Consider the following 115,343-nt stretch of genomic DNA (forward strand, 5'->3'; position numbering starts at 1 on the left):
CCGGTGCGCCAGGCAGTGGGCGACGACTCGTTCCAGCACGGATTCCGCGTTGTCGAGGGCGGCGGACACGTGGAGCTTCCAGCCCTGCGGCGGCAGCCGCAGCCCGTCGGGGCTGTAGGAGAGCCAGTCACCGCGCCGGGAGCGGGTCCACCCCCGGGGGGCGGAGCCGCGGACGGCGGCGTAGAACGTGTGGTCCTCGTCGGCGCCGGCCGGCTGAAGGGCGCGGTGGGGTGCGTCGTAGAAGCGGCGGTCCGCCTGGCAGTACGCGGCGTACTCCGGATTCACGCACGTTCCCCTCGCTCGGTTCGGTCGCGGCGAGAGAGAAATTGTCACAACGATGAGTGCTGCCCATAGTCACGGTTGTCACGAGTCGCACATGCACGCCAACCGTCACCGCCCATGCGAAGTGCACTGTGGGCCGGTGCGTTTTCCTTCCCGCCCAGGTACGGGCCGGTGCGGACCGGGGGCGCGCGGGGGCGCGCATCAGGCGCTTTCGGCTCCGTTCAGTCTGCGCCGCGCACCAGGACGTCGCCCGTCTCGGTACGGAAATAGAGCACGGAGCGCCCCGCGCGGCGCCGGCGGACCAGTCCGGCGTCCCGCAGGATCCGCAGATGGCGGCCGACCGACCCCAGCCCCTGGCCGGTCAGCGCGACGAGTTGCGTCGTACTGAGCGGAGAGGCGAGCAGCACCAGGACGGCCGCCCGCGCCGGGCCGAGCAGCGCGCCCAGCGCTGTCGGCACGGGGCCGCGCCCGGCCTCGGCGAGCGCACCGGAGCACGGGTACACCAGCGCGTACCGGCGCGGAACGTCCCATCCGACCCAGCACCGGTGCGGGGTGACGGGGACGAACAGCAGCTGGGCGCTGCCCAGTTCGCGGGGCGGGTTGTCGTAGGCGTTGATCTGGAGGCGGCTCCCGCCGAGCCAGCGGATACCGGGGCGCATGCCGTTCAGCGCCTCGGCCCAGCCGCCCCGCCCCAGTTGGGCCGTACGCGCGAGCACGTCGGCCTCCAGCACCCGCCGCCGCCTCGGCCAGTCGGGGAGCACGGTGCGCGTCCAGACCCACTCCACGGCGTCGGCGGCGCGTTCGGCCAGGTCGTCCCGGTCGAGAGCGGCGGGCAGCGGTCCGCCCAGCGTCACCGCCAGGTCGGCGCGGGCCTGTTCGGGCGGGGTGGCCCGCATCCGCGCCAGCTCCTCGGCGAAGGGGGGCGGAGCCTGGCCGGGCGGGGCGGGGACCGGTGCGAAAGCGAGGAAGTCGGCGGTCCAGCGGGGCGCGAGGGCGGAGCGGATGACCAGCGCGGAGACCGGATCCTCGGCCGCCCGCCGCCGGTAGGCGGGCAGATGGGCCTCCAGCCAGGCGCGCTCCCCCGGATGCGCGGCGGCGGCCCGCTCCAGGAGCATCAGGCTCGCGACGGCCTCCGCGAGCGGCGAGATGACGAAGCGGCTGCCCGCGAGCGTGTCGGCGCCGACCTGCCACCAGCCCATCCCCGCCCACCGCCCCGTTCCCGCTCTGCCGGCCGGGTCCGCCCGGCCGCCCCGCTCTCGACGGCCCGGCGAGAACCCCGGCCCGGGTTCCACGGGACCTCCGCCCCCGGCCGCCCCCGGACTTTCGCGTCCGCGCGAAACTGTAACGGCTCCGGCGGCGGCGTCCGGAGACTCCGCCCATGCGCACCTACCGCGAACTGTTCCGGACCCCGGAGTTCACCCCCTTCTTCGCGGCCGTCTCGGTCCAGACGGCCGCCCAGACCGCGACCGGCCTGGCGCTGGCCACCCTCGTGTACACGCGTACGGGCTCGCCCCTGCTGTCGGCGCTGGCGATGTTCGGCCCGTCGCTGGCCCAGGTGGCCGGGGCGCTCACGCTGCTCTCGGCGGCGGACCGGCTGCCGCCGAGAGCCACGCTGACCGCGCTCGCCCTGCTGTCGGCGGCGGCCGCCTGCGTGCAGGCCGTGCCGGGGCTGCCGCTGTGGGGGGCGTTCGCCGTGCTGCTGGTGGTCGGGGCGGCCGGGTCGCCGGGCGGAGGGGTGCGGTACGGGCTGCTCAACGAGATCGTGCCGCGCGAGGGGTTCCTGATCGGCCGGTCGGTGCTCAACATGACGGGCGGCGCGATGCAGATCTGCGGGTTCGCGGTGGGCGGGGCGCTGGTGGCGGTGTTCTCGCCGCGCGGCACGCTGCTGGTGGGGGCGGCCCTGTACGTCGTCGCGGCGGCCGTGACCCGGTTCGGCCTGTCGGCCCGGGCGCCCCGGGCCGCCGGCCGGCCCTCCGTCCGCGAGACCCGGCGGACGAACGCGCTGCTCTGGTCGTCCGTACCGCGCCGGTACGTGTTCCTGGCGCTGTGGGTGCCCAACGGGCTCGTCGTCGGCTGCGAGTCCCTGTACGTGGCGTACGCGCCCGCGCACGCCGGGCTCCTCTTCGCCGGCGGGGCCCTGGGGATGCTGGCCGGGGACACGCTGGTCGGGCGGTTCGTCACGGCCCGGTGGCGCGCCCGGCTCGGCGCCCCGCTGCGGCTGCTGCTGGCCGCCCCGTACCTGCTCTTCGCGCTGCGGCCGGGGCTGCCGCTCGCCCTGGCGGCGGTGGTCCTGGCCAGTGTGGGCTTCGCCGCGAGCCTGCTGCTCCAGGAACGGCTGCTGGCGCTCACCCCGCCCGAGCTGAGCGGCCAGGCGCTCGGGCTCGGCTCCTCGGGCACGTTGGCGATGCAGGGGGCGGGGGCGGCCGTGGCGGGCGGCATCGCCCAGCTGACCTCGCCCGCGACGGGCATGGCGGTGGTCGCGGGGCTCTCGGCGGCGGTGACACTGGCGCTGGCCCCGGGGCTGGGCGATCGTTACCGGGACGGAAGGGGCGGGCCGCCCGGAGCGGGCGGCACGCCTCCGGGCCGCGGGGCCCCCGGCGCCCGCGCGCCCGAAGCACCCCGCACGCCCCCCGCCACCCCTACGCCCCCGACACAGGAGACGAGTTGAGCGACGAGACCGGGCCCGGCCAGGACGGAAGCGGACCCAGCCAGAAGGAGGCCATGCTCTCCGGCGAGCTGTACCTCGCGGACGATCCCGAGCTGGCGGCGGAGGCCCTGCACGCGGCCGTGCTGAGCGAGCGCTACAACGCCACGTCCGCCACCGACCCCGAGGCCCGGCGCGCGGTCCTGGCCGAACTCCTCGGCGCCGTGGGCGAGGGCGTGGAGGTACGGCCTCCCCTGCGGGTCGACTACGGCTACCGGACCACCATCGGCCCCCGGACGTTCGTCAACTTCGGCGCGGTCTTCCTGGACGTCGCCCGCATCACCGTCGGCGCGGACGTCCAGATGGGCCCGAACGTGCAGCTGCTCACCCCGACCCACCCGATCGACCCCGGGCCGCGCCGCGCCAAGTGGGAGGCCGCGCGGCCGATCACCATCGGGGACAACGTGTGGCTGGGCGGCGGGGTGATCGTCTGCCCCGGAGTGACCATCGGCGAGAACACGGTGGTCGGGGCGGGCTCGGTGGTCACGAGGGACCTGCCGGCCGACGTGGTGGCGGTCGGCAACCCGGCCCGGGTGGTCCGCACGATCGGCGGGGAGGGGGCCGGGGCGTGACGCCCCGGCCCCCGCGCCGCCGCCCCCGGCCGGGGGCTTCCCGGGCGGGGGCGGAGGCGTGGGGCGGCGGCGGGTGCGCGTGCCGGGGTCAGCCCTCGCCGGTCAGGTCGATGGTGACGGTGCGCTCGGCTTCCGTCCTGCCGGTCAGGGCCGTCTTCATCGCCTGCGCCACGTCGTCCGGGCCGACCTGGTGCTTCTTGCCGTCGGCCTTGACCGCCATGATGCCGTCGAAGACGCCGTCCAGAAGCTCGTCGATCGCCTTCTTGTCGTAGACGTCGACCAGTCGGCCGTCGACGGGCTTCATGGAGAGGATCTGCGGCAGCGACCGGGCCGGGCCGAACTGGATCTGCTTGGGACCGGCCTTGATGGTGATCAGGCCGGACATCGCGGGCTCGGCGAACTCCTTCATCGCCCGGTCCAGTTCGGCCTTGGTGATGGTGGGTTCGCTGGTGGTGACGGGGAGTTCGACCAGTCGGGCCTTCCCCGTCTGCACCTGGGCGCGGTAGGCGTCCCGTACGGAGACGAGGGACTGCGCGGCGTCCAGCCGCTTGCCCGGCTTGCCCGGCACCGCCACGGCCTTGTTCGGCTCGAAGCGGATGGTGCCGTCGTCGGCCGAACCGGACGTGCCCGCGAGGTCGTTCAGGGCCACGCCGAGCTTCTCCTCGTCGACCGGGATCACCGGGTCGGCGGGGCGCTCCCCGCCGAACAGCGAACCGATCACCGAGACGGGGTTGTAGTCGCTGCCCGCCGCGCCGCGCACGGTCTCCTGGCTGTCCAGGGTGAGGCCGGCCTTCTCCGGGTCGAGCTTCTCCTCCTTGCCGTCCACCGACAGCCGCAGGGGCGTCTTGGCCCGCTCGCCGAGGGCGGCGTCGAGCTTGGCGACCGCCTCCTCCTTCGTGGAGCCGCCGATGTCGACGCCGAGCACCGTGGTGCCCTTGGGGACGTCGGCGTGGTTCAGCAGGAGGCCCGCCCCGTACGCGATGCCGAGCAGCACGACCGCGACCACGCCGAGGAGGACCAGCTTGGAGCGGCCCTTCTTGGCGGGGGCGGACGCCGGTGCGGGCTCGGGGGCCTGCGGGGCCCGGCGCGGGGCGACCGGTCCGGGAGCGGGCACGCCGGGGCCGCCCGCCCGCGGGCCGCCGGGGCTTCGCGGGGCGTCCGGGAACGGGGAGCGGGGTTCGCCCGACACCACCGGGATGCCGCTCGTCAGCGTGTCGCCCGAGACGTGGCCGCCGGGGCCGGGCTCGGGGGCCGGGGCCTGCGGCGTGAGGATGGCGGTGTCGTCGGACATCCGGGGCGGGGTCGCGCCGGGGCCGCCCGGCACGACCGGGCCGGGACCGGGGCCGGCGAGGCCCGGGACGTCGTCGAGGTTCGGGGTCAGCGAGGACGTGCCGGTGACCGGCCCGGTGGTGGGGCCGGACGGTCCGGGCCTGCGCGCCCCGGGCCCGGGGGCGGAACCCGGGCCGCCGGGGTGGCCGGCGCCGTAGCCGTCGAGCGCGCTGCGGCCGGAGCCGGGCGCGCCCGGGCCGCCGCCGGGCTGCGGGGCGTCCGAGAAGTACGGCAGATCGGGGCGCGCCCGGCCGGGGCCGTCGTCGGACGGGCCGCCGGGGCCCCCCGTACCTCCGGAGCCGGCAGGGCCGCCCGGGACGCCTGGGCCGTTCGGGGCGCCGGAAGGCGCGCCCGGGCCGACGGACGCCTGGGCCGCCGCTCCGGGCGCCGGGGCCTTGCGCGGGGCGAACCAGTCGCTGCCGCCCTTGTCGCGGGCCTGCTTCTCCGCGGGCGCCGGCTCGGCGGCGGCCGGGCCGCCGTCCCGGGACCGGTCCGCGGGCGCGCCGCCGTCCGGACCCGCCGAACGGTCGGCGATCCCCGGCGGCGGCGCGGCCGGCGGGGTGCCGGGCCGCGGCGTCGCCGCGGTGCGCTCCGGGTCGGGGCGGCCCGAGACGTCGCTCTCCGCCATCGGCGTACGCATCACGACGGGCGGGATGGGACGCGACCCGGGGATGTTGATCCGGATGCGGGTCGTCAGCGTCGTCTCGGTCTTCGGCTCCTCGGGCCGGGGCGGATCCACGGATTCCGGGTTCATGTCAGAGCCGTCCTGCGACGGGTGCGGCGACGGATACTGGCCGGATCCGTACGGCGGCGTACCCGAGGGGTACGCGGCTCCGCCGCGGCCCTGGGGCCCGGAGGACGAACTGTCAGTTTCACGACTCAAAGCAGGTTCTCCCGATTGGCTCCGCCGCCCGTACTTCCCCCATGCCGCAGGCCAGGGGACGGCTCGGCGCGCGCACCACCATACTGGCCGCCGCCGTCGGACACTCCGCGAGCGGGGGAAACCTCCACCCGCGCATCACACCTGTGGGGGCCTCGCCCGGCCCGGACGTGGCACCTCACGTGCCGGACCGGACGTCGCGCATGGCTGATTGCGGCACTTTGGAGGTGGTGGCGCAGATCACAGCGACGACCGTCCCGCCGAGCATGAAGAGCACCAGGCCGAGTTCCTCGCCGAAGACGTAGTCGCCTTCCGGCCGGCCGCTCAGCAGCAGGAAGACCGTGATGAACCAGCCGGCCGCCGGAGCCAGCGCGCCGACCTGGGTGCGGGTCAGGACACGGCCGCCCCAGAAGAGGCCCGCCGCGCCCGCCAGGGCGACGATCAACCCGCCGGGGAACCAGGCCGCTTGGACGAGGGCGCCGGCGAGCCCGACGAGCGCGCCGAGTACGGCGAGACCCGCGTAGGCCGCGATCCGGGCCGGGTTCGGGCGGGCGGCGAAGCCGACGGGCTCGGGCTCCCTGGGCGGGGCGTTCCGTCGCGGCGCGTGCGAGGCCGGGGACGATCCCGCGCGGACGCGGCCCTTTCCGGGGCCCGTCCCGCCCTTGCCCGCCCCGCCCTTGCCCGACACGCGGCCCTTCCCGCCGCCCGTCCCGGTCCCGTCGCCCTCTCCCGCCTTCCCGCTCATGCCGCGCCCCCTTCGACGCCCGGGACGCCCGCGAACAGGTCGCTCTCGCGCTCCGGCGCGGCCACCCCGCGTTCGCCGCGCACCAGTTGGTAGCACTCGGTGGTCAGCAGCGGCTGGCCGAGATCGTTGGAGAGGGCGAAGAAGGGCCCGTCGACCACGATCTGGGTGGCGTGGGCGCGCATCGCCGCCGCCTTCGCCCCGGCGTACGCCGATCCGTCGATCTCCGCGGTGATGTGCTCCCCGTCCGTCACGCCCGGCACGTCGTCCACGGCGGCGATGCCCGGGAAGGCGCCCGGCGCGGTCGTGCGCAGCCGGTCGAAGGCGGCCTCCACCACCTCGCGCTCCACCCGGTTCCAGTAGATCTTCGCGACGGTGTGCGGTGCGCCGGCGCCGTGCGCCGGGTCGGCGGCCAGGTCGGCGGCGCGCATCGCGACCCGGTGGGCCTGGATGTGGTCGGGGTGGCCGTAGCCGCCGTCCGGGTCGTAGGCGACCAGGACCTGGGGGCGGACCTCGCGGATCACCTCGACGAGGTGGGCCGCCGCCTCGTCCACCGGGGCGGACCAGAAGGAGCCGGGGCGGTCGTTCTGTTCGGCGCCCATCATGCCGGAGTCCCGGTAGCGGCCCGCGCCGCCGAGGAACCGGTGGTCGGCGACGCCGAGCTCCCGCATCGCCGCGGCCAGTTCGCCGACGCGGTGCGGGCCGAGGGCGTCGTCCCGGTCGGCGGCGAGGTGGGCGAGCGCGGGCGGGATGACCTCGCCCTCCTCGCCGAGCGTGCACGTCACCAGGGTGACGTGGACGCCCTCGGCCGCGTACCTGGCCATCGTGGCGCCGTTGTTGATCGACTCGTCGTCGGGGTGCGCGTGCACCAGCAGCAGACGGCGGGCGGGGAGGTCCTTCATGGGGACCACCCTACGAGCCCCGGAGGGCCGCCGGTGACCTCCGCCCCCGGCCGGCGCCCCGCCCCCGCGACCGCCGGTCAGAACTTGATGCTGCTGATCATCCCCGCCACGTTGCTCGTCAGATCGGAGATGGTGGGCGCGACGGACGAGCTCGCGATGTAGAACCCGAGCAGCATGCAGACCACCGCGTGACCTCCCTTCAGTCCGGATTTCCGGATCAGCAGGAAGACGATGATCGCCAGCAGCACTACCGCCGAAATCGAGAGCGCCACGGCGGTTCACCTCCATCGGTACGTTCGGACGGTCGGAACGGGGGTACACGCTCGGCTGGTACCTACCCACCGAGCGCTACGGATCATAACTATCCGTGCCAACGCATTGGTCGGGGCACAGCAGCACGAGGGGCGCACGAGCCGGTCCGCGCGGCTAGGTTCGGTGCCATGACCTCGCAGAAGCTGTCCTTTCCCCGCCAACAGGCACGCACCCAGCGCTTCACTCTCGGCGCACCCCGCGCCTTCACCGTCTCACCGGATGAGACGCGGGTGATCTTCCTGCGGTCCGCCTCCGGGACGGACCGGACCAACCGGCTCTGGGTGCTCGACCCGGAGACCGGCGAGGAGCGGATCGCCGCCGATCCCGAAGCCCTGCTGGGCGGTTCGGCCGAGAGGCTGTCGGCGCAGGAGCGGGCCCGGCGGGAGCGGACCCGCGAGGGTTCGTCGGGCATCGTCTCCTACGCGGTGGACGCGGCGGCGGAGTTGGCCGCCTTCGCCCTGTCCGGAAAGGTGTACGTGGCCGAGCTGCGGGCCGGGACCGCGCGGGCGCTGCCGGTGCCGGGCCCGGCGATCGACCCCCGCCCGTCCCCCGACGGGCGGCACGTCGCGTACGCGGCCAAGGGCGCGTTGCGGGTCGTCGGCGCGGACGGCGGGGGCGACCGGGCGCTGGCCGAACCGGAGGGCCCCGGGGTCGCCTACGGCCTGGCCGAGTTCATCGCGGCCGAGGAGATGCACCGGTACCGGGGGTTCTGGTGGTCGCCGGAGTCGGACCGGCTGCTGGTGGCGCGGGCCGACGACAGCCCCGTACAGCGCTGGTACATCGCCGATCCGGCCCACCCCGAGCGCAAGCCTGCCGAGGTCGCCTACCCGGCGGCGGGAACGCCCAACGCCGAGGTGCGGCTCTTCGTCGTGGACCTGGAGGGTTCCCGTACCGAAGTGGACTGGGACCGGGCGGCGTTCCCGTACCTGGCGCAGGTCCACTGGTCGGCCGCGGGCGCTCCGCTGCTGCTGGTGCAGGCCCGGGACCAGCGCAGCCAGCGGTACCTGGCGGTGGATCCGGAGACCGGTGCGACCCGGACCGTCCATGTCGACGAGGACCCGGTGTGGCTGGATCTTTTCCCCGGAGTGCCCGCGTGGGCGCCGGACGGGCGGCTCGTGCGGATCGTCGACGAGGGCGGCGCGCGGGCGCTGGCGGTCGGGGACCGGCTGCTCACCGGCTCGCAGCTGCACGTCCAGTCGGTGCTGGACATCGGGGAGTCGGACATCCTCGTCTCGGCGGTGGCCGGTGAGGACGCGGTCGAACCGGAGATCGGGCAGATCCATGTGTACCGGGTGAACGAGCTGGGAATCGAGCGGATTTCCGAAGGGGTGGGTGTGCACTCCGCGGTCCGCTCGGGCGCTCTGTCGGTCGTGGTCTCGGCCGTCCCAGAGGAGCCCGCGGCCGCCGCGTGGGTGGTGCGCGACGGCAGGCGGCTGACGCGGATCGCGAGCCACGCGCAGGAGCCGGTGGTCTCGGCCCGGGTGACCCTCACCGAGGGGGGCGCACGGCGAATTCCGTGCGCCGTGCTGCTTCCGTCGGACTACCGGGAGGAGGACGGTCCCCTTCCGGTCCTGATGGACCCGTACGGCGGTCCGCACGGCCGCCGGGTGGTCGCCGCCCACAACGCGCACCTGACGTCGCAGTGGTTCGCGGACCAGGGCTTCGCGGTGGTCGTGGCGGACGGGCGGGGGGCGCCGGGCCGTTCGCCCGCCTGGGAGAAGGCCGTACGGGACAACCTCGTGCTCACCATGGAGGACCAGGTCGAGGCGTTGCACGGGCTGGCGGACCGCTTCCCGCTCGACCTGTCCCGGGTGGCGATCCGGGGCTGGTCCTTCGGCGGATACCTGGCCGGGCTCGCGGTGCTGCGGCGGCCCGACGTCTTCCACGCGGCGGTCGTGGGCGCTCCGGTGACGGACCAGCGGCTGTACGACACCCACTACACCGAGCGCTATCTCGGGGATCCGGCGGAGCAGCCGGAGGTGTACGCGTACAACTCGCTGCTCACCGACGACGGGCTCTCCGAACCGGCCGCCGAGGTCCGGCCGATGATGATCGTGCACGGCCTGGCCGACGACAACGTGGTGGTCGCCCACGCCCTGCGGCTCTCCTCGGCGCTGCTGGCGGCCGGGCGTCCGCACGAGGTGCTGCCGCTGAGCGGGGTGACGCACATGACGCCGCAGGAGCAGGTCGCGGAGAACCTGCTCCTGCTCCAGGTGGACTTCCTCAAGCGGTCGCTGGGGATGACGGGGGCCTGAGCGGCGCCCTCCCCGTCACCGGCTCACCAGCGGGGCGGCGGGGAGGAGGGCGGCGGCGGCCCGAAGCCGCCGCCCTGCGCGGGGCCGAAGCCGGGCGCCGGGGCGGGCGGCTGCCAGGGGGCCTGCTGTCCCGGCACGCCCGGGGGCTGGGCGCCCCAGGGACCTGGCCCGCCCCACGGGCCCGGGAGGCCGCCGGAGGACCGGTCGGCGCCCGCGCGGGCGAGCAGGGCGATCACGACGGGCCCGACCAGGAGCGAGCTGACGAAGCTCAGGAGGTTCAGCTGGTGCTCGACGGCGAGGTCGAAGAACCGCTCGTGCATATCGAAGTGGATCATGCGCGTCACGCCCAGCACGCCGGAGCAGAACACGAACCCGCCCGCGAACAGGCCGAGCGGACGCGCGTGGACCGCCCCGGCGACCGCGCTCACGGCCGCCGCCAGGAAGACCAGGACGGTGGCGGCGGTGACCCAGCCGGGCGGCCCCTCGGTCAGGGGGAGGGCCAGGGACTTGCCGCCGATGAACCAGGCGGGGTACAGCCCGGACGGGAAGACGAACGGCTGCCGGATCTCCCAGGCCGTGAACAGCGCCGCCTGGAAGCCGAGCAGCAGGAAGACGGCGACCCCGGCGCCGCGCCCCGGTCCTGTGGGCCGGGGCACGCCCTCGGGCACCGGGCGGCGGCCCACCGTTCCCACGACGACCAGGGCGAGCCCGGCCGCCAGGACGGCGTACGTGCTCATCAGCGCCCGGTCGCGCAGCTCCTCGGGGGCCGGGGCGTCGGCGATGAGCCAGACGCCGGGCAGCCGCAGGACGAAGGTGAGGACGCCCGTGACGACCAGGACCGACGCGGCGGCGGAACGCAGGACCGCCACCCCGGCCACCGCGTAGGCGACCAGCAGGACGAAGCTGGTCGCCGAGGTCGTGGGCCGCATCGCGTCCCGGAGGTTTCCGGTGCCCGTCCAGTACTCCCAGACCGGCTCCGGGCTCCCGGCCGCCCGGAGGTCCCGGACGATCCAGGCGATGATGACGAGTGCCGGCAGCGCGCACAGGACGGCGCCGGTGATTCTTGCTCCCCGTGTAAGTGTCACCCGGCGATACTCCACGGTGCCGGCCCAGTGGACAAGGGCGTTCGGGGAGCGGGGCGGGGAGCGTGCGGCCGGGGCGGTGCGCGTCGGTCCGGCCGAGGGCGGCGCGGCGGGAGCGGGCGACCGGCCGGAGCGACAGGACGGCGCTCCGGCCGGACCACGGCACCCGCACGGCCGCACGCCGTCCAGCATGGGGCATTGGTATGTCGGTGCGGTGTCGGCCGGGTTTCCCGCCTGTCAACGCTCCTGACGCCGCCTCACGGAGCCCCCTCCTCCCCGGCCCCGGGCTTCTCCCACCCCTCCGGCCCCGGGGCCCCCTCCCCCGGCCGCTCGCCCGTCGCCGGCCCCGGGTCCTCCCGCTCGCCCTCCGGCGGCACCACCCGCTTCTCCTCCGCGAAGTGGCACGCGGAGTCGTGGCGGGCGGGGGTGTCGGACAGCCGGAACTCCGCGGGCACCGCCAGCAGCGGCACCTCCAGCTCGCACCGCTCCCGCGCCTTCCAGCACCGGGTGCGGAACCGGCAGCCCGAGGGGATGTTGGCGGGCGAGGGCACGTCGCCGTGCAGGATGATCCGTTCCCGGTGCTCCCGGGCGCTCGGGTCCGGTACGGGGACGGCGGACAGCAGCGCCTGGGTGTACGGGTGGGTGGGGTGGTCGTAGATCTCCGCGTCGGTGCCGATCTCCACGATCCGGCCGAGGTACATCACGCCGACCCGGTCGGAGATGTGGCGGACGATCGAGAGGTCGTGCGCGATGAAGACGAAGCTGAGGTTGAACTCGGCCTGGAGCCGGTCCAGCAGGTTGACCACCTGGGCCTGTACGGAGACGTCGAGCGCGGAGACCGGTTCGTCGGCGACGATGATCTCCGGGTTGAGCGCGAGGCCGCGGGCGATGCCGATGCGCTGGCGCTGGCCGCCGGAGAACTGGTGCGGATAGCGGTTGATGTACTCCGGGTTGAGCCCGACGACGTCCAGCAGGTCCTGCACCTTCTGCCGCCGGCTGCCCTTGGGGGCGACCTCGGGGTGGATCTCGTACGGTTCCCCGATGATGTCGCCGACCGTCATCCGCGGGTTCAGCGACGTGTACGGGTCCTGGAACACCATCTGGATGTTGCGGCGCACGGCCTTCAGCGCACGGCCGGAGAGCCGGGAGATGTCCTCCCCCTTGTAGCGGATCGCCCCGGCGGTGGGGTGCTCCAGGTGGACGAGCATCCTGGCGACGGTCGACTTGCCGCAGCCGGACTCCCCCACGATGCCGAGCGTCTCGCCCGCGTGCAGGTCGAAGTCGACGCCGTCGACGGCCTTGACCGCGCCGATCTGCCGTTTGACGAGGATGCCCTGGGTGAGCGGGTAGTGCTTGGCGAGGCCGCGCACCTGGAGGATCGGGTCGCCCTCGGCGTACGGGGAGGCGGCGTCCTCCCGGGCCTCGGACAGCAGGGTCGAGCCGCCGCGCCCGCCGGCCGCCCCGCGTCCGCCGCCCGCCTTGGCGCTCCCGTCGCGGTCAGCGTGCATCGAGCGTCTCCTTCCAGAAGTGGCAGGCGCTGCGGCGCCGCTCGTCGACCTCGTAGAGCGGCGGCACGTCCGTCCGGCACACGTCCCGGGCGATGGGGCAGCGCGGGTTGAAGGCGCAGCCCGGCGGGATGCGGGTGAGGTTGGGCGGCAGGCCCTTGATCGCGTACAGCTCCCGGCCCTTCTGGTCCAGGCGCGGGATCGATTTCAGGAGGCCCTTGGTGTACGGGTGGGCGGGGGCCCGGTAGATCTCGTGCACGGGGGCCGTCTCGACGATGCGGCCCGCGTACATCACGGCGATCTTGTCGGCCACGTCGGCGACGACGCCGAGGTCGTGGGTGATCAGGATCAGGCCCATGTTGTACTCGCGCTGGAGTTCGGCGAGGAGGTCCATGACCTGGGCCTGGACCGTCACGTCGAGCGCGGTGGTCGGCTCGTCCGCGATGATCAGGGACGGTTCCAGGGCCATCGCCATGGCGATCATGATGCGCTGGCGCATGCCGCCGGAGAACTGGTGCGGGTACTGGCCGACCCGCTCCTTGGCGGCGGGGATGCGCACCCGGTCCATCAGCTCGATGGACTTGGCCCTGGCGTCCTTGCGGGACATCCCCCGGTGCACGACGAACATCTCGCCGAGCTGCTGGCCCACGGTGAGGACCGGGTTCAGCGAGGAGAGGGCGTCCTGGAAGATCATGGCCATCTCCTGGCCCCGGATCTTCCGGCGCTCCTCCGGCTTGAGCTTCAGCAGGTCCTGGCCCTTGAAGAGGATCTCCCCGCCGGCGATCCTCCCCGGCGGCATGTCGAGGATGCCCATGATCGCCTGTGCGGTGACGGACTTGCCGGAGCCGGACTCCCCGAGGACGGCCAGGGTCTCGCCCTCGGCGACCGCGTAGTCGACGCCGTTGACGGCCTTGGCGACGCCTTCGCGGGTGTGGAACTCCACGTGCAGATCGCGCACTTCGAGCAACATGGCAACCGGCTCCTCAGCGCAGCTTGGGGTCGAGGGCGTCGCGCACCGCGTCGCCGAGCATGATGAACGCGAGCACGGTGATCGCCAGCGCTCCGGCGGGCCAGAGCAGCATGTGCGGGGCGTTGCGGATGTAGTTGGCGGCGGCGGAGATGTCGATGCCCCAGGAGACGGCCGGGTCCTTCAGTCCGACGCCGAGGAAGGAGAGGGTCGCCTCCAGGGAGATGTACGTGCCGAGCGCGATGGTCGCCACGACGATGACGGGCGCGATGGCGTTCGGGGTGATGTGGCGCAGCATCATCCGGGAGTTGGAGGCGCCGAGGGCGCGGGCCGCCTGGACGTAGTCGTTCTGTTTGGCGGTGATGACCGAGCCGCGGGCGATGCGGGCGATCTGGGGCCAGCCGAGCAGGACGATGAAGCCGATGACGGGCCAGACGGTGGAGCTGGTGACGACGGAGAGGAAGACCAGGCCGCCGAGGACGACGGGGATGCCGAAGAAGACGTCGGTGAGGCGGGAGAGGATCGAGTCCCACCAGCCGCCGAAGAAGCCCGCGAGGCCGCCGAGCACACTGCCGAAGAGGGCGACGCCGAGGGTGGCGCAGACGCCCACGGTCACCGAGGTGCGGGTGCCGTACACGACCCGGGTGTAGACGTCGCGGCCCTGCGGGTCGAAGCCGAAGGGGTGGCCGGGCTCGGAGCCCTTCTGGGCGTCGTCCAGGTCGGCCTGGAGGGGGTCGCCGCTCGCGATGAGCGAGGGCCAGATGGAGATGATCACCAGGAAGAGGATGACCAGGGCGGAGATGATGAAGACCGGGTTGCGCCGCAGGTCGCGCCAGGCGTCCGACCAGAGGCTGCGGGGCTTTCCGGTGGGCCCGGAGCCGTCGGGGCCGCCGGGGTTCTTCTCCAGGCTGGCGCCCTCCTCCAGGGCGAGGTCCATCGGGCCACCGGTGCCCGCCGGGGAGATCGCTCCGTCCGATGACTGGGGCTCAGGCATAGCGGATCCTCGGGTCGAGTACGGCGTACAGGAGGTCGACGATCAGGTTGGCGGCCAGGAAGACCAGGACGAGGATCGTGACGAACCCGACGACGGTCTGGGAGTTCTGGCGCAGGATGCCCTGGTAGAGCTGGTAGCCGACGCCGTGGATGTTGAAGATCCGCTCGGTGACGATGGCCCCGCCCATGAGGGCCCCCACGTCGGTGCCGATGAAGGTGATGACGGGGATCAGCGAGTTGCGCAGCAGGTGCCGTACGACGACCCGGCGGCGGGGCAGCCCCTTGGCGACGGCGGTGCGGACGTAGTCGGCGCGGGCGTTCTCGGCGATCGAGGTGCGGGTGAGCCGGGTGACGTAGGCGAGCGAGACCGAGGCGAGGACCAGTCCGGGGACGAGCAGTTCGTCGAAGGCGGGGTCGGCGGAGACCGAGGGCTTGATGATGCCCCACTTGACGCCCAGGAGGAGCTGGAGCAGCAGGCCGGTGACGAAGGTCGGGACGGCGATGACGACCAGCGTGAGGATGAGGACGGTGGTGTCGACGGGGCGTCCGCGCCGCAGGCCGGTGACGACGCCGAGGCTGATGCCGATGACGACCTCGAAGACGATCGCGACGATGGTGAGCCGGATCGTGATGGGGAAGGCCGTGGCCATCAGCTCGGTGACCTTCTGCCCGTTGAACGCGGTGCCGAAGTCGCCGGTGAACACGTTGCCCATGTAGGTGAGGTATTGCTGCCACACCGGCTTGTCGAGGCCGAACTCGGAGCGCAGTCGGGCGGCGGTGGCCGGATCGCACTGGCGGTCGCCGCAGAGGCCGGCGATGGGGTCGCCCATCACGTTCACCATGAGGAAGATCAACAGCGTGGTGCCGAAGAAGACGGGGATCATCTGCAGCAGCCGCCGGATCACATAACGTCCCATGAGGGGCTCCGGGGGTCGGGGGGCGTCCTGTCGGCCTGGCCGGCCGGGCGCCCCCTGGGGACGAGCGGTACCGGGCAGGGGGTGCGGGGGCGCGGACGGCCGGGCGTCCCGGCCGTCCGCGTCGCTCAGCGCGTCACTTGACGGTGATCTCTTCGTAGACCGGGACGCTGAACGGGTTCAGCGCGACGTTGTCCACCCGCTCCGAGTAGCCGGCGCTGCCGTTCTGGTACCAGAGCGGGATGACCGGCATCTGCTCGACGAGGACCTTCTCCGCCTCCTGGAAGATGGTGACGGCCTTCGCCTTGTCGCTCTCGGCGTTCGCCTTGTCGATCAGGTCGTCGAACTTCTTGTCGCTCCACTTCCCGTCGTTGGACGGGGCGTTGGTGTAGTAGAGCGGCTGGAGGAAGTTCTGGATGAGCGGGTAGTCCATCTGCCAGCCCGCGCGCCAGGCGCTGGAGAGCTTCTGGGTGGAGACCTGGGCGCGGAAGTCGGCGAAGGTGCCGACCGGGCCGCCGACGCACGCCTTGTTGTTGCCCATCACGTTGTTGATGCTGTTGCAGACGGCGTCGACCCACTCCTTGTGGGAGCCGGTGTCCGCGTTGTACGAGATCTTCAGCTGGCCGCCGGGGATGCCGCCGCCCTCCTCGATCAGCTTCTTGGCCGCCGCCTTGTCGTACGTGCACTCCTTGCCGCACAGCCCCTTCTTGAAGCCGCCGTCCTTACCGAGGACCGGGGAGGTCCAGTCGGAGGCGGGGGTGCGGGTCTTCTGGAAGATCTGGTCGGTGATCTGCGCCCGGTTGATCGCCATCGACAGGCCCTGGCGGACCTTGCGCGCGTCGTCGGTGTCCCATTCCTTGTCGTAGAAGGGGAAGGCCAGGGTCTGGATGATGCCGGCGGGGGTGTTGATGTACCGGTCGCCGAGGTCGGCCTCGACGTTGCGGAGCTGGGAGGCGGGCACGTCGTCGACGAGGTCGAGGTTGCCGGAGGTCAGGTCGGTGTAGGCGGTGTTGTTGTCGGTGAAGACCTTGAGGTCGACGCCGCCGTTCTTCGCCTTGTCGTCGCCCGGGTAGCCGTCCCACTTGCGGAGCTTCATCGAGGAGCCCTTGGCGTACGAGTCGATGGTGTACGGGCCGTTCCCGACGGGCTTGGAGAGCCAGGCGTCGTGGTCGTCGTAGAACGCCTTGGGCAGCGGGACGAAGGCGGTGTAGCCGAGGGTGTCGGGCCACAGGGAGAACTTCTGGGTGAGCTTGGCGGTGAAGGTCAGGTCGTCGACGACCTTCAGCCCGGACAGGGTCTCGGCGGAGGCGGAGCCGGACTCCGGGTGGACCTTGTCGTAGCCCTCGATGTACTGGAAGAAGTAGGCGTTCTTCTGGTTGTTCTTCAGCGCCGCGCCGTAGTTCCAGGCGTCCACGAAGGACTTGGCGGTGACCTTCTCCCCGTTGGAGAACGTCCAGCCGTCCTTGAGCTTGATCGTGAAGTTCTGGGAGTCCTTCGTGTCGATGGACTCGGCGACCATGTTCTTGGCCTCGCCGGTCTTCGGGTCGTAGCGGATCAGGCCGCGGAAGACCATGTCGAGGACCTTGCCGCCCTGGACCTCGTTGGTGTTGGCCGGCTCCAGCGGGTTCTGCGGGTCACCCCAGGAGGAGCTGACGATGCCGTCGGCGCCACCGCCGCCGCCCCCGCCCCCGTCACCCCCGCCGCCGCAGGCCGTCGCCGCCAGGGCGACGCCCACCGCACATGCGGCCCACCTGACCTGTGTGGCTCCGCGCATGAAGTGCCTCCTAGAGTCATCGAGTAGCTCAATGCCTCATATCACCCCATAACCCTATGTACCGCATGCGGGCTTACCCCGGACGGGCGGCGGGGAGGGGTGGCACGACGAGGCCCGGCCCCCTGCGGCAGGGGGCCGGGCCTCGTCGTCGGGAAGGAGCGGCGGCTACGCCGCGTTCACGACGTCCTTCTCCTCGGCGAAGTGGCACGCCGACTCGTGCGCCGCCGGGGTCTTGCCCGCGACGAAGCGCTCGGGGACCGCCAGCAGGGGCTCCTCCGTCGCGCAGCGCTCCTCCGCCTTCCAGCACCGGGTGCGGAAGCGGCAGCCCGAGGGCGGGTTCGCCGGCGACGGGACGTCACCGGTCAGGATGATCCGCTCGCGTCCCTCGCGGGCCGTCGGGTCGGGGACCGGGACCGCCGACAGCAGCGCCTGGGTGTAGGGGTGCGTCGGGTGGTCGTAGATCTGGGTGTCCGTGCCGATCTCGGCCATCTTGCCGAGGTACATCACGCCGACCCGGTCGGAGATGTGCCGCACGATGGAGAGGTCGTGCGCGATGAAGACGTAGGACAGGTTGAACTCGTCCTGGAGCTTCTCCATCAGGTTGATGACCTGCGCCTGCACCGACACGTCGAGCGCGGAGACCGGCTCGTCGCAGATGATGATCTCCGGGTTGAGCGCGAGGCCGCGGGCGATGCCGATGCGCTGGCGCTGACCGCCGGAGAACTGGTGCGGGTACCGGTTGATGTACTCCGGGTTCAGGCCCACGACGTCCAGGAGCTCCTGGACGCGGCGGCGCCGGTCGCCCTTCGGGGCCACCTCGGGGTGGATCTCGAAGGTCTCCCCGATGATGTCGCCGACCGTCATGCGCGGGTTCAGCGAGGTGTACGGGTCCTGGAACACCATCTGGATGTTGCGGCGCACGGCCTTCAGCGCGCGGCCGGACAGCTTGGTGATGTCCTGGCCCTTGTAGAAGACCTCGCCGGCGGTGGCCCGCTCCAGCGTCATCAGGAGCTTGGCGACCGTGGACTTGCCGCAGCCGGACTCGCCCACGATGCCGAGGGTCTCGCCGGCGTACAGGTCGAAGGAGATCCCGTCGACGGCCTTGACCGCGCCGATCTGCTTCTTGAAGAGGATGCCCTGGGTCAGCGGGAAGTGCTTGACCAGGTTGCGCACCTGGAGGATCGGCTCGCCCTGACCGACGGGCGCGTCGATGGCGGCCACGGCCTCCGCCTCGGTCGCGGCGTCCACGGTCTCCACGGCGGAGACGTTGGGGGTGGCGTCCAGGGGCTCCTTCTCGAGCTCAGCCATGGATCGTCTCCTTCCAGAAGTGGCACGCGCTGCCGCGGCCGACCAGCTCGAGGCCGTCCTGCTCGGTCACCGGGACGAGCGGCGGAACCTCGGTACGGCAGATGTCCTGTGCCTTGGGGCAGCGCGGGCTGAAGGCACAGCCCGCGGGGATGCGCGTGAGGTTGGGCGGCAACCCCTTGATCGCGTACAGCTCCTGGCCCTTCTGGTCCAGGCGCGGGATGGAGTCCAGCAGGCCCTTGGTGTACGGGTGGGCCGGGCGGCTGTACAGCTCGCCGACCGGCGCCGTCTCCACGATCCGCCCCGCGTACATCACGGCGATCTTGTCCGCGACGTCGGCGACGACGCCGAGGTCGTGGGTGATCAGGATCAGGCCCATGTTGTACTCGCGCTGCAGCTCGGCCAGCAGGTCCATGACCTGGGCCTGGACCGTCACGTCGAGCGCGGTGGTCGGCTCGTCCGCGATGATCAGGTCCGGCTCCAGGGCCAGCGCCATGGCGATCATGATGCGCTGGCGCATACCGCCGGAGAACTGGTGCGGGTAGTCCGAGACACGGGCCGCGGCGGCCGGGATCTTGACCTGGTCCATCAGCTCGATGGACTTGGCCTTGGCCTCCTTCTTGGACAGGCCCTGGTGGACCCGGAACATCTCGCCGAGCTGGTAGCCGACGGTGAGGACCGGGTTCAGCGAGGACAGCGCGTCCTGGAAGATCATCGCGATCTTGCGGCCGCGGATCTTCCGGCGCTCCTCGTGGGACATCTTCAGCATGTCCTGGCCGCGGAAGAGGATCTCGCCCTGCGTGATCTTCCCGGGCGGCATGTCGAGGATGCCCATGATGGTCTGCGCGGTCACGGACTTGCCGGAGCCGGACTCGCCGAGCACCGCGAGCGTCTCGCCGGCGCTGACGGTGTAGTTCACACCGTTGACCGCCTTGGCGACGCCGTCGCGGGTGTGGAACTCCACGTGCAGGTCGCGGACGTCGAGCAGTGGACCGTCGCCACTCACGGACTCCCGCGGTGCGGGGACGTGAGCCGTCTTGTCGATGGTGGTCACGAACGCCTCCCTCAGCGCATCTTGGGGTCGAGGGCGTTGCGGACCGCATCGCCGAACATCAGGAAGGACAGCACCGTGATCGAGACCATCACCGAGGGGATGACCAGGACGAACGGCGCGTTGCGGAGCTGGTCCTTCGCAGCGGACACGTCGATGCCCCACGAGACCGTCGGCTCGGCCAGGCCGATGCCGAGGAAGGACAGGGTGGCCTCGGCGGCGATGTAACCGCCGAGCGCGATGGTGGCGACCACGATCACCGGAGCGATGGCGTTCGGCAGGATGTGCCGCGTCAGGATCCGGGTGGTGGAGGCGCCGAGCGCCTTAGCGGCGACCACGTAGTCGGCCTGCTTGATCGTGATGACCGAGCCGCGGGCGACACGGGCGATCTGCGTCCAGCCGAGGAAGGCCATCGACAGGATGACGACCCAGACGGAGCGCTCCTCGAAGCTGGTCAGGATGACCATGGCGCCGACGATGAAGGGGACGCCGAAGAAGACGTCGGTGATCCGGGACAGGATCGTGTCGATCCAGCCGCCGAAGTAGCCCGCGATCATGCCGATCACCAGTCCGGTGACGGTGACCGCGATGGTGACGATCACGCCGACCATGATCGAGGCGCGGGCGCCGTAGATCAGACGCGCGTAGATCGAGCGGCCCTGGACGTCGTACCCGAGCCAGTCGGGGGCGAAGAAGTGTCCCCAGTTCGGGTGCTGGAGGTAGTGCTCGGCAAGGTTGGCGTCCCGCGGCGAGGCACTGGTGAACAGGCTCGGGAAGATCGCCATGACGGCGAGCAGCAGGATCAGCACCATCGAGATGAGGAAGAGCGGGTTGCGGCGCAGGTCGTGCCAGGCGTCCGACCAGAGGCTGCGCGGCTTGCCGGGCGCGGGGCCCGTGTCCGTGGCGGGCGCCGCGTCGACGGCCGTGGCCGGGGCGTCGGTGCTCTTGAGTGCGGTGGTGTCAGGCATACCGGATCCTCGGGTCCAGGACCGCGTAGAGCAGGTCGACGAGCAGGCTGCAGACGAGGTAGACGATGACGAGCAGCGTCACGACGCCGACGACGGTGGCGCCTTCGCGCTTGGCGAGCGCCTCGAAGACGAGCTGTCCGACGCCCTTGATGTTGAAGATGCCCTCGGTCACGATCGCGCCGCCCATGAGGGCGCCGATGTCGGTGCCGAGGAAGGTGACGACCGGGATGAGCGAGTTGCGCATCAGGTGCACGCCGATGACGCGCCGGCGCGGCAGGCCCTTGGCGACGGCCGTGCGCATGTAGTCGGCGCGCAGGTTCTCGGCGACCGAGGTACGGGTGAGGCGGGCGACGTAGGCGAGCGACAGCGACGCCAGCACGATGGCCGGCATGATCAACTCGCTGTTGGTCGGGTCGAGGCTCACGTTCGGCTTGGCGATGCCGAGCTGGAACGCGAAGAAGTACTGAACGAGGAAGCCCAGCACGAAGGACGGCATGGAGATCAGCACCAGCGTCAGGCCGAGCAGACCGCGGTCCCGGATGGAGTCGGCCTTGAGGCCGGCGACGATGCCGAGCGAGATACCGGCGACGACCGTGAAGACGAAGGCGAAGATCGCCAGTCTGATGGTGATCGGGTAGGCGTCGGCGATGACTTCGGCGACCGGACGCTGCGTTCCGATCTGGGTGCCGAAGTCGCCCTGGAACAGGTTGCCGAGGTAGTTCAGGTACTGCTGCCAGATCGGCTGGTCCAGTCCGAGACTCGCCTTGATCTGCGCGATCTGCGTCGCGTCTACGTGCTGTTCACCGGCAAGTGCTCTGACGGGGTCGCCGGGCAGTGCGTACATCATCAGGAAGACCAGCAGGGTCGACCCGATGAAGACCGGGATCATCTGGAGCAGTCGTCGTGCGACATAGCGCCCCATGGGTGCCTCCGTGTGGGGATAACTGCGGCGCGGGGGCCGCCTCTTCGCAGAGGCGACCCCCGCGCCTCCGGCCGTGCTGAGGGGCAGCACGGGCGGATGACGGCCAGTTGGGGAATGACCCGCAGGCGTTACTTGGTGGTGACGCCGGTCAGTTCGAGGTCACCGTGGAAGTCGACCTTGACGTTGTCGACGTTCTTTCCGTGGCCGCCGTTGATGGCGTAGTACCAGAGCGGGATGGCCGGCATCTTGTCGACCAGCTTCTTCTCGACCTCCTGGTAGGCGGCGACGGACTCCTCCAGGGAGTCGGCCTTGTCGCCCTTCGCCATCAGGTCGTCGATCTCCTTGTCGTTGAAGCGACCGTTGTTCGACTCCGCCTTGGAGTGGTAGAGCTCCTTGAGGAAGTTCACGTTGACGGGGTAGTCGGCCACCCAGCCACCGCGGTAGAAGCCCTTGACCTCGTCGTTGTCACGCGCTTCGAGGTCGGTCGGGAAGTCCGGCTTGGCGTCGCCCACGCAGTCGACCCCGGTGGCGTTGCGGATGGACTCGCAGACAGCGGTCACCCACTCCTTGTGCCCACCGTCGGCGTTGTACTGGATGGTGAACTTGTTCTCCGGGACGCCGCCGCCGGCCTTGATGAGCTCCTTGGCCTTGGCGGGGTTGAACTTCAGGACGTCCGAGTCGAGCGTCTGGTTGCCCTTGACCTGCGGGGGCGTGAAGCTCGTCGCCGGGATGCGGGTGCCGTTCAGGACGGTCTTCGTGATGGTCTCACGGTCGATCGCCATGGACAGGCCCTGGAGGACCTTGGGGTCGATGTCCTTGAACGTCTTCGAGTAGAACGCCGGGGTCAGCGTCTGGATCGCGGCGTACGGCTGGTCGATCGCGCCGTCACCGAGGTCCGTCTTGTACTTCGGGAGGTCACGCGGGCCGACCTGGCGGATCATGTCCAGGTTGCCGGAGATGACGTCGGAGTACGCGGCCTCGACGGTCGAGTAGTTCTTGAACTGGATGCCCTTGTTGGCAGCCTTGTTCGGACCCTGGTACTCGGGCCAGGCCTTGACCTGGATGAGCTTCTTGTGGGTCCACTTCTCGAACGTGTACGGGCCGTTGCCGATCGGCTTCTGGCCGAACGCCTTCGGGTCGTCGTAGAAGACCTTGGGCAGCGGCGCGAAGGTCGCGTAGCCGAGCTTGTAGTTGAAGTACGGGACCTTGTCGGTCAGCTCGATCGTGAACGTGGTGTCGTCCACGGCCTTCAGGCCGGACATCTTGTCGCTCTTCGGGTCACCCTTCTCCGGGTGGACGTCCGCGTAGCCCTTGATGTCGGAGAACCAGAACGCGTTCTGCTGGGCGTTCTTCACGTTGGCGTACCAGTTCCACGCGTCGATGTACGACTGCGCGGTCACGGCCTCGCCGTTGTGGAACTTCCAGCCGGCCTTGAGCTTGACCGTCCAGGTCTTGGAGTCCTCGGTCTCGACGGACTCGGCGTTCGTGAGAACGATCTCGCCCTTGTCGTCGAAGTCCAGCAGCTGCGTGAACAGCGACTGGATGACGTAGGAGCCGTTGCTCTCGTTCGTGTCGGCCGGCATCAGAGGCTTCTGGGGCTCACCGACGTCGATCGAGACGTACCCGGCGGGCTGGCCCGACGTGTTCTTCTTGTCGCTACCACTGTCGCCGCCGCCACAGGCAGTCGCGGCCAGGGCGATGACGGCCGCTCCCGCGACCCACTTGGCGCTCTTGGCACCGCGCATGGGTTTCCTCCTCATGAGTCCACTTTTGACTACAAGAAGGGCACTGGAGAGATTCACCGACACCCCTGACGGTGATCGTTCAGTGCCCCGAGTGTGCTCGTGAGTCGGCACTCCCCACAGTGCGTGACCCATTGACCCGAGCTCAATGGAGCCAACTATTGAGTACGACCGGGCTGTAAACCACACTTAAAGGGTCTCGGTTTGACAACATCAGACCCGCCCGTGTGCCCGAAATCCGGACAAAGTGATCCCAGACAGACACGCCCGAAACGGACTGTTAACACATGTTCCGGAGAGCGACCCCCGATATCCGGACACCACGGTCAGGAAAAGCGATTGACGAAGGCCCGGCCCACCACAGTGTCCGTGGCGGGCCGGGCCTTCTGTCAATGCCCGGGCTGACGCGGCGTCCGCCGGGACGCCGGGGCGCGCGGGGGGCCTTCGCATACGGAGCGTACGGCTCCGAGACCGGGAAGCCGCCCGCAGGACCTCCCCGGGGCCCTGCCAGAACCGCCCGGACGCCCTCAGGGGCGTCCGGGCGGTTCTCGACTGTGGGCGGGGCCGTACATCGGCGTCTCAGCTCGTACGGCACCCCCGGCTCCCCCGCGGCGCGGCAAACCGGGCCGCGGGGCCCTGGGGAGGGTGTCAGCCGTTCTTGGCGCGGGAAGCGGCGCGGCTGCGCTCGCGCTGGTCCAGGACGACCTTGCGGATGCGCACGGTCTCCGGGGTCACCTCGATGCACTCGTCCTCGCGGCAGAACTCCAGGGACTGCTCCAGCGACAGCTTGCGGGCCGGGACCACGTTCTCGGTGGTGTCCGCGGAGGCCGCACGCATGTTGGTGAGCTTCTTCTCCTTGGTGATGTTGACGTCCATGTCGTCGGCGCGGGAGTTCTCGCCGATGATCATGCCCTCGTACACCTCGGTGCCGGCCTCGGTGAAGATGACACCGCGCTCCTGGAGGTTGACCATCGCGAACGGCGTGACCGAGCCCGCGCGGTCCGCGACCAGCGAACCGTTGTGACGGGTGCGCAGCTCGCCGAACCACGGCTCGTGGCCCTCGAAGATCGAGTGCGCGATGCCGGTGCCGCGGGTCTGGGTCAGGAACTCCGTACGGAAGCCGATGAGGCCGCGGGACGGGACGATCCACTCCATGCGGACCCAGCCGGAGCCGTGGTTCGTCATGGTCTCCATGCGGCCCTTGCGGGTCGCCATGAGCTGGGTGATGGCGCCCAGGTGCTCCTCGGGCGAGTCGATCGTCATGCGCTCGATCGGCTCGTACGTCTTGCCGTCGATCTGCTTGGTGACGACCTCGGGCTTGCCGACGGTCAGCTCGAAGCCCTCGCGGCGCATCTGCTCCACCAGGATGGCGAGCGCCAGCTCGCCGCGGCCCTGGACCTCCCAGGCGTCGGGGCGCTCGGTGTCCAGGACGCGGAGCGAGACGTTGCCGATCAGCTCGCGGTCGAGGCGGTCCTTCACCTGGCGGGCGGTGACCTTGTGGCCCTTGCCCCCCTTGCCGACGAGCGGCGAGGTGTTGGTGCCGATGGTCATGGAGATGGCCGGCTCGTCGACCGTGATCAGCGGCAGCGCGATCGGGTTCTCCGGGTCGGCCAGGGTCTCGCCGATCATGATGTCCGGGATACCGGCGATGGCGCAGATGTCGCCGGGGCCCGCCACCTCGGCCGGCTTGCGGGTGAGCGCCTCGGTCATCAGCAGCTCGGTGATGCGGACGTTGGACATGGTGCCGTCGCGCTTGATCCAGGTGACGGTCTGGCCCTTGCGCAGCTCGCCCTGCTCGACGCGGCAGAGCGCGATGCGGCCGAGGAAGTTGTCGGCGTCCAGGTTGGTGACGTGAGCCTGGAGCGGCGCTTCCGCGTCGAACTCGGGGGCCGGGACGTGCGCCAGGATCGTGTTGAAGAACGGCTCCAGGCTGTCGCTGTCCTGCGGGACGGTGCCGTCCTCGGGCTTGGTCAGCGAGGCCACGCCGTCACGGGCGCAGGCGTAGACGATCGGGAACTCGATCTGGTCCTCGTCCGCGTCCAGGTCCAGGAAGAGGTCGTACGTCTCGTCGACGACCTCGGCGATCCGGGAGTCGGGGCGGTCCGTCTTGTTGATGCAGAGGATGACCGGCATCCGCGCGGACAGCGCCTTGCGCAGGACGAAGCGGGTCTGGGGCAGCGGGCCCTCGGAGGCGTCGACGAGCAGCACGACGGCGTCCACCATCGACAGACCACGCTCGACCTCGCCACCGAAGTCGGCGTGGCCGGGGGTGTCGATGATGTTGATCGTGATCGGATCCCCGCCGTCCTTGGGGTGATACTTCACCGCCGTGTTCTTGGCGAGGATCGTGATGCCCTTCTCACGCTCCAGGTCGTTCGAGTCCATCATGCGGTCGTCGAGCGACTCGGCAGCGTGTGCGGCGAAGGAGCCGGCCTGCTTGAGCATGGCGTCGACCAGCGTGGTCTTGCCGTGGTCGACGTGGGCGACGATGGCTACGTTACGGATGTCGTGGCGCGTGGGCATGGGTGGCTTGCGCTTCTCTCGGATCGTGGGATCAGGCGTCTCAGTCGGTCTTCGAGTCCTCGTACGCCCGCCGGGCGGCACGCCACGGCTCGTACCATCGTACGGGCCCCGGGGCCACTGGGCTTCCCGAGCCGATCCGCGAAGGCGGTCTTCCCGTGTGATTCAGGCGATATTCAGCCGGTGTCAAGGAACTGCCGGGCCGACGAGGCGGCCGGAACGCGGGCGGAGCTGTGGGGGGTGAGGTGCGGTGAAGCGACGAACGGCCCGGGTCAGGGCAGACACCACCCTGCCCGCCGGCGGAACCGGCGGGCAAGAGTTTTGAGGTGCATCTGAGCTTCGCGGCGTGCGGGTGTGGTATTTGACCGCTACTTCTTGCGGTCTGCGGAGGAACCTGCGGCTTGCCGGTTCTTGAACCCGATGTCCTGGTACCGGGGGGCCGCGAACCCGAACGCCCCGACGTTCGCGAGCTTCTTGTCGACGGCGACGAGCTGCGGGCGCTGGTAGAGCGGAATCGACCCGGCGGCGGCCCAGATCCGGGCGTCGGCCTGCTTCATCAGCTCCCGCGCGGCGTTCTCGTCCAGCTCGGCGGCGGCCCGGTCGAAGAGCTGGTCGATGTGGTCGGTGCCGACCCGGGTGTAGTTCTGCTCCACCAGGAGCGACCCGTCGGTGGCGGGCTCCGGCTTGGCGTAGATGGGGCGTCCGTCCGTGGCCGGGTAGGCGGTGGCGGGCCACGAGTAGAGCGCCAGGTCGTACACGCCGGAGGCGATGTGGTCCTTGAAGTAGCTCTCGTCGGGAACCTTGGTGATCTCGGTGCCGATGCCGATCTTCTCCAGCATGGCCGCGATCTTGTCACCGACGCTGCGCAGCGTCTGGGAACCGGGACCGGAGGGGAGCACGAAGCGCAGGGTCAGCGCCTTGCCGTCCTTGCCGAGCCGCCCCTTGGCCGCGGCGGGCGCGGGGGCGGCGGTGCCGACGGGGGCGTACGCTCCGGCGGCTCCTCCGGGCTGCTTGTCCCGGGCGGCGACGGAACCGTCCTCGCCGAGCGCCACGGCGGCCTGGCGGCGCAGCGCGGCGCTCTGGACGGCGGCGTGCCGGGCGGGGGCGAGGACGTGGACGGCGGACGTGCCGCTCGTGGCGGCGGGGGCGTGCGCCGGGGCGTGCGCGCCGGGCTTGCCGTCCTCGCCGACGATGTAGAGGCCCTCGTCGCGGGAGGCCGCGGTGTCCTCCTCGCCCCGGTCGGCGGCCTGGTCGGCCTGGTCGGCCTGGTCTGCTTTCTCGGTGTCCCGCCCGCCCTTCTCCGCCTCCCTGTCGCCCTTCTCGCCCTTCTCGGCTTCCTCCTCCTTCCCCTTGTCCTTGTCGGCCGTGGCGTCCTCCTCCCGGCCGGCGTCCTTCTCCGCGTCGGCCTCGGCGTCGCCCTTCTTCTTCTCCGCCTCGCTGCCGGCCTTGGTGTCCTTGGGCGGCTGGACCGCGCCGCCCCGGGTCCAGCCCGCGTCCGCCAGCAGGGCCTGGGCCTCCTCGGTGTTCTGCTCGCCGAGCGCCCCGCTGCCGTCCTTGTACCCGGGCTGGCCCGCGAGGGCGAGATGACTGCCGAGCGGCTTCGCCGGCAGTCCCAGCGGCCCCAGCACCGTCCGCGCCAGCTCCTGGCGGTCCAGGGCACGGGCCACCGCGCGCCGGACCCGGTCGTCGGCGAGCGGTCCGGACTCGCCGTTCAGCGCGAGCTGGGTGTAGGCGGGCTCCAGGGACTTGCGTACGGCGTAGGCGCGCAGGGCCTTCTGCTCGGCGGCGTACGCGAGGGCGGCCTTGCGGTTCTTCGCCCGCGCGGCCTGCTCGATCTCGGCGGCCTTCTCGTCGCTGCCGTGCGCCACGGCATAGGAGCGCAGGGCGGCGGCGGGCGAGATCCCGGCGCCCGGACCGTGGGCGGACGGCGGCCCGTCGCCGCCCCGGTCGCGGCGGGCGAGCGTGATGCGCTGGGCGGTGGACGGGTCGATGTCGGCGACGTCCACCGTGCCGTCCGCGAGGGCCTTCGTACGGTCCTCGGGGGCGACCGCCCGGAAGACGAGGGTGTCGAGCTTGGCCTTGTCGCCCCACCAGCGCGGGTTGCGGGCGAGGGTGACGGTGCCCTCGGCCTTGCTGACGCCGCGCAGGAGGAAGGGCCCGGCGGTGTTCTTGAGGGTGGTGCGCGCGCCGTCGTTGAAGGTCTCCGGCGAGCCGGTGATCTCCTTCGGGTACAACGGCGAGAACAGCGAGCGCCAGTCGGCGTACGGCTTGGAGAAGGTGACCCGCACCTGGAGGTCGTCCGCGCCGCGCTCGATCTTCTCGATCCGCTCGTAGCCGGAGTTGCGGGCGGTCCAGAACGCGGAGTCCTTGCCCCTCAGGGCCCGCCACTGGGCGACGAAGTCGGGGGCGCCGATCTCGCGGCCGTCGCTCCACACCGCCTGCTGGTTGAGCTTGTAGAGCACGACCTGCTTCGGCTCGCGCTCGATGATCTTCGCGGATTCCAGGTAGTCCGGGTTGAGCTTCGGCCGCCCGTTCCCGTCCATGGGGAAGAGGGTCGGCAGCAGGGCTTCGGTGACCCGGGCGGTGGCGCTGTCCGCGTCCGCCTGGAACGCGTTGAAGGTGGCGGGCAGCGCGTCGATCGCCCAGTTCACGGTGGAACCGTCGGCGACCGCCGGGCGGGCGGCGGCCCCGATGTCCTGGGGCACGCCCCGGGGCGCCTCCTCGTCGCCGGAACCGCAGCCCGCCAGCACCGGGATCGTGAGCACCCCCGCCGTGAGGAGCGCGAGCGTGCGGCGCTTGCGAACCGTCCCGCGCGGGACGCCGACGTGGGACATGGCTGATACCTCCGGGGCCGGCCCGGACCACCCCGTACCGGAATGGACCGGATGATATGTAACTGGTGGCATTTGCAGTTGATCACACTGGTTCCTTCCGCCCACTGAAAGCGCCCCCTCGCGCGAGGGGGCTCCGACACGGCGGGCGGGGGCCGCAACCTCACCCGGCCGGGGGAACGTTCCGCCCCGGCCCGGTGGGGTCGCGACCCCCGCCCCGTACAGAACCGCCGGTCGGCGGTCAGAGGGGGACGGTGGCGGCGGGCGGGCGCCAGCGGTGGAGGCGGGGGGAGGCGGAGGGCACGTCGTACTCCTTTTTGAGCTGTTCGGGGATGGCGTAGTGCATGACGCGTCCCCGGGTGAGCGAGGACAGTTCGAGCAGGGTGGTGAGGTGACCGAGCCGGTCCAGCGCTCGGGCGCCCAGGGGGGAGCGGTCCTCGATCGTCTCCAGGACGCCGAGGAGATGGGGCACGGCCTTGACGACGGTGTCCCAGGAGGTGCGGGGCACCCGCAGCCAGTCGGCACAGGTGTCGCCGGTGAGGTGGCGGATGAGCGCGGAGACGATCGGGTCGAAGAAGGTCCCGGGCACGACCTCCTCGTAGAGGTCGATGAGCTGCCGGGTGAGCGACGCGCCCTCCTCGGAGGGCCCCATGTGCCGGATCATGTACAGGTCGAGGAAGGCGCGGGCGTCCTCCAGGGACCGGGGCGCGGCTTCCTGGCTGACGCCCAGCATCGCGCCGACCACGCGCCAGGCGTAGTAGTAGGACTCCGCGCCCTCCTGGGACATGTGGATGCCGAGCCGGTGCAGGCTGTCGAGGACGAGGAGCGAGAAGAACATCTGCCCGCCGATCATGTCCTCCTGGCAGATCGGCGTCCCCAGCGCGCCGGTGTCCCAGCGGTTCTCGCGCTGGAGGTGGTGGCGGATGGAGGCGTGCAGGAGCCGGACCTTCTGGGCGGCGGGGAGGAAGCGGCCACCGGCCTCGAAGGCGTCGGGCCGCATCAGGTAGACGGTGAACTGGCCGGTCTCCGCCATGCGTTTGGAGGGGTAATCCAGTCCGTGGGTGGCCGAGAGCAGCTTCGCCACGTGCGGGACCACGTAGCAGGCCGGCATGGAGGCGAACGAGAGGGCTGTGGAGATGTGGACGTTGTTGTCGATGAAGAACAGCCGGGCCTTCTCCATCACCTCCCAGTCGACCCAGTCCGGCGGTGCGCTCGTCGCCCGCAGGTACTCCCGGGCGACGTCGGGCAGTCCGTCCGGGAGGGGGGCGCCCGCGGTGGAGACATAGCGCATCAGGGTGTTGAACTTGCCCACCTCCCCCCTCTCGAAGAGCGCCGCGACGGTCGCGTCGGCCAGTTCGTCGCCGCCCTCCCGCAGGGCGTCCATCGAAGCCTCGGTGTAGTTCATGGCGTGGTTCCTTGTCCTCGGGGTCCTCGGGGCGTGAGCGGCGGACGGGTCGGGGTCCTGGGGCGGGGAGCGGGCGGGGTCAGGACAGCCGGACGGCCGCCGAGTCGGCCAGCGCGCTCAGGGCGTCGGACGCGCCGGCCGGCACGTCCAGCTCGTGGAGGGCGCCGAGGGCCTCCTCGACCCGCGCCGTGATCATGTCTTCGACGAGAGCGGGGGTCTTGAGCCGCCACATCACCTCACGCACCGCACGCAGCCCGTCCTCGTCGAGACCGCGTCGGCCCAGGTGGTCCCGGAGCAGGCTCCGGTCGTCGTCACCGGCCAGGCGCCAGGTCTCCGCCAGCAGCGCCGTGGGCCGCTGGCCGCACACGTCGTCCGCGTTGGCCTTGCCGGTGCGCCCGGGGTCTCCGAACAGCCCGAGCAGATCGTCCCTGAGCTGGAACGCCTCGCCCAGGGGCAGGCCGAAGGCGGAGTAGCCCTCGCGCAGCCGCCTGCCGGCCCCGGCCAGCGCACCGCCGATCAACAGAGGTTGTTCCACGGTGTACTTGGCGGTCTTGTACCGGATCACCTGCAAGGATGCTTCGGTGTCCGGCTCGGCCCCGGTGCGCAGGATCTCCAGGCACTCGCCCGCGATCAGCTCCCGCCCCAGGACCGACCACAGGGGGCGGGCCCGGCCCAGGTAGGCGGCGGGCAGGCCGCTGGTGGCGAACAACTGCCCGGCCAGCCCCATCAGCAGGTCCCCGACCAGCATCGCCAACGACCTGGCGGCGGCAGCGGAACGGGGGCGCCGGCGCACGGCCCCGCGCAGAGCGATGTGCGCGGTGGGGCGGCCGTGCCGCAGAGCGCTGTCGTCGATGAGGTCGTCGTGCACGACCGCGGCGGCATGGACCAGCTCCAGGGAGGCGGCCGCCCGCAGCAGCGCGGCGCTGTCCGGCTGCCCCGCCGCCCGCCAGCCCCAGTAGCAGAACGCGGCCCGCAGCCGTTTGCCGTCCGCGACGGCCGCCTCCACCTGGGCGGCGACCGGGGCGAGGGAGGGGTCGATCTCCGCGAACAGGTCGGCTTCCCGGGCGACGAACGGGTGCAGCACCTCGTCGACCCGGCTCTTGAAGGTGGCCGCGTCCCACCGGTCAGGCGTCATCGGCGGCCCGTCGCGCGACGGCCTGCCGGGCGAGGAGCTCCAGATGGGCGGGGGGCGGGGCCGCGTACCGGTCCAGCACCAGGCGCCCGCGCGCCATCAGCTCGTGCTCGGCCTCCGCCGCCAGCTCGGCGGCGTCGGAGCGGCGCAGCAGCCCCCGCACCGCGCCCAGGGCCGACCCGATCGCGCTCACCGCCAGATCGGCCGCACCCGCCACGAGCAGGACTGCCCGTTCTTCGGGTGTTCCGCCACGTCCCGCTTCTCGCGTCATACCGCTCCCCACCCCAGCACGTCGGCGCCGTAGGTCACGCGCCCTGCTCACAGCATCCCGACACACCGGGCATCCGAGGGAGGAAAACCACCTTCGAGTGAGGGGCCCGCTCACCTGTACGAAGGCTGCGGAGGAGGTCCGGAGCGGGGGGCCGCTCCACCCGCCGTTCGGCGCGGCGGCCCCCCGCGGCGGCGTCCCGGATCAGCTGTGGCGGCCTATTGTCCGGTGGATCCAGCCCGCGTGGGCGGGGGCGCTGGAGTAGAGCCCCGGTCCTTCGCTGCAGCGCACGCCCGGCGCTCCGGGGCCCGAGGTGACGCCGATGAGTTCCCAGCGCCCCGCCCGGTTCCGCTGGAGCTGCGGGCCGCCCGAGTCGCCGTTGCACGCCATGGCGCGGGGCACCTGGCTGGTGGTGCACAGGCGGGTGCTGTCCGCGTATCCCGGCGCGCAGTCGGAGACCGCGCCCCGGCGGGTGTCGAGCTGCTGGAGCCGGTCGGGGAAGGACCAGGGGGCGTCGGGGGCGTCGTCGGTCCTGCCGAAGCCCAGGATCCGCGTCGGGGTGCCGGGGCGGCCGGGGCGGTCGGCGATGCGGACGGGCTTCTCCGCGACCGGCCGGTCCAGGCGGATCAGGGCGACGTCGTTGCGGTTGGGTCCGGTGTCCTCACCGTTCTCGTAGCCGGGGTGGGACACCGTCTTCGCGATGGACCGGACCGTGCCCCCGGAGTCCTTCCACGCGCTGCCGACCCGGACGGTGCCGTCCAGGGTGACCAGCGCCGGGTCCACGCAGTGCGCGGCGGTGAGCACCCATCGTCGGTCGATCAGCGCTCCCCCGCAGACGCCCTTGAACGTGGCGTCGTCCGCACCCGTCACGGGGATCGACACCATGGACGGGTAACGCTGCGTGGAGTCCTCGCCGTTGACGATGGCCTCCGCGGGCCCGGTCATCATGGCGGCGCAGGCCGCCGCGGCCAGGACGCCTGCGGCGGTGCGCGCCAACGTGCGGCGTGAGGAATACGAGCTGAGCACTGGTTCTCCGATCGATGAGCATGTGCGACCTACTCAGCCTCCGCGATCGGGAGGGCCCGGACCATCCGGCCCGCATGCCTCTCCGAGGTCCGGCCAGCGGGACCGAACACACGGGGGAGAACCCCACCATGAGCGTGCGGCGCCGCCGCGGCCGGACCTGGGCGGACGCGGCCGGACCTGCGCCACCGGGGCAGGACCTGCGCCACCCGGGCCGGACCTGGCTCCTACCCGCGCCTCCCTCGGAAGTCCCGGAACGAGCCGGATGAACCAGGAGCCTGCTCACTGCCGGAGGCCACCTCGCCGAACCTACTGTTCCTGCTCCACGAAGTCGTACGACGCGTCGCCGACCAGCACCGACAGCATGGAAGCCGCGCGTCCGCGAGCAAGGAGCCCCTGTGAAACCGACCATCCGGACCACGCTGCGCTGCGCCGTGGCGGTCGCCGCCGCGACCGGTCTGACCGCCTCCCCGGCAGCGCAGGCCACGCAGAACATCCGAGCAGAACACCGGCCCGCCATGGTGCGGGCGGCCCACCTGGAGCAGATGACCATCCCTGACATCCAACGGGCCATGGACCGCGAACAGTTCACATCGCAGCAGCTCACCGGCCTGTACCTCAGGCGGATCCACGCACTGAACCCCCGGCTCAAGGCCGTGGTCACGGTCAACCCCGACGCGAGGCCCATCGCCCGCGACAGCGACCGCAGACGCCGCGCACACGGGGCGCGGGGGCCGCTGGAAGGCATCCCGGTGCTGCTGAAGGAGAACATGGACACCGCCGACCGCCAGCCCACCACGGCCGGTTCGGCCGCGCTCCTCGGCGCGCGGCCGAGCCGGGACGCGGAAGTGGTGAGGCGGCTGCGCGCGGCCGGAGCCGTGATCCTCGGCAAGGCGAACATGACGGAGTGGGCCAACTTCCGCGACCCGTACGCCGTCGCGGGCTGGAGCGCGCTCGGGGGGCTGACCCGGAACCCGTACGTCCTGGACCGCAGCGCCGCCGGGTCCTCCAGCGGTTCGGCCGCCGCCGCTGCCGCGAACCTGGCCACCGTGACGCTCGGCACCGACACCGCAGGTTCCATCGTCGACCCGGCGGCCCTGACGTCCACCGTCGGTGTGCGCCCCACCCTGGGAGTGGCCAGCAGGACCGGCATCGTGCCGATCTCCTCCCGTCACGACACCCCCGGGCCCCTGGCCCGCAACGTCACCGACGCCGCACTCACCCTGTCCGTGATAAGCGGCGCCGACCCCGCCGACCCCGCCACCGGCACCGGCACCGGGGGATCCCTGCCGGCGGACATCGGGTCCGTTCTGGACGCGGAGGCGCTCCGGGGCAAGCGCATCGGCGTCTGGCGCGCGGGGCACACCGGCGTGGACCGTGACGTCGACCGCGTCTTCGAGGCGACCGTACGCGAGCTGCGGGCGCTGGGCGCGACCGTCGTGGAGGGCGCCGACGTGGCCGAACCGGAGGAACTGCCGGGCCACCTCCTGCCGGCCCTGCTCTCCGAGTTCAAGCACGGCATCAACGCCTACCTCGCCGCGACGCCCGGCTCCCACCCGAAGAGCCTGGCCGGTCTCATCGCGTACAACGAGAAGCACCGCGCCGTGGAGCGGATGGACTGGTTCGGGCAGATGTACTTCACCGAGGCGCAGAAGAACGGCGTCGGCCTGGAGGACCCGGACTACCGGGCGCACCGGGCCGCCGCCACCGCGCTCGCCCGCCGCTCGATCGACGACGTGCTGGAGGCGAAGAAGCTGGACGCGATCGTCACCCCCACCGCCCTGCCCGCGCCGCCCGCCGATCACCAGGCCGGGGACGGGGACGCCGGCCCGTTCGCCGACACGACCATCGGTTCCGCCGCCGCCGGCTACCCCCAGATCAGCGTCCCCGCCGGGTACACCGCCAAGGGGCTTCCGCTCGGTGTGACCTTCCTCGGTACGAAGGCGAGCGACGCGGCGCTCCTCGGCTACGCGTACGCCTTCGAGCAGGCGACGCAGGTCCGCAGGGCGCCCCGCTACCTCCCCGGCGTCGGCTGAGCGCACCGCCTCCCGCGAGGGAGCGGAACGGCCCCCGCCGACCGTCCTCGTCAGCCACGCGTCTCAGCCGCGCTCGCCCGCCGTGATCAGGCCCGCCTCGTACGCGGCGATCACCGCCTGCGCCCGGTCGCGGACCTGGAGCTTCGCGAAGAGCGCGGTGATGTGGTTCTTCACCGTCGACGGGCTGATGAACATCTCCGCGGCGATCCCCGCGTTGTCCAGGCCGGTGGCGATCAGCCGCCACACCTCGCGCTCGCGCGGCGTCAGCTCGTCCAGGACGCCTGCCGGCCCGGAGCCGGCGGTGGGCGGCGCCGGGCGTCGCGGGGCCGTCACGTACGAGGAGATGAGACGGGTCAGCAGGCGCGGGGCGACCACCGCCTCGCCGGTGTGGACCACGCGCAGGGCCGTGACCAGTTCCTCGGGCGAGACGTCCTTGGGCAGGAAACCGCAGGCGCCCGCGCGCAGAGCGGCGACCACGTGCTCGTCCATGTCGAAGGTGCTGAGCGCGAGCACCCGGCAGTCCGGCGCCTGCCGGGTGAGCTGTTCGGTGGCGGCGATGCCGTCCAGGACCGGCATGCGGATGTCCATGACGACGACGTCGGGCCGCAGCCGCCGGGCGAGCTCCACGGCCTGTGCGCCGTCGGCGGCCTCGCCGACGACCTCGACGCCGGGTTCGGGCCCGAGCATGAGCACCAGGCCGCGGCGTACGAGGAGTTGGTCGTCGGCGATCAGTACCCGGATGGGAGCGGGGTCCGCCGCCCCCGCCACGTCCGCCGCCCCTGCCACACCCGCAGCGTCCGTCGCCTCCGCCGTGCTCGTCACGTCCGCCGCACCCGCCATGCCCGTCCCACCCGTCCCACCCGTGCCGTCCGTGCCGTCCGTCCCACCCGTGCCGTCCGTTTTCCCGCTCACCGCAGTGCCCCTTCGTCCTTCGGCAGCGGCAACCGGGCCGTGACCCGGTAGCCCTGTCCTTCGCCCCGGCCCGCCCACAGGGAGCCGCCGTGCAGCGCGACGCGTTCGCGCATGCCGATCAGGCCGTACCCGGAGCCGGGCGCGGGCGCGAAACCGCCGGGCGTCCCCTCTCCGTCGTCCCGTACGTCCACCGTCGTCTCCTGGTCGCCGTACGTGAGGCGTACGCGTGCCCGGGCGCCGCTCCCCGCGTGCTTGCGGGCGTTGGTCAGCGCCTCCTGCACCACACGGAACACCGTCAGCTGCATGCCCCCCGGCAGTTGCCGGGGCGCTCCCCGCACGTCGAACTCCGTGGGCAGGCCGGCCGCGCACGACTCGGCGACGATCCGTTCCAGGTCCGCGATCCCCGGCTGGGGGGCGGTCGAGGCCTCCCGCGTCTCGCCCTCGGCCCGCAGGACGTCGAGGAGTTGCCGCATCTCGTGCAGCGCGGTGCGCCCCAGTCCCTCCAGGGTGACGAGGGCGTCCCGCGCGATCTCGGGGTTCCGGTCGAGGTTGGCGCGGGCGCCGCCCGCCATCAGCTGCATCGTGGTGACGTGGTGGGCGACGATGTCGTGCATCTCGCGGGCGATACGGCGGCGCTCGTCGGCCACGGCCCGCTCGGCGAGCAGCCTGCGGTGCGCCTCGACCTCCTGCCGCCAGCGGTTCATCACGAGCCCGGCGGCGATCACGAACAGCACGGCCGCGCCGTTCCCCGCCAGCTTCAGGAGGGAGCCCTGCGACCAGGACGGCCGCACGGCCAGGGGCAGCACCGCACTCATCAGGACCGCCGGTACGTACACGGCGGCTCCCCTGGCCCGTACGACGGTGTAGAGGGCGACGATCATGGAGGCGTTGAGGCCCTGGCCCACCGGCCAGCTCAGATGGACGGCGAGCCCGATGGCCAGGACGGCGGCGAACGTGAGCACCGGGGCCCGCCGTCGTGCGAGGAGCGTCAGGCCGGACACCGTCATCAGCAGACAGCCGGCCACGGGGACGAAGCCCTGGGCGTCCTGGCTGCTGAGGGTGAACCCGATGAGGTCGAGGGCCGCCGCGCCGACGGCGACGAGGGCGTCGTCGCGGGTCCAGGGCGGGGCCTCGCCGAGGAACGCGGGGGTGCGCCGCGCGGCGGGCTCGGCGTGAGCGGTGGGCATCGTGTTCCTTCCTCGGCCCCTTCCCGGGCGCCTGGCCCCCCATTCTCCCCGGGCTCCCGCCGAGGTCGTGGGGCCCCAGGACGATACCGGTCCGGGAGCAGGGTCCTGGTCCGGGGCCGGGCGGCGCCCCGCTCCCAGCCCGCATCTCGTTCCCCGCTCGGACGTTCCGCCCCGTCTGCGCTGATGTGCTGGAGGCAGGCCGGAATCCCCGGCGGAACCCCTCTCCACCTCTCTGCCGGAGGCAAGCTGTGATCCGTGCCCTGTCCGGGTTCTCGACCCGCCATCCCTGGAAGGTCATCGCCCTGTGGTCGGTGATCGGCGTCTTCCTCGCCGTGGCCGCCGGAGCGCTGATGCCCCGCGCGATGCAGGCGCAGACCGGCGACTTCCTGCCGAAGGACTACGACTCGGCCGCCGCCCTGCGGACCGCCGAGGAGAAGTTCGGCGTGACGTCCGACAGCGGCACCCTCACCGTCCTGGTCGGCAGGCCGGACGGCGAGCCGCTGACCGGCGCCGACCGGAAGACCATCGCGTCGGTGGCGAAGGAGCTGGGCGGCCGCCGCGTGACGATGCCGGACCCGGGGGACACCCCGACCACGGCGGACGACCAGATCCCCTTCCTCGTCACGGACTACTCGCAGACGCCCGAGGTCAGCGTGGGCATGACCGCCCCGGACCGCACCTTCACGCTGCTGTCGGTACGCCTGGAGGGCAACACCGTCGACCCGGGCATGCACAACCTGTTCCGGGAGTTCCGCGAGCAGACCGAGGACGCCTTCGCCGAGGTGCGCCTGCGGACCGGGTTCACCGGCGGCCTCGCCGACCAGGTCGACACCCGCGACGCCGAGGAGCCCACCCAGCGCATCGTCGGCATGCTGATGCTGGGCCTGATCGTGCTGGTGAACGTGCTGGTGTTCCGCAGTGTGTGCGCCGCGCTCATCCCGCTGATCGCGGTCACCGTCGTGGGCGGCGCGGCGACCGGCGTCATCGTCGGCGGCGCCCTGCTCACCGGCACCTCACTCGACACGTCGACGCCCAGCATGATCAGCGTCGTTCTCATCGGCATCGGCGTCGACTACTTCCTGTTCCTGCTCTTCCGCTTCCGCGAACTCCTGCGGGAGCGCCCCGACGCGCCCCCGCGCGCCGTCGCCGCCGAGGTCGGGGTCCGCGTCGGCACCGCCGTCACCTCCGCCGCCCTCACCATCGTGGCCGCCTTCGCCACCCTGGGCATCGCGACCTACGGCGGGTTCCAGGTGCTCGGCCCCGCCGTGGCCGTGGCCGTACTCGTCATGCTCCTCGCCAGCCTCACGCTGATGCCCGCCCTCCTCGCGGTCACGGGCCGCCGCATGTTCTGGCCCTCCCGCGCCCTGGAGCGCACACCGCGCCCCGGGCTCGCCGGGCGCGTCGGCGACCTCGTGTCCCGCAGGCCGCTGGCCGCCCTCCTCGCCGGTACCGCCCTGCTCGGCGCGCTCGCGGTGGGGATGACCGGCATCCGCATGGACTTCGGCCAGGGCGGAACCCCCCAGGAGACCCGGGCCGCCGCCACCGCCGCCGAGATCGCCCGCGCCCTCCCGGCCGGCGTGTCCGACCCGGCCACCGTCTACGTCACGGCCCCCCAGGGCGACCGCGTCACCCCCCGGTCCCTGGGCGCGCTCTCCGGCGAACTGGCCCGGCTCGAAGGTGTCGGCGAGGTGGGCGCCCCCCTCCTCAACGAGCGGGGCGACGCCGCCCGCATCGACCTCTACCTGACGTCCGGCTCCCAGACGCAAGCGGCCCGCGACCTGGTCTCGGGGCCGGTCCGCGACACCGTCGCGGCCCACACCCCGAAGGGTTTCGAAGCCCATGTGGGCGGCACGGCGGCGATCTTCGCGGACCTCTCCACCGCTGTCGACAAGGATCTGCGGACCGTCTTCCCCGTGGCCGCCGGCCTGATCGCGCTGATCCTGCTCGTGCTGCTGCGCAGCGTGCTCGCCCCGGTCGTCCTGCTGCTCTCGGTGGGGCTGTGCTTCGCCGCCACGCTCGGCGCCTCGACCCTCGTCTTCCAGCACGCCCTCGACGGGCCCGGCGTCAACTTCGTCCTGCCGCTCGTGCTGTTCCTCTTCGTCGTCGCGATCGGCACCGACTACAACATCCTGATCAGCGACCGCCTCCGCGAGGAGATGGAGGGCCCGCGCACGGCCCGCACCGCCGTGGCCCGCGCCGTACGCCACACCGCACCGGCCATCGCCACCGCGGGCATCGTCCTCGCCGCGTCCTTCGGCAGCCTCGCCGTCGGCTCGAACGCCTCCACCCAGCAGATCGGCTTCGCGACGGGGCTCGGCATCCTGCTCTCGGCGTTCGTCCTGTCGGTCGTGCTCGTCCCGGCCGCGGCGGCGCTGCTCGGCCGCGGCATCTGGTGGCCGGTACGCCCGGGCGGACGCCGCGTCCCCACCGATCACGCGGAGCCCGCCGCACCCGCGGGCGCCCCGAACGCGTACGCAGCGCATTCCGCCGCACCCGCAGGCGCCCCGGCCGAGCACGCCCCGCACTCCGCCGCGCCCGCAGGCGTCACGAAGGAGCACGCCCCGCACCCCTTCCCGCCCGTCGGCTGACTCCTCCTCGCCCACGCCCCGTCCCCGTCCTGCCCGAACGGCCGTTCCAGGCCGACCCGGCCCACCTGCCCCCCGACCGACCCATCCGACCGACCCGACCCAAGGGAGCACCCATGTCCGTATCCCCATCCACCCGGAGCGCGTTCCGCGCGGCCACGCTGACCGCGCTCGCCGCCCTCGCCGCGGGTCTCCTCACCGCCCCCGCCACTGCGGCGCCCCCCGCCCGTACATCCGACCCCGTCCAGCGGCAGTTGGACGGCCTGACCCGCGACGGCGTCGCCCCCGGCGCCCTCGCCCACGTCGTGAAGGCCGACGGCGGGGCGCGGCACTACACCTCCGGCGCGGGCAACCTGGCGACCGGCTCCGCCGTGCCCCGCGGCGGCTCCGTCCGCATCGGCAGCAACACCAAGGCGTTCACCGCGACGGTCGTGCTCCAGCTGGTCGGCGAGGGCGAGGTCGCCCTCGACGGGCCGGTGGACGCCTACCTCCCGGGCCTGCTGCGCGGCGAGGGCATCGACGGCCGGGCCATCACGGTCCGTCAGCTCCTCCAGCACACCAGCGGGCTCCCCGAGTACCTGGACCGCCAGGCGGTGCTCACCGATCCGCGCCGCTACTACGAGCCCCGGGAACTCCTCGACCGCGCCCTCGACCGCCCGGCCGACTTCGCCCCGGGGACGAGGTGGGCCTACAGCAACACCAACTACGTCGTCGCCGGGCTGCTCGTACAGAAGGTCACCGGACGCCCGCTGGGCGAGGAGATCAGGAGGCGGATCACCGACCGCGCCGGCCTGCGGCACACCTACCTCCCGGCCCCCGGCGACATGACCGTACGAGGCAGGCATCCGCACGGCTACCACCGGCTCACCGCCGACGGCCCCTGGCGCGACTACACCGACCTGGACCCCTCGTGGGGGTGGGCGGCGGGCGGCATGGTCTCCACCGACAGCGACCTCAACCGCTTCTACCGCGCGCTCTTCTCCGGCCGCCTCCTCGCCCCGGCCCAGCTCGCCGAGATGCGCAGGACGGTCCCCGTCGACGCCGAGGGCGCGGCCCCCGGCACCCGCTACGGCCTGGGCGTCCAGAGCGTCCCGCTGAGCTGCGGCGGCCGTTACTGGGGGCACGGCGGCGCCCTTCCCGGCTTCAGCACGTACGGCGGCGTCACCTCGGACGGCCGCGCGGTGAACATCACGGCCACCGCCGTACCGGACGGCAGGGGCGCCGCGCGGGCGACGGCGGCGGTGGACACGGCGTTCTGCCGCTGAGGGGGGGGCGGCGGCCCCCGGCGCGGCCGGGCCGCCCCCACCGCGTGCGGGCCGGGGGCGGGCTTGTCACCCCGGCCGCGGGGCCCCACCATCGCAGAATGGCGTTGACAGAGGCGATTCTCGCGCTGGTGAGCGGTCTGGGCGGAGCGGGCATCGGCGCCGCGGGCGCCTCCCTGGTACAACGTGCGAAACGACGGGATGACGCGGCGGCGGCTGCCGCGGCGGCGGACCGGGCCGAAGCGGCGCTGGCGTCGGAGGTCGTGGCCACGGCGAGGGCCGAGATCCGTGCGTGGTGGACCAACGCCCAGCGCGTCCTCGGGAGCCTGCAAGGAGGCCGCTGCCTGTCCGCCGCCGAGTACGAGGCGCAGGTGCGGGAGGAGCTGAAGGGCTTCACGAGCGCGTTCTACCGGATCCCGGTCCGCGTCCATCCGGAGCGCACCGGCTCCCCGCGCCCGCGGTCCTTCGCCGACCACGTCACCGCCGTGTCCAACCGCATCGTCGAGGCCGTCCACCGGGGCGAGTCGGGCCGGGTGGCGGGCGGGGAGCTGGCCGATCTGTGGAACGAGGGCTTCGCCGCCCACCGGGAGATCGCCGTCTACCTGGTGCGGTGCGCCGAGAACGCGTCCGGACGCCCCTACCCCGCCGGTTCGGCGGGCAGCGGGTACCCGCTGCCCGCCCCCGGCCCCCCGCCGGACGGCCTGCTCAGTCCTCACAGTCATCCGGACGGCCCTCCTGAACCGAACTGACGGGGGCGCGGGCAGGCCCCCGCTCCGGCGCGTCCTCGGCGCCCTTCCGGAGGCTGCGGGCAGCCCGTCCCGCACGCCTGCCGACGGGCGGGGTCCACGCCCGTGCCCCGCTACGGCACTGCCGACACCTCCGCCCGGCTCGCCTTCCCGCGGACCGGGCTCGCCACCGCCCCCCATCCCGCGCACGGTGATCGACCCGGTGTGAGGGCAGGGGGAGCCGCCTGGGCGCCCGCGGACGTCCCGCACCCCCGGGCAGCGCGCTGCACACCCCCTTATCAGACGCTGTGTACGGATACATCCGCCCAGTTTCAGGAGCGATGCGATGAGCGGGGCCCGAGAGGGCATAAGCATTTTCTACCTGAGGAGGCTGTGGTGGGTGATCGGACGGGAGTGGCCGCGGTGCTTGCGGCAGCGGAGGATGCCGCACCGGTGGATTCGCTCGACGTCGTGGCGCGCGACCTGCGCACCCGGTTCGGGGCCCGGTACGTGTCGTTCCTCTTCGTGGACGTGGTCGGCAGACGCATGCTGCGGGTCAACGACATGGACGGCTCCTCCCAGGAGCCCCGGCCCGAGCAGGTTTCCCTCGCCGGCAGCGGCATCTACGACGAGGTCCTGCGGGCGCAGAAGGCGATGCAGGTGGAGGGGGGCGGCCGGGGCCGGCGCGTGCTCGCCCCCGTGACCAACCGCGGTGACACCATCGGCGTGCTGGAACTGTTCCTGGACGCCGTCACCGAGGACGTGCTGGCCCAGGTCGAGGAGGCCGCGCACGCGCTGGCCTACATCATCGTCACCGATCGCCGCTTCACCGACCTCTACCACTGGGGCAACCGCACCACACCGGTCAGCCTGGCGGCGGAGATCCAGCGCCAGCTCCTTCCCTCCGCCCCCTCCTGCGACGCGGCCGAGTTCGCCCTCGCGGGAGCCCTGGTGCCGGCGTCCGACATCGCCGGGGACACCTACGACTACAGCCTCGACACCGACGCCCTCCACCTGTCCGTCACCGACGCCATGGGCCACGACGTCAACGCGTCCCTCATCGCCACCCTCGTCGTGAACGCCTCGCGCGGCGCACGCCGCTCCGGGGCGGACCTCCCCGAACAGGCCCGCCGGATGCATCAGGCGCTCCTCGACCACGGGGACAGCGCCTTCGCCACCGGCCAACTGCTCCGCATCTCCCTGGACGGGAGCCATGCCCGCCTCGTCAACGCCGGCCACCCCGGGCCGCTCCGGCTGCGCGACGGGTCGGTCGAGGAGATCGGCCTGCGGGTCGACATGCCCTTCGGCTTCCCCAAACAGGGCTCCTACCAGGTGCAGGAGCTCGACCTGCGCCCCGGCGACCGCCTCGTGCTGTACACGGACGGCGTGCAGGAACGCGACGCGGAGGTGGTCGACCTGCCCGGGCTCCTCCTGGAGACCGCCGCCGACCACCCGCGCGAGGTGGTCCGCACGATGGTCACCGCGGTCGCCGAAGCCTACGGGGGCCAGCCGCCCAAGGACGACGCCACCGTCCTGTGCCTGGACTGGTACGGCCCCCGGGGCGGGACCGGCCGGACGGCCACCTGAGCCCCCGGCGCCCCCGCGCGGCCCGGCGGACGGCACGACCGGGGAGCGAGCGCTCCCCTCAGGAGGGCTCCCGTCAGGCGGCGGGGGCGAGCCGTTCCCCGAAGAACCGCGTCCGCCGCGCGTCGAGTTCCGCCGCCTCGGCCGCCATTCCCCGGTACGCGAAGTGCCCCGCCGTCAGCACCTGGAGTTCGCGCTCCCCGGCCAGCGCGTTGTGTACGGCGAACTGGCCCGGCGGCGGCACGGACGGGTCGAACAGGGCGGCCGCGACCAGCGTGGGCAGGGTCAGCCGGGTCGCCGCCGTCGCCGCGTCGAAGTAGCGCAGGACGTCCGTGACGTCGGGGTGTTCGCGGTGGTGCCCACGCACCGCTTCGCCGCTGCCCGCGCACGGCAGCGTCAGGCGCAGCGGGTGGTTGCCGAAGGTGGGGACGGTGAGCTGGGCCGCGCCGAAGCGGTCGTCCCAGGGCAGTGCGAGGGCCCCGAGTCCGCCGCCGAAGCTCTCACCGAGGTAGCCGAGGCGAGGCCCGCCCGGCTCCCCGGCCGACGCCAGTTCCGGTACGAGCGCGGTGAGGGCGGAGGCGGCGCACCAGAGGTCGGCCGCGCAGTCGCCGAGGACGTACGTGTCGCGGGAGCCGATGCCGTGCAGGACGTGCGCGTCGGCCAGGTCGGGGATGCCGTCCACCCGGCCCCGCTCCCCCATGCCCCGTACGCACGGCAGGATCGCGGCGGCCCCGGGCAGCGGTGGCGGAAGGTCCCGGCCGGGCCCCTGGCGGCCGCCGTAACCGTGCCCGACGACGAATCCGTACCGGACGGGCCCCTCGGCGGGCAGGGCGAGCCAGCCGCCGAGCCGGACGCCGCCCACGGAGGTGAAGGCGACGCCGTGGATCGCCACCCCGTCGCGCTCCTCCTCCACCGGACCGAGAACCGGCCGCGGGTCCACGGCGCGGGCTCGCGCGTACCGGCCCCGCCAGAACGCGTCGAAGTCCTCGGGGGCGGGTGGCGCGGGGACGGTCAGCAGGGCGTCCGGCGCGTCGTAGTACCCGTAGGCGGGGTCGAACGGGAAGTCGTGGGAGAGCGGGCGGGATGAGGCCATGCCGCGAGGGTAGACGCCGCGTCCCCGCCCAGATCTCCCACGCGGACCACGGACGGGGTTGACGGACGGGGCCACCGGCACGGACCACCGCCACGGGCCACGACGGACGGGGCCACCGGCACGGATCACCGGCGCGGATCACGGACGGGAACCACCGGCCGGGTCTCCGCAACGCGTCACGGACGGGGCCCGTCGGCAGTCCGCCCGCCGACCGCCCCGCCCCCTTCTGCCGAGCGCCCCGGCCGGCGGACGGCCGGAGGTCCGAGGACGGGCACCGGGCGGTCCGGGGTATCCAGCCACGGCGTATGCGTGCCGTCAGGGGCGACGGTCAGCCCGAACCGCTCCGGCCCGGGGCGCCCGGCCTCGCGCCACCAGCCGTACGCGGCCTCGACCAGGCTCCACAGCCGGTGCGGCCCGTGCTCCCACACGGTGAAACGGTCGGCGGTCCGCCGCCCGTCCAGGTCCACGGCCGCCCAGGAGGCGGCGTCGGTGGTGGCCAGCCACAGGCGGGAGGCGACGCCTTCCACGGCGGGGTTCTCGTGCCAGGTCCGCCAGACTCCGGGCAGTTGCAGGCCGATCGCGAACTGCGCGGCCCAGTCCTCCCCCGCGACCGCCTCGGGCGCCAGCCGGGTCGCGGACTCCTCCGGTACGTGGCTGTCCCGCACCACGTCGCGGTAGATCCGCAGGTCCGTACGCTGCCCCCGCATCAGCATGAACGCCGAGTGCGGCATGAAGAAGCCCGCCGCGCCCCCGTATCCGTCGACGGTGAGCCTCAGCAGCCCGTAGCAGAACCACGGCGACTCCCACGGTACGAGGACAGTCCCGCCCGGCCGGGTCTGCGCGATCCACGCCGGGGGCCGGCCCGTACGGAACAGGTCGCGATGACCCGGTCGTACGGGGCGCCGGCCTCGACGCCCCGCGCCCCGTCGCCCTGGAGCGCCCGTGCGTCGAGCCCCGCGCCCGCGAGACGGTCCGCCGCCCCGGCCGCCAGCTCCGGGTCCACCTCGATGGTGGTCACCCGGCCGGGCCCGAGGCGGTGTGCGAGGAGCGCCGCGTTCCACCCGGTGCCCGTACCGATCTCCAGGACGCGGTGGGCCGCCCGCACGTCCAGCAGGTCGAGCATGCGGAAGACGATGGAGGGGGCGGAGGCCGAACACGAGGCCCAGCGCTCCCCCGGCGCGGCGGTGGCCCCGTCGTTGACCTGGGTGACGACGGCGGTGTCGGCGTAGGCGTGGCGCAGCCACTCCGCCGGGGCCGCCTCCCGGTCGCACTCCAGCAGGTCGTCCCCCACCCAGACGGTGCCGGGCAGGAAGGCGTGCCGGGGCACACCCCGGAAGGCGGCCTCCCACACCGGGGCCATCGGCGCGCCCAGGCTCTCGTTCACCGAACCGAACAGTCCGGCGGCCAGGGAGGACACGTCGGCGGCTTGCTCGTCCGCTCCGTTCAGCTCCATCCGCGAGGCCCCTACTTCCCCTTGTGCTTCGGCTCCGGCGCGGGCTTCGCGGTGTCCGAGGACGGCTTGGCCGTACCCGGGTCCTTGCCCCCGGCGTGCTTTCCGTCGCCACCGCCGCCGCCTTTGCCCGTTCCCCAACCCATGGCTTTCGGTTCCTCTCCCCTGGTCCGGTGGTGAGCGTCCGGGGCCGCATCGCGCACGCGGTCGCCCCCGCGCTTCAGGGCGATGCGTCGAACGTAAGGAAGCAGCGGGCAGGGAAGCCACGTTGTTGCACGCAGTTGCACGAATTCACCGGAGAGAGTCCAGAGCAGCCATGATCAACGCGCGTGCGTCCGCGCCGTAGACGGCCATCTCCGCAAGCTCGGCGAAGGTGTCGGCATACATCGCGACCTCGCTGGGCTGCGTGAGCGTGAGATATCCGGAGACCAGCTCGACATTGGCCTGTGCGCTGTCGAAGATCCAGAAGCCTTCCACAGGCATTCTGGAGCGCTCCGCGTTCATCGGGACCACACCGAGGCTGACGTTGGGCAGAGAACCCACGGTGAGAAGGTGACCGAGCTGCCCGACGAGTACGTCCGTACCGCCGATGCCGTTCCGCAGGACCGACTCCTCCATGAGGAAGGCGAAGCGACGTCCTGCCTCGTACAGCACGCGCTGCCGCCCCACGCGTGCGGCCACGGCCTCCGCGACGTCGTCGACCTCTACACGCCGTCGCTGCACAGCACGCAGCACTGCCTCGGTGTACCCGCGCGTCTGGATGAGGCCCGGTACGAACCAGGAGGAGTAGGCCCGGAAGCGCCGGGTGCGCTCGAACAGCGGCAACCGTGATTCCTGTGCCTGTTTGAGCCCGGCTTGTTCCATCCGCCTCCAACCGACCCACATTCCTTCGGCGCTCCGGAGCGCCGCGAGGAGGTCGGCGGTCTGGTCCTCCGCCCCGCACGCCCGGCACCAGGCCCGGATGTCACCGGTCGACGGGGGCGTGCGGGCGTTCATGATCCGGGAGGACTTCGATGGGTGCCAGCCACAGCGAACGGCGATCTCGCGCCCGGTGAGCCCGGCGTCGCGGGCGAGGCCGGCGAGCCGGTCCGCGAGAATCCGCCGGGCCTGCTGTGCGCTTGAGGAAGGGGATTCGACCATGGTTACGCGTGGTCAGCGGGGCCTGTAGTCCTCATGCGGCACAGCACGTTCCCACACCGCCTCGAAGACGTCTGCGCACAGTTTCACCAGCGCAGGATCGTCCGTGTACTCTCGCCCGTCCTCGTCCAACCGCCCGGTGCCGGTGAAGTGGTGGAAGAGCGCCTGCTCCCCGTCGAACAACCAGAAATCCGTGCTCGCCAGCGCAAGGCCGGTCGCCCTCCGCCTGGGCAGCCAGCGCACCTCCTCGCCTGCGGCGAGGTTCGTGAACGTGGTGTCGTACTCGTATCTCACGTAGTCGCTGATCGGCTCGGAGACGACCCGCGCACGCCGGACGGTCACGCCTCGGCCGACAGCGGCGTGCACGGCGTCGTGCCAGCCGTTCCACCACGCCGAACGCTCTCCCCGGTCCAGTCGCACGCCCCGCTGCCACGCCACATAGCCGGGGGCGTCCAGCATGTAGGAGTCGCGCAACTCAAGGTGCACCGCCGATCGTTGAGCTCGCGCCAGGACTTCACGCGCTGGAGGCCGCACGCGCCGCCTTCCCTCCGCTGTCCTGTTCCTGACGAGCAGGAAGGAAGTCCAGCATGGCCGCCGGCAGCCTGACGATCGTCTCGTGGTCCGGGACGTCGGTGGAATGCCCGGGGATGGAACCGACCTCCTTGCAACTCTCCACTTCTGCCTCGGTCGCTCTGTACGACTGGATCAGGAGATCTCCCGTCTCTTCCTGAAGCCAGATCGTGGGCGACTCGTCGGTCGGAGAGTCGGGGTCGATTCCGAGAAACCGTAAGCCCATGGTTCGCTCCCGCTGTCCGGGGTGGGTTGCATTGACGTGCACGAGCCTTCCCCTGCGGCGCGGCAGCCGTCAAGGGCTCCGAGGGGGCGCAGAGAAGGGAAGGCAAGCGACCGGTTCAAGCCGTGCGCACGCCAGCTCTCCCAGCCCCCCGCCCGTCGCACGCCGTCGCGCGGGGCCAGGTGCGGGTGCTGCCGGGCGAGTACGGCGTCCACCGCCATGAGCGTCGCATCGAGGATTTCCCAGTCGTGGACGGAGGGGTGTCCCGCGAACAGCCCGCACGCGTCCTCGCCTTCGGAATCGGTCGCACCGCACCCGGCGAGTTCCGCCAGTGCCGCCCGGTCGCCCTCCAGCGGGCCCAGACCGCCAGGTGTCTCGCGTCGTCCTCCCACAGCACCATCGCGTGGTCCCCGTCGTGGTCGGCGGCCAGCTCGCACAGGAGGTATCCGGCTTCCGGGCGGCTGCCGCCGGGAGGGGCGAGCCGGACCACGAACTCCGGGGGCGGAAGCAGGGTTACAGCGGTGCAGGGGTTCATGGGCGGAGTGCCTCCGGTCGCCGTCACGGCGCGTCGCCGTCGGGTGCGTCGAGGTCGTCGAGGTCGTCGGGGTAGCCCTGGCTGTGCGGCGGACCGGGTGCGCAGTCCGCGATCAGGTCACCGAGCGGGTCGGTCACGGAGAAGGAGTGCGGCCCGGGGTGGTGGTCGAAGAACGCGCACGGTGTGACCGCCCCGGTCGCCAGCACGCGGAGCAGGGCGGGGCACACGGGCAGCACGTCGAGCCGGTGGACCCGGTGAGCCCCGTCCCCCGACCAGCGGAACCACAGCTCCTGGTCGTCCGGGGTGTCCGCCACAAACAGATGTGCGGCGTGCTCGGCCGAGTCGCCGTGGTCGCCCAGCTCGCACAGGACGAAGTCGTCCTGCTCCACGAAGTCGGACGGACGCTCGGGCCCGCCCTTCATGGTGGCGAGCGCCAACAGAGCCTCGGCGTAAGGGATCTCCGTTACGGCAGTGCATTGCAGCACGACTCAGCCACCTCCCGTACGGGCCGGGAACGGGCGCACCGCGAGCCGCACGGCAAGCGGCACGGGGAGCCACACGGACGACCACCCGGCGCCCGGCACGGGAAGCCCGGAGTCCGGCGGGTTCACAGGACCTCTCCCCGGCTGCGGGCGTTGAGCCGCGCGGTACGGGCCCGAAGCTGCTCCATGAGCAACGCGGGCCGTACGGACTGGGGTTCGACCTCCCACTCGCGCCCGCCACCGACCGGCCGGAGGGACCAGTACGGGCCGGCGACCCCCTGGAACTCCCCCACCCGGTCGCCACGGCTCGTGTCCACCAGAAGAGTCCCGCGGACGGGGACGGTCGGGGCGGCCGGAACGGTCGAACCGGGCGGTGGCTGACACGGAGGATCGCATAAGGGCTGGTCCGGAGGGTGCTCCGCATTCGGGCTGGCGTTCTCGCCGTACACCGTTCGCTCCTCTCTGTAGCCGATCGGCTACCGGGGCGACACAGCGTGGCCTAGCGTGAGACTCGCCATCAACGTTTCAAATCTGGGGGGTACGTTGGTCAACCGGAGGGAACTCAACCCCGACGCGAGCCCGGAGGCCGCGTACGGTGCGCGGCTGCGCAGTGCGCGAGAGGCCCGAGGCTGGAAGCAGGACGACCTCGGCTTACGTTCCGGGTACTCGGGGCGCCACATTTCCGGGGTGGAAACTTGTACCAAATCGCCAACCCGCCCCTTCTCGATCGCGATCGACGGCGCTTTCGGCTTCACCGAAACCGTCGATTCGTTCGAGCGGGAATGGCTCAAGATCAAGCACGGTGTACTCCTCCAGGGATTCCCGGAGTACGTGGCGCTGGAGGGCCTGGCGGCGGAGATCCGGATGTTCGAGGTAGGGGTGATTCCTGGCCTGTTGCAGACCCGGGCCTACGCGCAAGCATTGGACGATGCGGCCGTCGCACGGGGTGTCATCACCCCCGAACAGGCCGAGCAGCGCATGGCATTGCTGATGGAGCGCCAGAACGCTCTCATCCGCCCCGTACCACCGATGATCATCGCGGTGCTGGACGAGAGCTGCATCCGTCGGCCGGTCGGCGGCCCCGCCGTGATGGAAGCCCAGTTGCGGCATCTGGTCGACTTCGCCGCGCAGCCTCACACCATGCTGCAGATCGCCCCTTTCAGCATCGGCGAACAACGGCCGTTCAACCGGCTGGTGCATCTGCTGACACTCCCGGACCGCTCCTTGGTCTCCTACGTCGAGTCCGAGACGCAAGGGCATCTGGACCGTGAACTCAGCTCAGTTCTCCCGGTGATGAGGGGCTACCATCAATCTCAGGCCGTGTCTCTGTCCCAGGCAGAGACCGTGGACATGGTCCGCCAGCATTGAAAGGGCACCCCGTGACGAGCGAATCCACGACCCAGCAGTGGGTCAAGTCCTCCTACAGCGGCAACGGCGGTGCCTGCGTCGAGTGGGCCCCGCGCACCGCCTCCCTCACCGGCACCGTCCCCGTACGCGACTCGAAGAACCCGAACGGCCCGACGCTGACCGTCGCCACCGCCGCGTTCACCTCCTTCGTGACCGGCGTCAAGACCGGCGGGTTCGCCCCCACCGCCTGACCGCCGCCGTCGCAACGCCGCCCCACCGTGCACCGCGCGGTGGGGCGTTCTGCTGGTCCGGGCAAGGGAGGGCCCGACGGTGCGCGGCGACGGGCCCCGGGTGGGGCTCCGGACCGATGTGACGGGGAAGAGACGGCACCGAGAAGGGCCTGCGGGACCTGCTCAACGCGTGGGATCCGCAAGGCGGGGCCGACGAGGGGCAGCCGTCCTCCTGTCCGCGTACGTCTGCCCCACGGTCGTCCGGGAAGGACCGTGGGGCAGACGCGCGGGGGGGGGAGAGACCGGATCGGGTCAGGGCTTGGGCAGGGTGCACTCCTGGCGCTTGAGGTCGATGGTGTTGCCGGTGCCGATGCACGCGGCGATCGCCGCGGTCTGGGTGGCGTATCCGCGTCCCTGGTGGACCGTGGTGCCCGTCTCGTCGATCTCGCAGGGGTTGTTCAGTTCGCACTCCTTGCCGTCACGGTTGCTGGTGCTGTTCACCGCGACGAGCTCCCGGGTCTCGGCATCGACGACGGCCGAACCCGAGCTTCCGGGCTGGGTGTTGCATTCCTTCGCGTACCGGATCGCCTGGGTCGATGTGTAGTCGCCTTCCTTGAGCGTCGGAATCACAGCCTCGGCCTGGCACGACCAGACACTCTCCAGAAAACTCGACGCCACCTTGATCTTCTGCCCGGCAACAGGGCCGGTCGAAGCCAACGGGAACGCCTCGATCTTGTACTTCTGCCGGATGTCCGCGTACGTGGAATCCAGCTGTGCCACCGTGATGTCGGTTCCGGTCATCGTCGCGTAGAGAACCCGCCCCGTCACCGGGCCGAGCTCGCGGCCCGCCGCGCTCAACACGCTGCCTTCGATCGGGGCGCCCTGTCCGGTGATCACTTCACCCGGCTTCGGCCGTCCCTCGGGGTGGCAGTGCCCGTTCGTGAGCAGCAGCGCCTTGTCCTCGTCGCGGGCGGTGCGGGGGCGGACCAGCGAAGCGGAGCAGTTCGGGAGCCTCACGGTCCCCGCCAGATTGCCGGCAGGCCCTGAGGGGCCGGTCTGCTCGGCGGGGAAACCGGGGCAGCTGCCCTTCGCCGGCGTGCCGTCCCGGAAGAAGTCCACCACCTTGGAGCCGCATGCGAGTTCTTTGGACTTCATGGTGGAATGCGTCGCGTCCGTGACGGTCAGCAGCGATCCGCCGATCTTCTTGTGCATCATCTTCGCCCACACGTAAGGCGTGACGGTTTCGAACTTGTGGCCGGACAGTTGCAGTCGGCTCTTGCCGGGCTTCAGGTCCCACGGCTTGCCCGCCGGCCAGCCCGCGCAGTACATGATGGGCTGGTCGTGGAAGTCCGCAGAGAACGGGTACTTCGCCTGCCGCTCCTTCCTCAGCCTGACGAGATCGGAATATGTACGGCCATCGGCGCTCGCGTTGCACATGAAGGCGTCATGGGTGAACCCGTAATTGCTGCCCATCTCCCCGAAGCCAAAGGGCTTCCGCCGCATATCCTTCTGTTTGGAGGCGGTCTCGCCTGTCCCCTCGTTCTGGAGTTCCAGCAGCTTTGCGGCGGATCGCTCCCACCGGTCCGGTAGGGCTTCCAGGTTGGGGTCGAGGAAGGCGGCGAACTCGTCCCGTCCCACCTTCGCCTGCAACGCCTTCAGCGCGGATTCGACCTTCTGGGGCGAGCTCCCGAAGTGGTACGTCGAATTCTTGCCGGCCAGCCACTCGAAGAACCGCCGGTACCCGGCATGGTAGTGCGCGACTTCTGCGGTGACCGCCGCGTCCTGGCCGACCGGGGACATGATCGAGTCCAGCCACATCCGATCCACACGGCTGTCGAACATGGAGCGGTACACCGCGCCCAGCGCCGTTCCGCCGGAATTTCCATAGAAGTTTATCTTGCGGAAGCCCAGTACCTGCCGGATGCGGTCCATGTCCCGGGAGGCGTTCTCCATGCTGATGGAGAGCGCCAGTTCCCGGTCCTTGGCGATGCATGCGCGCTTCGCGTCCGCCTGACGCTCGAAGGCATCCCTCTCGCTCTCCCCCTCCCGGGCTTCGGGGGTGTCGCAGGAGACCTGGGCGCTGTAGCCCGTACCCCGCGTATCGATACCGATGAAGTCCCATTCCTGGTTCATCGGCGCCAGCCGGCTGCTGAGCAAACCGTACGGGTACGGCGTGCCGGGCAGGCCGGGTCCCCCGGGGTTGCCGAACAGGGCCCCTGTGCGCTTTCCGGTGGCCTTGATCCTGCTCACCGCGATGTTGATTTTCCTGCCCGCAGGCTTGGCGTAATCCACCGGAACGGGAATCAGCGCGCATTCGCTGCGGCTGTCGTCGCGATCCCAGTCCGCCGCCGCATCCCGGCAGAGCTCCCACTTCACGGGTTCCGGGGTGGTACGTGAAGCTGCATCGGCGGGAACGGCTGCCAGGGAAAGCAGCGAGGCGGCAACGCTGATTCCGACGGCAATCGATGGGACGGTCACATACCGCAAGATGATCTGCACCTCTTCAGTGAGAAACGGCAACTTCGTCTGTCCTGAAGGCGATCCAGCAGTCATCTCGTCGCGCCGGCGCCTCCTCACACAGGCGGTCGACAGGGAGCAACTCCCCCCTGCGCCGCTGCTGAACAAGAATTGCCGCCGAAAGTCGCAGCCGTCCGTCGAGGATGTTTCAACCAGCGCTCGGTGGAGTACGAAGAACACGGCAGGCCACGGGAGATGGCGCGAACCGCCCGCACGAGGCGGTGATGCGGTGCACACCCCTGCCCGAGGGAACCGGGACCGCACGCACCGTGGTCTGCCGCCGCCGGCTCCCGACACCCGTCCGGCCGCACCGGCGGCGGCGTCACGGGCACCACGCGGCGCCAAGGCGCGCCGCGTGGTGGGGAGTCGGTTGCCTTTCGGCGCAAGTCGACTCCTCCGCTTCGAGATGAGTACGTGTACTCATGGCCATGTCAGCGCGCGACTTTACGTTGACGTCATGCCCCGAACAGCACACACCGCAGCCGCCCTCGCTCTGGGCGTGCTCGCCCTCACCGCCTGCTCCAGCACCCCCGACCCGGCCGCCGCCATCGAGATGGACAAGGTCGCCTCCGCACCCGAGGGCGGGGACGCCGACAAGCCGTTGCTCGACTTCATGAAGCTGTCCCACAAGCTCACCGCCGGCTGTCCGCCGCTGGACGACGCCAAAACCGGCGAGCCCCTCGGTCCCAGCGACGTCCCCGGCGTCCCCCAAGGCCCCTCCAGCGGGCCCCCCGGCGAGCCCGGCGACCGCGTCCCCCTGCCCGCCGGCCCCGACGACCCGCCCGCCACCGACGCCCCCTTGCCGCCCATGCCCGACGGGAACCTCCTGGAGCCGGTCACGCTCACCAAGCCCGAGACCTGCTACGCGGACAAGTTCGCCGTGCACGTCACCACCGCCCTCAAGGGCACGGGCGAGAACGCCGCCGAGGTGCGAACCGCACTCAAGCGCGCCGGATACCCCGACGAGCTGATCGTGGACATGCAGCCCGAAAGCGGGTCCCCCCGCGTCCGGATCGACCTGCGCGAACAGGACACCCGCGTCGCCCTCCAGGTCGTGCACGTCGGCCCCGGCGACACCGTCGTGGAAAAGTTCGGCGCACAGCCCACGGCGCCCCTCAAGGACGTCCGGTACATCCCGGAGCCGGCCGAACCCCTGAGCTGAGACGTCGTGAACGAACTGATCGTCGGGGACGGAGGCGCCTGCAAGCAGGCGGCGCAGGCAGGCACGGTTTTCGCGGGAGGCATACGCCTTCTCGGCCCGCACGCGATCGGGGCGGACGCGTGGTCGGGCCGCCCGAGGCGGGGCACACGGATCTTCTCCAGCACCGGTTCGAGCGGTGGTGAGTCGCCGCGCCGCCTGGCCGTCACCGCGATCGCCATGGGTTTCGTCCCCGCTCGTCCCTGAGTCGTCCCCGGGATCTCCCCGGCCCCGTGAACCGTGATCGTTCACAGCACAGGATCCGCTGCGTGCCGCCTCGACGTGCGGGCCCGTCAGGCTGCTCCCCCGTCCCAGGTCGCGGTGTCCGGGTCGAGGCCGTGGGCGCGCGCGTCGGCGTCGACGAGGCGGCGGAACCAGGTGGCGAGGCCGGGGCGGACGCCGTCGTAGTGGGCGGCGAACCCCGGATCGTCCTCGTACATGCGGGCGAGGCAGACCTGCATCTGCCTGGTGAGGGGGAAGTTCGCGGCGAAGACGTCGCGGTGCCGCTCCACGAGGCGCTGTGCTTCCGGGCTGCCGGGGGCCACCCCGGCGTCCATCGCCTCTCCGAGGGCCCGGTCGAGGGCAGCGATGTCGTCGGCTACGGCCTGCCACTCCTCCGGGGTGCGGGAGGCCGAACGTTCGGCGTACTGCCGCCACTGCGTGGTGTCCCCGTAGAGCCGGCGGGCCTTGACCGACCCCTCCGGATCCCACTGCGGGCCGAAGATCTCGGCCTGCTGCTCGACGGTCAGCAGCAGGCCCCGCTCCTGGGCCTCGATCATCCGGTCCAGTCCGCCGATGAGCTGCCGGAGGCGGTCGATCCGTTCGGCGACCTGGGTACGTTGCGCGCGCAACGCACCCGGTACGTCGGTGGCCGAGTCGTCCAGGACGGCCCCGATCCTGTCCAGGCCGAGGCCGAGCTCGCGGTAGACGACGATGCGGTGCAGGCGTTCCAGGTCACCGGCGGTGTAGAGCCGGTATCCGGCGGCCGTGCGCAGCGAGGGCCGTGCCAGGCCGATCTCGTCCCAATGGTGCAGCGCGCGGACGGTCACGGGCAGACGCGCCGAGACCTGGCCGACGGTCAGGCCCTCGGCGTCCGGTGTCTCAGCCATGCTCCTCATTGTCGTCGTCCTCGTCGCCGGGCGGGGTGATCCCCATGGCTTCCAGGTTCCGCGCCTCCTGAGCGGCCGGGTCGAAGGGCTTCGCCGCGGTGAAGACGATCCGGGCGTTCTCGGGCGTGATCACCTCCACGTCACGGGTGTTCCAGGGCGTGTCACGCGGGCCGTCCACCGCGTCCGGGCGCAGCGCCCGGCACGCCTCGGCGAGGGATTCGACCTGGCTGAGGACGCCGGAGAAGCTGAAGCTCATCGCCGGGGGCTGGTCCGGAACGCTCTCCGCCGCGATGAGGAGCACGTCCTGGAACGCCCATCGGCGCAGGTGCACCAGCGTGCCGGGGACGCCGAACAGCTCGAAGAACCCGAGGCCCCGGGTCCAGAAGTCCACCGACTCCGCCAGGTCGGTCGTGGGGATCGAGACGAAGGAGGGCATGCCGTAGATGCCGTGGAACGGCTCCGGCGGAACCGCGTCCGGGCCGGGGGCGGGTACGGGGCTCATCTCGAAGGCGTTGTAGTAGTCGCTCATGGGCCCCACTGTCGAGCCTCACGCAACGTGAGGGTCAAGCCGGAACCGTGAGGTGTTCTCCGAAGCGCCGACCTGGTCGACCCGAGCGGCGATGTCCTCGATCTCACGGTCGACGGCGTAGGCGTCGGCATCACCGCTGGCCCCCCGGCCGCGCCGGTCGTAGTCGACCACGGTGAAGTGCTCGGTGAGCAGCGCGGCGAGCTTCACCGTGTCGGAGCGGTCGGCCGGCGCCGACGCCACCAGAACGACGGCGGGCCCGCTGCCCGACCGTTCATAGGCGATCTCGGTGCCGTCGGCGGACACAGCGACAGCGCCGGCCGCCCCTCCCGCGCCGGACGGAGAGCGGTCGTGGTCTGCGGTCATGGGTGACTCCCGGTCTACGTAGGGCAAGGGCGACCGGCGCGGTCGTCCTCATGCAGACCTCCGCACCGCCGAGAACTCCTCGGTGAGCGGAGAGATCAAGAGCACGGCCCACACCTGGCAGCATGTTGACATGAGCTTGACACTCACAGGGCCGCCCCCGAGGCTCGGAATCCCCCAAGAACCATGGACAGCTCGACGACAATGAGGTGGAGACCCATGCGATCACGCCCCATCGGATTCCTCGTCTCGGCCATCGCCGGCGCGGCCCTCGCGTTCGGCGGCACGACCACCGCCTCCGCGGGCCCGTCCCCCGCCCCGGCCCCGGCCCCCGGCTCCGCGTCGGCCACGGACGTCGGTACGGCCGACGCCTGTTACACCTGGAGCGGAACCCTCCGTGAGGGCTCCAGCGGCGAAGCCGTGCGCCAGCTCCAGATCCGGGTCGCGGGCTATCCGGGCTACGGCAGCCAGATCGCCATCGACGGACAGTTCGGCCCGGCCACCAAGGCGGCGGTCGCCCGCTTCCAGGCCGCGTACGGGCTGGCCTCCGACGGCATCGCCGGCGCCCAGACGTTCAACAAGATCTACCAGTTGCAGGACGACGACTGCACGCCGGTCAACTTCACCTACGCCGAGCTGAACCGCTGCAACTCCGACTGGTCCGGGGGCAAGGTCAGCGCCGGAACCGCGCGCGCCAACGCCCTGGTGACCATGTGGAAGCTCCAGGCGATGCGGCACGCGATGGGCGACCGGCCCATCACGGTCAACGGCGGCTTCCGCAGCGTGTCCTGCAACAGCGCGGTGGGCGGCGCGACCAACAGCCGCCACATGTACGGCCACGCGGCGGACCTCGGCGCGGGCTCCCAGGGCTTCTGCGCCCTCGCCAAGGCCGCGCGCAACCACGGCTTCACCGAGATCCTCGGCCCCGGCTACCCGGGCCACAACGACCACACCCACATCGCGGGGGGCAGCGGGCGCTTCTGGTCCGCGCCGAGCTGCGGCATCTGAGGCCCGGGAGGGGCGGGGCTTCCCGGCGGGAGGCCCCGCCCCTCCGCGTACGGCAAGCGGACCCGGGCCCTCGGGCAAGCTCGTCCCCGACGTCCAGCTCCAGGACCGCCTGCCCCCACCGAAGGCCGTCAGCCCCGCACCCGGCAGGACGCCGAAGGGCCGCGCCTCCAACACCTTCCGCCCGTACGCGGGTTCCGGGGCTTCCGCCTCCCTGCTCCACCTCGTCTCCGGGGAAGGACGGGACGAATCTCCGGGGAAGGACGGGACGGGCGTCGCCTCCCCGCCGCCCTCCCGCCGACGCCGGGCCCCCGGACCGGCCCGCTACTGTCTGCCGCATGGAGAAGAACACGATCCCGCGCGGACGGTGGCTCGACGACGACGTCTTCCGCACGCTGGTGAAGGAGGTCGTGCCGCTGCGGCCGGACTCGTGGACCCTGGCGGATTTCGCGCGGGCCACGGCCGGGCTGGGCTGGGAACTCCGGGAACCGAGGACCGTCGGGGACAGGATCTGGCACAGGTTCGCCCCGCGGAACGGCCCCTCGTACGGGTACGGCACCCTGGTCGCCGACGCGTCCGCGCCCGAGCGGATACGCAGCCTGAACGTCAGCCTCGTCGACCTGCCCGAGGAGGACGTCTTCTCCGTCGCGGGCCGTACGCGCGCCGCGTGGTGGGTCATGGAGGAAGAACTGGGCCCGCCCGCCATGTGGGGAGGCTACTCGGGCCCGTGGATGCTGTGGCGGCGCCCCGGGGCCGACGCGCCCGGCGGCCCCCGGCCCCACGGCCTCCCCGATCTCCTGCTGCACGGGCACGACGACGGCCGGATGAGCCTGGACCTCCTGCCGCCCGGATCGGACGCCGACACCGTCGGGCGGGCGAGCGTCCGGGGCCGCTGGTACGCCGCCCAGCCGTCCCACCTGCCGCCCGACCCCCTTTCCGCCGCACCCCATCGGCCCGCCACCACCTGGGAAGACGTGGAGAAGCGCCTGACCCGGGCCCTGGGGTCCCTCAACCGCTGCGCGCCGTTCTTCCCCGGCAGGTTCATCCTGCACCTGGGGGCGTCCCGTGATCCGCAGCGCTTCGTCCAGTGCTGGAGCCAGGACCTGAGCCTCGTCATCGAGGCCACCGGCTACCTCCACCACCCGGACTCGGCCAACCCCGCGCACCTGGCCCGGAACGGCTGGGATTTCTCCCGCTCGATCTGGCAACGCCGCTTCCCCGACGCCATGGAGGACCGCGAGCAGGCGGCGGCCACCGCCGCCCGCATGCTCATCGAAGAACTACGGTGCCTGGGCGTCGAGTTGGCGGATCTGTCCTACGACGGCACGATCAGCGGACGCGGCCAGGGCTTCCACCTCGAACTCCCGGACCTGGGCATCCCGCGCGTCCACCAGCCCGTCGACGGCTGAGGCGAGCACGCGTCCCGAGGTGTTCCCGCCACCGGCGCCGCCGCACGGTGGCGGGCCGCTGTGCCGGCGCCCCGGCCGACGAGGGGCGGCCGCCCCGGTGTGCTCGGTGCGCATCCCGGTCGCCCCACGGCCCGAGGGACACGATCCCCGGCCGGAGTCCTACAGCGTCATACGGCAGTAGAGTCCCTGGCCGTGCGACCGGGCCGCTTCGGCCAGGGCCGCGAGCTCGTCGAGGAAGTCCGCGAGGTGGCGGGCGTCCGCGGCCCCGTAGAACTCCTCCGCCCGCGACCACGGTACGGATATTTCGGCCAGCAGCTCGCGGGGGGCGTCCGCCAGAGCGTCGCGCACCTCGTCCGGCAGGGTGACGATCCACGTGCTCTCCGCCTCCGGACTCGTCACCAGGTGAGCGAACCGGGGGTGTCCGACGACGGCTTCGACCGGTGTGCGCATCAGCAGCGCCACCGCGCTCCCGAGGAGGACAACGGGATCGATCGTCTTCACCCAGACCGTGGCGAACCCCGCGTCATCAGGCCCTTCCGCACAGGCCGAGGCCGCTTCCCGATCACCTGGAGCACGGAAGTAGTCGAAGAAGACGCCCATGCCGAGAAGTCTCGCAAGAGGCTCTGACAGCCGGCGAACGGCCGCGGTCGTCGGCACGGGCGGAGGGGGGCCGACAGCGGCTTCGGCCGCCTCCGCGCCGCCCCGGCGGCAGGGTCACGATCCGGGGCCGCCGTGCCGGCGAGGGTGTTCCGCACGACCGTCCGTGACCCGGTCGATTCGGTAGAAGTCCGCGACGCAGCCGCCGGGCCAGTAGGCGCGTCCGCCCCGGCTGAACGGTTCCAGCATCTGGCTGATCACCAGGCGCTCGTACGGCAGGACCCGTTCGCCCTTCGCCGCTCCCTCGCGCAGTCGGCGGTCCTGCGCGTCCCACTTCCCGGCCCGGTCCCGCAGCGCCGTGCCCAGGTGGTCCAGGGCGACGGCCGGGCCCACGCAGACCAGGACGCAGAGGGCGGCGCACACGACCTTCGCCGGGTTCGCGGTGCGGGGGGCATGCCGGCGGAAGGCCAGGCCCAGCAGGGCTCCCGCACCGACGAGGAGCATCACGTACAGCAGGAGGTAGTCGTTCCACAGCCGGTTGGCGCTCGCATCGCTCACCCGCGCGCCGAACACCGGGTAGGCGATGACCGTGCAGAGGTAGCCGGAGACCAGGAGCGCGAGCACCCCGGCGGTGGTGAGCAGCGGCCAGTGCGCGGGCGGGCGGGGCGTCGTGCCGTCCGCCCTCCGGCACAGCAGCCCCAGCAGCACGCCCGCCGCGACCGCGCCGACGTACTGCCAGGTGGTGACCACGGTGACGGTGATCTCGGCGAACGCCCGCAGCGACGCGGCCAACGAGTCCGAGGCGAGCAGGGACGTGGTCTCCGCGCCGAAGCGCTCCCTGCGGTTGCGGGAGCCGGGCGAGGTGATGAGGACGAGCGCCCCGGCCGCCGTTCCGGCGAGGCCCGCCGCGCACCACAGCCGGACGAACCCCCGGTGCGCCGCGGCGACGGTCCGGCCGGAGACGAGGAGCGCGGCCAGGAGCACCGCCACCACCACGATCGCCGTCTCCTCCGACAGCGTGGCGAGGAAGGCCGCCGCGACCGGGGCGACGGCCACCGCGAAGGCGCGCCCCCGGCGCGAGCGGGCGAGCAGGAGCGGGATGAGGGCGGCGCAGGCCAGGACGGGCGGCAGGGTGTGCGAGACGGACGCGGCGGGCCAGTAGAACGTCTTGTACGTGTTCGGCGTGGCGAACAGGAAGAGCGCGGTGGTCATGGCCGCCAGGAGGAGCGGCAGCCCGTGCGGGGTGCGCAGACCGGCCCGGCGCAGGGCGAGGACGGCCACCGCCCACAGCACCGCGATCACCAGGGCCCCGCTGACCACGGGGAACCACTGGTGCCCGGCGACCTGGAACTTCGCGTACGCCCCGACCAGCAGCGCGTTGGCGACCCGCCCGTTGTCGTCGAGGTAGAACTTCCCGACCAGGCCGCCGACCCCGTCGTCCCGTACGAGCGGCAGGAAGCACCAGTCGTCCGCGCCGGGCCGCACCCATCGCCCGAACCAGGACGCGGCGGCGAGGAGGGCGAGGGGCGGGAGGGCGAGGGCGGTCACCCACAGGGCGGTCCAGGGGCGGCCGGAGGGGGGCCGGTCCCGGTCCCGCCCGGTCCGGTCCCGCCCGGTCCGGTCGGACTCCGTCGCGCGCCCGGTCCGGTCGGACTCCGTGGCGCGCCGCGGGCCGGTCGGGTCGGCGCTCACGGGTACGTCGTCGGGCATCGCGGCCCTCACCGGTCCTGGGACGAGCGGGTGGGCAGCGGCGCCGGGGCGGGGCGGCCGGGCGCCGTTTCCGCCGCGCCCCCCGCCCCCTCCGCCGCCTCCGTCCGCGTACCCGTACCCGCCTCCGCCGCCGCTTCCGCGCCCGCCCCCACCCCCGGCTCCGCTTCCGCTCCCACCGTCGCCTCCGGGGCGGCGGCCTCCCCGGTCTGCCCCGAGGTGATCGCCCAGCGCGCCAGCAGGAACGAGACCGGGGTGACGAGGACGCCCGCCGCCAGCGCGGCGAGGTTCTTGTCCATCCCGAGGCCGCTGACCGCCCCGTAGAGCAGCGCCCCGGACGCCACCAGGTTCACCAGGCTGGAGAGCGGAAAGCGGACGAAGCCGCGCCAGGTCGGCCGCGTCCGGCAGGTGACGTAGGAGTTGAGCAGGAACGAGCACACGACGCTGATCACGTAGCCGACGACATGGGCCGCCAGGTAAGGGATCCAGCGGTTGAGCGTGGCGTAGACGGCGAGGTAGACGGCGGTGTTCACGCATCCGATGAGGACGAAACTGGTGAACTGGCGGAGTGTGCGCGTCCGGCCGGGACGGGAGACGGCGGGTTCCGCGGTGACGGCGGTGGAGTGCGCCACCACCCGTTCACCGGTGAGGGCCGGGCGCCTCGGCGGGCCGTCCGGCAGCACGCGGCAGGTCGCGTCGGTCTCCCGCACCACGTACGGCGGCCGGTGCTTCGCCTCGTGGTAGATGCGGCCCACGTACTCCCCGATCACCCCGAGCGTCACCAGCTGGATGCCGCTGAGAGCGACGACGGCGGTGAGCAGGGTGGCGTACCCCGGGGTGTCCGCGCCGTGCAGGACGACGCCGACGACCGTCCACAGGGCGTAGGCCAGGGCGGAGACGAAGACCCAGAAGCCGGTGTAGATCGCGAGGCGGAGCGGTCGGTCGTTGAAGGAGAGCAGGCCGTCGATGCCGTAGTTCAGCAGCCGTTTGCCGCCCCACTTGGAGCGGCCCGCCGCCCGTTCGCTGTTGCGGTAGCGGAAGGTGACCGTGTCGAAGCCGATCCAGGAGAAGATCCCCTTGGAGAAGCGGTTGCTCTCGGGGAGGGACAGGACGCTCTCCACCGCCCGCCTCGACAGCAGCCGGAAGTCCCCGGAGCCGTCGATCAGCTCCACGTCCATGCAGCGGCGGACCAGCGCGTAGTAGGTGTGGCTGAGGGTGCTGCGGAGCATGCCCTCGCCCGAGCGGTCGCGGCGCGGGATGACCTGGTCGTAGCCGTGCCGGTGCAGCTCCAGCATGCGGGGGATCAGCTCGGGCGGGTGCTGGAGGTCGGCGTCCATGATGACCACGGCGGCGCCCCGCGACATGCGGAGACCGGCGAGCATGGCGGCCTCCTTGCCGAAGTTGCGGCTGAAGGCGGTGTAGTGGACGCGCGGGTCGCCGGCCGCGATGGCGCTGAGCAGCGGGCGGGTGCGGTCCCGGCTGCCGTCGTCCACGTAACAGATCTCGAAGCTGTCCCCGAGCCGGTCCAGGACGCCGAGGAGGGTGGTGTGGAAGGACTCGATGACCTCGGCCTCGTCGAAACACGGCACGACGACCGACAGCTGAAGGCCCGCCACACGTCACCTCCGGACTTCGCTCCTCAGCACCTGCGGGGCCTCGGGTACCGGGCCCGGAGCGCGCCACGTTCGGCCCCATCTGACGACGGGCGGCGGCCTCCGCCTCTGCGCACACGCACGGGCGGACCGCTTTCCCGCGCCCTTTCATGCGAACAGCCGACGCGGGCCGGGGGCCGTTCACGCGGTCGGCGGCGTGAGCCGGGGGGGGCCGCCAGGTCGCGGGGGCACAGGAGCGCACATAGCCTCGCAAAGGTGACATCTTCACCCCTGTCGCGGGTCGCCGCCCCGCTGGCTCTGCTGCTCGCCGTGTGCTGGCCGGTGCTCCCCGCCGCCGGGGCCGCCCGCGCCGACGACCCCGTCGAGCTGTCCCGGGACGGGCAGATCACCGACCGGGTGGGGGCCCTCGGCGACCGGGCAGGGCAGGTGGAGGACGCCCTCGACCGGTTGTACGCCGAGCAGCGCGTCCAGCTCTTCGTGGTGTACGTACGCGACTTCTCCGGCCGGTCCGGGCAGACCTGGAGCGACGAGACCGCCGACCGCAGCGGCCTCGGCCAGGACGACGTGCTGCTCTCCGTCGCCACCCACGACCGCCGGTACGGCTACTCCGTCGACGCCGGGGCGCGACTCACCGACGAGCAGCTGCGGGACGTGGCGCGCACGGCGATCGAACCCGCACTGCGGGAGAACGACTGGGCGGGGGCGGCGATCGGCGCGGCCGACGGATACGCCTCGTCACTCGCCGGACGCCCCGTGACCGCGCCCGCCGTCACCCCGGGGCCCGCCGACCCCGGGGCGGGCGCATCCGAGTCCATCGGAGCGCGCGACTACATCCTTCCGGGGGCGGTCGTCGTGGGCGCGGGCGCGTTCGGCCTCTACGCGTACGCCCGGCGCAGACGGCGTACGGCGGCCCGTACCACCCCGGCGGCCACCGGCTGGGGGCGGACCGCGGGGACGGACGGTGCGCCGGAGCCGCCGACGCCGCTGCCGGAGCTGGACGCGCGGACCCGGCAGGTGCTGGTGGACACCGACGACGCGGTGCGCACCAGCGAGGAGGAACTCGGTTTCGCCACGGCCCAGTTCGGCGAGGAGGCGGCGAAGCCGTTCACGGCGGCGCTCGCGCGGGCGAAGGAGGAGCTGACGCAGTCCTTCCGGTTGCGCCAGCGGCTCGACGACGCGTTCCCCGAGGACGACCCGGCCCGCCGCCGGATGCTGGAGGAGATCCTGCGGCGGTGCGCTGCCGCGGACGAGGGTCTGGACGCCGTCTCCGAGGACTTCGACCGGTTGCGCGCCCTGGAACGCGACGCTCCGCGGGCCCTCGCCGCCGTGACCGCCGCCCACCGCGACCTCACCGGCCGGATCGCGGCGGCCGGGTCGGCCGTCGCCGAGCTGCGGGAGCGGTACGGGGAGCGGGTCGCCGCGCCCGTGGCCGCCGACGTGGAGCAGGCGCAGGACCGGCTCGCCTTCGCGGACTCGGCCGTGGAGCGGGCCCGTACGGCGGTCGAGGGCGGCGAGAACTCCCGGGCCGCCGTGTACATCCGGGGAGCCGAGGGCGCGGTGGGCCAGGCGGGCACGCTGCTGGACTCGGTGGACCGGCGGGTGGCGGAGCTGGACGAGGCCGTGGGGAGACTGGCCGCCGCGCTGACCGAGACGGAGACGGACCTCGCGGACGCGGGCGGGCTGCTCGAAGGGGCCGCCGAGGGCGCGTCGACCGCCGATCTGCGCGGCCGGACCGCCCGCGCCGAGGCCGTACTCGCCGATGTGCGGAACGCGGCGGCGGCGGGGCCGTACGACCCGATCGACGCGCTGCGCCGGGTGGAGGAGGCGGACGCGGCGCTGGACGAGGCGCTGGCGGGGGCCCGGGACCAGGAGCGGGGCGAGGCGAAGGCCCGCGCCCTCCTCGATCAGGCCATGCTCGCCGCCCGGTCCTCGGTCGGGGCGGCGGCGGACTACGTCACGACGCACCGGGGCGCGGTCGGCAGCGGGGCCCGCACCCGGCTCGCGGAGGCGCAGCGGCGGTGGGAGCGGGCCCGGGAGCTGGCGTCCTCGGACGCGCGGGGGGCGCTGGTCGAGGCGCGGCAGGCGGATGCGCTGGCCGGGCAGGCGCTGGCCCTGGCCGAACAGGACGTACACGGTTTCCGCTCCCCGCAGGGCCCGGGCGGAACGGGCGTCGGAACGGGTGGGGCCGTGCTCGGCGGCATCCTTCTCGGCGGCCTGTTCGGCGGCGGGGGACGGGGCGGGGGGTACGGGGGCGGGTTCGGCGGAAGCGGGCGGTCCGGGGGCTTCGGCGGGACGCCGGGCAGCTTCGGCGGGGGCGGGACCCGGGGCCGGCGGGGCGGCGGGGGCCGCTTCTGAACGACGAACGGGGACGGGCGAGGACCCCCGGCCCGCGCCTCCCCCAGCGGATCGCACACCGCACACCGCCCACCCCCGACAGCCGAGACCGACCACCGGCTACCGGCCATCGAGACCGACCGCTGACCGCCGACTGCTGACCGCTCCCTCCGGCCAACGACCGCCGCCCGCCGCCCGCAGCTCACCGACCACCGACCGCCCCGTACCCCGCCACCCGCCACCCGCCGGTAGGACCGCCCCGTACCCCTGCTCGCCCCCCAAGGAGCCGTGCCATGACCAAGCAGACCATCCTCGGCCGCGTCACCCAGCTCGCGAAGGCCAACGTCAACGCCCTGCTCGACCAGGCCGAGGACCCTCGGAAGATGCTGGACCAGCTCATCCGCGACTACACGGACAACATCGCGGAGGCCGAGCAGGCCGTGGCGGCCACCATCGGCAACCTCCGGCTGATGGAGGAGGACCACCGGGAGGACGTGGAGGCGGCGGCCGAGTGGGGCGGCAAGGCGCTGGCGGCCAGCCGGAAGGCCGACGAACTGCGCGGCGCCGGGGCCTCGGCGGACGCGGACAGGTTCGACAACCTGGCGAAGGTCGCGCTCGGCCGGCAGCTCCAGTCGGAGCGGGAGGCGAGGGCGGCGGAGCCGACGATCGCCGCGCAGACCGAGGTCGTCGGCAAACTCAGGAGCGGGCTCGACCGGATGAAGGTCCAACTCTCCGAGCTGACGGCCAAGCGCGACGAGTTGGTGGCGCGGGCGACGTCGGCCCGGGCGCAGAACCGGATGATGGACGCGGTGAGGAGCGTCGACGTCCTCGACCCGACGAGCGAGCTGGGCCGCTTCGAGGAGAAGGTGCGGCGTGAGGAGGCGAAGGCCCTGGGGAGGCAGGAGCTGGCCGCCTCCTCGCTGGACGCCCAGTTCGAGGAGTTGGACGCCCTGGGCGACAGCGCGGAGGTGGAGGCCCGGCTGGCGGCCCTGAAGACGGGGGCGTAGACGGGCCGCGGGCGGGGCCGGGGGCGCGCCTCCGCGGACCGGCCGCGTCAGTACATGCTCAGCAACTGCTCCACGGAGAGTTCGGCGGCCGGTTCCCCGTCCGGAAGAGCCAGTTCGAACCAGACGGTCTTGCCGCGCGGGGTGCGCCGCGTCCCCCAGGCCGCGCTGAGCAGCCCGACCAGCTGGAGGCCGCGGCCGCCCTCGTCGGTGTCGCGGGCGCGGCGGCGGCGCGGCTGGACGAGACCGGCGTCCCACACCTCGCAGACCAGGGTGCGGTCGCGCAGCAGCCGGAGCCGGATCTCGCCCTCGCCGTAGCGCAGGGCGTTGGTGACCAGCTCGCTGACGAGGAGTTCGGTGGTGTCGACCAGGTCGTCGAGGTCCCAGGCGAGGAGCTGGGTACGGGCCAGCTCGCGCGCCCGCCCCACCGACCGGGGTTCGCGCGGCAGCGTCCAGTCCCCCACCGCCTCGGCGGGCAGCCCCTGGATACGGGCCATCAGGAGCGCGATGTCGTCCTCGCCGTGCCGGGTGTCGAGGGTGGAGAGGACGAAGTCGCAGGCGTCCTCCAACTCCATCTGCGGGCCGGTCAGCACGGACCGCAACGCCTCCAGCCCCTCGTCCAGCGCCTGGTCCCGGGACTCGACCAGGCCGTCGGTGTACAGGGTGAGCAGGGCGTTCTCGGCCAGCTCGACCTCGACCTCCTCGAACGGCTCCCCGCCGACGCCCAGCGGCATGCCGGGCGGTACGTCGATGAGGCGGGCGGGCTTGCCGGGCTCGACGACGGCCGGCGGCATGTGCCCGGCGTTGGCGATGGTGCACCGCCGGGTGACCGGGTCGTAGACCGCGTACACGCAGGTCGCGAGGTACACCTCGGAGAGGTCGGCCTCGCGGGACTTCTGCGCGGCGCGGGAGGGCCACTGCGCTCCCCCGCTGCCGCCGAGCCCCTCGCTGCGCTCGCCGCCGCCCGGGGAGCCGAGGCCGCGGGCGACCTCGTCCAGGGCGTACAGCACTTCGGCGGGTTCCAGGTCGAGGAGGGCCAGGGTCCGTACGGCGGTGCGCAGTTCACCCATGGCGACGGCGGCGCGCAGCCCGCGCCCCATGACGTCGCCGACGACGAGGGCGGTGCGGTGGCCCGGCAGTTCGATCACGTCGAACCAGTCGCCGCCGACCTCGGTGGCGGCGTTGCCCGGCAGGTAGCGGCAGGCGATGTCGAGTCCGGCGGCCTCGGGGTCGCCGGGGGGCAGCAGGCTGCGCTGGAGGATCAGGGCCCGTTCGTGTTCGCGGCGGTAGAGGCGGGCGTTGTCGATGCAGACGGCGGCGCGGGCGGCCAGTTCGGTGGCGAGGCCCCGGTCGCGCTCCCCGAACGGCTCGCTGCCCTTCGTACGGGAGAACTGGACGAGGCCGACGACGGTGTCGTGGGCGACCATCGGCACGGCGAGCGTCGACTGGACGAAGCCCATCTCGTCGCCGGGGACGTCCTCGGCCCGGCCGGAGCGCAGCGCCATGGCGCAGGGCGAGCCGAACGGGTAGCGGTGGACGGAGCCGAGCGCGGGCGGCACGTCGTCCGGGCCCGGGGCCCCGCTGCCCGCCACGGCGGTGGGCAGCGCGTCGGCGACCGCGCTGGCGTGGGCCACCCGGCGCAGTTCGGCCGAGCCGCCGGCGGAGTCGCGGTGTGCGGAGGCCCAGCTTCCGGGCGCGGCCTCCTCGCCGGTGAGGAGCCCTTGGTAGAGGTCGACGGAGGCGAGGTCGCAGAAGCCGGGGACGGCCACGTCGAGCAGTTCGCGGGCGGTGGTCTCCAGATCCAGGGAGTTGCCGATGCGGGCGCTGGCCTCGTTGAGGAGGGCGAGGTTGCGGCGGGCGCTGGCCGCCTCGCGGGCGGCGATGTGCCGGCGGGTGACGTCGGTGGCGAGTCCGGCGACGCCGACGGGCCGGCCGGCTCCGCTGTGCACCCGGTAGAGGTTCATGGACCAGTGGCGGCGCTCGACGGTGTGGGGCGCGGGGCCGACGAGTTGGAGGTCGGTGACGGACTCCCCGGTCTCCAGGACGCGTTTCAGGGTGGCGGTCAGCCGGTCGGCCTCGCTGCGGGGCAGGTAGTCCTCCACCGTGCGGCCCCGGTGGTCCTCGGCGGTGCCGCCGAAGACGGTGGCGAAGCGCTGGTTCGCCCGGACGACGGCGAGGTCCGTGCCGAACAGCACGAAGCCGAAAGGAGATTGGCCGAATATGGCTTGGGAGGCGGCGAGGTCCGTCTCGATGCGGCGCAGGGCCCGGACGTCCACGACGATACAGAGCGCGGCCCGCTCCCCCCGGCCCGTCAGGCTCGGCATCACGTAGACCTCGGCGAGGCCGTGCGCCCCGCCCTCGCCCGGCATCCGGAACGGGACCAGGCCCGTCCACTCCTTGCCGTCCAGGATCTCGCCGACCCGCCGGTGTCCGCCGGAACGCAGCTCGGCGGGCATGAACGCCTCCACCGGGTCGCGGCCGACCGCCTCGGCCGAGGTCATGCCGAACAGACCGGCGGCCCGGCTGCTCCACTGCTCGATCAGACCGTCCGGCCCGATCGAGAAGGAGGCGACCTTGATGTGGTCGTAGATCGAGCCGGGCGGGCTGCTCTGCCACACGACATCGCCGGCCGTCCCGCCGACATCGCCCGTTGTCCCAGGTATTTCGCTCACGCGACCGTCCCCTCCAGCTCACGCACCGGACCGGTCCTGCCCGCAGTATTCAGCACTACGGCCCCGACCGACACGGCGTTCACGATCACAGCAAGGTCTCAGTCCCTTTCAGCCAGGTTCTTCCCGACCCCGGGTGATCGCTGTGCTTCCCTCCACTCTCCTAACCAGGGAGAGCCAGCTCGAACCACACGGTCTTGCCGGTCTTTCCGCGACGGGTTCCCCAGCGACGTGCGGAACAGGCCACGAGCTGGAGTCCCCGGCCGCCCTCGTCGTCGGGCCCCGCACGGCGTTCGGTGGGCGGATCCGGAAGCGGATCGGAGACTTCCACCAGCAGTCCGGGGGCGGAGGGAGGGCGGTCGGCGAGCGGGACGTCGGCGAGCGGGCCACCGCCCCCGACCGAGCCCCCCACGCTCCGGCCCGCTGCGGCCGGGCCTCCGGCGAGCGCGAGGTCCTCCTCCGGATGCGAGCGGACCAGGCGTACGCCGATGGGGCCGGAGGCGTACCGGAGGGAGTTGGTCACCAGCTCGCTGACCAGCAGGACCGCCAGGTCGCCCACCGCCGCGTCGAGCCCCCAGGAGCAGAGGGCGCCGCGTACCGCGTGCCGGGCGCTGCGTACGGAACCGGGCTCGCCCTCGAAGGTCCACGCGGCGCAGTCGCCTTCGGTATCGATCACGCCGATCACTTCCCAAGGACGGCCACGGACGCACCCTGCGCAAATGGGGACTAAAAGCCACATACCCATCATTTACGCCCCGCTACCGCCCCCTACGGCGTTTGATGCGGACGGCCGTACACACCCGCGCCCCGCAGGTGCCGGCAGAAGCGGTCGGGCCGGGTCCGGGGCGCGCGCCGTACCGGACGGCCGGGTCAGAGCAGGGAGCCCGCCGCCTTGAGGTCGTCGAAGAGGAGCCGGTCCACGGGCGGTACGAGGGGCCGGTCCGCGAAGGAGAACCAGGCCGTCTCCTCGATCTCGCCGCTCACGGCGAGCGTGCCCCGGTAGTCGCCGTAGTAGCAGCTCATCCGTACGAGGGCGGCGTCGGGACGGTCGTCCACGGGGGCCTCGTACGTACCGGCGTGGACGACGGTCTCCCGGATCAGGCCGACCGTCAGCTCCTCCTCGACCTCCCGCAGAAGGGTCTCCAGGTCGGTCTCCGCACCCTCGCGCTTGCCGCCCGGGATGTAGAAGACGTCCTTGCCCCGGGGCCGCGCGCAGAGAATCCTGCCGCCCTCGATCAGCACCCACGCCACCGTGTCGATCAGCACCGACGCCACTCCGTCATCACTCCGCCCCGCTCGCCGCGTCCTTGACGGCTTCCGCGCCGCCGGTCGGGCCGGACCTTACCGCCCGGGCCCCCGGCGCACCGCATGCGCCCGCGGGACGGGCGTCGGGCACGTCAGGCGCGGGCGGCATGGACGGCGGGCCCGGCGAGGGCCACGGCGCGGACGCCGCAGGGGCGCGGGGGCGTACACGGGCGCGGGGACATGCCGTTCCACGATGAGCGGCGCTTTCTCCAGCAGGGGGCGCACGCGGGTGCGCGCGCATGCCCCGCGCCTCGCGCCTCACACCCCGCGCTCCGCGTCAGACCCCCGCACCGCACGCCGGGCACCGCACATCGAGCGCCCGGACGCCAGGACCAGGGCGCCCGGACGCCAGGGTCGAGGCGTCAGGGGCGAGGCGTCAGGGTCGAGGCGTCAGGGCCGAGGCGTCTGGCCCACGCGCTCCACCCGGTAGACCTGGTGGCGGTGGCGGTCGTCGAGGCCGTCCGCGACCTTCTGCGCCTCCGCCTGCGTGGCGTACCGGCCCACCCGGTAGCGGCCTCCGCCGTCGTCCTGCCGTATCACCAGCCAAGGGAGCACGGCGCCGCTGTCGCTCATCGTGCCGCCCCCTCGCATATCGCCCCTCTTCCCGCCGGCGTGCCCGTCTCTGACCATCCCCAGGAAACCGCAGTGCGCATATGCCCGAGCGTACGCCTGACCTTCACGCAGCGCAGGCGTCTTTACACGAAGAGGTACACATCCGGCCATCGCGAAAGGGGCGCATCCGCAGAATGCGCCCCTACGCGTCCTCTCGACCCCGGTGACTCACCCGCCCCGGGCGTCACCGCCCCTGACAGGACCTCGCCCGGCCGGGGGGAGCCTCACCGGACGGGCAGGTGGTAGGCGACCCGGTACCGGTCGGCCGGCACCACCACGTCGGCCGTCTCCACGGCCCGGCCCGAGGCGTAGTACGTGCGTCCGATGACGATGACCACGTGGCCGGGCACGCCGCCGAGCGCCAGGAGCTCCTCCGCCAGCCCCGGGCGCGCGCCGACCTCTTCGGCGACGTTGTCCACCACGATGTCGATCGCGGCCATCCGGTCGACCACCCCGCAGCCGCCCAACGGGCCCTCCTCCGGCAGCATCACGGGCGTCCGGCCGGTGACGGCGAGCGGCTCCCAGGAGGTGGAGAGCATGACCGGCTCGCCCGCCTCCCGGAAGACGTAGTGGGTGCGCATCACCCGGTCGCCGGGCTCGATCCCCAGCCGCCCCGCGATCTCGGGACTCGCGCCCTCCTGCTCGCTGCGGGACTCCCAGGTCCCACGCGCCCCCTCGGCCGCCTGCTCCTGCCGGAAGGGGCTGGACCCCTTGTCCGGCCGGTATCCGGAGCGGGCGATCCTGCGGGGGACGGGGCGCTCGCGCACGTACGTTCCGGAGCCGGACCGCCCCTCGACCAGCCCCTCCGCCATCAGCACCTTCCGCGCCTCCAGGGCGACGGTGTCCGAGACCCCGTACTCCTCCCGGATGCGGGCCTGCGACGGCAGGCGAGTGTGGGGCGGCAGCGCACCATTGACGATCTTCTCCCTGAGATCGCTCGCCACGCGCAGATAGGCGGGCTGCTCACCGAAAGTCACAGGCCACTCCCAACAGGTTGACAGTCTGCGACAGCCTGGCAACCGTGGGTTGTACACCGCAAGCATGGGCCAAGGTTTCACTCAATGTGGTGATCTTGCGAGGGCTCAGGCATAACCCGCACGTGAACGCCAGAGCAGAACCGGCCGATCCCCGCCCCCGAGGCCGCCCCGAACCGGTCCGCAGTCACGCGGGGCCGCCCCGGGCCTCCGGAGCCGCCCGGAACCTGCCCCGTTCCGCGGCGCCCCACACGGCCGCCGACTTCGACGCCCGCGACCTCTTGACCATTTTTGGTCCAGACCAATACCTTCCTGTGCACAGCACGGCTCCCGTTTTTCCTCCCGCTCTCCTTCCGTTCTGCCTCCCGCACCGGATCACGCACAGGAACGAGCCCCATGCGTCGAAGCAACCTGTCCCGAATGACCGTCGCCGGCGTCTCCCTCGCCCTGCTGGCGGGCGTCGCTCCGGCCGCCGTCGGCCACGACCGCGGCAACGGCGGCGACCGCGGCGAGGGCCACCACCGCCCCGCGTACAAGAGCATCGGCTACTTCACCCAATGGGGCGTCTACGGACGCGACTTCCAGGTCAAGGACCTGGACACCAGCGGCGCCGCGGCCAAGCTGACCCACATCAACTACGCCTTCGGCAACGTCAGCGCCGAGGGGAAGTGCTTCACCGGCAACGTCCCCGGCCAGGCCGACGCCTGGGCGGACTACGCCCGTCCGCTCGACGCGGCCGGCTCGGTAGACGGCGTCGCCGACACCGACACCCAGCCGCTCGCGGGCAACTTCAACCAGCTGCGCGAGCTGAAGGCCAAGCACCCCGGCCTCAAGGTCATGATCTCGCTGGGCGGTTGGAGCTGGTCCACCCACTTCTCCGACGCGGTCCGCACCGCCACCTCCCGCAAGGCGCTCGTCTCCTCCTGCATCGACCTGTACATCAAGGGCAACCTCCCGAAGGACGGGGCGCGCGGCGGCGAGGGCGCGGCGGCCGGCCTCTTCGACGGCATCGACGTCGACTGGGAGTGGCCCGGTTCGGCGGCCAACGAGGGCACGGTCTTCCGACCGGAGGACAAGAAGAACTTCACCGCCCTGATCCACGAGTTCCGCACCCAGCTCGACGCCCACGCGAAGAGCGAGGCGAAGGCCGGGCGGAAGGCGGGCGAGGGGAAGGGCCGCGGGCGCCACAGGCCGAAGCCCAAGCACTACGACCTGTCGGCGTACGTCCCGGCCAACCCGAAGGCGATCGACGCGGGCTTCGACGTGAAGCGCCTCATGAAGGACTTCGACTTCGTCAACATCCAGGGGTACGACCACCACGTGTCGAGCGAGAAGAAGACGGCCCAGCAGTCGGCCCTGTACGCGCGGGACGACTTCAGCGTCGACCGGACCGTGCGCGACTGGGTGCGGCGCGGCGCCCCCAAGCACAAGATCGTGATGGGCATGCCGACCTACGGCCAGGGCTGGACCGGGGTGAGCGGCGGCGGCACGGGCATGGGACAGCCGGCGACGGGCCCGGCCCCGGCCACCTGGGCGGCGGGGTACGAGGACTACAAGGTCCTGAAGAAGCTGGCCGCTTCGGGCGCGTACAAGGTCCACCGGGACGCGAAGAACGGCCACGCCTGGCTGTTCGACGGCACCACCCTGTGGACGTACGACGACCCGCAGGTGCTGCGCACGAAGGCCGCGTACATCCGCGAGGAGGGTCTCGGCGGGGCGATGTTCTGGTCGCTGGACGGGGACACGGAGAACGGTGAGCTGATCACCGCGGTCGACCGCGGGCTCAACCGCCGCTGACGGGGCCCCGTACGCCGGAGGGGCCGGGGCGGTCGCGTGACGCGACCGCCCCGGCCCTTCTCACGGGGTTCGGTGGTTCACCGCCGGGGCGGGATCAGAACTGGAGCGCCCAGCTGTTGATCCGGCCCGTGTCGGCGCTCGCGTTGTCGCTGACCCGGAGCTTCCAGGTGCCGTTGGCGACGACGGAGGAGGCGTTGACGGTGTACGTGGTGACCACGTTGTCGCTGCTGCCGCCGGAGCCGTACGCCTTCAGGTTGAAGACCGTGCCGTTCGGGGCGACCAGGTCGATCTTCAGGTCGCCGATGTAGGTGTGGGAGATGTTGACCGGGACGCTCAGCGCGGCCGGGGCGTTGCCGGTGATTCCGGAGACGGTGACCGGGGACTCGACGGTGGCGTTGTCGTTGATCGGGTACCCGGTGGTGTTCTCGAACTTCTTGCCCGGCGGGTTGGTGCTGCCCGCGCCGACGTACAGCAGGCGGTTGGGCGAGCCGGTGCCGGGGTTGGTGACCACGTTCGGGGTGGCGGCGGCGACGAGTCCGGCGGAGACCTGGGCGGGGGTCGAGCCCGGGTTGTCGGCGAGGTAGACCGCCGCCGCGCCGGCCACGTGCGGGCTGGCCATCGACGTGCCGGAGATGTTGTTCGTCGCGGTGTCGCTCGTGTTCCACGTCGAGGTGATCGAGGAACCGGGGGCGAAGATGTCCACGACCGCGCCGTAGTTGGAGAAGCTGGAGCGGGCGTCGGTGTTGGTCGTCGAGCCGACCGTGATGGCCTCGGCGACGCGCGCCGGGGACTTGGTGTTGGCGTTGGTCGACTCGTTGCCCGCCGCGACGGCGTAGGTGATGCCGGAGGCGATGGACCGCTGCACGGCCGCGTCGAGGACCGCGTCCGCGCCGCCGCCGAGGCTCATGTTGGCGACGGCGGGCTTGACGGCGTTGGCCGTCACCCAGTCGATGCCGGCGACGACCTGGTCGGTGGTGCCGGAGCCCTGGTTGTTCAGGACCCGGACGCCGACGATCTTCGCCTTCTTGGCGACGCCGTGGGCGGTGCCCGCGACGGTGCCCGCCACGTGCGTGCCGTGGCCGTGGCCGTCCTGGGCGACGTTGTCGTTGTCGATGGCGTCGTAGCCGTTGAAGGCCCGGCCGCCGAAGTCGCTGTGGCTGATGCGCACCCCGGTGTCGATGACGTACGCGGTGACGCCCTCACCGGCCTTGTCGGGGTAGGTGTAGCGCTGGTCCAGCGGGAGGCCCCGCTGGTCGATCCGGTCCAGTCCCCAGGAGGGCGGGTTGGTCTGGGTGGCGGAGACCGTGAAGGTGCGGTTCTGCGAGACGGAGGCGACGGCCGGGTCGGCGGCGAACTTCTTCGCCTCCGCCTCCGACGCCTCGACCGCGTAACCGTTGAGGGCCGCGCGGTAGGTGCGCTCGATGCTCGCGCCGTACTTCTTCGCGAGGGCCCTGCCCTGGGCGGAGTCCGCCTTCGCGGCCGACTCCTTCAGCGTCACGATGTAGCTGTCGCTGATGGTCCCCGGCGCGTCCGCGTTCAGGATCACGCCTTCGGGGGCGCGCTCGGCCGCGGTCGCCGGGAGGGCGGCGGTGGCGAGCGCGACGGCGGCTGCGGTGGCTATGACGGTCGCCGCGGCGAGTCTTCGACGGGCCTGGGGGGTGTGACGCGTCACTGACATCTGAGGGGTCCTCCTCATCGGCGGTGCTCTGGTGGGGGGTGGTGCGGTGGTACGGGGGCAGTGCGGTGGAGCCGGAGCCGCAGGGCCGAACCCTGCATGGGCATGACAAATCAGCCATTGCGGCGCACGGCGTACCGCGTCGTCCGGGAAGCGGCCCGCCCTGCTGCCAGCGAAAGATTGACCGATCCATGGCGAACTCACAAGAGCGCCTTGAGACGCTCCATACGCACGCCATTCACCCGCCATATGCCTGACATGCTGGGCGACATGACGAGCTATCGGTGTCCGAAGGACGGGACGCGGTCCGATATCACGGCTCTGACCTGGTGCTGTCCGGCCTGCCGGGGCCCGTGGGACCTCGACTTCGCCCCCACGCGAGGCGTCGGGGCGAACGCGTTCTCGGGGCGGACCGATTCCTTGTGGCGTTACAAGGAATTCCTCCCGCTCCCCACCCCGGCGATCTCCCTGGGCGAGGGACGCACCCCGCTCGTCCCCCTCACGGACACCGTCTCGGCGAAGCTCGACTTCCTCATGCCGACGCGCTCCTTCAAGGACCGCGGCGCGGTGGTCCTCGTGGAGCTGGCCCGGCGGCTGGCCCCGGACCGGGTCGTGGCGGACAGCTCCGGCAACGCGGGCGCGTCCGTCGCCGCGTACTGCGCGCGGGCGGGGCTCCCGTGCACGGTGTACGTCCCCGAGGGCACGCCGGCCGGGAAGACCGAGCGGATCCGGGCCCACGGCGCGCGCCCGGTCGCGGTCCCGGGCGGCCGGGAGGCGGCCGCCTCGGCGGCCCGCGCGGCGGCGGACGGACCGGGGGTCTTCTACGCCTCGCACGTCTTCAACCCGTACTTCCTGCACGGCGTGAAGACGTACGTGTACGAGCTGTGGGAGGAGCTGGGCGGACGGCTCCCGGACACGCTGGTGGTCCCGGCGGGCAACGGCACGCTGCTGCTGGGCGCGGCCCTGGCGGTCGCCGAACTGCGCGCCCTGGGGCTGGTCACGGCCCGCCCCCGGCTGGTCGCCGTCCAGGCGGAGGCGGTCTCCCCGCTGGCCGCGGCCTTCCGGGCGGGCGCGGAGGACCTGCTCCCGGAAGGCGCGAGGGGTGCGGTGGACCTGCTCCCGGAAGACGTGCCGGGCGCGGAGACGGGCGCGGACCCAGGCGCGGAGACGCCGCCTCCCGGGGACGTGGCGGGCGCGGAGGGGCCGCCTCCGGCCGCTCCCGGGACGGCGGTCCCGGGCGGATCGGACGCCGTGCCCGCCGCCCCCACCCTCGCGGAGGGCATCGCGATCCCCCGGCCGCCCCGCGCCCGCCAGATCCTGGCGGCGGTACGCGCCTCGGGCGGCGTCTTCCTGACGGTGTCGGAGGACGGCATCCGCGCCGCCCAGCAGGACCTGGCGGCACGCGGCCTCTTCGTCGAGCCGACCGGGGCGGTCGGCTGGGCGGCGGTACGGGAAGGGGGCGACGCGGTCCGGGGGGAAGCGGTGGTGCCGCTGTGCGGGGCGGGGCGGAAGACGGGGACGGCCGCCGGGTAGGCGGCGCGCTGCGTCCGACGCACGCCGCCCCGGGGCGGGACCTGCTCCATCCGGCGGGCCGGCGGCCCCCGGCGCGGGGCGGGTACGGGCGGTCCTGCGCGCCGTGGCGGCCTACCGTGCGGACCTCTCCCCAAGGACTGTCCCGCAATTCCCGGCGGGCGCGCGACGACGGCTACGGCACCTCGCCGCATTGTCGGAACATCCCCGTACATCCCGTATGCGGATGCCCCTCCGCCTTGCGATGCACCGCATCCGACGTCGCGCGCTGATCCACCGGGAATCGCGGGACAGCCCCTACCGTCGTCCCGTGAGCCTTCCGCGCATCTCCGTCCTCGCCCTCGCCACCGTGGTCTCGGCGGCCCTGATCGCCCCGCTGCCGTCCGCCGCCCGGGCCGCCGGTTCCCCGGCCGCCGCCCCGGCGCCCCCCGCCTGCGGGGACGCCTCCGACCCGGCCTGGGCGCGGACGTCCACCCGCTTCGGGGAGGCCGAGGGCTACGACCCGTACGTCGGGAACGGCTATCTGGGCCACCGGATCCCCGCCACCGGCACGGGCTACGCGGCCACCGGCGAGAAGACCGGCTGGCCGCTCTACACCCCGCGCTACGACGGCGCGTTCGTCTCCGGCCTCTACGCCCGCGACCGGGCCGTCTCCGAGGGCCGCGAGGTGATCGCCGCGCTGCCGAGCTGGACGGACATCGACGTGGGCGTGGGCGAGGAGACCCTCGGGCCGGACACCCCGGCGGGCCGCATCTCGCACTACCGGCAGACGGTCTTCCTCTCCTGCGGCCTCGTGCGGACCTCGCTGCGGTGGACGACGGCGGACGGCCGGGCCACCGACCTCGTGTACGACGTGCTGGCCGACCGCTCCGACGTCCACACCGGTGCCGTACGCCTGCGGATGACCCCGCGCTGGAGCGGGGCCGCGACCGTCACCGGACGGCTCGACGGGCGGGGCGCACGCCGGATCACGCTCCGCGAGGACGGCACGTTCCGCACGCTCGGCACGGGGGTCGAGGGGGCCGTCGCACAGACGATGCGGAGCGGTTCCGGGGTGGTCGAGACCCTGCGGACCGGTGCGTCGCGGCACGTGGCCCCGGTCCGCGCGGGCCGGACGTACACCTTCGAGAAGTACGTCGGCGTCGACACCGCCCTCACCTCCCGCGCCCCCGCCGAGGACGCCCGCGAGGCGGCGCACCGGGCGGCCCGGCGCGGCTGGGACCGGGTCTTCGCGGCGAACGAGGCGGCCTGGCGCGACGCCTGGTCCGCCGACGTGCTGGTCCCCGGCGACCGCGCGTTGCAGCGGTGGCTGCGCTCCACCCAGTACGGGCTGCTGGCGAACGCGCGGCGCGGCTCCGCCGACAGCATCGCCCCGGCCGGGCTGACCAGCGACAACTACGCGGGGATGGTCTTCTGGGACGCGGAGACGTGGATGTTCCCGGGGCTGCTCGCCACCCGCCCGGAGCTGGCGCGTCCGGTCGTCGAGTACCGCTACCGCACCCGGCACGCGGCCCGCGCGAACGCCGAGAAGCTGGGGTACGACGGCCTGTTCTACCCCTGGACCAGTGCGAGCCGGGGCCGTCTCGACTCCGAGTGCCAGAGCTGGGACCCGCCGCACTGCCTGACGCAGAACCACCTCCAGGGAGACGTGTCGCTGGCCGTCTGGCAGTACTACCTGGCCACCGGCGACCGCGACTGGCTGGCGGCGCGGGGCTGGCCGCTGCTGAAGGGCATCGCGGACTTCTGGCGCTCCCGCGCCACGGCGAACGCGGACGGCGGCTACTCCGTCCGGAACGTGGCGGGCCCCGACGAGTACAGCAACGGGGTCGACGACGGCGCCTTCACCAACGCGGTCGCCGCCACCGCGCTGCGCAACGCGACCCGCGCCGCCCGCCTCCTCGGCCACCGCCCGCCCACCGCCTGGAACCGGGTGGCGGCCGGTCTCCGTATCCCGTACGACGCGGAGCGGAAGGTCTTCCTCCAGTACGCCGGGTACAACGGCTCCACGATCAAGCAGGCGGACGCGGTCCTGCTGGCCTATCCGCTGGAGTGGCCGATGGAGCCGGGCGCGGCGGCGGCCACCCTGGACTACTACGCGGCCCGCACCGACCCGGACGGCCCGGCGATGACGGACTCCGTGCACGCGATCGTCGCGGCGGAGACCGGCGAGCCGGGCTGCTCGGCGTACACGTACCTCCAGCGTGCGGTGCGCCCGTACCTGCGGGGCCCGTACGACCTGTTCTCCGAGGCGCGGGGCGAGAAGGCGGGGGCGGAGGACCCGCTGTCGGGCTTCCCCGCCGACGACTTCCTGACCGGGAAGGGCGGCTTCCTCCAGGTGTTCACGCACGGTCTGACCGGTCTGCGGCTGCGCGAGGACGGCGTCCGTCTGGCCCCCTCGCTGCCGCCTCAGCTGCGCGAGGGCGTGACGCTGAAGGGCCTGCGGTTCCGGGACGCGGCGTACGACGTCGAGATCGGGCCCCGGACGACCACGGTCCGCCTGGTCTCGGGCGGCCCGTTCACGGTCCACACGTCCGAGGGCCCGCGCCGGCTGACCGCCGCGCTGACCCTGCCGACCCGCCGCCCCGACCTGGTCCCGACGGCCGACGCGGCGCGCTGCCGCCCGGTGGCGGCGACCTCCGAGGCCCCGGGGCTGTACGCGGAGGCGGCGGTGGACGGGAGCCCGGCGACGTTCTGGTCGCCAGGCGGGGCGGAGGGCTCCCTGACGGTGGACGTGGGCCCGCGCCCGGCGCGGATCACGGAGGTGACACCGCGCTGGAGCGGCGTACCGCCGGTCTCCTCCACGGTGGAGACCTCCGTCGACGGCCGTTTCTGGCGCCCCTTCCTGGCGGGCGACACGGCCAGGAAGGTCCGGGTGACGGTCCGCTCGGAGGACCCGGAGAAGCCGGCGGGCCTGGCGGAGCTGCGGGTGGAGACGGACGGCCGCTAGCGGGGACCACCGCCCTCGGCCCCGGGGCCCGGCCCGTGGGGCCGGCCCCTGGGACTCGGCTCCGGGGACTCGGCTCCGGGGACTCAGCTCTTGGGGCAGGGCGGCACCCGGTCGCCGCTGCGGGCGCGGGCGTACTCCGGGCCGGTCTGCTCGTACCAGGTGCTCAGCGGCCGGGAGGCCGGGGACACGCAGTCGAGGCCGGGGAAGTAGACCTTCCGGTACGCGGACGCGTCGGGCAGTCGCGCGGTCAGCTCGAAGGGCTTCCCCCCGGGCCCGCTGATCGTCGTCTCCGCCGTACTGCCGCCGACTTCGTAGTGCACGCGGTACCGCCAGCGGCAGTAGCCGGTCTCGGAGGTCGCGTGGACGATGAACGCCTCGGTCTCGTTCTGGTTCAAGGTGATGTGCTTGGCCTGAGGCCCGGTGAAGAACGGCTTGGCGTCCTTGCCTTCCTTGCCGTAGGTCTTGAGACGGGGGCGGGGCGCGTCCACCTCCAGTTCCAGCGGGATGACGTCCGAGACGCCCTGGGAGGGGAAGTGCGCCAGGCTGCCGCCGAGCGGCTTCTCACACGCCCCTCCCTCCAGTACGGGCACGATGTCGGTGATGCGGACCTGCTGGGAGGCCCGGCCCTGCACGGTGATCATCCAATCGGACTCCCCGGCGTCGACGACGGTGCGGCCCTCCCGCCAGGGGCCGCCCGACGAGATCTCTTCGAGGAGCCTCCCGTCCCCGGCGCCCCCGCCGTCGCGCACCACGTAGTACCCGATGTCCTTGACGTCCTTGACGTCGACGACGTCGATGGCGTTCTGCGGTGAGAGCCGATCCGGCACCCGGTCCAGCGGAAGGACCGCCTTCACCGTCGCGGTCAGGACGTCCTGGAACGTCACGGTCGCCACGGCCAGCAGGATGCCCAGCAGCCAGGTGGTCGGACTCTTCACGAACCGCAGCCGGCCTCCGGCCTCCGTCTCCTCTTCCGCCTCGGGGCGCGGTGGGCGCGACCCGCTCCCCCGCCGTACGCTCGCCCGGGTCAGCGCACCCGTCCTGCGGGTCCCGGCCCCCCGTCGGTTATTCGCCATGGGCCGACTGCTCCTCGCACTCGCGGACCGGCTGTCCCTCGTCCTGACGGCCCGGTGGTCCCTCGTCCTCCCGGACCGGCTGTTCCTCGCCCTGACGGTCCGATCGCGCCGCGCCCTGACGGCTCGGCTGCGTCGCGTCCACGTGATCCGGCCCCTTCTCGTACGCGTCGGCGCGCGGGGCCACGGGGGGCGCGGGGGCGGCCCGGCGCGCCATCAGCAGCACCACGGCCAGGCACGCGAGTCCGGTCGCCCACCCCCAGGCCGCGCCGAACCGGACGGCGTCGCCGAGCGCCACCCCCAGGTGGTCGGTGAGGGCCGTACCGTTCTCCCTGCGCGGCGCGAACCAACGCAGCAGCCGGCCGTCCACGAACGCGGCGACGACGGCGGCCAGCAGGGTCGCGTACCACCCCTTCATGACGAGCCCGAGGTACGCGGCGGGTCCGGCCGGGGCGGAGGCGGTGGTGGCGCCGGGTTCCGCCGGGGGCCTCCGCACGAGTCCCGCCGAGCGCGTGGCCACCGAGCGGAGCGCCAGCGCCAGGACCCCGAGGAAGACGGCGCAGACCACGAGGGTGACGGTCCAGCCGGCGACCATCTCCGTACGGAGCGGGCGCAGGCGCAGCGCGGGGTAGAGGACGCCGCTCCACTCGGCGACGAGGGGCGGCGGAGTGTAGGAGTTCCACAGGTCCGGGTCGAAGGTGATCGAGGCGTCCGGGGAACCCGGGGCTCCCTGGGACAGGTACCGCACCCGGACATGGCGAAGGACCGGCCCCCCGGCCACGGCCAGCAGCACGGCCGGAATGAGCCCGGCACACACCAAGTGCCGCCGCTCGCGGGCGGTGACGGCCCGCGGTACGACTTCCGCGGGGCCTTCCTGGACCTCTTTGGCCTCCTGCGGCTCCTGCGTCTCCTCACGGCCCGCGTGGTCCGCGTCGTGGCCCGTGCGGGCCTTTTCGCGACCTCGGCGGGCCCCCTCGGGGCCGTCCTCGCGGCTCTCGGCGTCCTCCATGGTTCCGAAGTGGTCCCGCAGAGGCGGCAGCGCGCGATACCTCCACACCAGGAACCAGGGGATCAACGGCACCCACAGGGTGAGCAGCGCGAACTGCGCCGCCGCTGCGGGCACTTCGCCGAGCTGGGCCCGCACGACCCACTCACCGTACGCGGGGAGGGCGGAGGCGGCGCCCGGGTCCAGGGCGGGGGTGATCAGCATGGCCGCGCCCGGGGCGAGCAGCAAGGCTCCGCCGAGGGCGACAACGGCCCTGACCCTCGGCCTGACGGTCGCACTCCCGCGGAACACGCCGTACATGAGGAGCCCGCTCACCACCAGGAAGAGGAGCTGCGGCACCCACCCCACGGCGTGCTCCGGGTCGCGCACCGCGAACCCGTCGAACGAGAGCCCGAGCAGCCGGACCTCTCCCACGGTCGTGCCGACCGGAAGGAAACCGGAGACCCACTCCTTCAACGGCTCGAACAGGAACAGCAGGATGGCCTGGTTCCACACCCCGTAGGCGGCCAGCGCCACGGACAGGCGGCGATTCACGTTGTCTTCCCCCGAGTCGCCCGCGCCCTCATGTGAACTGCGGCGGTAAGTCTGCCGTACGGGCGCGACGGCACCAAGGACTTTACGCGGACGGAGCCGAGCCGGGAGCGCCGACGAGGATCGCCCCGGGGCCGGAACGCCGGGGGTTCACGCCGACCGGGGGCGAGAGAGGCGGAAAGCCGAGGGGTCTCCGCCGCCCCTCATCAGCCTTCGGAGTCTCCGGCCGCGCGTCCCCGGCCCGGCATCCGGGTCTCACCGGCGGCCTCCGCCTCCGCCTTCGCGTCGCTCACCGCGACGGCGGCCTGCTTGGCGGCCTCGTCGGCCGCGGCGACGGCGTCCAGGGCGAGCGTGGAGTTCGGCTGGATCTCCGGGGCGTCCACGTGGTCCTTGTCCTCGCCGTCGAAGTCGTCGTCCGCGTCCTCGCGCCGGGCGCCCGGCGGCGGTCCCGTACCGCTCGCCCGGTCGCCGAACGCATGGGTGACGGTACGGATCGCCTCGGTCAGCTCGCCGGGGATCACCCAGAAGGTGTTGTTGTCGCTCTGGGCGAGGTGCGGGAGGGTCTCCAGGTACTTGTAGGCGAGGACCTTCGCGTCGGCGTTGTTGCGGTGGACGGACTGGAAGACCAGTTCCACGGCCTTGGACTCGCCGTCCGCGCGCAGGATCATGGCCTGCTGGGTGCCCTGGGCCTCCAGGATGTCCTTCTGCTTGGTGCCTTCGGCGGTGAGGATCTTGGCCTGCCGCTCACCCTCAGCGTGCAGGATGGCGGCGCGCTTGTCGCGCTCGGCCCGCATCTGCTTCTCCATCGCCTCCTTGATGGTGTTCGGCGGGTCGATGGCCTTGATCTCGACGCGGTTGACGCGGATGCCCCACTTGCCGGTGGCGTCGTCGAGGACGGCGCGGAGCCGGGCGTTGATCTCCTCGCGGGAGGTGAGCGTGCCCTCCAGGTCCATGGAGCCGATGACGTTGCGCAGGGTGGTCACGGTGAGCTGGTCGATGGCCTGCAGATAGTCGGCGACCTCGTAGGCGGCCGCCCGCGGGTCGGTTATCTGGTAGTAGAGGACGGTGTCGATGTTGACCACGAGGTTGTCCTCGGTGATCACCGGTTTGGGGTCGGAGGAGTACACCTGTTCGCGCACGTCGAGCTTGGTGTTGATCCGGTCCGCCACCGGCAGGACGAAGTTCAGGCCGGGTTGCAGCGTGCGGCGGTAACGGCCGAACCGCTCGACGTTGTAGCGGCGGGCCTGCGGGACGATGCGGACGGTGGCGGCCACGAAAAAGACGACGACGATCGCCGCCACGAGGATCGGGATGACGACCGGATCCATATCTCCTCACTTTCCTTCTTCCTTCGGCTTTCCTTCCTTCTCCTTTCCTTTTCCTTCTCCTTCTTCTCCGTCGCCGGGAGCGCTCCGTACACCGCGGGTGACAGACGGTCGGCCAGGACGTTCGGGCGGCCGGTTCGAGCCCCCGGTTCAGGCAGCCGGTTCAGGCGGCGGGGTCGTATGGCGGGCTCGTGTGGCAGTTTCGTGTGGCGGATTCATGTGGCGGGTTCGTGTGGTCAGGGAAGCAGCTCGCGGGGGTACACCACAGCGGTCGCGCCGTCGATCTCCATGACGTCCACCAGGGCGCCCACGGGGATCACGTGACTCTCGTCGAAGGCGCGGGCGGACCACTCCTCGCCGGAGAGCTTGATCAGTCCGTGGGTCGCGGTGACCTCCCGCACGACTTCGGCCCGCTTGCCGATCAGGGCGTCGCTGCCCTCGACGGTCAGGGGCGCCTGGGCCATCTGCCGCAGGGCGACGGGCCGGACGAGGGCGAGCCCCGCCACCCCCGTCAGTCCGAACGCCAGGAGCTGCCCGAACAGTCCGACGCCGACTCCGGCCACCACGGCAGCCACCAGCGCGGCGCCGGCCAGCAGCCCGAAGACCAGCGTGAGGGTGAAGAACTCCGCAGCACCGAGCGCCGCGGCGGCGAGCAGCCAGGCGAACCACGGCATCGCATCAGCCTCCCCAGGGGGATCTATACCGTTTTGTACCCTTTGTTCGCGGATCGAACCCGTCCGCGCCCGCCCGATTCCCGCCGACCCCGCCCCTGAAGCAGGACCGACACGGACGCCGCACCGAGGCACTGAACCCGCGAGGCCTCGGGCACGGCGGTCCCGACGCCCGCGAGGGGGGGAAAGCCGGAAAGTCGGAACAGCCACCGCACCGGCTCTCCGCAGAGGAGGAGCCGAGCCCGTTCACCGCGGAAGAGCGGGCCGCCCCCGCCGCCGGACGGGCCGGGGACGGCGCGTCGGCGGAGCAAGCGAGGAACCCGGCGCCGGGGCCGGGCGCCCTGTCCCGGCCCACGTCGCGGAACACGGGGCTCGGCCCGGTGCTCGGCCCGGTGCTCGGCCCGGTGCTCGCGTGAGGGGGCGCAGAGGGCTTCGCGCCCCCTGCGCCCCTCAGGACGGAAGTTAGCTCGTGGGGCTGGACCAGTCGGCGGGGATCCGGGCGAGCCGGACCCGTTGGGGGTGGTCCCCCACGGGCACGGAGGCGACCTTCTCCCCGGTGGCGAAGTCGATGGCGGTGACCCGGTCGGCGCCGCTCTCGGAGATCACGCAGGCGCGGCCGTCGCCGCTGACGGTGGCCCAGTAGGGCTTGGACGCGGTGACGAGCGGGCCTTCCCGAAGACTGTCGCGGTCGACGATGGTGGCGTAGTCGTCCATCGTGCCCGCGATGCACAGCTTGCTGCCGTCAGGGCTCATGGACATGCCGTGATGGCGCGAGTCGTTGACGTAGGTGGTGCGGTCGTCGCTGGTCGCCGGGTTCTTGGGCAGGGTCCTGACCCGGGTGATCCTGTCGGTGGCGACGTCGTACTCCAGGAAGCCGTTGAAGTAGGAGACCTGGAAGTACAGCTTGGAGAAGTCGGGGCCGAACACCGCCGGGCGGACGGAGTTGGACAGGTCCTTGCGCCCGAAGGCGTCCAGGCGCTCGCGCATGTCGATCGTCCGCACGACCTCGAACGTGCTCGCATCGGTGACGGTGATACGCCGGTCACCCTTGGTCCAGTCCAGCCACGGGGCGTCGAGAGCGGTCTCGACGTTGCCGATGGACATGTTCCAGATGTACTTGCCGCCTTCGGTCCAGATGTTCTCGTGCGGCTTGTCGCCGGTGCTGAATCTGCCCAACTGGCTTCCGGTGTTGATGTCGAGGACGTGCACGGTGTTGCCGAGCGAGGCCGAGACCGCGACCTTCGTGCCGTCCGGGGAGACGGCCATGTGGTCGGAGCGGTAACCCGAGACCGCGAACCGCCAGTTGACCTTCCCGGTGGTCAGGTCGATGGATACGACGTCGCCGAAGCTGGGCCGTGAGGCGACGACGGAACGGCCGTCGGGGGTGGAGTAGAGGTCGTCGACGAGCTGGTCGTGCCCCTCGCCCGCGGTCGCCCGGATCCCCAGGTAGACGGCCAGGTTGACCGGGTTCGTGTAGATGCGGGCAAGCCGCTCGACCTTGTCCGGAACGATGTTGATCCGGCCGATCCTGCCGAAGTCGCCGCCGGGCTTGATGACGTCGGCGGTGCCCTCCCAGTTGTTGCCGACGAACATCACCTCCCGCAGGGCGGGGGCGGAGGCGGGGGCGGCTTGGGCGGAGCCGACCGAGAGGGGCACGAGGGCGCCGGCCGCGAGAACGGCGGCCGCGGCCATGTGCCGCAGATGGCGGAGGCGGCGACGACCTCCACGTACGGGGATCGCCCGAGCACGGCTGCTCACAGAAGGCATGCGGGTATCTCCTCCAGGCGGGTGCGCACAGGGGCGCACGATACGGAGAGATCCAGTTCCAGGGCGGCGCCCTGTCCAGCGGGGCACGAAGGCGCAAGGCGCGCGGAGAGCCTGCGGCCCCGGCGGGGCGGTGAGGGGGGGCGATGCAGGACGAGTCCAGGCTCCACACGGCCTCGTGAGCCGCGTGCGAACCCCTCCCTGAATCTGAACATCACGATTTTCGAACTGAGTTACTGGATGGTAGGGAGGGGGCGGTCTCCACCGCAAGACCGGTGCGGGAAGATTCTCCGTATCGACCGATGGGGGCACACGTGAGCGGCAGGATCGCTCCGGCGGCAGGCCGGTACGGGGGCAGGGACGCCGGCGAGCGGCGGGCCGAACGCCATCAGCGCTTCCTGGAGGCGGGCCTGGAGATGTTCGGTGCGCGCCCCGGCTACCGCGGCACCAAGATCGCCGACCTCTGCAAGGCCGCCGGACTGTCGTCCCGTCAGTTCTACGAAGAGTTCCGCACCCTGGAAGACCTGCTGGCCGAACTGCACCTGTACGTCAACGACATCGCCGAACAGGCCGTCCTCGACATCCTGCCCGCCATCCAGGACGAGCCTCCGCGCAAGCGGCTCATGCTGATGCTCCGCGCCTACATCACGGGCGCCGCGTCCGACCCCCGCCACGCCCGCATCGCCTACGTCGAGATCGTCGGCGTCAGCCCCCGCCTGGACCGCCAGCGCCTTGAGCGCCGCGCGGTCTGGATCGACCTCCTCGGCCGGCAGATCGACGAGGCCCTCGAACGGGGCGAACTCGTCCCCGACGACTACCGCATCGCCCGCGCCGCCTTCATCGGCGCCGTCAACGGCCTGATGCACGACTGGGTCGTCGGCTGGGTCGACGCGAGCGTCGAGGAGATCGCCGACGAACTCATCAAGATCGCCATGGGACGTTTCCGGATCGCCGACTGATCCGATCCCGCAGCCCCCGGAGTGGGAGCGGGGGCGGACGAGGCGTTACCCGGGTGCGGACAAGACGTCGGGGCCGGCAGGCGCTACGGCGAAGGCGGCGGGCGCTTCGGCGAGGGCGATGCGAAGGCCGTCCACCGCGAGGCAGCCCAGGCCGAGCCCGTCGACGAGCCCTCGATCAGTGGTACGCCGCGGTCGGCTTCGCGTACGCCGACGGCCCTCGAGGGAGGGGGCGGCGACGCGGTCGCAGGCGGCGCAGCAGCGGGCCACCGCGGCGCGCAGGCCCTCGCCGCGGGGGCATGAAGGCACAAGTTCCAGCCCCCCGCATCGGACAGCACGGCGTCCGAAACCCAGCACGGTGGCGCGTCGCCCAGCTCATCCGGCACGGCACAACCCGCCACCCGGAGCAGATTGTGTACACATGGCACACTCGGTACGCTTGAGCGCATGACGCAGCCGCTGCCCATAGAGTCCATCCGCGACGTGCGCGCCCACCTGGCGGAAGTGGTGGAACGCGCGGACCGCGACGACGTACCCACGGTCATCACGCGCCGGGGCAAGGAAGTCGCCGCCGTCGTCTCCATCGAGGTGCTGCGTAAGTACCAGGAGTGGGAAGAGCGCGAGATCAACCGGATCATCGATGAGCGCATGGCCAACCCTGCGCCCGGCATCCCGATCGAGGACCTCATGAGGGAGACGTTGACGCGAGGTGAGTGAGTACCGAACGGTCTTCCGACCTGAGGCGCAGGCCGAGCTTCGGAAGATCCCTCGCGACATGGCGCTGCGCATCCTGGCCAAGCTGACCGAGCTGGAGACCGACCCTCTCGGCTTCAACACCACCGCACTCGTGTCCCAGCCCGATCGACGCCGCCTGCGCGTCGGCGACTACCGCGTCGTCTACACCCTCGACAACGGAGAGCTGGTGGTCTGGGTCGTTCATGTCGGACACCGGTCCACCGTTTACGAGACCTGATCGCCGCTGACCCCACGTCAGAATATCCAGCACCTATCCAGCACGGTGACGGCGAAGGGGTCGGACTCGACAGAGTCCGACCCCTTCCGACCTGCATGTTTGCCACGTCAGCGACGTGGGGTTATTTCATCCGCTCAGACGTTGAAGCGGAACTCCACGACGTCCCCGTCCTGCATGACGTACTCCTTGCCCTCCATGCGGGCCTTGCCCTTGGCGCGGGCCTCGGCGACCGAGCCGGTTTCGACCAGGTCGTCGAAGGAGATGATCTCCGCCTTGATGAAGCCCTTCTGGAAGTCGGTGTGGATCACACCGGCCGCCTCGGGGGCCGTCGCGCCCTTCTTGATGGTCCAGGCGCGGGCTTCCTTCGGGCCTGCCGTGAGGTAGGTCTGGAGGCCCAGGGTCTCGAAGCCGACGCGGCCGAGGGTGGCGAGGCCGGGCTCCTCCTGGCCCATGGACTGGAGGAGTTCGAGGGCCTCGTCGTCGTCCAGCTCGATCAGCTCGGACTCGATCTTGGCGTTCAGGAAGATCGCCTCGGCCGGGGCGACGAGCGCGCGCTGCTCGTTCTTGAAGTCCTCGTCGACCAGCTCGTCCTCGTCGACGTTGAACACGTACAGGAACGGCTTGGTGGTGAGCAGGTGCAGCTCGTGCAGGAGCCTGCCCTTCTCGGTGCCCGCCGTGATGCCCGCGGCGAACAGCGTCTGGCCGGACTCCAGGATCTTCTGCGCCTCCTCGACCGCGGCGAGCACCGCGACCTTCTCCTTCTGGAGGCGGGACTCCTTCGTCAGGCGCGGGACGGCCTTCTCGACGGACTGGAGGTCGGCGAGGATCAGCTCGGTGTTGATCGTCTCGATGTCGTCCTTCGGCGAGACCTTGCCGTCCACGTGCACGACGTTCTCGTCCTTGAAGGCCCGGATGACCTGGCAGATCGCGTCGGACTCGCGGATGTTCGCCAGGAACTTGTTGCCCAGGCCCTCGCCCTCCGACGCGCCCCGGACGATGCCGGCGATGTCGACGAAGTCCACCGTCGCCGGGAGGAGCCGCTGCGAGTTGAAGATCTCCGCGAGCTTGTTCAGGCGCGGGTCCGGGACGCCGACCACGCCCACGTTCGGCTCGATCGTGGCGAACGGGTAGTTGGCCGCCAGCACGTCGTTCTTGGTCAGGGCGTTGAACAGGGTCGACTTGCCGACATTCGGCAGGCCAACGATTCCGATCGTGAGCGACACTTTGGCGACTTCCTGGAGTGAGGAGGGGGTCAGGGGCGTCCGGGTCCGGCCCGGCTGTTCCGGCCGGTCCGGCAGGGCCCCGGAGTGGACCGATTCTCCAGTTTACGGGCCGGCCCCGCCAGGCCGGGACGGGGCGGTTCGCGGTGCTGGTCCACCGGACCCGGGGAGGCCGGTGGTGCGGATCGCGTCACCGGCCCCGGGCGGTTGCTTTCGGCATGCGTGCCGTGCGGTCCGTGCCACCTCTTCCCCGGTCCGGGCCGCCCTCCCTTTCCGGCCGTGCACGTTCCGGCCGGGCACGGCTACTTTCGGCCGTGTGACATCGAACGCAACCCCAAGGTCCGCCAAAGCGCGTGTCCAACGCCTGCTTCCCCGCCTCCCGCGACCTACGTTGGACGGGTGGAGCAGCCCAGGACACGTCCCCCGCAGAGCAGGCAGACCCCGCAGCCCGCGCCCGTACCGCCTTCGCCGGATGTTTCCCCCGGCGAGAGTTCCGCCGTGTACCGGGTACGGGTGCGCAGCGCGCCTCCCGTGGTGCTCGCGCTGCGGCGGTTCCCCAACCCCCGGCTGACCGGGATCGGGGCCGGGCTCTTCGCTTCCCTCGCCATGTTCGTGCTCGCCTGCCTGGACCGCCTGCTGTTCGACAGCTCCGAGCTGGTCTACGGGCTGCTCTTCCTCCCCGTCAGCGCGCTGACCGCCCTCTGGGTCCGCCCCGCCGACCTGGTCACCGCGCCGATCAGCGTGCCGATCGCCTTCGCCGTGGGCGTGTTCCCGATCTCCGGGGGCTCGGACGGTTTCGGCGGACAGGTCATGGGGCTGGTCACCGCCCTCGCCGTGCACGCCGGCTGGCTGTACGGCGGCACGCTCGTCGCGGGGCTCATCACCTCCGTACGCAAGGTGCGCCTGATGCGGGCCCGGCGGCAGTACGCAGCGGCCCAGGAACGCGGCTCCGGCATTCAGGAGCGGACGCCCCGGACGGCCGCCGCCCGAGCCGCGGGGTCTGCGGCGCCCCCCAAGGAGGACGTCACGCCCGAGCGGGCCGGAGCCGGGGCGGTCGCCGCGCGCCGGCCCCAGCGGCCCTGAGGTCCGTGGCGGGCGACCCGGCGGGCTGTGCCGGTGTCGCCTTCAGGGCCGTGGACCGTGCCGGCCCCGAGCCGGGCGCCGTGGACCGTCTCCGCCCCGGGCCGGGAGATACGGGTCGCGTCGGCCCGGGGCGGGCGCCATGGGCCGTGCCCGCCCCGGGCCGAAAACGTGGGTCGCGTCAGCCCCGGCCGGGAGACGTGGGTCGCGTCAGCCCCGGCCGGGAGACGTGGGTCGCGTCAGCCCCGGCCGGGAGACGTGGGTCGCGTCGGCCCGGGCCGGGAGGTGCGGGCGGGCCGTGCCCGCCCCCGGTGCTCAAGGGCGGGCAGACCTCCTTCAGTCCCCGGTCCGGGTCGCGGCCGCCGCCATCGCCGCTCCCACGATGCCCGCGTTGTTCTGCAGCTGGGCAGGGACGATCTCGGCCCGGACCTTCTCGATCAGCGGCAGGAACTTGTCCGCCTTGCGGCTCACGCCCCCGCCGATGATGAACAGTTCCGGCGAGAACAGCATCTCCACGTGGAGCAGGTACTTCTGGACCCGGTGCGCCCAGTGCTGCCAGCTCAGGTCCCCGTCGTCCTTGGCCTTCGTGGAGGCGTGCTTCTCCGCCTCGTGGCCGTGCAGTTCCAGGTGGCCCAGCTCGGTGTTCGGGACCAGCTTGCCGTCGGTGAAGACCGCGCTGCCGATGCCCGTACCGAACGTCAGCAGGATGACCGTGCCCGTGCGGCCCTTGCCCGCCCCGAACGTCATCTCGGCGACGCCGGCCGCGTCCGCGTCGTTCAGGATGGTGACGGGCTGGCCGATCCGCTCGGCCAGCAGGGCGCGGGCGTCCGTGTCGATCCAGCCCTTGTCGACATTGGCCGCGGTGCGGGTGATCCCGTCCGTGACGACCCCCGGGAACGTGACGCCGATCGGGCCCGACCAGTCGAAGTGGCCGACCACCTCCGCCACGCACCCGGCCACGCCGTCGGGCGTGGCCGGGTGCGGTGTCAGCACTTTGTGGCGCTCCTGCGCCAAGTCTCCTCGGTCCAGATCCACGGGAGCGCCCTTGATCCCGGATCCGCCGATGTCCACGCCGAAGATCTCCATGGCATCCACCGTACGGGCAGGCAGGGCCCGGTGCGCGACTACTCGGCGGAAAGGGCGGCGGCCTCGGCGCGCAGGTCGCGGCGGAGTTCCTTGGGGAGGGAGAAGGTGATCGACTCGTCGGCCGTCTTCACCGTCTCCACGTCCGCGTAACCGCGTTCCGCGAGCCATTCCAGGACGCCGTCGACCAGGACGTCCGGCACCGAGGCCCCGGAGGTGAGGCCGACCGTCGTCACGCCCTCCAGCCACGCTTCGTCGATCTCGCTCGCGAAGTCGACCAGGTGGGCGGCGGGGGCCCCGGCGTCCAGCGCGACCTCGACCATCCGGATGGAGTTGGAGGAGTTCTTGGAGCCGACCACGATGACCAGTTCGGCGTCCTCGGCCAGCTTCTTCACCGCGATCTGGCGGTTCTGCGTGGCGTAGCAGATGTCGTCGCTGGGCGGCGAGAGGAGATTGGGGAACTTCGACTTGAGGGCGTCGACCGTCTCCATCGTCTCGTCGACGGACAGGGTGGTCTGGGAGAGCCAGACGACCTTCGACTCGTCGCGCACCTCGACGTTCGCCACGTCCTCGGGGCCGTCGACCAGCTGGATGTGGTCAGGGGCCTCGCCGGAGGTGCCGATGACCTCCTCGTGGCCCTCGTGGCCGATCAGGAGGATGTCGTAGTCCTCCTTGGCGTACCGGACGGCTTCCTTGTGGACCTTGGTGACCAGCGGGCAGGTCGCGTCGATGGTGGCGAGCTTGCGCTCGGCGGCCTCCGCGTGGACGGTGGGCGCGACCCCGTGCGCGGAGAACATCACGATGGACCCCTCGGGCACCTCCGCGGTGACGTCCACGAAGATCGCGCCCTTCTTCTCCAGGGTCTGCACGACGTACTTGTTGTGCACGATCTCGTGGCGGACGTAGATCGGGGCCCCGTACTGCTCCAGGGCCTTCTCCACGGCGATCACGGCGCGGTCCACGCCCGCGCAGTAGCCACGGGGAGCGGCGAGCAGGACACGGCGGGCAGGCGTTGCAGTCATGCGTCCCATCGTAAGGCCGTGGCGAACAGGCGCGCGGACGGCCGGATCGGGACACTGGTCGCGGTGTGTGTGCAGCATGTCGCTGATGGTGATGGAGGGGCGATGACGTCGGTGCCCGGGAGCGGATCGGGAAGCGGTACGGGGAACGGAGCGAGGAACGGTACGGGGAACGGCGGGAGAGGAAGCGCGGTGAGCGGTACGGGCGGCGGGGCCGGGAGCGGCACGGGCGGCGGCAGCGGTACGGGCGGGCCGCAGGGAAGCCGTCCGGGGCCGGGTTCCGGGAGTTCCGGGAGCAGTGCCGAGCAGGGCGGCCTGCGCCGGACGCTCGGCTTCCGGGACCTGGTCGTCTACGGGCTCCTCTTCATCGCCCCGATGGCCCCCGTCGGCGTGTTCGGCGCCCTCGACGCGAAGTCCGACGGGGCGGTCGCCCTCGTCTACATCGTGGCCACGGTCGTCATGGGGTTCACCGCCTTCAGCTACGCCCAGATGGTGCGGGTCGCCCCCTTCGCCGGTTCGGTCTTCACGTATGCCCGCAAGGGGCTCGGGGAAGGGCCGGGGTTCATCGCCGGGTGGATGGCCATGCTCGACTACCTCCTCATCCCGGCCGTCGCCTACCTCTTCTCCGGGATCGCGATGAACGCCCTGGTCCCCGAGGTCTCGCGCTGGGTGTGGACCGCGCTCGCGGTGCTCGTGACGACCCTGCTCAACCTGTGGGGCGTACGGGCGGCCGCCCGCGTCGGGTTCGCGGTGCTGGCCATGGAGATCGTCGTCCTGCTGGTCTTCGCCGTCGCGGCCGTCGTCGTCCTCGTACGGGACGGGGCCCAGCGCGGCTGGCTGACGCCGCTGACCGGGGACACCGGGTTCTCCCTGGCCGCCGTGCTGGGGGCCGTGTCGATCGCCGTGCTGTCGTACCTGGGTTTCGACGCCATCGCCTCGTTCGCCGAAGAGGTGACGGGCGGCTCGCGGAAGGTGGCGCGGGCGGTGCTGTTCTGCCTGGTGCTGGCCGGCACGCTGTTCGTGGCGCAGTCCTATCTGGCGGCGCTGCTGGAACCGGTCAGCTCGGCCGAACTGGCGGCGGACCCGGCGGCGCAGGGGTCGGCGTTCTACGACGCGGTGGACGCCTCGGTGGGGACCTGGTTGCACGACCTGGTGGCGGTCAGCAAGGCGATCGGCGCCGCCTTCGCCGCGCTGGCGGGGCAGGCCGCCGCCGGGCGGCTCGTCTTCGCGATGGCCCGCGAGCGGCGGCTGCCCGCGGTGCTCGCGAAGGTCAGCCCGTCGTCCGGGGTGCCGCGGGTGGCGATCCTCGGTGCGGCCGTCGTGACGCTGGTGGCCGCCGTGTGGGCGGCCCGGCGCGACGACGGCCTGGACCATCTGGTCTCGGTGGTGGACATCGGCGCGCTGACGGCGTTCGTCCTGTTGCACGCGTCCGTGGTCGGCTGGTTCGCCGTACGCCGGATGGCGGGGCCGCCCGTGTGGTGGCGGCACGTCCTCGTCCCGGTGGTCGGCGCGGGCATCCTGGTCGCGGTCATCGTCGAGGCGACGACGTCCTCCCAGGTGGTGGGCGTCTGCTGGCTCGGCGTGGGGCTCGTGGTGCTGGCGGTGCAGGGGACGGGCCGCCGGAGCGGCGCGGAGGGCCCGGGAGGACCGGGAGGACCGGGAGGACCGGGAGGAGCAAGGGGCCCGGGAAGAGCAGGGGGCCCGGGAGGAGCAGGGGGCCCGGGGGCGCCGGAGAGTGGGCGCGGCATCGCGGAATGAGGTTCCGGGGCGTGCGCGACACAGAGGGCGGGGCGCCGGGGGGGCGTGCGCAGCACAAAGGGGGGCGAGGCGCCGGGGGAGCGTACGCGGCACGGCGCGGCGCGGTGAGGCGGCGGGGGCGTACGCGGGGAGGAGGCGGGCGGGCGGCCCTCGTCCCCGTGCCGCCGGGCGCGCGGGGGGCGGGGGCCTGTCGGCGGGTGCCGATACGCTCGCCGGTATGGCTCTCAACACGTCCGCGGAAGCGCCGCTGCCCGTCGGTGAGGTCTCCCGGCTCATCGGCGGGTGGATCGACCGGCTCGGCGCCGTCTGGGTGGAGGGGCAGATCACCCAGTTGTCGCGGCGGCCCGGGGCCGGCGTCGTCTTCCTGACCCTGCGCGACCCCTCCCAGGACATCTCGGTGAGCGTGACCTGCTTCCGGCAGGTCTTCGACCGGATCGCCGACGTGGTGAGCGAGGGCGCGCGCGTCGTCGTCCTCGCCAAGCCGGAGTGGTACGCCCCCCGGGGGCAGCTGTCGCTGCGGGCCACCGACATCCGGCCGGTCGGGATCGGCGAGTTGCTGGTGCGGTTGGAGCAGCTGAAGAAGTCGCTCGCCGCCGAGGGGCTCTTCGCGCTGGACCGGAAGAAGCCGCTCCCCTTCCTGCCGCAGCTCATCGGGCTGGTCTGCGGGCGCGCCTCCGCCGCCGAGCGCGACGTCCTGGAGAACGCCCGCCGCCGCTGGCCCGCCGTCCGCTTCGAGGTCCGCAACACCGCCGTCCAGGGGGTGAACGCGGTCACCCAGGTCGTGCAGGCGGTCGAGGAGCTGGACGCGCTGCCCGAGGTCGACGTGATCGTGGTCGCCCGGGGCGGCGGCAGCGTCGAGGATCTGCTGCCGTTCTCCGACGAGCAGCTGGTCCGGACCGTGGCCGCCTGCCGTACGCCGGTGGTCTCCGCGATCGGCCACGAACCGGACTCGCCCCTGCTGGACCTGGTCGCCGACCTGCGCGCCTCCACGCCCACGGACGCGGCCAAGAAGGTCGTCCCCGACGTGGGCGAGGAGCTGGAGCGGGTGCAGCAGTTGCGGGACCGGGCGCTGCGGACCGTGCGGGGGCTGCTGGACCGCGAGGAGCGGGGGCTCGCGCACGCGCTGGGCCGGCCGGCGATGGAGCGGCCCCAGCGGCTGGTGGACGAGCGCGAGGCGGAGGTGGACGCGCTCGTCGGGCGCAGCCGCCGGGTGCTGGGCCACCTCCTGGACCGCGCCGACTCCGAGCTCTCGCACACGCTCGCCCGGGTCGTCTCCCTCTCCCCCGCCGCCACCCTGGAGCGCGGGTACGCGGTGCTCCAGCGGCCGGACGGGCACGTGGTGCGCTCCCCCGACGAGGCGGGGGCGGCCGGGGAACCGCTGCGGGCACGGGTGGCGGAGGGCGAGTTCACCGTACGGGTGGCGGAGTAGCGCCCCGGCGCCCCGGCGCCCCGGTGCCCCGGTGCCCCGAAGACATGACAGCTCACATTTAGGGTGGATCACATGACGGACGACGAGGGTACGGCGGCGGCCGCCGCCACGGGCACGCTCGGGTACGAGCAGGCGCGCGACGAGCTGATCGAGGTCGTGCGCCGGCTGGAGGCGGGCGGCACGACCCTGGAGGAGTCGCTGGCCCTGTGGGAGCGGGGCGAGGAGCTGGCCAGGGTCTGCCGCCACTGGCTGGAGGGCGCCCGCGCCCGGCTGGACGCGGCGCTCGCCCGCCCGCAGGACGCGGACGAGGGCTGAGGCGGCGGGCCGGGGGGCGCGGCCCCTTCGGGGCGGGTGGTGCGCCCGATGCGGGCGCGTACTCCGCGCGCTGCGGGCCGCGGTCCCCGCTCCTTGCGGACGGGGTCCGGCCGGGGGCTGTGGAATGGATCACTCCATCCCCGTTTTAGTTGAAAGTTAACCTACTTCAGGCGTACGTTCGGACCTTCTTCCCCCACTGTGCACATCGGAAGGTCAGCACCACATGTCCCTCGTTCTCGACCCCGCCGCCCAGGACCTCCTCTTCCGCGAGGCCCGCACCGCCAACACGTTCACCGACGAGCCGGTGACCGACGAGCAGGTCCAGGCGATCTACGACCTGGTAAAGTTCGGCCCCACCGCCTTCAACCAGTCGCCGCTGCGCGTCGTCCTGGTCCGGTCCGCCGAGGGTCGCGAGCGCCTGGTGCAGCACATGGCCGAGGGCAACCGCCCGAAGACCGCGACCGCCCCGCTGGTCGCGATCCTGGCCGCCGACAACGAGTTCCACGAGGAGCTCCCGGCGCTGCTCCCGCACTTCCCGCAGGCCAAGGACGTGTTCTTCTCGGAGCGCCCGGTCCGCGAGTCGGCCGCCGGCCTCAACGCCGCCCTCCAGGCCGCCTACTTCATCATCGGCGTCCGCGCCGCCGGCCTGGCCGCCGGCCCGATGACCGGTTACGACGCCGCGGGCATCCAGAAGGAGTTCCTGGACGACGACCACACCCCGCTGATGGTCGTCAACATCGGCAAGCCGGGCGAGGACGCGTGGTTCCCGCGCAGCCCCCGCCTCTCCTACGACGAGGTCGTCAAGACCGTCTGAGGCCCCTCGCGCACGGAAAAGGCCCCCGGTGTTCCGGGGGCCTTTTTCCGTACGTGCCGGCCTCGGGTTTCCGTACGTGCCGCCTTGGGTTTCCGTACGTGCCGGCCTCGGGCCGGTGCGGTGCGGCCGGGCGTCAGGAAGCCGGGGCGGCCGGCGGCGTCGTCTTCAGCGCCGCGGCCATCCTCACCAGGCTCTCCTTCGGCGCCGAGCCGGTCACCACCGTGGTGTGGCCCTTCCCGGGCAGGACGAGGGCGTCGTACTTCTCGCCCTCCCAGACCTGCCACTCCTCGCCGCCCACCGTCTCGGTCCGCCCGGTGTCCCGCGCCTTCTGGCTGACCTCGGGGACGTAGGTGCGGGCGGCGGCGGTGGACTGCTCGACCGCGACGTACTTGCGGTCCGCGTCGAGGAAGCCGAGGTGCCAGGCCTTGTCCGCGGCCTCGTCGTACCGGACGGAGGTCGCCTTCCACTTCTCCGGCAGGCCCTCCGGGGCGGCCACCGGGTAAGGGGCCGCCGTGCGCACCGTCGCCAGCTCCACGGTGAAGTCGACCGCCTTGAGCGGGTCCGCGTGCTCGTCCTTCGGGATGAAGAGGTAGATGACCCCCGCGCAGGCGGCGATCACCAACGTCGACAGGAGCATGTCCCGGACTGTCTGCTTGCCTCGCTTGCTTGCCACGGGTCCATGGTGGCACGCGGCCTGACACGCCCGGCCGCAGGGTGCCGCTCGGGGGCGGGGCGGGCGCCCGCCGGAACGCGCGACGCACGGGCGCTCATGCGTGACCCGCCCTGCTCATTTTATCGACCTACCGATAGAGTCGCAGCACCCTCATATCCGGTCGTCGCCGTACAGAAAGGTGCGCTCCGATGTCCGAGCATCATCTGCCGTCCCAACTGGAGGTCTCCCCGGAGGCCCCGGACCGCAACCTGGCCCTGGAGCTGGTCCGGGTCACCGAGGCCGCCGCCATGGCGGCCGGGCGCTGGGTGGGCCGCGGCGACAAGATCGGCGCCGACGGCGCCGCCGTGAAGGCCATGCGCACCCTCGTCTCGACCGTCTCGATGAACGGCGTCGTCGTCATCGGCGAGGGCGAGAAGGACGAGGCCCCGATGCTGTTCAACGGCGAACGGGTCGGCGACGGCACCGGCGCCGAGGTCGACATCGCGGTCGATCCGATCGACGGCACCACGCTCAACGCCAAGGGCATGCCGAACGCCATCGCCGTCCTCGCGGCGGCCGACCGCGGCGCGATGTTCGACCCGTCGGCGGTGTTCTACATGGACAAGCTGGTCACCGGGCCCGAGGCGGCGGACTTCGTCGACATCAACGCGCCCGTGGCCGTGAACATCCGGCGCGTGGCCCGGGCGAAGAACTCCACGCCCGAGGACGTCACCGTGGTCATCCTCGACCGGCCCCGGCACGAGGGCATCGTCAAGGAGATCCGGGAGACCGGCGCGCGGATCAAGTTCATCTCCGACGGCGACGTCGCGGGCTCGATCATGGCCGCCCGCGAGGGCACCGGCGTCGATCTGCTGATGGGCATCGGCGGGACGCCCGAGGGCATCATCTCCGCCTGCGCCATAAAGTGCCTCGGCGGCGTCATCCAGGGCAAGCTGTGGCCCAAGGACGAGGCGGAGCGGCAGAAGGCGCTGGACGCGGGCCACGACCTGGACCGGGTGCTGTCCACCGACGACCTGGTCAGCGGGGACAACGTGTTCTTCGTGGCGACGGGGATCACGGACGGCGAGCTGATGCGCGGGGTGCGGTACCGCGCGGAGACGGCGACCACCGAGTCCATCGTGATGCGGTCCAAGTCCGGCACGATCCGGACGATCTCCTCGACCCACCGGCTGTCGAAGCTGCGCGCCTACAGCGCCATCGACTTCGACCGCGCGAAGTAGCCGAAGCCCGGCGCACGGGAAGGGGGCGGGAAGAGCGGATCAGCGCTCTTCCCGCCCCCTTCCCGTGCGCGTTCAGCCCGCCGCCGCTATGCGCTCGGCCGTCGCCGCGGTCGTCAGCTCGATGTCCCGCCGCCGTCGCCGGGCCAGCGCCACCCGTCGCTCCGCGGCGGTGAGCCCGCCCCACACCCCGTACGGCTCGGGCTGCATCAGCGCGTGCTCCCGGCAGTCCACCATGACCGGGCACCGGGCGCAGACCCGCTTGGCGGCCTCCTCGCGGGCCAGCCGGGCGGCGGTCGGTTCCTTGGAGGGGGCGAAGAACAGGCCGGCCTCATCGCTGCGGCAGGCCGCGTCGGAATGCCAGGGGCCGGCGTCGTCCTCCCGGGAGGGGGACCGCTGGGCCGGAACGGCGGCGACCTGCAGGGGCTGATGCGGCGGTTGCAGCACGGTCTACTCCTGACGACGGCTACGGCTTCGCGAGCGAGAGTCGATGCAGCACTCCCTACCCGCTGTGCGTACGCCTATGCACTCCGTGCCACCGGCGGTCGACGCACCGCAATGCGCCCTTGCGGCATTCTGGCTGATTACCGAAGGGCGTCCGCCGCCTCTTATTCAGTGCCCGAGGTGTTTGCGCAGCCGCCGCTGAAGGTCCGCGACGAACTTGCCGCGCTTCGGGCGCGCTTCGACGGAGCCGAACACGGAATAGCCGTTCACCACCACGACCGGCGCTTCCGGGTCCGCCGATTCGAGCGTCCGTACATCGAAGGCGCCGAAAACGCCGGTGCCGTTACCGCGCAGGGAAATGTTCTCCGGCACCCTCACGTCGACGCTGCCGAAGATGGACGTCGCATTGATGACGGTGAGTCGTTGGCCGAAAAGCGCCTCGGTCAGATCGATCTCCACGCTGCCGAAGAGCGCGAAGGCGTTCGTCCGGCCGCCGACCCGCCAGCGGCCCTTGCGGCTCGCGCCGCTGAAGACCGCGACCAGGTTCTCCGCCGGCCCCTCGGGGCCCGGGGGGCCGTAGGCGTACGGCTGCTGCGCGCCGGGGCGGGCGGCGGAGCCGGAAGCGGCGGGCAGGTCCCTGACCAGCGGCTGGAGTTCGCCGACGGTCTTGGCCCGGTAGACCAGGTCCACCCGCTCGGCGTGCTCGTCGGCCGTCAGCCGGCCCTCGGCCATCGCCTCGCGCAGGATGTCGGCGATCCGGTCGCGATCGGCGTCGGATGCGCGGAGGCCGTCGGCCGCCGGGGCTTCGACGGGCGGCGGGGCGGCCGGGGCGAGGGGCTGCTGGGGCTGCTTCTCTAGGTCCACCGCCCCAGCGTACCCAAACGCGATAGATCGCGACTACCCCCCGACCGGCGCGCCCCGGGCCCTTCCCCGCCGGGTTCCAGGTGAGCCTTACCTCACAGGCATCCGCCGGAGGCGGCGTTCTACCCTGGTGGACGCGCTGCCCGAGGGAGGTCAGCCGCTGTCGCCGAGTGAGGAATGGCCGTCATGGCAGAGTTTGCGTACTCCGATCTGCTCCCCCTGGGGGAGGACACCACGCCGTACCGTCTGGTGACCGCCGAAGGCGTCTCCACCTTCGAGGCCGACGGGCGTACGTTCCTCAAGGTCGAGCCGGAGGCCCTGCGCACGCTGGCCGCCGAGGCGATGCACGACATCTCGCACTACCTGCGCCCGGCCCACCTGGCGCAGCTGCGGCGGATCATCGACGACCCGGAGGCGTCCTCCAACGACAAGTTCGTGGCGCTGGACCTCCTGAAGAACGCGAACATCGCCGCCGCGGGCGTGCTCCCGATGTGCCAGGACACCGGCACGGCGATCGTCATGGGCAAGCGCGGGCAGAACGTGCTGACGGAGGGCGGTGACGAGGAGGCCCTGTCGCACGGGATCTACGACGCGTACACCAAGCTCAACCTGCGCTACTCCCAGATGGCCCCGCTGACCATGTGGGAGGAGAAGAACACCGGCTCCAACCTCCCGGCCCAGATCGAGCTGTACGCCACCGACGGCGGCGCGTACAAGTTCCTCTTCATGGCGAAGGGCGGCGGCTCGGCCAACAAGTCGTTCCTCTACCAGGAGACGAAGGCCGTCCTGAACGAGGCCTCCATGATGAAGTTCCTGGAGGAGAAGATCCGTTCGCTGGGCACTGCGGCCTGCCCGCCGTACCACCTGGCGATCGTGGTCGGCGGCACGTCGGCGGAGTTCGCGCTGAAGACCGCCAAGTACGCCTCCGCGCACTACCTGGACGAGCTGCCCGCCGAGGGCTCCCCCACCGGGCACGGCTTCCGGGACAAGGAGCTGGAGGAGAAGGTCTTCGAGCTGACGCAGAAGATCGGGATCGGCGCGCAGTTCGGCGGCAAGTACTTCTGCCACGACGTGCGCGTGGTGCGCCTGCCCCGGCACGGCGCGTCCCTGCCCGTCGCCATCGCCGTCTCCTGCTCGGCGGACCGCCAGGCCACCGCGAAGATCACCGCCGAGGGCGTCTTCCTGGAGCAGTTGGAGAAGGACCCGGCCCGCTTCCTCCCGGACACCACCGACGAGCACCTGGACGAGTCCGGGGACGTCGTGAGGATCGACCTCAACCGGCCGATGGACGAGGTGCTGGCGGAGCTGACCAAGTACCCGGTGAAGACCCGGCTCTCGCTGACCGGCCCGCTGGTCGTGGCCCGCGACATCGCGCACGCCAAGATCAAGGAGCGGCTGGACGCGGGCGAGGAGATGCCGCAGTACCTGAAGGACCACCCGGTGTACTACGCGGGCCCGGCGAAGACGCCCGAGGGGTACGCCTCCGGTTCTTTCGGCCCGACGACGGCCGGCCGGATGGACAGTTACGTGGAGCAGTTCCAGGCGGCGGGCGGCTCGAAGGTGATGCTCGCCAAGGGCAACCGCAGCAAGCAGGTCACCGACGCCTGCGACGCGCACGGCGGCTTCTACCTCGGCTCGATCGGCGGCCCGGCGGCCCGCCTCGCGCAGGACTGCATCAAGAAGGTCGAGGTCGTCGAGTACGAGGAGCTGGGCATGGAGGCGGTCTGGAGGATCGAGGTCGAGGACTTCCCCGCCTTCATCGTCGTCGACGACAAGGGCAACGACTTCTTCACCGAGCCGGCCCCGGCGCCGACGTTCACCAGCATCCCGGTGCGGGGCCCGGGCCTGGCCTGATCCATCGCCGTGCCTTCCGTGGGGGCCCGTCCGGCCGGACGGGCCCCCACGGGGTGTCCGGAGAGCCCCGACCGCCCCCGCGCGGCGGCTCTTCCCCTCCGCGGCGGGCCTCCTCTTTCCCCCGTGGCGGCCTTCCCCGGCGGGCGGTCCCCCGGCCCTCCCCGCGGCGTCCTCAGTCGTCCAGCAGGCCCGACGTCGCGACCAGGTAGCCGAGTTGGGCGCGGCTGTTGCTGCCCAGCCGCTCGGACACCTTGCGCACGTGCTCGGCCACGCTGCGGCGGCTCATGCCGATCCGGCGGGCGATGGCCGCGTCCGTCTCCCCGTTCACGACCGCCCGGAGGATGGCGCGTTGGAGGCCGGAGGTCACCACGGGCGTGCGCAGCGGCGCGCGTTCGGGGCGCACGGGGACCGCGCGCGACCACGCCTCGTCGAAGTGGCGCGCCAGGAAGCGGACCAGGGACGGGTGCCGGACGCGCAGCGCCGTCTGCGGCTCGTCGGAGAACGGGATGAAGGCGAGGTCGCGGTCGAAGACGATGAACCGGTCCATGACCTCGGGCAGCGTCCGGACCTCGGCCCCTTCGGCGGTCACCTGCTCGATGTAGGCGAGCGTGGTGCGGTCCGAGCGGACGGTGTGCTGGTAGAGGGTGCGCTGGCGGATGCCGCGCCGCAGGCTGCCCAGGTCGCGCGGGAGGGACTGCTCCAGCACGTGCGCGGGGCGCCCGCCGCCGGGGTGGGCGGTGCGGACCTCGGAGCGGCAGCCGCCGACCCCCGCCTCCAGGGCCTTGCCGATGACGGCCGCCCCGGAGAGCCGGGTCAGGGCGGGGCGTTCCGGGGGGTGCGTCTCGGCGTACAGGCCCTCGAACGCGGCGAGGGTGGCACGGGCGGAGCGCAGGGTGCGGCGCTGTTCGGCGATCGCCTCCTCGATCGGGGCGAGGGCGGCGAAGGAGGCGGTCTCCGGCGGTACCGGGACGAGGTGGCCGGGCGTCTCCCGGTCGGCCACCACCAGGTGCAGGGACCGCAGGCAGCGCGGGGCGGAGCCGTCGGGGAGGCCGCCCTCCCTCAGCGCACGGCGATAGGCCGCGAGCGCCGCCTCGCAGGGCTGTTCCGGTATCGACCGGTCCGAGGGTGATTCACGGCAATCACATACCGGTGAGGGGGATTGGTCGTCCTTCACAAGGGTGCAGATTACCTTTGTGCAAACGGGCGCCGCCCGGGCGGCGCCCGTACTCGACGAGTATGTCCGGGTGACATCGGAAAACGACGGCGCGGACAGGCCGAGGGCGAACGAACCGGGTGGCGGCGCCGGGAAGAACCGGGACGCGGCGGTCTCCGAGCGCCGTTTCCGATTCCTCGTCGCCGGATACGCGGTGTCTTCCTACGGCACATTCCTCAATATGGTGGCGCTCAATCTGTTCGTCTACGAGACGACCGGCCGGGCGCTGGCCATGGGTTTGTTCATGGCGGTGCGGCTGGCCTCGGGATTCGTCGCCGGACTGGTCGTGGGCGGACTTCTCGCCCGGTGCAGCGCGAAAAGCGTGATGTTGTGGGCGAACATCGGGCAGGGCGCCGTGATGCTGCTGCTCGTCCTGGCGCCGGACGGTCTGCTGACCGGGGCGCTGACGGCGGTCTCGGTGGTGGTCGGGGCGTGCGGGACTCTGTTCATGGTGGCGCTGCGCAGCTCGATCCCGGAGATGGTCGGCGAGGACCGCCGGGCATGGGCGAACTCGTTGTCGATCACCGGGCGTTCGCTGGCCATGGTGGCGGGGTTCGCCTCGGCGGGCGCAGTGGTCACCCTCGTCGGTTACACGGCCGCCTTCCTGGTCGACATGGCGACCTTCGCGGTGTGCGCGGCGACGGTGGCGCTGCTGCCGATCGCGGGCGGCAAGGGCGCGCCCGGCACGAGCGGGGAGAAGGCCGGGGCCGAGGAGGAGGCCGAGAGGGCCGGGGGCGGGGGCCGGTGGCGGCCGACGGCCTTCCTGGCGCTCGCCGCCGCCCCCGGTCTCGGCCTGATGGTGGCGCTGCGCGGGGTCGACGCGTTCGGCTCCTCGTCCCACAACGCGGCCCTGCCGATCTACTCGGTCTCGCTGGACGCGTCGAACCCGGCCGTGTTCGTCAGCGCGTTCTGGTGTGTGTGGGCGCTCGGCAACATCGGGGCCCAGCAGGTGGTCCAGCGGTACGCGCAGCGCACCGGACGCTCGGTGGGAGCGCTGGGTTTCGGCTACGGCACGGTGGTGATGTCGGCCGCCTTCATCGCGGCGTTCGCCGGGTTCCCGCTCGCCGTCACGGCGGTGATCGCGCTGATCGCGGGGGCCGCGGACGGCCTCACGGAGGTCTCGTACACCTCGCACCTGCAGACACTTCCGGCCACCTTGCGCGGACATGCCTTCGGACTGTCGGCCACGTTGGAGAATCTCGGTTTCGGCGTCGGCATGATCCTCGTGGCGGCGGCCCTCGACCGGTTCTCCCCGCCGATGGTGGTGGGCTGGTCCCATGGCGCCGCCATCGTCGTCGCCGTGGTGTTCCTGCTGAGGGTGGCGGGGTTGCGGCGGGCGGGACGGGCGGGGCTGCGAAAGGGAGAGGCCGTTGAGGGACGACCGGATCGCGGTGATCGGGACGGCGTTGAGGTTACCGGGGGCTGACACCTCGGAGGCGTACTGGCGCGACGTCCGGGCGGGGGTCAGCCGGGTGCGCCGGTTCACCCGGGCCGGGTTCGCGGCGGCGGGGGTGCCCGCGGAGCGGTACGAGCGGCCCGGGTTCACCGGGGCGAGCGCGCCCCTGGCGGAGGTGGACGGGTTCGACGCCGGCTTCTTCGGGATGAGCGGGCGGGAGGCCGAACTCACCGATCCGCAGCACCGGTTGTTCCTGGAGTGCTGCTTCCACGCCCTGGAGGACGCCGGGTACGCGGGCGGGAGCGGTGGGGCGGACCCGGTACGGCAGGGCGGCTCCGTACGGCAGGGGGCCGGGCGCGGGGGCGGCGGCTCCGTACGCCGGGGGCCCGGGGGCGGGCGCGGGACAGGCGGCTCCGTACGGATCGGGGTGTACGGCAGCTCCGGCTACCGCCTGTACTCGCTGCACAGCTATCTGGCGGAGAACCTGGCGGCGGAGGCCGCTTCGGACGACTGGATGACCGCCAAGCAGGTCCAGGTCGGCACCTACCCGGACTTCCTCGCCACGCGGGCGGCCTTCCGCCTCGGTCTGACCGGGCCCGCGCTCACCGTGTCCACGGCCTGTTCCAGCTCCCTGGTCTCGGTGCACCTGGCCTGCCAGGCGCTGCGCGCCGGGGACGCGGACCTGATGCTGGTGGGCTCGGCCGCGCTGCACCTGCCGCAGGTCAGCGGCCAGGTACCGGTGAAGGGCTCCACCCTCTCCCCCACCGGCGCCGTCCGGGCCTTCGACGCGGAGGCGGACGGCACGGTCGGGGGCAACGGGGCCGTCGCCGTCCTCCTCAAGCCGCTGGTCCGGGCGCTGGAGGACGGCGACACCGTGCACGCGGTGATCCTGGGCTCGGCGGTCACCAACGACGGCGCGGACAAGGGCGGCGGCACGGCCGGCGGTTCGGGTGGGGGCGCCCGCCCCCGTACGGGCCGCGGGGGGTTCGCCGCGCCCGGGGTCGCCGGGCAGCGGGACGCGGTGCTCGGGGCGTTGCGCGCGGCGGGCGTGGACGCCGCGTCGATCGGCTATGTGGAGGCGCACGGCACGGGCACGCCGAAGGGCGACCCGATCGAGTTCGCCGCCCTGACCGAGGCGTTCCGCGCCCACACCGATCGGACCGGGTTCTGTGCGCTCGGCTCGACGAAACCGGCCATCGGCCACCTGGACAGCGCGGCCGGGCTCGCCGGGCTGGTCAAGGCCGTCGAGGTGCTGCGCCACGGGGTCGTCCCCCCGCTGGTGAACTTCACCCGCCCCAACCCGGCGCTGGCGGTGGACGACAGCCCGTTCCTGCTGCCGACGCGGGAGGGCGCCTGGCCGCTGCCGGGGGTGCGGCGCGCCGGTGTGCACGCGATCGGCATGGGCGGTACCAACGCTCATGTGATCCTGGAACAGGCTCCGCAGGCCGTGCCCGCGGCGCCCGCCCCCACGCCGCCGCCCGCCCTGCTGCCGGTCTCGGCCGCCGACGGCGACGCGTTGCGGGCGTACGCCGGTGCGCTGCGCGATCACCTGGCGGACGGGTCCGCGCCCGCCCCCTCCCCCGCCGACCTGGTGACCACCACCGCGCTCGGCCGCCGGCTCCTGCCGCACCGGCTGGTGGTGACGACCGCGGACCCGGTCGCCGGACTCGACGCGTTCCTGTCCGGGGCTCCGGCGGGCGAGGCGTACACGACCGGGGTGGTGGACGGCGCCCGGCAGCCGGTGTTCCTGTTCAGCGGACAGGGCGGCGGGCATCCGGGCATGGGCGCCGAACTCGCCGCGCGCTTCCCGGTGGCGGCCGAGGTGCTGGAGGAGTGCGCCCGGGTGTACGCCGAGGAGACCGGCCGGGGCGGCTTCCTGGACCGGATCGTCGGCGGGCGGGGCCCCGAACGGTGGGACACCGCTTTCGCACAGCCGGCCCTGTTCGCCCTCCAGCTCGCCCAGGCCCGGCTGTGGGAGCGGCTCGGGGTCGTCCCGGCCCGGGTCGCCGGGCACAGTGTCGGCGCGTACGCGGCGCTCTGCGCGGCCGGGGCGCTGGAGAGCGAGGACGCGATGCGGCTGGTGTGCGGGCGCGGGCGGTTGATGGAGGAGCGGTCCGCCCCGGGGGCGATGGTCTCCGCGTTCGTCTCCCGCGACCGGGCGCGGGAGCTGCTGGCCGCCGTGTCGGGGCTGGAACTGGCCGTGGTCAACGGGGCGGACCACCACGTGCTGGGCGGCCCCGTGGGGGCGGTGGACGCGGCGCTGGCGCTGTTGGCGGCCCGGGGCGAGGCCCACGAGGTGCTGGCGGTGGACCGGGCGTTCCACACGGCGCTGCTCGACCCGGCGCTGGCGGAGTTCCGGGCGCTGGCCGGTGAGGTGGAACTCCGGCCGCTGCACACCGGGTTCGTCGACGGCATCGACGGCACGGACCGGCCCGCCGGGTGGCGGCCGGACGCCGCGTACCTGGTCGCGCAGGCCCGCCGCACGGCCGATTTCGCCGCCGTCCTGGAGCGGTTGGACGAAGGACCTCGGGCCGGTGGGCCGTTGCTGGTGGAGCTGGGGCCGTCCGCCGTGCTGACGGGGATGGTCCGCCGGTCGCTGCCGGGCGCGGTCTGCGTACCGACCCGGGACGGGGACCGGGCGGTGGCCGCGCTGCACTGCGCCGGGGCGCCGGTGGACTGGGCGGCGCTGCTCGACGGCTGCGGCGGCCGGCGCGTCCGGCTGCCCACCTACCCCTTCCAGCGCCGCTCGCACTGGAGGGGCCCGGCCCCGTACACACCGGACCCGGACCCGTCCCCCGCGCCGCTCACGCCGCCCGGTCCGGCCGCGCCCCCGGCGCCGCGTGCCCCGCTCACGCCGGTCCCGGACCCGCCTACCGCGCCGCACGTACCGCCGCCGGGTACGGCCGGTCGCGGCACCGTTCACCCCTTCCCGCTCTCCCCGGAGGACCGCATGACCGAACAGGCCGTACTGGACAGGGTGCTGGAGCTGACCGCGCGCCATCTCGGCCACCGGCCCGAGGAGGTCGAGGCCGACCGCACGTTCGTCGGGCTCGGCGCGGACTCGCTCCAGCTCATCGGGATGGTGCGGCAACTGGAGGCGGAGTTCGGCGCGGAGATCGGCATCCGGGAGGTGCTGGAGGAGGCGGGCACCCCCCGGCTGACGGCCGCGCTGATAGCGGGGCGGGCGGCCCCCGCGACGACGGGGGCCGCCGGTCCCTCCCCCGCGGCCGGGGGGCGGGGTACGGAGGCGTCGACCGCCGACGCGCCCGCCACCGCCACCGGCACCGCCACCCCCACCACCAGCACCGGCACCGGCACCGGCACCGGCGCCCGGCTCCTCGACCCGCCCGGCGCGGAGACCGCCGCCCCCGGCGCGGAGACCACGGACCCCGGCGCGGACACCGCTGCTCCCGGCGCGTCCGTCCTCGCCACCCGGGCCGAGGTCACCGCGCTGTCCGAGCAGGTACGCCGACTGGCCGAGACGCAGGCCGCGATGATCACCCAGCTCTCCGAGGCCGTCGCACTGCTGACCGCCCGCGCCGGCTCGGACGCCCGATGAGCGCGGGCGCCCCCGCGACCCCCGGTTCCGCCGCCGACGCGGTGGACCGGGCCGTCGAACTGTCGCGCGCGCTCACCGCCCGGCTCGCACAAGCCCGAGCGGAAGCAGAAGCCCGCGCGGAAGCGCAAGCGCGAGCGGGGGAAGCGGCGGGGGGCCACGCCGCGCGGCCGACCGCACCGGCCGACCGCACCGGGGAGGCGGCGCCCGCCGCCGCGTCCGGCCACGGCCCCCGTCTCGTCGTGGACGCGGCGGGCGGGATGGCGGGAGCGGGGGCCGACGCCGTCCAGCGGGCCCACACCGCGTCCCTGATCCGGCGGTTCACCGAGCGCACCCGTACCTCCAAGGAGCTGGCCCAGCGGCACCGTTCGGTGCTGGCCGACAGCCGGGCCGTCGTGGGGTTCCGGGACGCCACCAAGGAGATGCTCTACCCGATCGCCGCCCGTTCGGCCCGCGGCTCCCGGCTCACCGACGTGGACGGCAACGTCTACACCGACATCACCATGGGGTTCGGCGCGCTGCTCCTGGGCCACGAGGCGCAGCCGGTCACCGAGGCCGTGCGCCGCCACCTCGCCGACGGGCTGCGCTTCGGCCCCCGGTCCCCCGACGCCGGGGAGGCCGCCGTCCTGCTCGCCGGGCTGACCGGCATGGAGCGGGTGGCCTTCGCCTCGTCGGGCACGGAGGCGAACTCGGCGGCGATCCGGCTGGCCCGCGCCGCGACCGGGCGCGACAAGGTCGTCATGTTCCGGGGCTCGTACCACGGCCACATCGACTCCGTCCTCGGCCGCCCCGGCGGCCCCGGGCAGCACGCCGTGCCCGTGTCGCGGGGCATTCCGGCCAGTGCGGTGGCGGAGCTGATCGTGCTGGAGTACGGGGCCCAGGAGGCGTTGGAGACGATCGACGCCCTCGGAGACACGGTCGCGGCCGTGCTCGTCGAGCCGGTGCAGTGCCGCAACCCCGGTCTTCGGCCGGTGGAGTTCGTCCGGGCGCTGCGTGAACTCACCGCGCGACGCGGCATCGTGCTGCTCTTCGACGAGATGCTGACCGGCCTGCGGCCCCACCCGCGGGGCGCGCAGGACCACTTCGGGGTGGTGCCGGACCTCGCCACGTACGGCAAGGCGCTCGGGGCGGGGTTCCCGATCGGCGCGGTGGCCGGGCGGGCGGACCTCCTCGACGGGGTGGACGGCGGGTTCTGGCGGTACGGCGAGCCGGGCGGGCCCTCGCGGGAGACCACCTTCATCGGCGGGACGTACATGCAGCACCCGCTGTCGATGGCGGCGGCCCGTGCGGTCCTCGCCCACCTCTCCGAGCGGGGCCCGGGGCTCCAGAGCGGCCTGAACGCCCGCACCCGGGCGCTCGCGGACCGGCTCAACGCCTTCTTCCGCGAGGAGGAGTTCCCGCTGGAGCTGACGCACTTCGGTTCGATGTTCCGCTTCAAGCACCGCGCCGACCTGGAGTTGCTCTACCACCACCTCCAACTGCGCGGTGTGCACGTATGGGAGTGGCGCAGCTTCTACCTCTCCACCGCCCACACCGAGGAGGACGTGCACCGGGTCGCGGAGGCGGTGGAGGGGTCGCTGCGCGAGCTGCGCGAGGGCGGCTTCCTCTCCCGGCCCGCCCGCTCGTCCGCCGTGCGCCGGTCCGAGGCCCCGCGCCCCGCCCCCGGTTTCGGCGTCTACTTCTTCGGCGACTACCCGCAGAGCGAGAAGGCCGGGGCGAACGACGGGTCCGGTACGCCGGAGGCGTACGAGACCGTCCTGGAGACCGCGCGCTTCGCCGACGAGCGCGGGTTCTCCTCCGTCTGGCTTCCCGAGCGGCACTTCGACTCCTTCGGCGGGCTCTTCCCCAACCCCGCCGTGCTCGCCGCCGCCGTGGCCCGGGAGACCGGACGCATCCGGATCAACGCGGGCTCCGTCGTCCTGCCGCTGCACGATCCGGTGCGCATCGCGGAGGAGTGGTCGGTGGTCGACAACCTCTCCGGCGGCCGGGTCGGCATCGGCTGCGCCACCGGCTGGCACGCCCGGGACTTCGCCCTGCACCCGGACCGGTTCGCGGACCGGCGGCGGATCGCCTTCGACCACCTCGACGAGGTGCGGCGGCTGTGGCGCGGCGAGGCGGTGCGGCGGCGCACGGGCGAGGGCGCGGAGGCGGAGATCCGGGTCCGGCCGCGCCCGGTGCAGGAGGAGCCTCCGCTCTTCCTGGCCACCTCCGGTCAGCGGGGCTCGTACGAGGAGGCGGCCCGGCGCGGGCTCGGGGTCGTCACCAACCTGATGGGCCAGAGCGTGGAGGAGCTGGCGGCGAACATCGCGCACTACCGGCGTACCCGGGCGGAGTGCGGGCTCGATCCGGCGGCCGGGCGGGTGGCGGTGCTGGTGCACACGTACCTGGCCGACGACCATGCCACCGCACGGGCGGACGCCCTGGAGCCGATGGTGCGGTACCTGCGGTCCTCGCTGCTGATGCGCTCGGCGGCGACGGCCGCGGGGCAGCGGCGCGAGGACGTGGCGGCGGCGGGCGAGGAGGACCTGGACTACCTGTTCCGCCGGGCCTACGACCGCTACTGCGACCGGCGGGCGCTGATCGGCACGCCCGCGACCGTCGCCCCGCTCGTCGACGCGCTGCACGGGGCGGGGGTGGACGAGATCGCCGCGCTGGTCGACTTCGGGATGGACCGGGCGCGGCTGCGGTCGGGGCTGGAGCACCTGGACGCCCTGCGCCGCCGGACGGCGGAGCGGACGGCGGACCGGACCGCGGCCCGGACGCCGGAGCGGCCGGAGGACCGGCCGGAGGACCGGGCGGAGGACCGGGCGGAGGACCGGGCGGAGGACCGGACTGCGGCTGCGGCACTGGTGCAGCCCGCCGTGCGGGAGACCGTCGCGCCCGCCACCCCCGCCCAGCGCCGGCTCTGGCTGGCCGCGCAGGTGCTGGAGAACCCGGCGGCGTACAACGAGACGCAGGCCGTACGGCTGCGCGGGCCGTTGGACGTGGACGCGCTGCGGGCAGCGGTGGACGGGCTGGTCGAGCGGCACGCGGGGCTCCGGACGGTGTTCCGGGGCGAGGGGCGGGCCGGTGTCGTCCAGGTCGTCCGCGCGGGGGCGCGCGCCCCGTTGGCGGTCTCCGACGCGCGGGGGCAGGACCCGGACGGGGCGATCGCCGCGCTGCTCTCGCAGGAGAGCGGACGGGCCTACGACCTGGCCGGGGGGCCGCTGTTCACGCCCCGGCTGCTGCGGCTCGCCGCCGACGACCACGTCCTGGTCCTCGGCATGCACCACATCGTCACGGACGCGCACTCGGCCACGCTGATCGCCGGGGACCTCCGGGAGCTGTACACGGCGGCCCGCGCCGGACGTCCGCCGCTCTTCGCGCGGCCCGCCGGGACGACCCTCGGCGTCCCCGAGCCCTCCCCCGACCCGGCGGACCTGGCCTGGTGGCGGGAGCTGCTGGGCGAGAAGCCGCCGGTGCTGGTCCTGCCCACGGACCGGCCGCGCGGCCGCCGGGTGGCGGGGCGCGGCGGGGCGGTGGCCCGGACCGTGGACCGGGCGGCGGCGGACCGGCTGCGGGAGTGGAGCGGGCGGCAGGGGGCGACCCTGTTCGCCGCGCTGTGCACGGCCTGGCACCGGGTGCTGCGGCGGCGGTCGGGGCAGGACGCGTTCCTGCTGGGCACGACGTTCGGGCGGCGCCGGCCGGAGACGGCGGACACGGTGGGCTTCCATGTGGCCCTGCTGCCGCTGTCGCTGTCCGCGACCGACGCCATGCCCCCGCCGGATGCCGTACGGGCGGCGGGGCGGGCGCTGTTCGCGGCGGACGAGCACAGCGGGGTGGACCTGGACGCGCTGCTGGCGGCCGTGCACCCGGACCCGGGGAACCCGCGTCCGCTGATGCCCGTCTCGATCGATCTGGACCGTGCGGCGCTGTCCGGGGTCGCCTGGCCGGGGCTGCGCGCGGAGGCGGTGCCGGCCGGGACGGAGTCGGCTCCCCTGGAGCTGGCGCTGGTGGTCTCCCAGGCTCCGGAGGGGAGTCTGCGGCTGCGGCTGCGCTACGACGCGGACCTGTTCGACGCGGAGACGGCGGACGGGTATCTCGCCGAGCTGGCAGGGTGGTTGGACGCCTTCACGGCCGACGCGCCGGGGGGCCGACTCGCACCGCCGTCCGAACCCGCACCGCCGTCCGAGCCCGCCCGGCGCCGGGAGCACGGGGCCGGGACGGCCGCCCTCCTCCGTGAGGTCTGGGAGTCCGTTCTCGGTCTGCGCGGCTTCCCCGACGACGCCGACTTCTTCGACCTGGGCGGCAATTCGATCGCCGCGATCCGCCTGGTGAACCGGGTGCGCGACACCCTCGGCACCGCCTATCCGATGGCGGACTTCTTCGCGGAGGCCACTCTCCGGGCCATGACCGCGCAACTGGCGGGCGAAGCGCCCCCGGCGGAGGAGCCCGGCCCGGCCGTCGTCGACCGCGCCCCCGTCAGCGACCAGCAGGCCCGGATGCTCTCCGGGCACCACGCCGTGCCCGACCCGGCCGTGTGGAACGTACCGACGCGGATCACGTTCACCGGGCCGCTGGACCCGGAGGCCCTGCGGTCCGCCGTGTCCGAGGTCATCGCCCGGCACGACGCGCTGCGCACCCGGTTCGTCCGGGAGGGAGGGCCGGACGGGCCGTGGCGGCAGGAGGTGGTGGCGGCCGGGCCGGTGGCGCTGCCGGTGGAGGACCTGACCGGGCTGCCGGCCGCCGGGCGGCGCCCCCGGGCGGACGCCCTGTGCCGGGCGGACGCGGCGGCCCCCTTCGACCCGGGACGGCCCCTGCTGCCCCGGCTGCGGCTGCTGCGGGTCGAGGAGGACCGCTGGGAGCTGATGTTCGTCCTGCACCACGTGTGCGCGGACGGCTGGTCGCTGTCCCTGCTGCTCGCGGAGATCGCGGCGCTGTACACGGCCGCCGCCGCGGGCGTCCCGCACGGTCTGCCCGCCCCGGCGATGCAGGCTCCGGGGTACGCCCGGTGGCAGCGCGAGCACCAGGACCCCGGGGCGGAGGCGGAGCGGGCCGCGTTCTGCGCCCGCTACCTGGACGGGGCGCCGTCCGCCGTCCCCGTTCCCACCGACCGGCCGCGCCCGCAGAAGCTGAGCGGGCGGGGGGACACCGTGCGCGGGGTCGCGCCGGGCGCGGTGCGGGCGGCGGTGGAGGAGATGGCGGCCGCCCGGGGCACCACGCCGTTCGCGGTCGCCGCGGCGGCCCTGGGGGTGTTCCTGACCCGCCTCTCCGGGGAACCGGACATCCTGCTGAGCGTGCCGTACGCCCACCGCGAGTCCACCGCGTCGGAGTCGCTCGTGGCGATGACGTCCACCGCCGTGATGGTCCGCGTACGACTGGATCCAGCCAATCTCCAGGAGTCCTGCGCGGAGTTCGCGGCCCGGACGGGCGCGGGCGCGCTCGCCGCCATGGCCCATGTGCTGCCCACCGCGCGCATCATGCGGGCGATGCGGGAGGCGGGTGCTGTCGGCGTCCCCGACCGGGTGCCGCACATCCTGGCGTTCCAGAACTCCGTCGACACGGACGTGGAGATCCCCGGCCTGCGGGTGGAGGTGGCCGATCTGGCACCGCCGCTTTCCCGCAGCGAGCTGTGCTTCGGGCTTGCGCCGCGCCGGAACCCCGCGAAGGGTTATCGAACGTTCCTGGAATTCTCCACCGACCTGTGGGACCACGCGACCGCCCACGACCTGCTCGCCTCGTACACCGATCTGCTCGCGGAGTTCTGCGCCCGGCCCGACCGGCCGGTGCGGGAGCTCCTCGGGGAACGCCCCGCCGCGGGGTCCTCGGACCACGGCTCCGGCGGCCTGACGGCGGACGCCGCCGGACCCGGACGTCCCGGCGTGCCGCCACCCTCCCGGGCGTCGGCGGGCCCACCCGCCCCGTCCCGGCCGCACACACCCTCCCAGCCCCTGTCGAACACCGGAAAGGCGGACGCCGTATGACTCCGGCCCCCCACCGCAGCCACACCGACGACCTGCTCGCCTTCATCGCCGCCAGCCCGTCCCCCTACCACGTGGTGGCCAGTGCGGCCCAGCGCCTGGAGAAGGCCGGGTTCCGCGAACTGCGCGGCACGGACGACTGGACGGGGGCGACGGGCGGCTGCTTCGTCAGCCGCGCCGGTGCGCTGATCGCCTGGTACGTCCCCGAGGGAGCGCCCGCCCACACCCCGTTCCGGATCGTCGGCACCCACACCGACTCCCCGAACCTGCGGGTCAAGCCCTCACCGGACACCGGGAGCGCGGGCTGGCGGCAGGTCGGCGTGGAGATCTACGGCGGGGTTCCGCTGAACACCTGGCTCGACCGGGACCTCGGCATCTCCGGCCGGCTCGCCCTGCGCGGCCCCGGCGGCGTCCCGCGCGGCCGTCTGGTCCAGATCGACGAACCCCTGTTGCGCGTGCCCCAGTTGGCGATCCACCTGGACCGTTCGGTGAACGAGGGCGTGGCCCTGGACCGGCAGCGGCACATCGCGCCGATCTGGGCGCTGGGCGAGCCGCGCGAGGGCGAGCTGCTGCGCCGGGTCGCGTCGGCCGCCGGGGAGGACCCGGCGGACGTGCTGGCCTGGGACCTGATGCTGCACGACGTGCAGCCGCCCGGGTACCTGGGCGTGGACCGGGAGTTCGTGGTGGCGTCCCGGCTGGACAACCAGGTCTCGGTGCACGCCGGGGTGACGGCGCTGGTGGACGCGGCCACGGGGGCCTCGCGGCCCTCCTGCGTACCGGTGCTGGCGGCCTTCGACCACGAGGAGGTCGGCAGCGGCTCCGAGACGGGTGCGCAGAGCCCGCTGCTGGAGCGGATCCTGTCGCGGTCCGTGGCGGCGCGCGGCGGCGGCGAGGAGGACTGGTCGCGGGCGCTGGCGGGCGCGTTCTGCGTCTCCGCCGACATGGCGCACGCGGTGCACCCCAACTACGCGGAGCGGCACGACCCCGACCACCGCCCCCTCCCCAACGGTGGCCCGACGGTCAAGGTGAACGTCAACCAGCGCTACGCCACCGACTCCACCGGCATCGCGGTGTTCACGGCGGCGGCGGAGCGGGCCGGCGTCCCCTGGCAGCCGTTCGTCTCCAACAACGCGATGCCCTGCGGCACCTCGATCGGCCCTCTCACGGCGGCCCGCCTCGGCGTGACCACGGTGGACGTCGGGGTGCCGGGCCTGTCGATGCACTCGGCGCGCGAGATGTGCGGGGTGCGCGACCCGGGCCATCTCGCCGCGATCCTCACCACGATCATGGCGGGGGAATGACCGGGGGCCCGGGGGCGGCCGGGCCGCGTGAACTCGGAGAGGGGCAGCGTGAACACGGAGAGAAAGAGAGAAGGTCCGACCGTGGCCGACGACGACACCGTCCTCATCTGCCTGCCCTTCGCCGGGGCCGGCCCCTCCTTCTTCACTCCCTGGCGGAAGCTGGCGCCAGAGGGGCTGCGCATCCTCCCGGTCTCCCTGCCGGGCCGGGAGAAGCGGTTCCCGGAGCCCGCCCACACCTCGGCGGCCCCGGCCGTCGACGACGCGTACGCGCAGGTGGCGGCGGCGCTCGCGGACGGCGGCCGGGTCGTGCTGTTCGGGCACAGCATGGGGGCGGTGCTCGCGTACGAGCTGGCGCACCGGATCGAGCGGTCGGGCGGGCCGATCCGTCTGGAGGCGCTGGTCGTCAGCGGCGCGCCCGGCCCGTGGACACCGCGTACGGACCGGGCGGACGGCCTGCCGGACGAGGAGTTCGCCGCCCGGGTCCGGGCGTTCGCCGGGTACGACCATCCGGCGCTGGCCGATCCGGAGATGCGGGAGCTGCTGCTGCCGGTGCTCCGGGCGGACGTCCGGCTCCACGAGACGTATGCCCCCTCCTTCGAGGAACCGTTGAGCGTGCCCGTGCTCGCGGTCCGGGGGCGTGAGGACGCCCTGGTCGGCGCGGCGGAGGCGGCCGAGTGGGGCCGGGCGACGACCGGGAAGCTGACGGTGGCCGAACCGGCCGGCGGGCACATGTACCTCGCCGAGCGGCCGGGCGAGCTGCTGGAGCTGGTGGCCGTCGAGGTGCGCGCGGCGAGGGGCCGGTGAGCGGGGGAGGACGCGGGCCGGGGCCCGGGAGCGGTACGGGGCGGCTCGCGGGGCGGGCGGCGCTGGTCACCGGGGCGGCGCGCGGCCTCGGCCGGGCCTGTGCGCTGGCGTTCGCCCGCGAGGGGGCGGACCTGCTGCTGCTGGACGTGGCGGGCGACCTACCCGGGGTGCCCTACCCGCTCGGTTCGGCCTCCCAGCTCGCCCACACCGCCGAGGTCTGCCGGGAGTCCGGGGCCGCCGTGCTGACGCGCCGGGCCGACGTACGGGACCTGGCGGCGCTGGAGTCGGCGGCGGAGGCGGCCGAGGAGCGGTTCGGGCGGATCGACGTGCTGGTCAACAACGCCGGGATCGCGGCCCCTTCGGGCCGCCCGGCGCACGAGATCACCGAGGCCGAATGGCAGCTGATGATCGATGTGGACCT

Annotated in this window: 93 protein-coding genes and 2 pseudogenes (2 of these 95 only partly in view); 35 read left to right on the forward strand and 60 right to left on the reverse strand. The window is 72.8% G+C overall.

All coding sequences use genetic code 11. The features are described from left to right. Together lanKC and AMK24_RS01710 are read right to left on the reverse strand one after the other, a co-directional pair. Positions 1-285, reverse strand: partial view of a class III lanthionine synthetase LanKC gene (gene lanKC / locus AMK24_RS01705; RefSeq protein ID WP_073764206.1) — the 5' end (the start) only. The gene continues 2,439 nt to the left of window position 1, outside the view; the window shows 285 of its 2,724 coding nt (coding positions 1-285); its start codon is at positions 283-285; its stop codon lies off the left edge, out of view. A gap of 218 nt (positions 286-503) precedes the next feature. Continuing rightward, entirely contained in the window at positions 504-1,481 is a 978-nt protein-coding gene (locus AMK24_RS01710) for an ArsR/SmtB family transcription factor (RefSeq protein ID WP_073764208.1), read from the reverse strand. A gap of 179 nt (positions 1,482-1,660) precedes the next feature. Between AMK24_RS01710 and AMK24_RS01715 the strand changes: the two genes are divergently transcribed. Both AMK24_RS01715 and AMK24_RS01720 read left to right on the forward strand, forming a co-directional pair. Further along, positions 1,661-2,950 (forward strand): MFS transporter, encoded by a 1,290-nt coding sequence (locus AMK24_RS01715; protein ID WP_073764210.1) that lies wholly within the window; start codon positions 1,661-1,663, stop codon positions 2,948-2,950. 53 nt (positions 2,951-3,003) lie between these two features. Further along, positions 3,004-3,558 carry a sugar O-acetyltransferase gene (locus AMK24_RS01720; protein ID WP_073765593.1) on the forward strand — a complete coding sequence of 185 codons (555 nt, stop codon included), beginning with the start codon at positions 3,004-3,006 and terminating at the stop codon, positions 3,556-3,558. Positions 3,559-3,646: 88 nt separating this feature from the next. On the opposite strand, the gene AMK24_RS01725 is transcribed toward AMK24_RS01720, so the two are convergent. The 4 genes from AMK24_RS01725 to AMK24_RS01745 form a co-directional block, all read right to left on the reverse strand. Then, the gene (locus AMK24_RS01725) at positions 3,647-5,770 is read right to left on the reverse strand and encodes a hypothetical protein (RefSeq protein WP_199876347.1); all 2,124 of its coding nucleotides are present in this window, start codon (positions 5,768-5,770) and stop codon (positions 3,647-3,649) included. 175 nt (positions 5,771-5,945) lie between these two features. Then, positions 5,946-6,512, reverse strand: a complete 567-nt coding sequence (locus AMK24_RS01735) for a DUF6113 family protein (RefSeq protein WP_242434884.1) — start codon at positions 6,510-6,512, stop codon at positions 5,946-5,948. Continuing rightward, positions 6,509-7,411 (reverse strand): N-acetyl-1-D-myo-inositol-2-amino-2-deoxy-alpha-D-glucopyranoside deacetylase, encoded by a 903-nt coding sequence (mshB, locus tag AMK24_RS01740; protein ID WP_073765595.1) that lies wholly within the window; start codon positions 7,409-7,411, stop codon positions 6,509-6,511. Before mshB ends, AMK24_RS01735 begins: the two co-directional genes overlap by 4 nt. A 77-nt stretch (positions 7,412-7,488) precedes the next feature. Beyond that, a complete protein-coding gene (locus tag AMK24_RS01745) occupies positions 7,489-7,683 on the reverse strand; it encodes a hypothetical protein (RefSeq protein ID WP_026290246.1) in 195 nt (64 codons plus the stop codon). Between the two features lie 168 nt (positions 7,684-7,851). Between AMK24_RS01745 and AMK24_RS01750 the strand changes: the two genes are divergently transcribed. Beyond that, entirely contained in the window at positions 7,852-9,978 is a 2,127-nt protein-coding gene (locus AMK24_RS01750) for a S9 family peptidase (protein ID WP_073764214.1), read from the forward strand. Positions 9,979-10,001: 23 nt separating this feature from the next. Here the strand turns inward: AMK24_RS01750 and AMK24_RS01755 are convergent, their stop codons facing one another. From AMK24_RS01755 to AMK24_RS01835, 17 genes are all read right to left on the reverse strand, one after another. Further along, positions 10,002-11,063, reverse strand: coding sequence for a hypothetical protein (locus tag AMK24_RS01755; RefSeq protein WP_079190393.1), 1,062 nt, complete (start codon positions 11,061-11,063; stop codon positions 10,002-10,004). A gap of 254 nt (positions 11,064-11,317) precedes the next feature. Next, positions 11,318-12,568: an ABC transporter ATP-binding protein gene (locus AMK24_RS01760; RefSeq protein ID WP_073764216.1), complete on the reverse strand. Its 1,251-nt coding sequence runs from the start codon at positions 12,566-12,568 to the stop codon at positions 11,318-11,320. Continuing rightward, the gene (locus tag AMK24_RS01765; protein WP_073764218.1) at positions 12,558-13,535 is read right to left on the reverse strand and encodes an ABC transporter ATP-binding protein; all 978 of its coding nucleotides are present in this window, start codon (positions 13,533-13,535) and stop codon (positions 12,558-12,560) included. The genes AMK24_RS01760 and AMK24_RS01765 overlap by 11 nt, the downstream gene beginning before the upstream one ends. A 13-nt stretch (positions 13,536-13,548) precedes the next feature. Continuing rightward, positions 13,549-14,526 carry an ABC transporter permease gene (locus AMK24_RS01770; RefSeq protein WP_073764220.1) on the reverse strand — a complete coding sequence of 326 codons (978 nt, stop codon included), beginning with the start codon at positions 14,524-14,526 and terminating at the stop codon, positions 13,549-13,551. Next, positions 14,519-15,442 carry an ABC transporter permease gene (locus AMK24_RS01775; RefSeq protein ID WP_073764222.1) on the reverse strand — a complete coding sequence of 308 codons (924 nt, stop codon included), beginning with the start codon at positions 15,440-15,442 and terminating at the stop codon, positions 14,519-14,521. The genes AMK24_RS01770 and AMK24_RS01775 overlap by 8 nt, the downstream gene beginning before the upstream one ends. Before the next feature lie 133 nt (positions 15,443-15,575). Continuing rightward, positions 15,576-17,213: a peptide ABC transporter substrate-binding protein gene (locus AMK24_RS01780; protein ID WP_073764224.1), complete on the reverse strand. Its 1,638-nt coding sequence runs from the start codon at positions 17,211-17,213 to the stop codon at positions 15,576-15,578. A gap of 165 nt (positions 17,214-17,378) precedes the next feature. Further along, entirely contained in the window at positions 17,379-18,521 is a 1,143-nt protein-coding gene (locus tag AMK24_RS01785; protein ID WP_073764226.1) for an ABC transporter ATP-binding protein, read from the reverse strand. Beyond that, positions 18,514-19,572 (reverse strand): ABC transporter ATP-binding protein, encoded by a 1,059-nt coding sequence (locus tag AMK24_RS01790; protein ID WP_073764228.1) that lies wholly within the window; start codon positions 19,570-19,572, stop codon positions 18,514-18,516. Before AMK24_RS01790 ends, AMK24_RS01785 begins: the two co-directional genes overlap by 8 nt. An 11-nt stretch (positions 19,573-19,583) precedes the next feature. Further along, a complete protein-coding gene (locus AMK24_RS01795; RefSeq protein WP_073764230.1) occupies positions 19,584-20,537 on the reverse strand; it encodes an ABC transporter permease in 954 nt (317 codons plus the stop codon). After that, entirely contained in the window at positions 20,530-21,459 is a 930-nt protein-coding gene (locus AMK24_RS01800) for an ABC transporter permease (RefSeq protein WP_073764232.1), read from the reverse strand. Before AMK24_RS01800 ends, AMK24_RS01795 begins: the two co-directional genes overlap by 8 nt. A gap of 128 nt (positions 21,460-21,587) precedes the next feature. After that, positions 21,588-23,204, reverse strand: a complete 1,617-nt coding sequence (locus AMK24_RS01805; RefSeq protein WP_073764234.1) for a peptide ABC transporter substrate-binding protein — start codon at positions 23,202-23,204, stop codon at positions 21,588-21,590. Between the two features lie 645 nt (positions 23,205-23,849). Beyond that, positions 23,850-25,724: a translational GTPase TypA gene (gene typA, locus AMK24_RS01810; protein WP_073764236.1), complete on the reverse strand. Its 1,875-nt coding sequence runs from the start codon at positions 25,722-25,724 to the stop codon at positions 23,850-23,852. Positions 25,725-26,089: 365 nt separating this feature from the next. Next, the gene (locus AMK24_RS01815; protein WP_073764238.1) at positions 26,090-28,555 is read right to left on the reverse strand and encodes an ABC transporter family substrate-binding protein; all 2,466 of its coding nucleotides are present in this window, start codon (positions 28,553-28,555) and stop codon (positions 26,090-26,092) included. 238 nt (positions 28,556-28,793) lie between these two features. Beyond that, entirely contained in the window at positions 28,794-29,957 is a 1,164-nt protein-coding gene (locus tag AMK24_RS01820) for an oxygenase MpaB family protein (protein WP_073764240.1), read from the reverse strand. A 79-nt stretch (positions 29,958-30,036) separates the two neighbouring features. Continuing rightward, positions 30,037-31,092 (reverse strand): polyprenyl synthetase family protein, encoded by a 1,056-nt coding sequence (locus tag AMK24_RS01825; RefSeq protein ID WP_073764242.1) that lies wholly within the window; start codon positions 31,090-31,092, stop codon positions 30,037-30,039. Then, positions 31,082-31,360 (reverse strand): polyprenyl synthetase, encoded by a 279-nt coding sequence (locus tag AMK24_RS01830; protein ID WP_073764244.1) that lies wholly within the window; start codon positions 31,358-31,360, stop codon positions 31,082-31,084. The genes AMK24_RS01825 and AMK24_RS01830 overlap by 11 nt, the downstream gene beginning before the upstream one ends. A gap of 201 nt (positions 31,361-31,561) precedes the next feature. Beyond that, positions 31,562-32,383, reverse strand: a complete 822-nt coding sequence (locus AMK24_RS01835; RefSeq protein WP_073764246.1) for a S1 family peptidase — start codon at positions 32,381-32,383, stop codon at positions 31,562-31,564. 395 nt (positions 32,384-32,778) lie between these two features. Here AMK24_RS01835 and AMK24_RS01840 point away from each other — a divergent pair, with 395 nt between their 5' ends. Further along, positions 32,779-34,416 carry an amidase gene (locus tag AMK24_RS01840; protein WP_073764248.1) on the forward strand — a complete coding sequence of 546 codons (1,638 nt, stop codon included), beginning with the start codon at positions 32,779-32,781 and terminating at the stop codon, positions 34,414-34,416. A 63-nt stretch (positions 34,417-34,479) separates the two neighbouring features. Here AMK24_RS01840 and AMK24_RS01845 read toward each other — a convergent pair whose 3' ends face one another. Together AMK24_RS01845 and AMK24_RS01850 are read right to left on the reverse strand one after the other, a co-directional pair. Further along, the gene (locus AMK24_RS01845) at positions 34,480-35,256 is read right to left on the reverse strand and encodes a response regulator (RefSeq protein WP_073764250.1); all 777 of its coding nucleotides are present in this window, start codon (positions 35,254-35,256) and stop codon (positions 34,480-34,482) included. Between the two features lie 68 nt (positions 35,257-35,324). Next, on the reverse strand, positions 35,325-36,515 hold the full coding sequence (locus AMK24_RS01850) for a sensor histidine kinase (RefSeq protein ID WP_073764252.1): 1,191 nt from the start codon (positions 36,513-36,515) through the stop codon (positions 35,325-35,327). Between the two features lie 248 nt (positions 36,516-36,763). On the opposite strand from AMK24_RS01850, the gene AMK24_RS01855 reads away from it, so the two are divergent. The 4 genes from AMK24_RS01855 to AMK24_RS01870 all read left to right on the forward strand — a co-directional run bounded on the left by AMK24_RS01855 (position 36,764) and on the right by AMK24_RS01870 (position 42,674). After that, the gene (locus AMK24_RS01855) at positions 36,764-39,103 is read left to right on the forward strand and encodes an MMPL family transporter (RefSeq protein WP_073764254.1); all 2,340 of its coding nucleotides are present in this window, start codon (positions 36,764-36,766) and stop codon (positions 39,101-39,103) included. Between the two features lie 113 nt (positions 39,104-39,216). After that, positions 39,217-40,365, forward strand: coding sequence for a serine hydrolase domain-containing protein (locus tag AMK24_RS01860; RefSeq protein ID WP_073764256.1), 1,149 nt, complete (start codon positions 39,217-39,219; stop codon positions 40,363-40,365). 98 nt (positions 40,366-40,463) lie between these two features. Beyond that, the gene (locus AMK24_RS01865; RefSeq protein WP_143203683.1) at positions 40,464-41,111 is read left to right on the forward strand and encodes a hypothetical protein; all 648 of its coding nucleotides are present in this window, start codon (positions 40,464-40,466) and stop codon (positions 41,109-41,111) included. Between the two features lie 369 nt (positions 41,112-41,480). Beyond that, complete coding sequence (locus AMK24_RS01870) at positions 41,481-42,674, forward strand: PP2C family protein-serine/threonine phosphatase (protein WP_073764260.1); 1,194 nt, start codon at positions 41,481-41,483, stop codon at positions 42,672-42,674. 73 nt (positions 42,675-42,747) lie between these two features. On the opposite strand, the gene AMK24_RS01875 is transcribed toward AMK24_RS01870, so the two are convergent. From AMK24_RS01875 to AMK24_RS01910, 10 genes and pseudogenes are all read right to left on the reverse strand, one after another. Further along, the gene (locus AMK24_RS01875; protein WP_073764262.1) at positions 42,748-43,764 is read right to left on the reverse strand and encodes an acetylxylan esterase; all 1,017 of its coding nucleotides are present in this window, start codon (positions 43,762-43,764) and stop codon (positions 42,748-42,750) included. Between the two features lie 176 nt (positions 43,765-43,940). Next, complete coding sequence (locus AMK24_RS34485) at positions 43,941-44,495, reverse strand: hypothetical protein (RefSeq protein ID WP_242434885.1); 555 nt, start codon at positions 44,493-44,495, stop codon at positions 43,941-43,943. A 41-nt stretch (positions 44,496-44,536) separates the two neighbouring features. Beyond that, positions 44,537-45,217, reverse strand: a complete 681-nt coding sequence (locus AMK24_RS34490; RefSeq protein WP_242434886.1) for a methyltransferase domain-containing protein — start codon at positions 45,215-45,217, stop codon at positions 44,537-44,539. A gap of 11 nt (positions 45,218-45,228) precedes the next feature. Beyond that, a complete protein-coding gene (locus tag AMK24_RS35110) occupies positions 45,229-45,360 on the reverse strand; it encodes a hypothetical protein (RefSeq protein ID WP_256985885.1) in 132 nt (43 codons plus the stop codon). A gap of 145 nt (positions 45,361-45,505) precedes the next feature. Continuing rightward, a complete protein-coding gene (locus tag AMK24_RS01885) occupies positions 45,506-46,354 on the reverse strand; it encodes a helix-turn-helix domain-containing protein (protein WP_073764264.1) in 849 nt (282 codons plus the stop codon). Positions 46,355-46,366: 12 nt separating this feature from the next. Next, positions 46,367-46,885 carry a DUF6879 family protein gene (locus AMK24_RS01890; RefSeq protein ID WP_073764266.1) on the reverse strand — a complete coding sequence of 173 codons (519 nt, stop codon included), beginning with the start codon at positions 46,883-46,885 and terminating at the stop codon, positions 46,367-46,369. Next, positions 46,866-47,147: a hypothetical protein gene (locus AMK24_RS01895; protein ID WP_073764268.1), complete on the reverse strand. Its 282-nt coding sequence runs from the start codon at positions 47,145-47,147 to the stop codon at positions 46,866-46,868. Before AMK24_RS01895 ends, AMK24_RS01890 begins: the two co-directional genes overlap by 20 nt. A gap of 164 nt (positions 47,148-47,311) precedes the next feature. Continuing rightward, positions 47,312-47,679 (reverse strand): annotated as a pseudogene (locus AMK24_RS34495) (hypothetical protein); the annotation flags it as partial. A gap of 23 nt (positions 47,680-47,702) precedes the next feature. After that, entirely contained in the window at positions 47,703-48,164 is a 462-nt protein-coding gene (locus AMK24_RS01905) for a hypothetical protein (RefSeq protein ID WP_073764270.1), read from the reverse strand. A 122-nt stretch (positions 48,165-48,286) separates the two neighbouring features. Then, the gene (locus AMK24_RS01910; RefSeq protein ID WP_073764272.1) at positions 48,287-48,610 is read right to left on the reverse strand and encodes a hypothetical protein; all 324 of its coding nucleotides are present in this window, start codon (positions 48,608-48,610) and stop codon (positions 48,287-48,289) included. A gap of 94 nt (positions 48,611-48,704) precedes the next feature. Here AMK24_RS01910 and AMK24_RS01915 point away from each other — a divergent pair, with 94 nt between their 5' ends. Further along, positions 48,705-49,529, forward strand: a complete 825-nt coding sequence (locus tag AMK24_RS01915) for a helix-turn-helix domain-containing protein (RefSeq protein ID WP_073764274.1) — start codon at positions 48,705-48,707, stop codon at positions 49,527-49,529. Positions 49,530-49,540: 11 nt separating this feature from the next. Then, positions 49,541-49,759, forward strand: coding sequence for a DUF397 domain-containing protein (locus tag AMK24_RS01920; protein WP_073764276.1), 219 nt, complete (start codon positions 49,541-49,543; stop codon positions 49,757-49,759). Between the two features lie 291 nt (positions 49,760-50,050). Here the strand turns inward: AMK24_RS01920 and AMK24_RS01925 are convergent, their stop codons facing one another. After that, entirely contained in the window at positions 50,051-52,237 is a 2,187-nt protein-coding gene (locus tag AMK24_RS01925) for an alpha/beta fold hydrolase (protein WP_158072142.1), read from the reverse strand. Between the two features lie 475 nt (positions 52,238-52,712). Here AMK24_RS01925 and AMK24_RS32980 point away from each other — a divergent pair, with 475 nt between their 5' ends. Beyond that, a complete protein-coding gene (locus tag AMK24_RS32980) occupies positions 52,713-53,417 on the forward strand; it encodes a hypothetical protein (protein ID WP_073764280.1) in 705 nt (234 codons plus the stop codon). A 6-nt stretch (positions 53,418-53,423) separates the two neighbouring features. Then, positions 53,424-53,660: a hypothetical protein gene (locus tag AMK24_RS33885; RefSeq protein ID WP_158072143.1), complete on the forward strand. Its 237-nt coding sequence runs from the start codon at positions 53,424-53,426 to the stop codon at positions 53,658-53,660. Between the two features lie 86 nt (positions 53,661-53,746). Here AMK24_RS33885 and AMK24_RS01940 read toward each other — a convergent pair whose 3' ends face one another. The 3 genes and pseudogenes from AMK24_RS01940 to AMK24_RS01950 form a co-directional block, all read right to left on the reverse strand. After that, the gene (locus AMK24_RS01940; protein ID WP_199876348.1) at positions 53,747-54,562 is read right to left on the reverse strand and encodes a MerR family transcriptional regulator; all 816 of its coding nucleotides are present in this window, start codon (positions 54,560-54,562) and stop codon (positions 53,747-53,749) included. Next, a complete protein-coding gene (locus AMK24_RS01945) occupies positions 54,555-55,091 on the reverse strand; it encodes a VOC family protein (RefSeq protein WP_073764284.1) in 537 nt (178 codons plus the stop codon). The genes AMK24_RS01940 and AMK24_RS01945 overlap by 8 nt, the downstream gene beginning before the upstream one ends. 60 nt (positions 55,092-55,151) lie before the next feature. Then, a pseudogene (locus AMK24_RS01950) lies at positions 55,152-55,454 on the reverse strand (alpha/beta fold hydrolase); the annotation flags it as partial. A 216-nt stretch (positions 55,455-55,670) separates the two neighbouring features. Here AMK24_RS01950 and AMK24_RS01955 point away from each other — a divergent pair. Then, the gene (locus AMK24_RS01955; protein ID WP_073764286.1) at positions 55,671-56,459 is read left to right on the forward strand and encodes a M15 family metallopeptidase; all 789 of its coding nucleotides are present in this window, start codon (positions 55,671-55,673) and stop codon (positions 56,457-56,459) included. A 335-nt stretch (positions 56,460-56,794) separates the two neighbouring features. Then, entirely contained in the window at positions 56,795-57,865 is a 1,071-nt protein-coding gene (locus AMK24_RS01960; RefSeq protein ID WP_073764288.1) for a hypothetical protein, read from the forward strand. A 159-nt stretch (positions 57,866-58,024) separates the two neighbouring features. Here AMK24_RS01960 and AMK24_RS01965 read toward each other — a convergent pair whose 3' ends face one another. The 3 genes from AMK24_RS01965 to AMK24_RS01975 form a co-directional block, all read right to left on the reverse strand. After that, entirely contained in the window at positions 58,025-58,465 is a 441-nt protein-coding gene (locus AMK24_RS01965) for a hypothetical protein (protein ID WP_073765601.1), read from the reverse strand. Between the two features lie 114 nt (positions 58,466-58,579). Continuing rightward, entirely contained in the window at positions 58,580-60,172 is a 1,593-nt protein-coding gene (locus tag AMK24_RS01970; protein WP_073764290.1) for a DUF6056 family protein, read from the reverse strand. Positions 60,173-60,180: 8 nt separating this feature from the next. After that, positions 60,181-61,785, reverse strand: a complete 1,605-nt coding sequence (locus tag AMK24_RS01975) for a glycosyltransferase (RefSeq protein ID WP_073764292.1) — start codon at positions 61,783-61,785, stop codon at positions 60,181-60,183. Between the two features lie 252 nt (positions 61,786-62,037). On the opposite strand from AMK24_RS01975, the gene AMK24_RS01980 reads away from it, so the two are divergent. Both AMK24_RS01980 and AMK24_RS01985 read left to right on the forward strand, forming a co-directional pair. Next, positions 62,038-64,137: a TPM domain-containing protein gene (locus tag AMK24_RS01980; RefSeq protein ID WP_079190395.1), complete on the forward strand. Its 2,100-nt coding sequence runs from the start codon at positions 62,038-62,040 to the stop codon at positions 64,135-64,137. Between the two features lie 272 nt (positions 64,138-64,409). Next, entirely contained in the window at positions 64,410-65,123 is a 714-nt protein-coding gene (locus AMK24_RS01985; protein WP_073764294.1) for a PspA/IM30 family protein, read from the forward strand. Between the two features lie 47 nt (positions 65,124-65,170). On the opposite strand, the gene AMK24_RS01990 is transcribed toward AMK24_RS01985, so the two are convergent. The 5 genes from AMK24_RS01990 to AMK24_RS02010 form a co-directional block, all read right to left on the reverse strand. Continuing rightward, a complete protein-coding gene (locus AMK24_RS01990; RefSeq protein ID WP_073764296.1) occupies positions 65,171-67,738 on the reverse strand; it encodes a SpoIIE family protein phosphatase in 2,568 nt (855 codons plus the stop codon). Between the two features lie 214 nt (positions 67,739-67,952). Continuing rightward, entirely contained in the window at positions 67,953-68,474 is a 522-nt protein-coding gene (locus tag AMK24_RS01995; protein WP_073764298.1) for an ATP-binding protein, read from the reverse strand. 185 nt (positions 68,475-68,659) lie between these two features. Beyond that, positions 68,660-69,064 (reverse strand): NUDIX hydrolase, encoded by a 405-nt coding sequence (locus AMK24_RS02000; protein WP_073764300.1) that lies wholly within the window; start codon positions 69,062-69,064, stop codon positions 68,660-68,662. Between the two features lie 420 nt (positions 69,065-69,484). Continuing rightward, entirely contained in the window at positions 69,485-69,685 is a 201-nt protein-coding gene (locus tag AMK24_RS02005) for a hypothetical protein (protein ID WP_073765605.1), read from the reverse strand. A 245-nt stretch (positions 69,686-69,930) separates the two neighbouring features. Next, complete coding sequence (locus tag AMK24_RS02010) at positions 69,931-70,683, reverse strand: GntR family transcriptional regulator (protein WP_073764302.1); 753 nt, start codon at positions 70,681-70,683, stop codon at positions 69,931-69,933. 393 nt (positions 70,684-71,076) lie between these two features. Here AMK24_RS02010 and AMK24_RS02015 point away from each other — a divergent pair, with 393 nt between their 5' ends. After that, positions 71,077-72,477, forward strand: coding sequence for a glycoside hydrolase family 18 protein (locus AMK24_RS02015; protein ID WP_073764304.1), 1,401 nt, complete (start codon positions 71,077-71,079; stop codon positions 72,475-72,477). Between the two features lie 94 nt (positions 72,478-72,571). On the opposite strand, the gene AMK24_RS02020 is transcribed toward AMK24_RS02015, so the two are convergent. After that, complete coding sequence (locus AMK24_RS02020; protein WP_073764306.1) at positions 72,572-74,155, reverse strand: S8 family peptidase; 1,584 nt, start codon at positions 74,153-74,155, stop codon at positions 72,572-72,574. A 267-nt stretch (positions 74,156-74,422) separates the two neighbouring features. Here AMK24_RS02020 and AMK24_RS02025 point away from each other — a divergent pair, with 267 nt between their 5' ends. Then, positions 74,423-75,685 carry a pyridoxal-phosphate dependent enzyme gene (locus AMK24_RS02025; RefSeq protein WP_143203684.1) on the forward strand — a complete coding sequence of 421 codons (1,263 nt, stop codon included), beginning with the start codon at positions 74,423-74,425 and terminating at the stop codon, positions 75,683-75,685. Between the two features lie 307 nt (positions 75,686-75,992). Beyond that, entirely contained in the window at positions 75,993-78,629 is a 2,637-nt protein-coding gene (locus AMK24_RS02030) for a glycosyl hydrolase family 65 protein (protein WP_073764310.1), read from the forward strand. An 83-nt stretch (positions 78,630-78,712) separates the two neighbouring features. Here AMK24_RS02030 and AMK24_RS02035 read toward each other — a convergent pair whose 3' ends face one another. The 5 genes from AMK24_RS02035 to AMK24_RS02055 all read right to left on the reverse strand — a co-directional run bounded on the left by AMK24_RS02035 (position 78,713) and on the right by AMK24_RS02055 (position 84,924). Next, positions 78,713-79,702: a hypothetical protein gene (locus tag AMK24_RS02035; protein ID WP_073764312.1), complete on the reverse strand. Its 990-nt coding sequence runs from the start codon at positions 79,700-79,702 to the stop codon at positions 78,713-78,715. Beyond that, entirely contained in the window at positions 79,692-81,239 is a 1,548-nt protein-coding gene (locus AMK24_RS34500) for a hypothetical protein (RefSeq protein WP_242434888.1), read from the reverse strand. Before AMK24_RS34500 ends, AMK24_RS02035 begins: the two co-directional genes overlap by 11 nt. Before the next feature lie 203 nt (positions 81,240-81,442). Continuing rightward, positions 81,443-82,564, reverse strand: a complete 1,122-nt coding sequence (locus AMK24_RS02045; protein ID WP_073764313.1) for an SPFH domain-containing protein — start codon at positions 82,562-82,564, stop codon at positions 81,443-81,445. A 233-nt stretch (positions 82,565-82,797) separates the two neighbouring features. After that, entirely contained in the window at positions 82,798-83,235 is a 438-nt protein-coding gene (locus AMK24_RS02050; protein ID WP_073764315.1) for an NfeD family protein, read from the reverse strand. Positions 83,236-83,694: 459 nt separating this feature from the next. Then, positions 83,695-84,924 carry a YncE family protein gene (locus tag AMK24_RS02055; protein ID WP_073764317.1) on the reverse strand — a complete coding sequence of 410 codons (1,230 nt, stop codon included), beginning with the start codon at positions 84,922-84,924 and terminating at the stop codon, positions 83,695-83,697. 386 nt (positions 84,925-85,310) lie between these two features. Here AMK24_RS02055 and AMK24_RS02060 point away from each other — a divergent pair, with 386 nt between their 5' ends. From AMK24_RS02060 to AMK24_RS02070, 3 genes are all read left to right on the forward strand, one after another. Then, a complete protein-coding gene (locus AMK24_RS02060; protein ID WP_073764319.1) occupies positions 85,311-85,955 on the forward strand; it encodes a TetR/AcrR family transcriptional regulator in 645 nt (214 codons plus the stop codon). A gap of 444 nt (positions 85,956-86,399) precedes the next feature. Then, positions 86,400-86,669, forward strand: a complete 270-nt coding sequence (locus AMK24_RS02065) for a type II toxin-antitoxin system Phd/YefM family antitoxin (protein WP_073764321.1) — start codon at positions 86,400-86,402, stop codon at positions 86,667-86,669. After that, positions 86,662-86,925, forward strand: a complete 264-nt coding sequence (locus tag AMK24_RS02070) for a type II toxin-antitoxin system RelE family toxin (protein ID WP_073764323.1) — start codon at positions 86,662-86,664, stop codon at positions 86,923-86,925. Before AMK24_RS02065 ends, AMK24_RS02070 begins: the two co-directional genes overlap by 8 nt. Positions 86,926-87,059: 134 nt before the next feature. Here the strand turns inward: AMK24_RS02070 and ychF are convergent, their stop codons facing one another. Then, complete coding sequence (gene ychF / locus AMK24_RS02075) at positions 87,060-88,148, reverse strand: redox-regulated ATPase YchF (RefSeq protein WP_073764325.1); 1,089 nt, start codon at positions 88,146-88,148, stop codon at positions 87,060-87,062. A 495-nt stretch (positions 88,149-88,643) separates the two neighbouring features. On the opposite strand from ychF, the gene AMK24_RS02080 reads away from it, so the two are divergent. Continuing rightward, on the forward strand, positions 88,644-89,228 hold the full coding sequence (locus AMK24_RS02080) for a DUF6542 domain-containing protein (RefSeq protein ID WP_073764327.1): 585 nt from the start codon (positions 88,644-88,646) through the stop codon (positions 89,226-89,228). Positions 89,229-89,561: 333 nt separating this feature from the next. On the opposite strand, the gene ppgK is transcribed toward AMK24_RS02080, so the two are convergent. Beyond that, positions 89,562-90,311: a polyphosphate--glucose phosphotransferase gene (ppgK, locus tag AMK24_RS02085; protein WP_073764329.1), complete on the reverse strand. Its 750-nt coding sequence runs from the start codon at positions 90,309-90,311 to the stop codon at positions 89,562-89,564. A 38-nt stretch (positions 90,312-90,349) separates the two neighbouring features. Continuing rightward, positions 90,350-91,339, reverse strand: a complete 990-nt coding sequence (locus AMK24_RS02090; RefSeq protein WP_073764331.1) for a 4-hydroxy-3-methylbut-2-enyl diphosphate reductase — start codon at positions 91,337-91,339, stop codon at positions 90,350-90,352. 363 nt (positions 91,340-91,702) lie between these two features. Here AMK24_RS02090 and AMK24_RS02095 point away from each other — a divergent pair, with 363 nt between their 5' ends. The 4 genes from AMK24_RS02095 to AMK24_RS02110 all read left to right on the forward strand — a co-directional run bounded on the left by AMK24_RS02095 (position 91,703) and on the right by AMK24_RS02110 (position 95,643). Next, positions 91,703-93,085, forward strand: a complete 1,383-nt coding sequence (locus AMK24_RS02095) for an APC family permease (protein WP_242434926.1) — start codon at positions 91,703-91,705, stop codon at positions 93,083-93,085. 217 nt (positions 93,086-93,302) lie between these two features. Beyond that, a complete protein-coding gene (gene xseA / locus AMK24_RS02100) occupies positions 93,303-94,514 on the forward strand; it encodes an exodeoxyribonuclease VII large subunit (RefSeq protein ID WP_073764332.1) in 1,212 nt (403 codons plus the stop codon). Between the two features lie 72 nt (positions 94,515-94,586). Next, a complete protein-coding gene (locus tag AMK24_RS02105) occupies positions 94,587-94,829 on the forward strand; it encodes an exodeoxyribonuclease VII small subunit (protein WP_073764334.1) in 243 nt (80 codons plus the stop codon). Positions 94,830-95,052: 223 nt separating this feature from the next. Further along, positions 95,053-95,643 (forward strand): malonic semialdehyde reductase, encoded by a 591-nt coding sequence (locus AMK24_RS02110; RefSeq protein WP_073764336.1) that lies wholly within the window; start codon positions 95,053-95,055, stop codon positions 95,641-95,643. A 133-nt stretch (positions 95,644-95,776) separates the two neighbouring features. Here the strand turns inward: AMK24_RS02110 and AMK24_RS02115 are convergent, their stop codons facing one another. Then, the gene (locus AMK24_RS02115) at positions 95,777-96,280 is read right to left on the reverse strand and encodes a DUF4245 domain-containing protein (protein WP_242434927.1); all 504 of its coding nucleotides are present in this window, start codon (positions 96,278-96,280) and stop codon (positions 95,777-95,779) included. 224 nt (positions 96,281-96,504) lie between these two features. Between AMK24_RS02115 and glpX the strand changes: the two genes are divergently transcribed. Then, on the forward strand, positions 96,505-97,536 hold the full coding sequence (gene glpX / locus AMK24_RS02120; RefSeq protein WP_030561311.1) for a class II fructose-bisphosphatase: 1,032 nt from the start codon (positions 96,505-96,507) through the stop codon (positions 97,534-97,536). Positions 97,537-97,608: 72 nt separating this feature from the next. On the opposite strand, the gene AMK24_RS02125 is transcribed toward glpX, so the two are convergent. Both AMK24_RS02125 and AMK24_RS02130 read right to left on the reverse strand, forming a co-directional pair. After that, positions 97,609-97,980 (reverse strand): WhiB family transcriptional regulator, encoded by a 372-nt coding sequence (locus AMK24_RS02125; protein ID WP_073764340.1) that lies wholly within the window; start codon positions 97,978-97,980, stop codon positions 97,609-97,611. Positions 97,981-98,145: 165 nt separating this feature from the next. Beyond that, positions 98,146-98,841 (reverse strand): DUF1707 SHOCT-like domain-containing protein, encoded by a 696-nt coding sequence (locus AMK24_RS02130; RefSeq protein WP_073764342.1) that lies wholly within the window; start codon positions 98,839-98,841, stop codon positions 98,146-98,148. Positions 98,842-99,015: 174 nt separating this feature from the next. On the opposite strand from AMK24_RS02130, the gene AMK24_RS02135 reads away from it, so the two are divergent. Beyond that, positions 99,016-100,692: a fumarate hydratase gene (locus tag AMK24_RS02135; RefSeq protein WP_073764344.1), complete on the forward strand. Its 1,677-nt coding sequence runs from the start codon at positions 99,016-99,018 to the stop codon at positions 100,690-100,692. Positions 100,693-100,864: 172 nt separating this feature from the next. Here AMK24_RS02135 and AMK24_RS02140 read toward each other — a convergent pair whose 3' ends face one another. Beyond that, the gene (locus AMK24_RS02140) at positions 100,865-101,866 is read right to left on the reverse strand and encodes a LuxR C-terminal-related transcriptional regulator (protein WP_073764346.1); all 1,002 of its coding nucleotides are present in this window, start codon (positions 101,864-101,866) and stop codon (positions 100,865-100,867) included. 70 nt (positions 101,867-101,936) lie between these two features. Here AMK24_RS02140 and AMK24_RS02145 point away from each other — a divergent pair, with 70 nt between their 5' ends. From AMK24_RS02145 to AMK24_RS02170, 6 genes are all read left to right on the forward strand, one after another. Next, entirely contained in the window at positions 101,937-103,331 is a 1,395-nt protein-coding gene (locus AMK24_RS02145) for an MFS transporter (protein WP_073764348.1), read from the forward strand. Then, positions 103,276-106,860 (forward strand): type I polyketide synthase, encoded by a 3,585-nt coding sequence (locus AMK24_RS02150; protein ID WP_073764350.1) that lies wholly within the window; start codon positions 103,276-103,278, stop codon positions 106,858-106,860. Before AMK24_RS02145 ends, AMK24_RS02150 begins: the two co-directional genes overlap by 56 nt. Further along, positions 106,857-112,820 carry a MupA/Atu3671 family FMN-dependent luciferase-like monooxygenase gene (locus tag AMK24_RS02155; protein WP_073764352.1) on the forward strand — a complete coding sequence of 1,988 codons (5,964 nt, stop codon included), beginning with the start codon at positions 106,857-106,859 and terminating at the stop codon, positions 112,818-112,820. The genes AMK24_RS02150 and AMK24_RS02155 overlap by 4 nt, the downstream gene beginning before the upstream one ends. Continuing rightward, the gene (locus AMK24_RS02160) at positions 112,817-114,118 is read left to right on the forward strand and encodes a M18 family aminopeptidase (protein WP_073764354.1); all 1,302 of its coding nucleotides are present in this window, start codon (positions 112,817-112,819) and stop codon (positions 114,116-114,118) included. Before AMK24_RS02155 ends, AMK24_RS02160 begins: the two co-directional genes overlap by 4 nt. A gap of 81 nt (positions 114,119-114,199) precedes the next feature. Next, entirely contained in the window at positions 114,200-114,922 is a 723-nt protein-coding gene (locus tag AMK24_RS02165; RefSeq protein ID WP_073764356.1) for a thioesterase II family protein, read from the forward strand. Beyond that, positions 114,919-115,343: the start of an SDR family oxidoreductase gene (locus tag AMK24_RS02170; RefSeq protein ID WP_073764358.1), read on the forward strand. It continues 442 nt past the right edge of the window; only the first 425 of its 867 coding nucleotides appear in the window; the start codon lies at positions 114,919-114,921; its stop codon lies beyond the right edge, outside the window. Before AMK24_RS02165 ends, AMK24_RS02170 begins: the two co-directional genes overlap by 4 nt.

Source organism: Streptomyces sp. CB02366, assembly GCF_001905905.1.
Taxonomy (GTDB): Bacteria; Actinomycetota; Actinomycetes; order Streptomycetales; family Streptomycetaceae; genus Streptomyces.

Bases quoted from the DNA above. Each gene is read 5' to 3' on its own strand.
- AMK24_RS01710 (WP_073764208.1), bottom strand. From the start codon at position 1,481: ATGGGCTGGTGGCAGGTCGGCGCCGACACGCTCGCGGGCAGCCGCTTC.
- AMK24_RS01715 (WP_073764210.1), top strand. From the start codon at position 1,661: ATGCGCACCTACCGCGAACTGTTCCGGACCCCGGAGTTCACCCCCTTC.
- AMK24_RS01720 (WP_073765593.1), top strand. From the start codon at position 3,004: ATGCTCTCCGGCGAGCTGTACCTCGCGGACGATCCCGAGCTGGCGGCG.
- AMK24_RS01735 (WP_242434884.1), bottom strand. From the start codon at position 6,512: ATGAGCGGGAAGGCGGGAGAGGGCGACGGGACCGGGACGGGCGGCGGG.
- mshB (WP_073765595.1), bottom strand. From the start codon at position 7,411: ATGAAGGACCTCCCCGCCCGCCGTCTGCTGCTGGTGCACGCGCACCCC.
- AMK24_RS01750 (WP_073764214.1), top strand. From the start codon at position 7,852: ATGACCTCGCAGAAGCTGTCCTTTCCCCGCCAACAGGCACGCACCCAG.
- AMK24_RS01760 (WP_073764216.1), bottom strand. From the start codon at position 12,568: ATGCACGCTGACCGCGACGGGAGCGCCAAGGCGGGCGGCGGACGCGGG.
- AMK24_RS01765 (WP_073764218.1), bottom strand. From the start codon at position 13,535: ATGTTGCTCGAAGTGCGCGATCTGCACGTGGAGTTCCACACCCGCGAA.
- AMK24_RS01770 (WP_073764220.1), bottom strand. From the start codon at position 14,526: ATGCCTGAGCCCCAGTCATCGGACGGAGCGATCTCCCCGGCGGGCACC.
- AMK24_RS01775 (WP_073764222.1), bottom strand. From the start codon at position 15,442: ATGGGACGTTATGTGATCCGGCGGCTGCTGCAGATGATCCCCGTCTTC.
- AMK24_RS01780 (WP_073764224.1), bottom strand. From the start codon at position 17,213: ATGCGCGGAGCCACACAGGTCAGGTGGGCCGCATGTGCGGTGGGCGTC.
- AMK24_RS01785 (WP_073764226.1), bottom strand. From the start codon at position 18,521: ATGGCTGAGCTCGAGAAGGAGCCCCTGGACGCCACCCCCAACGTCTCC.
- AMK24_RS01795 (WP_073764230.1), bottom strand. From the start codon at position 20,537: ATGCCTGACACCACCGCACTCAAGAGCACCGACGCCCCGGCCACGGCC.
- AMK24_RS01800 (WP_073764232.1), bottom strand. From the start codon at position 21,459: ATGGGGCGCTATGTCGCACGACGACTGCTCCAGATGATCCCGGTCTTC.
- AMK24_RS01805 (WP_073764234.1), bottom strand. From the start codon at position 23,204: ATGCGCGGTGCCAAGAGCGCCAAGTGGGTCGCGGGAGCGGCCGTCATC.
- typA (WP_073764236.1), bottom strand. From the start codon at position 25,724: ATGCCCACGCGCCACGACATCCGTAACGTAGCCATCGTCGCCCACGTC.
- AMK24_RS01815 (WP_073764238.1), bottom strand. From the start codon at position 28,555: ATGTCCCACGTCGGCGTCCCGCGCGGGACGGTTCGCAAGCGCCGCACG.
- AMK24_RS01820 (WP_073764240.1), bottom strand. From the start codon at position 29,957: ATGAACTACACCGAGGCTTCGATGGACGCCCTGCGGGAGGGCGGCGAC.
- AMK24_RS01825 (WP_073764242.1), bottom strand. From the start codon at position 31,092: ATGACGCCTGACCGGTGGGACGCGGCCACCTTCAAGAGCCGGGTCGAC.
- AMK24_RS01830 (WP_073764244.1), bottom strand. From the start codon at position 31,360: ATGACGCGAGAAGCGGGACGTGGCGGAACACCCGAAGAACGGGCAGTC.
- AMK24_RS01845 (WP_073764250.1), bottom strand. From the start codon at position 35,256: ATGGCGGGTGCGGCGGACGTGACGAGCACGGCGGAGGCGACGGACGCT.
- AMK24_RS01850 (WP_073764252.1), bottom strand. From the start codon at position 36,515: ATGCCCACCGCTCACGCCGAGCCCGCCGCGCGGCGCACCCCCGCGTTC.
- AMK24_RS01860 (WP_073764256.1), top strand. From the start codon at position 39,217: ATGTCCGTATCCCCATCCACCCGGAGCGCGTTCCGCGCGGCCACGCTG.
- AMK24_RS01865 (WP_143203683.1), top strand. From the start codon at position 40,464: ATGGCGTTGACAGAGGCGATTCTCGCGCTGGTGAGCGGTCTGGGCGGA.
- AMK24_RS01875 (WP_073764262.1), bottom strand. From the start codon at position 43,764: ATGGCCTCATCCCGCCCGCTCTCCCACGACTTCCCGTTCGACCCCGCC.
- AMK24_RS34485 (WP_242434885.1), bottom strand. From the start codon at position 44,495: ATGCCGCACTCGGCGTTCATGCTGATGCGGGGGCAGCGTACGGACCTG.
- AMK24_RS34490 (WP_242434886.1), bottom strand. From the start codon at position 45,217: ATGGAGCTGAACGGAGCGGACGAGCAAGCCGCCGACGTGTCCTCCCTG.
- AMK24_RS35110 (WP_256985885.1), bottom strand. From the start codon at position 45,360: ATGGGTTGGGGAACGGGCAAAGGCGGCGGCGGTGGCGACGGAAAGCAC.
- AMK24_RS01885 (WP_073764264.1), bottom strand. From the start codon at position 46,354: ATGGTCGAATCCCCTTCCTCAAGCGCACAGCAGGCCCGGCGGATTCTC.
- AMK24_RS01895 (WP_073764268.1), bottom strand. From the start codon at position 47,147: ATGGGCTTACGGTTTCTCGGAATCGACCCCGACTCTCCGACCGACGAG.
- AMK24_RS32980 (WP_073764280.1), top strand. From the start codon at position 52,713: ATGCCCCGAACAGCACACACCGCAGCCGCCCTCGCTCTGGGCGTGCTC.
- AMK24_RS01940 (WP_199876348.1), bottom strand. From the start codon at position 54,562: ATGGCTGAGACACCGGACGCCGAGGGCCTGACCGTCGGCCAGGTCTCG.
- AMK24_RS01945 (WP_073764284.1), bottom strand. From the start codon at position 55,091: ATGAGCGACTACTACAACGCCTTCGAGATGAGCCCCGTACCCGCCCCC.
- AMK24_RS01955 (WP_073764286.1), top strand. From the start codon at position 55,671: ATGCGATCACGCCCCATCGGATTCCTCGTCTCGGCCATCGCCGGCGCG.
- AMK24_RS01960 (WP_073764288.1), top strand. From the start codon at position 56,795: ATGGAGAAGAACACGATCCCGCGCGGACGGTGGCTCGACGACGACGTC.
- AMK24_RS01965 (WP_073765601.1), bottom strand. From the start codon at position 58,465: ATGGGCGTCTTCTTCGACTACTTCCGTGCTCCAGGTGATCGGGAAGCG.
- AMK24_RS01970 (WP_073764290.1), bottom strand. From the start codon at position 60,172: ATGCCCGACGACGTACCCGTGAGCGCCGACCCGACCGGCCCGCGGCGC.
- AMK24_RS01985 (WP_073764294.1), top strand. From the start codon at position 64,410: ATGACCAAGCAGACCATCCTCGGCCGCGTCACCCAGCTCGCGAAGGCC.
- AMK24_RS02005 (WP_073765605.1), bottom strand. From the start codon at position 69,685: ATGCGAGGGGGCGGCACGATGAGCGACAGCGGCGCCGTGCTCCCTTGG.
- AMK24_RS02015 (WP_073764304.1), top strand. From the start codon at position 71,077: ATGCGTCGAAGCAACCTGTCCCGAATGACCGTCGCCGGCGTCTCCCTC.
- AMK24_RS02020 (WP_073764306.1), bottom strand. From the start codon at position 74,155: ATGTCAGTGACGCGTCACACCCCCCAGGCCCGTCGAAGACTCGCCGCG.
- AMK24_RS02025 (WP_143203684.1), top strand. From the start codon at position 74,423: ATGACGAGCTATCGGTGTCCGAAGGACGGGACGCGGTCCGATATCACG.
- AMK24_RS02035 (WP_073764312.1), bottom strand. From the start codon at position 79,702: ATGGCGAATAACCGACGGGGGGCCGGGACCCGCAGGACGGGTGCGCTG.
- AMK24_RS02045 (WP_073764313.1), bottom strand. From the start codon at position 82,564: ATGGATCCGGTCGTCATCCCGATCCTCGTGGCGGCGATCGTCGTCGTC.
- AMK24_RS02050 (WP_073764315.1), bottom strand. From the start codon at position 83,235: ATGCCGTGGTTCGCCTGGCTGCTCGCCGCCGCGGCGCTCGGTGCTGCG.
- AMK24_RS02055 (WP_073764317.1), bottom strand. From the start codon at position 84,924: ATGGCCGCGGCCGCCGTTCTCGCGGCCGGCGCCCTCGTGCCCCTCTCG.
- AMK24_RS02065 (WP_073764321.1), top strand. From the start codon at position 86,400: ATGACGCAGCCGCTGCCCATAGAGTCCATCCGCGACGTGCGCGCCCAC.
- ppgK (WP_073764329.1), bottom strand. From the start codon at position 90,311: ATGGAGATCTTCGGCGTGGACATCGGCGGATCCGGGATCAAGGGCGCT.
- AMK24_RS02090 (WP_073764331.1), bottom strand. From the start codon at position 91,339: ATGGGACGCATGACTGCAACGCCTGCCCGCCGTGTCCTGCTCGCCGCT.
- AMK24_RS02095 (WP_242434926.1), top strand. From the start codon at position 91,703: ATGGCCCCCGTCGGCGTGTTCGGCGCCCTCGACGCGAAGTCCGACGGG.
- xseA (WP_073764332.1), top strand. From the start codon at position 93,303: ATGGCTCTCAACACGTCCGCGGAAGCGCCGCTGCCCGTCGGTGAGGTC.
- AMK24_RS02105 (WP_073764334.1), top strand. From the start codon at position 94,587: ATGACGGACGACGAGGGTACGGCGGCGGCCGCCGCCACGGGCACGCTC.
- AMK24_RS02110 (WP_073764336.1), top strand. From the start codon at position 95,053: ATGTCCCTCGTTCTCGACCCCGCCGCCCAGGACCTCCTCTTCCGCGAG.
- AMK24_RS02115 (WP_242434927.1), bottom strand. From the start codon at position 96,280: ATGCTCCTGTCGACGTTGGTGATCGCCGCCTGCGCGGGGGTCATCTAC.
- glpX (WP_030561311.1), top strand. From the start codon at position 96,505: ATGTCCGAGCATCATCTGCCGTCCCAACTGGAGGTCTCCCCGGAGGCC.
- AMK24_RS02135 (WP_073764344.1), top strand. From the start codon at position 99,016: ATGGCCGTCATGGCAGAGTTTGCGTACTCCGATCTGCTCCCCCTGGGG.
- AMK24_RS02155 (WP_073764352.1), top strand. From the start codon at position 106,857: ATGAGCGCGGGCGCCCCCGCGACCCCCGGTTCCGCCGCCGACGCGGTG.
- AMK24_RS02160 (WP_073764354.1), top strand. From the start codon at position 112,817: ATGACTCCGGCCCCCCACCGCAGCCACACCGACGACCTGCTCGCCTTC.